Consider the following 115,343-nt stretch of genomic DNA (forward strand, 5'->3'; position numbering starts at 1 on the left):
CCTCGCGTAAGTGCGATGGAGGGACGGAGAAGGTTAGGTTGGCCGGGCGTTGGTTGTCCCGGTGAGAGAGTTGAGGCGGTCCCCTTAGGCAAATCCGGGGGGGCAACGTTGAGACTAAGGACCAGCCCATTAGGGCGAAGCAACCGATATCACGCTTCCAGGAAAAGCTCCTAAGCTTCAGCTTACGCAGACCGTACCGTAAACCGACACAGGTGGGCAGGATGAGAATTCTCAGGCGCTTGAGAGAACTCGGGTGAAGGAACTAGGCAAAATAGCACCGTAACTTCGGGAGAAGGTGCGCCCTTTTTGGTTAATAGCTGAGAAGGGCCGCAGTGACCAGGCCGCTGCGACTGTTTATCAAAAACACAGCACTCTGCAAACACGAAAGTGGACGTATAGGGTGTGACGCCTGCCCGGTGCCGGAAGGTTAATTGATGGGGTCAGCCGCAAGGCGAAGCTCTTGATCGAAGCCCCGGTAAACGGCGGCCGTAACTATAACGGTCCTAAGGTAGCGAAATTCCTTGTCGGGTAAGTTCCGACCTGCACGAATGGCGTAACGACAGCGGCGCTGTCTCCACCCGAGACTCAGTGAAATTGAAATCGCTGTGAAGATGCAGCGTTCCCGCGGCAAGACGGAAAGACCCCGTGAACCTTTACTATAGCTTTACACTGAACGTTGAGTTCTTCTGTGTAGGATAGGTGGGAGGCTATGAAACGCAGGCGCTAGCTTGCGTGGAGCCATCCTTGAAATACCACCCTGAAGTGCTTGACGTTCTAACCTGGGTCCGTAATCCGGATCGGGGACCGTGTATGGTGGGTAGTTTGACTGGGGCGGTCTCCTCCCAAAGTGTAACGGAGGAGCACGAAGGTACGCTCAGCGCGGTCGGACATCGCGCACTGTGTGCAAAGGCATAAGCGTGCTTGACTGCAAGATCGACGGATCAAGCAGGTACGAAAGTAGGTCTTAGTGATCCGGTGGTTCTGTATGGAAGGGCCATCGCTCAACGGATAAAAGGTACTCCGGGGATAACAGGCTGATACCGCCCAAGAGTTCATATCGACGGCGGTGTTTGGCACCTCGATGTCGGCTCATCACATCCTGGGGCTGTAGTCGGTCCCAAGGGTATGGCTGTTCGCCATTTAAAGTGGTACGCGAGCTGGGTTCAGAACGTCGTGAGACAGTTCGGTCCCTATCTGTCGTGGGCGTTGGAGATTTGAGAGGGGCTGCTCCTAGTACGAGAGGACCGGAGTGGACGAACCTCTGGTGTTCCGGTTGTCACGCCAGTGGCACTGCCGGGTAGCTATGTTCGGAAGCGATAACCGCTGAAAGCATCTAAGCGGGAAGCGCGCCTCAAGATGAGATCTCCCGGGAGCTTGACTCCCCTAAAGGAACCATCAAGACCAGGTGGTTGATAGGCAGGGTGTGTAAGTGCAGCAATGCATTGAGCTAACCTGTACTAATGATCCGTGTGGCTTGACCATATAACCTCAAGTGGCCTTGGACTCGACGATACGTCGACGACATTCGCCTGACTCGCTACTTTTCCACCCCATGCAAGCTGGCGCTCATGCGCCGCTTCACCCCCTTGTCCAGTGACCATAGCGGTGTGGTCCCACCCGATCCCTTTCCGAACTCGGAAGTGAAACGCACCCGCGCCGATGGTAGTGTGGCTTAAGCCATGCAAGAGTAGGTCATCGCTGGACATTTATCCCGAACGCCCCGTCCCAAAAGGACGGGGCGTTCTTCTTTGCGCCAAACATAATCCGAAACATTATCGCCGCAGCGACCTGCGGGCCGCGGACCTGAGGTTTGCGTTGGGGGTTCCCGTGGGAATGTTGCGAACGTTGCTGTGATGCCAGCCGAGTTAGTTCGCAGCGGGCGCCGAATCCCGTCGAAACGTCACGACAAGCACGTCGCGATGCGACGGCGCGTCCGGATCCTGTGCCACGACCGGCGTCACGCCGTGGAACACACGCGCGTCATCAACCAGCGCGGCGTCGAAGGCTCGGCTCAGCGTGAAGCTTCCGAGCAGCGCGCCGTCCTGCGCATGGATCGTGGTCGTACCGCTGGCGATGTTGTGCCGATCGATCATCAGCACGAGCACATAGTCGACGCCGTCGCGATGCACGCCCTCAGGTGTCGGCTGGCCCGGCTCTCCGGGACGCGCTTCGATGCGGAACTGATGCAGTTCGACGTGCCACCTTGGCACCTGCGGTGCCAGGCCTCCGAAGACGTCGGAGCAGAAACCTAGTACCGCGCGTAGCGTTTCGCTCTCGGCGATCTGCGGTAGCACCGGTTCGAACCAGCGCGCGATGCCGCCCTGCAGCGTGTTGTAGTCGCGGCTTTGATAATGCGGCTGGTCCACTTCGCGCGTGATCGCGCCATCCGCGATGGAGAACACCGCGTGGCGCCTTCGCCGATGCAATCCGACGCTGGCGAGATAGGTATCCGGTTCAAGTGCATCCCAGCTCGCCGCGAACTGCGGCCAGTCTGCGAGGCTGCCGTGCGAGGACAACAACGACCGCATCGCCTCACCCTCGACGAAGCGGAAGCCCTCCTGCGCGAGTGCGGAACGCCTCGTGTCCGCGTTATCGGGATGGAGCGTCGTGCTCAACGAAATGTCCGATTCAAGGGCCAACGTGCAGCGCTGCCTGCACCAGCAGCCACACCACGCAGGCGAGACCGAGGACCCATGCCAGCGTACGCAGGTAATGGCGGCCGGCGATGTAGAGCAACCCGTGCACTACGCGGAACGCGACGAATGCGAGCGCAAGCGCCGAAATCTGCGAATGCGGCACGCCGGCAAGTTGCGCCAGGATCACGCCCGCCGCGAACGGCGCGAAGGCCTCGTAGCTGTTGAGCTGCGCCGCGTTGGCGCGCTGCGATCGCGGGCTCTGCTGCTTGTCCTGCCAGCGACGCGGATCGCGGTTGTCGTAGCGTTCGCCGCTCGCTTTCGCGACGGTGACCCACAGGTACGGCAGCAAGGCAGCGATCAGGACACAGACGTACGCGGTCACGAGCGTCATGGCGACTCCGGCGGCACGGGGATGCGCATCAGCGTAGCCGAAAACGAACACGGCGCCTCATGGGCGCCGTGTCCGGGTACCACGAGCCGACGCCCTACTTAGCCGAAGGCTGCATCAGCTTGTCGTGTGCGGCCCGGAAGGCATTGCCCTCATACCAGTTCGGCCACTGCTCGCTGCCGGCGAGCGTGCGGCCGACACCGTACAGCGCATCGAGGTCCTGGATGACGCCTTCCAGCTTCCACGCCGGATCGAACTGGTCGCCCGGCTTGTGGTAGCGGTTGTCGCGATAGTCGGACTGGGCCTTGCGGCCGGCATCGATGCCGCCTTCCACGAGGTCGTCGCCGCCCTTGGCATACAACGCCGGCACGCCGGCCTTGGCGAAGTTGAAATGGTCGGAGCGGAAGTAGAAGCCGTCTTCCGGCGTTGCTTCGGCGTGCAGGACACGCTGCTGGGCTTCGGCGACGGTCTTGAGGATGTCCTCCAGCTCCGAGCTTCCGAAACCCACCACGGTCATGTCGCGCGCGAGGCCGATCACCGGCATCGCGTCGAGGTTGATCACCGCGACCGTCTTGTCCAGCGGCACGGCCGGATGCGCGACGTAGTACTTCGAACCCAGCAGGCCCGACTCCTCCAGCGTGACCGCAAGGAAGACCAGCGAACGGTCCGGCGGTGGCGTCTGCTTCGAGAACGCTTCTGCGATCTCGAGGATGCCAGCCACACCCGTCGCGTTGTCGATCGCGCCGTTGTAGATCGTATCGCTGCCGGCGGGCGCCGCTTCGCCGTGACCCTCATGGCCGTGGTTGCCGAGGTGGTCCCAGTGCGCCATGTAGACGATCGCCTCGTCCGGACGCTTCGCACCGGGCAGCTTGGCGACGACGTTGCGTGAGGACTTCTCGCCGGTCGTGCTCTTCAGGTCGACCGAAAGCTTGCCGGGCAGCGGAATCGCCTTGAAACCGGGCTTGTTGGCGGCCTTGTAGAGCTCGTCGAGATTCTGGCCGAGACCGGCGAGCAGCGTGCGTGCGGTTTCGCCGGTGATCCAGCCCTGCACCGGCAGGCGCGGTTCCGGATCGTCCTTGGCCGGCAGGTCGAACTGCGCGCCCGACCACGAATTCTTGACCACGTCCCAGCCGTAGGACGCGCCCTCGGTGTCGTGGATGATCAATGCGGCGGCGGCGCCCTGGCGCGCGGCTTCCTCGAACTTGTAGGTCCAGCGGCCGTAGTACGTCATCCGCTTGCCTTCGAACAGCTTCGGATCCTGGCTGTGGAATCCGGGATCGTTGACGAACATCACGACCGTCTTGCCCTTCACGTCGACGCCGGCGTAGTCGTTCCAGTTCTGCTCGGGCGCGTTGACGCCGTAGCCGACGAACACCAGGTCGCTGTTGTCGACCTTCACCTCGCTCTTGCCCGTGCGCGTGCCCACGACCATGTCGGTGCCGAACTTCAGCGTGCTCGGCTGGCCTTTCACGTCGAGCTTCAGCACGGTGGACTCGTCCGCGGTGGTCTCCACCATCGGTACGGTCTGGAAGTAGCTGTCGCCGTTGCCCGGCTGCAGGCCCATGCGCTTGAACTGCGCTTCCAGGTACTGGACCGTCTTGTCCTCGCCCGGGCTGCCCGGGGCGCGGCCTTCGAACTCGTCGGAGGCCAGCACCTTCACGTGCTCGGCGAAGTCGGCCGCATGGATGGCGTCGTTGAAGGCGTGGGTGCCGGCCGTGGCCGGAGCCGCGGCGGGCTTGTCGGCGACGGGCGCCTCGGTGGGGCGGGAGCAGGCCGCCAGCGCGACCGTGCCGGCGGCGAGCGTGCACGTCATCGCCGTGCTGAGCAGGGAAACTCGGGACATGGAACCTCCGGAATGGATCGGGCCTCCGAGGCCGCAGCTGCGGAGGCGAACCCCATTCTAGGCTCCGGAACCGGGCCGGCAGCGTGCCGGACCCGGCAGTTCGTGAGACTTACTGGCCCGGCGGCATCGCGCCGTCGAAACGCACCGCGGTGGCGCCGGTGATCGGCCCGGTCTTGGCGGTGCTGTGCACGTAAAGCTCGACCTTGCGCTCGAACACCAGCGGTCCGTCGACGACCGCGTTCGGCCCGATGATGACCTTCGGATCACGCGGCTTGTTGAAGGAAATCCACGAGGTGTTCGGCTTGGTGTAGCGGATGCCGCCCTTCACGTGCGAATCGATGCCGACGGTGACGTCGCCGTTGACCGTGGTGATGCCGCCGGACAAATCGGTGTCGACCAGGCCGATCGCGCCGTTCACCGTTTCGATGTGGCCATTCACGTCGCCGCCGCGGTCGACGAAGACACCGCCGTTGACGGTCTCCAGGTCGCTGGCGAGCTTGCCGTTGCCGGCCACGCGGATGCTGCCGTTCACGGTTTCCAGGCCGCCGGCCTGTACGTTCTCGGCGACGGTGATGCTGCCGTTGACGGTTTCGGCATGACCGGTGCGCGCGCCTGCGCCGATCCGGATGCTGCCGTTGACGGTCTCGAGGTTGCCGACGGTCTCGCCGGGCTCGACGGTAATGCTGCCGTTTACTTTGTCGATGTCCTGGGCGGCGAAAGCGGGCAGTGCCAGCGCCAGGGCGATCGGGAGGGCGAATACGGGGCGGATGCGCATCGTTCGGGGTTCCGTGTTGGGACGGGCTTCATTCCATAGGATGCGGGGAAGGTGCCGTCGGTTTAGGCCGCTTCGCTACAATCGCAGCCATCGCCGGCACGCACCCGTGCCCGAAGTCACCTTATACCCCTGCGAGTCGACACCGACGTGCCAGCCTCTCCCATGCGTCCGAAACCCGTGGTCCTGCTGATCCTCGACGGCTGGGGCCATCGGGAAGATCCGACCGACAACGCGCTCGCACAGGCGACGCTGCCCAACTGGGACGCGCTGCTGAAAGCGGCACCGCACACGCTGATCCACACCGAGGGCCGCCATGTCGGCTTGCCGGACGGTCAGATGGGCAACTCGGAAGTCGGCCACATGAACCTCGGCGCCGGCCGCATCGTCTACCAGGACCTCACCCGCATCGACGCGGCGATCGAGGACGGCACGTTCTTCGGCAACGAGGAATTGCGAGCCGCCTGCGCCGCCGCACAGGCAAACAACGGCACGCTGCACGTGATGGGCCTGTTGTCGCCGGGCGGCGTGCACAGCCATGAGAACCACATCTTCGCGATGCTCGAACTGGCCAGCCAGGCCGGTGTGCAGAAGGTCGCAGTGCATGCATTCCTCGACGGCCGCGACATGCCGCCGAAGTCCGCCGAAGCGAGCCTCGTGAAGTTGCAGGACGTCTGCCGCAAGCTCGGCAATGCACACGTCGCCAGCGTCAGCGGACGCTATTACGCGATGGATCGCGACAAGCGCTGGGATCGACTGCAGCGCGCCTGGGATGCGATCGTCGAGGCGAAGAGCGAGCACGTCACCACCGGCCCGGTCGAAGCGCTGCTGCAGGCCTACGAGCGCGGCGAGACCGACGAGTTCGTCGCGCCGACCGTGATCCAGGGTCACGTGCCGATGGCGGACGGCGACGCGCTGGTGTTCATGAACTTCCGCGCCGACCGCGCGCGCCAGATCACCGCGGCGTTCGTGTCGCCGACGTTCGACGGGTTCCAGGTGCGTCGTCCGAAGCTCTCGCGCTTCGTCTGCCTCACCGAGTACGACGCCAAGCTGCCGGCGCCGGTGGCCTTCGGGCCGGACGACCTGCGCCACACGCTCGGTGAGGTGCTCGCCGACAACGGGCTGACCCAGCTGCGCATCGCCGAGACCGAGAAGTACGCGCACGTCACGTTCTTCTTCAGCGGCGGGCGCGAGGACCCTTATGCGGGCGAGACGCGCATCCTCGTGCCCAGCCCGAAGGTCGCAACCTACGACCTGCAGCCGGAAATGAGCTGCCCCGAAGTGACCGAGAAACTCACCGCAGCGATCCGCTCCGGCGAGATCGATGTGGCGATCTGCAACATCGCCAATCCGGACATGGTCGGCCACACCGGCGACATCGCTGCCGCGGTGAAGGCCGCCGAAGCGGTGGACATCGCGATCGGCGCGATCGTGCAGGCCGTGCGCGAGACCGGCGGCGCGCTGCTGGTCACTGCCGATCACGGCAACCTGGAGATGATGCGCGATCCGCAGACCGGTCAGCCGCACACCGCGCACACCGTCGGTCCGGTTCCGTTCGTGTACTTCGGCCCGCGTGCGGCGACGCTGCGCAGCGGCGGTGCCTTGCGCGATGTCGCGCCGACCATTCTCGACCTGCTTGGCGTGCCCAAGCCGACCGAGATGAGCGGAACGAGCCTGCTGGCGGGCTGATGCGGATGCGGCGCGTGTTCGCGGGGCTGCTGGTCGCCAGTGCATTGCTGGCCCTGCCGGCCGTCGCGCAGAACAGTCGTGAGGCCGAGCGCAAGCTGGAGAAGATCCAGAGCGAACTGAAGTCCGTCGCCGCCGAACGTCGCAACATCGAGACGCAGCGCGGCAGCGCCTCGCAGAAGCTGCGCGAGGCCGACGAGAAGGTCGGCAAGTCCAATCGCCAGCTGCGCGACATCGAAACACGACTGGCGCGCGAACAGGCCAGCCTTGCCGACCTGCAGCAGCAACGCGCGGCGCTGCATGAGCGTATGGGCGCACAACGCCAGGAACTCGCCCAGCTCCTGCGCGCCGCCTACCTGCAAGGGCAGGATGCGCCGCTGAAGCTGCTGCTCGCGCAGGATCGCGTCGCCGACGGCAGTCGCATGCTGGCGTACTACGGCTACCTGCAACGCGATCGCACGCAGCGCATCGCCGAACTCGACTCGCAGCTGCGCGAACTCGACGACGTCGAACGCCAGATCGTCCAGCGTCGCGCCGAACTCGACCAGACGCGCGAACAGCAGCGCACGCAACTCGGCCGCCTGCAGAAGGATCGCAAGGAGCGCGCGACACTCGTCGCGCAGCTCGATCAGCGCTACAAGGATCGCAGCACGCGCGAGCGCGAACTCGGTCGCGACGCCAAGGGGCTGGAGCAGTTGCTGAAGAAGCTGCGGGTCGCCGCCGCGCGCGCCGAAGCGCAACGCAAGGCCGCGGCAGAACGTGCGGCGCGCAACCAGGCGGCCGGCGAGAAGCCGCCGACCCGCAAGCCGACCGTCGTCGCCAGCGCACCGCAGGTGGGCGGCCTCGGCTGGCCGGTGTCCGGCGCGCTGCTGGCCGGATTCGGCGCCACCATGCCCGACGGGCGCAGCAGCGATGGCCTGCTGATCGGCGCCGGCGCCGGCACGCCGGTCAAGGCGGTCGCGGATGGACAGGTCGTGTACGCGGAGTGGATGACCGGCTACGGCCTGCTGCTCATCGTCGACCACGGCAACGGCTACATGAGCCTGTACGCGCACAACGACGCGCTGCTCAAGGACGTCGGCGACACGGTCAAGCGTGGCGACGCGGTGTCCACGGTCGGCAGTTCCGGCGGCCACGGTCGGCCGGCCCTGTACTTCGAGTTGCGCCGCAACGGCACGCCGGTCAACCCCGGAACGTGGCTGCGCCGGTGATGGCCTGAATGCCCCGCGCCGGTGCGCGCGGGATTAACGAAAGCCTTCCACTGCACGGGGGCGACATGCCCATAATCAGCGACAAAGGCGCCGTCCGTCGCCGCTTCATCCCGGAGTTCCGTGCATGTCCCTGCGTTATCTGATCCCGCTCGTGCTGGCCACCGCCGTCGCCCTGCCGGCGCATGCGCAGGAGGGCGGCGAGCCGGCACAGGCGGAGGCGCCGATCGACTCGCCCGACGCGGAAACCGCCGAGGCGAAGGTGCCGCTGGATGAGATCCGCCGCTACGTGTCGGTGTACAACGCGGTCAAGCAGGCCTATGTCGAACCGGTCGACGATCGCAAGCTGATGCACTCGGCGATCCGCGGCCTGCTGTTCGACCTCGACCCGCACAGCGTCTACCTCGACAAGATCGACGCCGACAGCTTCGAGGAGCAGTCGCGCGGTGCATACGACGGTGTCGGCGTGGAACTCATGCGCCAGCCCGACGGTTCGCTGCGCGTGATCTCGCCGATCGACGAAACGCCCGCCGCGCGCGCCGGGATCAAGGCCGGCGACGTCATCACCGCCATCGACGGCAAGCCGTTCAAGCCGGACGAAGGCGACAACTCCGGGCCGCTGCGCGGTCCGCCGGGCAGCAAGGTCACGCTGACGATCGTGCGCGAAGGCCGCGACAAGCCCTTCGACCTGACGATCCAGCGCGAGACCATCCGCATCGCCAGCGTGCGCAGCAAGATGCTCGAACCCGGTTACGGCTACATCCGCGTGAGCGCGTTCCAGGCCGACACGGCGGCGGATTTCGAGAGCAAGCTCGATGCCCTCAAGGCGCAGGCCGGCGGCAAGCTGCGCGGCCTGGTGATCGACCTGCGCAGCAATCCTGGCGGCCTGCTTACCTCGGCGGTGCAGATCGCCGACGACCTGCTCGAGTCGGGCAAGATCGTCAGCACGCGCGGCCGCATCGCGATCAGCGATGCCGAATTCGCCGCGACGCCGGGCGACCGCCTCAACGGCGCGCCGGTCGTGGTGCTGGTCGATGCGGGCTCGGCGAGCGCGTCGGAAGTGCTCGCAGGTGCGCTGCGCGACAACGGTCGCGCGCGCATCGTCGGCAGCCGCACGTTCGGAAAGGGCTCGGTGCAGACCGTGCTGCCGCTGGACAATGGCGATTCGGTCAAGCTCACCACCGCGCGCTATTACACGCCGAGCGGCAAGTCGATCCAGGCGCTGGGCATTTCGCCCGACGTGGTGCTGCACCCGGCCAAGGCAGACGACAAGAGCGTGCGCAACTTCAGTGAAGCCAGCCTGCCCGGCCACCTGCACGGCGACGAAGAAGACCAGCCGGGCGAGAACGCGGGCGACGTGCTCGACGGCGACGCGCCGATCGCATCGGCATTGGTCGAACTGAAGAAGCCGGTCGCCAGCGCGGCGTCAAAGCCCCCCGCGAAGCAGTAGGCGAAAACGAACCGCACGAACGCGTTGCCCGAGGCAGCGCGTTCGTTGGCGTCAGCGCGGCTTGGCCGGCAGCGGGAACGGCGTGACAACCTTCTCGCCAGTCGCCGCGTCGCGGATCGCGGACTGGCCCTTGCGCTCGACTTCCTCGATGCGAACGATGCTGTGCATCGGCAGGTGCAGCGCGCGCGTGTTGCCGAACTCGTCGCGCAGGCGTTCCTCGGTGGGATCGATCACGAGGCCGTCGTGCACGTCGAACACCAGCTCGCTCACTTCCGTGAAACCCCACAGCGCGCCCGACGCGACCTGACGGGCGTACAGCTCGTACACCTTGCCGGCGTTGAGGAAGGTCACCTTGTAGAGCGGCTTTGACATGGGAGCGGTTCGAGAGCGGGACGGGTGGCAGGCTGACGATAGGGGCGCCTGTTGCCCGACTCAAGCTACAGGCCGCGCCGGCGGCGCATGCGCCGGGCGATGCCGGCCCGCGCGATCAGCGCGAAGACGCCGCCGAACGCGAATCCCGCCAGGTGCGCCGACCAGGCCACCGCGCCGAACGCCGGGCCGATGAAGGTGAAGACCAGCTGCAACAGGGCCCACACGCCGATCAGCAGGGGCGCGGGCACCTTCACGAACTGCAGGAACAAGCCCAGCGGCACCACCACGCCCAGCTTCGCCCCGGGAAACAGCGCCAGGTAGGCGCCGATCAGCGCCGACACCGCGCCGCTGGCGCCGATGATCAGCCGGTCCGGAGTGCCGATGGCGATCACCGCCGCCAGGTTGGCGATCGCGCCGCCGAGCAAAAACAGTATCAGCAGCCGCCACGGACCCATCGCCCGCTCGGCCGGCAGGCCGAAGATCAGCAGGAACACCAGGTTGCCCAGCACGTGCGCCCAGTCGGCGTGCAGGAACAGGGCCGTGAACAGCCGCAGCAGGCTGCCGCTGCGGATCGCCTCGAACCATTCCTGCGGCGTCGCCAGACCGCCGGACAGGGCGCCCCATTCCATGAGCAGGCGGCGCTGGTCCTGTCCCGGCAGGACCTCCACCACGACGAAGCACAGCCACAGCAGGGCGAACAGGGACGGCGTGGCCCAGCGCAGCGGCGCACGCTCCCGGCTCGGGATGCTCACGAACACCCGGCGGCCCCCCGGAGCGCCCGGAATCGACCCCAAGAAGGCCGTGAAATCCGTGACTTGCAAGTGCGAAGGGGCATGCCGACTGTTGTTAGCCTCCGGTTAAAAGCCGGGTTATAGTGCATACGGCGTCGTACGTCGGGAGGGGTTTCCGGCGCGCTCTGGCACCGGCCCAGCCGGTCCAGGCAATGACGGCCGCGGAACCAAAAAATACTCCAATGGAGACGATACGCATGCAACACGCTTCCCGTTTCACCCAACTGACGGCGCTGGCCTTCGGTATCGCCGGCGCGCTGGCGGTTGGCCAGGTCAACGCTTCGGGTTTCCAGCTGAAGGAAAACAGCGTCAAGGCCATGGGGGCCGCATTCGCCGGTGCCGGCGTCAACGACACCGACTCGTCGGTGGTCGCCAACAACCCGGCCACGATGGCACGTTTCCAGGGCACCACGATCCAGGCCGACGTGACCGCGATCGACCTGAGTTATGAATTCAACGGTACCGGCACCGACGCGCTCGGTCGTCCGCTGACCGGCGGCAACGGCGGCGACGCCGGCGACATCGCCGCGGTGCCGGCGCTGTCGGTGATCCACAAGCTCGACAACGGCCTGGCCTTCGGCGCCATGATCAGCGCGCCGTTCGGCCTGAAGACCGAGTACGACGACAACTGGCAGGGCCGCTACTTCGCCCACACCTCCGACGTCGAAATCGTCGACCTGACCCTGGCTGCCGCGCTCGACATCATTCCGGATCGCCTCTCGGTCGGTGCCGGCCTGATCTACTCGCGCGCTGACGTGACGCTGTCGAAGTCGGTCGACTTCGGTTCGCTGCTGTTCGCCAACCCGGCCACGCGTCCGCTGCCCTTCGCCCGTCCGCAGGCGGCCGACGGCTTCGCCGAGATCCAGGGCGACGACACCGGCTTCGGCTGGACCGTCGGTGCGAACTTCAGCCCGGTCGACGCGCTCGACATCGGCGTGAGCTACCGCTCCGAGATCGACTACGACCTGAGCGGCACTGCCGACTGGACCGTGCCGAGCAACGTCGCCGCGGTGTTCGGCGTCAATCCGGCCACCAGCGCGCTGTTCAAGGACGGCGCGGCGACCGCCAAGCTGACCACGCCGTCGGTGCTGAACGTCGACGTCCGCTACGCCTTCACCGACCGCTTCACGATGATGGCGTCGTGGGCGCGCACCGGTTGGGAATCGCTGCGCGAAGTGCGCGTCGACTTCGGCAATCCGGATCCGGATTCGGTCGAGCCGTTCAACTGGCACGACAGCGATTTCTCGTCGCTGGGCGCCGAGTACAAGCTCAACGAAGCGTGGACGCTGCGAGGCGGCCTGGCTTACGACGAGACGCCGACCCACATCGAGACGCGCACTCCGCGTCTGCCCGACGCGAACCGTTTCTGGTACTCGATCGGCGCGACCTGGCAGGCCACGGAAGCGATGGAAGTCAACTTCGGCTACACCCGCATCGAGCCGGATTCGCCGCGCGTCGACATCACCTCCGGTGGTTCGCACCTGGTCGGTCCGTTCGACGGTCACGCCAACCTGTACGGCGTCTCGGCGCAGTACAAGTTCTGATCGCGTTTCACCGTTGCACGAAAAAGCCCCGCTTTCGCGGGGCTTTTTCTTTTGCAGCTTCTCTTGCGGAAACAGCCGTGGGCAACGCGTGCGTCAGTCGCCCAGCGTCAGCAGCGATGCATTGCCGCCGGCTGCGGTGGTGTTGATGGTGATGGTCTTCTCGGTGGCGAAGCGCGGCAGGTAGTGCGGGCCGCCGGCCTTGGGGCCGGTGCCGGACAGGTTCTGGCCGCCGAACGGCTGCACGCCAACCACCGCGCCGATCTGGTTGCGGTTGACGTAGCAGTTGCCGACCTTCACGCGCGAGCTGATCTTCTCGATCGTCTCGTCGATGCGCGAATGGATGCCCAGCGTGAGGCCGTAGCCGGTCGCGTTGATCGCGTCGATCACCGCATCCAGCTGGTCCGCCTTCCAGCGCAGGACGTGCAGCACCGGGCCGAAGACTTCCTTGTGCAGCTGGTCGAGCGACTTGAGCGTGTAAGCGCGCGGCGCGAAGAAGCTGCCGTTGGCGGCATCGCCATCGAGCGCGACTTCGGCGATCTTCGACGCCTCGCGATCCATGCGTTCGGCGTGGTCGCGCAGCATCTTCAGCGCGTCCTCGTCGATCACCGGGCCGACGTCGGTCGACAGCAGGCCCGGATCGCCGACCTTCAGTTCGGCCATCGCGCCGGCGAGCATGTGCGTGACCTTGTCGGCGATGTCGTCCTGCACGAACAGCACGCGCGCGGCCGAGCAGCGCTGGCCGGCGGACGTGAACGCCGAGGCGATCGCGTCCTTGACCACCTGTTCCGGCAGCGAGGACGAGTCGGCGATCAGCGCGTTCTGGCCGCCGGTTTCGGCGATCAGCACACCGATGGCAGCGTCGCGCGCGGCCAGCGAGCGGTTGATCGCGCGCGCGGTGTCGGCCGAGCCGGTGAACGCGACGCCGGCGATGCGCGGATCCTTCGTCAATGCCGCGCCGACGGTGGCGCCGTCGCCCGGCAGGAACTGCAGCACCGCTTCCGGGATGCCGGCTTCGTGCAGCAGCTTCACCGCGTAGTAACCGATCAGGTTGGTCTGTTCGGCCGGCTTGGCGAGGACGCTGTTGCCGGCGGCGAGCGCGGCCGCGATCTGGCCGGCGAAGATCGCCAGCGGGAAGTTCCACGGGCTGATGCACACGAACACGCCGCGGCCGGAAAGCTGCAGCGTGTTGGATTCGCCGGTCGGGCCCGGCAGCGGTTCGACGGCGAACTGCTTGCGCGCCTGCGCGCCGTAATAGCGCAGGAAGTCCACGGCTTCGCGCACTTCCGCGACGCCGTCGGGCACGGTCTTGCCGGCTTCGCGCGTGCACAGCGCGATGTATTCCGGCATGCGCTGTTCGAGGAGGTCCGCGGCGTGCTCGAGGATCGCGGCGCGGCTCGCGGCCGGCGTGGCGTTCCATGCGTCGTGCGCGGCGACCGCGTTCTGCACGGCCCTCTCGACGGTCGCGCTGTCGGCGGCCTGCCACTGGCCGACGACCTGGCGACGGTCGGCGGGGTTGGTCACGGCGACCTGCGGGCCGGACACGGTCGCGCCCGGCACCAGCGGCGCGGCGCGCCAGTCGTTGCGCGTGGCGGCGTTGACCTGTTCGGCGAGCGTGCGCAGTTGATCGTCGTTGGCGAGGTTGATGCCCATGGAATTGTTCCTGTCGATGCCGAAGCTGCGGTACAGATCGAGCGGCTGCGGGATGCGCGGATGCGCGATGGATTCGAATGCGGAAACGGTCTCGACCGGATCGTGGATGAGGTCATCGATGGCGATGTCCTCGTCGGTGATGCGGTTGACGAAGCTGGAGTTGGCGCCGTTCTCGAGCAGGCGGCGCACCAGGTACGGCAGCAGGTCCTCGTGCGAACCCACCGGCGCGTACACGCGGCACGGCACGTCGAGGCGGTCGCCCGGGATGACTTCGGCGTAGAGGTCGTCGCCCATGCCGTGCAGCTTCTGGAACTCGAAGTGCTTGTGCCGGCCCATCGACTTCGCGCGCTGGTGGATCGTCGCGATGGTCTGCGCGTTGTGCGTGGCGAACATCGGATAGATCGCGTCGGACGCTTCAAGCATCAGGCGCGCGTTGGCGAGGTAGCTGACGTCGGTGTTGGGCTTGCGCGTGAACACTGGATAGCCGAGCTGGCCGTCGACCTGTGCGCGCTTCACTTCGCTGTCCCAGTACGCGCCCTTCACCAGTCGCACCGGGATGCGGCGACCGCTGCGGCGGGCGAGGTCGGCGATGAACTCGATCGCTTCCGGTGCACGCTTCTGGTACGCCTGGATCGCCAGGCCGTAACCTTCCCAGCCATCGAGCGACGCGTCGGAGAACGCGGCGGCGATGACGTCCAGCGAGAGTTCCAGGCGGTCGGCTTCCTCGGCGTCGACGGTGAAACCGATGCCGTAGGACTTGGCCAGCTGCGCCAGTTCGAGCACGCGCGGGACGAGTTCGGCGAACACACGCTCGCGCTTGGCGTGCTCGTAGCGCGGATGCAGCGCGGAGAGCTTCACCGAGATCGACGGCGCGGCGAACACGTCGGTGCCCACGAAGTTACCGCTCTTGCCGATCGCGTGGATCGCGTCGCGGTAGGCCTGCAGGTAGCGCAGCGCGTCCTTGGTGGTCAGCGCGCCTTCGCCGAGCATGTCGAACGAGTAGCGATACGCGGCGTTGCCGTTCTTCTGCGATCGCGACAGCGCCTCGCCGATGGTGCGGCCCATGACGAACTGGTGGCCCATGATCTTCATCGCCTGGCGCACGGCCAGGCGGATCACCGGCTCGCCGACGCGGCCGAGCAGGCGCTTGAAGGCGCCGTGCACGTCGCGCTTGGTCTCGTCGGCCAGGTCGACCAGGTGGCCGGTCAGCATCAGGCCCCAGGTCGAGGCGTTGACCAGGACCGAGTCGGACTGGCCCATGTGCTTCTTCCAGTCCGCATCGCCGAGCTTGTCGCGGATCAGCTTGTCGGCCGTCTCCTGGTCCGGGATGCGCAGCAGGGCTTCGGCCACGCACATCAGCAGTACGCCTTCCTCGCTGCCCAGGTCGTACTGGCGCATGAAGGCCTCGATCGCGCCCTGGTCCTTGGCGCGGGTGCGGACCCGGCGGACCAGATCGGCGGCCGTGGCCTGGGCGGCGGCGCGGTCGGCGTCGGGCAGGCGGGCGCGTTCGAGCAGCATGCGCACATGCGCGGCCTCGTCGCGGACCCAGCCGGCGGTGATGGCCGCGCGGGCCGCGGGCGGCGGCGAGGGGAGTTCGGGGGAGATCAGCGCGTGCGGCGCCGGCGGGCCATCGCTGGCGAGGGCGGTAGCGGAATGGGTGGTCATCGGGGGACCCAGAGGACAGCCGTGGGAAGCCCAATAGTCTAGAGCCTCCGGCTCTCCCGGAGTGTTGCGGCGTCGGCTTCGAGGACCGTACCGGTGCGTTCCGTGCGCGGCCCTGCCGGTCCCGAGATTGCGAAATTTGCCGGCAAACACGTGTAATTTGACCAGCTCGGTTGTTGGGGCTCGCGACGGCAGGTAAAATGAGCGGTTCCGCGGGGCAGTTTTTTGGAACCCGGATTGGGTTCCCACCGGGCTGGACGCCCGGCCCCGACCAGCGGATGAGCCCGTCAAGCCAGGCCGAACGGCTCAGCCAAGCAAACAACATTCACCAAAGCGGAATTCTGGGGCTCGAACAGATGAAAGCCGGTCGTTTCAAGCAGTGGGGCGCGGGCATCGCCGCGATGGCGCTGCCGGTCCTTGCCAGCGCGCAGGCGGCCGATCCCAAGCCGTGGCAGCTGAACATGGGCGAGGGCGTGACGGTCCAGTCCGCCAACGCGTACTCGGCGCACATGTTCGCGCTGTGGGTCTGCGTGGTCATCGGCGTCCTGGTGTTCGGCGCAATGGCCTATGCCATGTTCAAGTTCCGCCACTCCAAGGGTGCGGTGCCGGACAAGGACTTCACCCACAGCACCAAGCTGGAAGTCGTCTGGACCGTGGTCCCGGTCGCCCTGCTGGTCCTGATGGCCTTCCCGGCCACCAGCAAGCTGATCAAGATGTACGACTACCGCGACTCCGAGATGACCGTGAAGGTCACCGGCTACCAGTGGATGTGGAAGTACGAGTACCTGGGCGAGAACGTCGCCTTCACCAGCCGCCTGGACCGCAAGAGCGACGAGATCCGCCAGAGCGGCAAGGACGCGCGCGAGGCCAACCACCCGCATTACCTGCTCGACGTGGACAACGTCCTGGTGCTGCCGGTCGACACCAAGATCCGCTTCGTGATCACCGCCGACGACGTGATCCACGCATGGTGGGTGCCGGCGCTGGGCTGGAAGCAGGACGCGATCCCGGGCATCGTCAACGAAGCCTGGACCGACATCTCCAAGCCGGGCATCTACCGCGGCCAGTGCGCGGAACTGTGCGGCAAGGACCACGGCTTCATGCCGATCGTCGTGCGCGCCGTGCCGAAGGCGGAATTCCAGCAGTGGCTGGTCGCCCAGAAGGCCAAGAACGCCCCGGCTCCCGTCGCCCCGGTCGCGCCCGCCGCGCAGCCGGCCGCGCCGGCCGAGGCCCAGCCGCAGGGCACCACCCCGAACACCGACGCCACGGCCGCAGCTGCTGAAAAGCAGTCTCCGGTCGCCGGCTGATCGTCCCGCATCTCCTGAGGTAGGCCATGGCCGTCACGCACGCTGACACCCATCACGATGATCACGCCCACAAGCAGGGCTTCATCGAGCGTTGGTTCTTCTCGACCAACCACAAGGACATCGGGACGCTGTACCTGATCTTCAGCTTCATCATGTTCATCATCGGCGCCGGCATGTCCGTGCTGATCCGCTATGAACTGATGAAGCCGGGTCTGCAGCTGCCGGGCGGTCCGATGTTCTTCAACCAGATGACCACCGTGCACGCGCTGGTCATGATCTTCGGTGGCGTCATGCCGGCCTTCGTCGGCCTGGCGAACTGGATGATCCCGCTGCAGATCGGCGCGCCGGACATGGCGCTGCCGCGCATGAACAACTGGTCCTTCTGGATCCTGCCGTTCGCCTTCGCGATGCTGCTGCTCACGCTGTTCCTGCCGGGCGGCGCCCCGGCCGGCGGCTGGACGCTGTATCCGCCGCTCTCGCTGCAGGGCGGCAGCAACGTGGCCTTCGCGATCTTCGCCATCCACATGATGGGCATCAGCTCGATCATGGGCGCGATCAACGTGATCGCCACCGTGCTGAACATGCGCGCCCCGGGCATCGACCTGCTGAAGATGCCGATCTTCTGCTGGACCTGGCTGATCACCGCGTTCCTGCTGATCGCCGTGATGCCGGTGCTCGCCGGCGCCGTGACGATGCTGCTGACCGACAAGTTCTTCGCCACCTCGTTCTTCAACGCGGCTGGCGGCGGCGACCCGGTGATGTTCCAGCACATCTTCTGGTTCTTCGGGCACCCCGAGGTCTACATCATGATCCTGCCGGCGTTCGGCGTCGTGTCGGAGATCATCCCGACCTTCAGCCGCAAGCCGCTGTTCGGCTACCAGGCGATGGTGTACGCGACCGCCTCGATCGCCTTCCTCTCGTTCATCGTGTGGGCGCACCACATGTTCACCGTCGGCATGCCGCTCGGTGGCGAGATCTACTTCATGTTCGCGACGATGCTGATCGCGGTGCCGACGGGCGTGAAGGTGTTCAACTGGGTTACCACGATGTGGCGCGGCTCGATCTCGTTCGAGACCCCGATGCTGTGGGCCATCGCCTTCGTGATCCTGTTCACCATCGGCGGTTTCTCGGGCCTGATGCTCGCCATCGTCCCGGCGGACTTCCAGTACCACGACACCTACTTCGTAGTCGCGCACTTCCACTACGTGCTGGTGACCGGCGCGCTGTTCTCCATCATCGCCGCCACGTACTACTGGTGGCCGAAGTGGACCGGCCGCATGTACAACGAGTCGTGGTCGAAGTTCCACTTCTGGTGGACGATGATCTTCGTCAACCTGCTGTTCTTCCCGCAGCACTTCCTGGGCCTGGCCGGCATGCCGCGCCGCATCCCGGACTACAACGTGGTGTTCGCGGACTGGAACCTGGTCAGCTCGATCGGCGCGTTCGGCATGTTCCTCACGCCGTTCATGATGGCCTTCATCCTGTGGCGCTCGAAGGCCGCGGGCGTCAAGGCCGAGGCCCGCGCATGGCCGACCGCCCGGGGCCTGGAGTGGACCGTGCCGAGCCCGGCGCCGCACCACACCTTCAGCACCCCGCCGGTCATCCGCGATGGCGACCTGGCACATGGCGACATCACGCATTAATTGAAGTCGAGGGATAGGAGCAGGAGGTCTTTCGGCTTCGGATACGTGGGCATGCTTCCACAACCCCGCCGTCGCGCTGCGACGGCCGCCCCCTTAACTTAAGGGGGCTCCAAAGCCAAACCTCCTCTTCGCCCGATGTGATCAGAGAGACATGAACCAACCCGACCACAACACGGACAACTTTGCAGCACGCCGCAAGGCGGCGCGTCGCACGGCGTTGTGGATCGCGGCGATCGCGGTCGCGATCTACGTCGTCTTCATCTTCAGCGGCGTGGTGGGCAAATGAGCACGCCGGAACCGCGCAAGAGCGCCGGCCTGACCAGGATGGTCGTGGTCGCGATCGGCGCGTTCGCGCTGACCTTCGCGCTGGTGCCGCTGTACCGCATCGCCTGCGAGAAGGTGTTCGGCATCCGTCTGGAGCGCACCGCCGCCGAAGGCGTCGGCGAGGCCCGGGCCACGGCCGCCAAGCGCGTGATCACCGTGCAGTTCGACGGCGGCGTGAATTCCAAGCTGCCGTGGGACTTCTCGCCCAACCAGGTGACGATGCAGGTCGTGCCGGGCGAGCAGTACGAAACCACGTACCACGCGCGCAACACCTCGCAGCGCACCGTCGTCGGCAGCGCCGTCCCGTCGGTCGCGCCGGCGCGCGCGTCGGGTTACTTCAGCAAGACCGAATGCTTCTGCTTCACCGCCCAGACGCTCAAGGCAGGTGAAGTGCGCGAGATGCCGGTGCGCTTCATCGTCGATCCGAACCTTCCGGCCGACGTGAAGACCATCACCTTGTCGTATACCTTCTTCAAGAACGATGCGCTGACCGCCCAGGCGCAGGGCACGGCCCAGGCCGTTGCCCAGCCGAAAGCGGCGCCGTGACGTCCTGAACCTTCCTAGCAATCGCACCACATAACCGGAACGCCAACATGGCCCAAGCCCACTCGCCAGACGCCAACGTCTACTTCGTGCCGCACAGCAGCCGCTGGCCGTTCCTCGGTTCCATCGCGCTGTTCACCACGATGCTCGGCATCGCCAGCTGGTTCAACGAAGTCAGCTGGGGCAAGCCGGTGTTCTTCTTCGGCATCGCGCTGATGTGCGCCGTGCTGTTCGGCTGGTTCAGCGACGTCGTGCGCGAATCGGTGCGCGGCAACTACAACAAGCAGGTCGACACCTCGTTCCGCATGGGGATGATCTGGTTCATCTTCTCCGAGGTGATGTTCTTCGGTGCGTTCTTCGGTGCGCTGTTCTACGCCCGCCAGTACGCGATGCCGTGGCTCGGCGGCGAAGGCGACGGCGTGATGACCAACACGCTGCTGTGGCCGGGCTTCTCGGCCGCGTGGCCGAGCAACGGCCCGGGCGCGATCGGTGGCATCTACCAGACCATCCCGGCCTGGGGCCTGCCGCTGCTCAACACCCTGATCCTGCTGACCTCGGGCGTGACCGTCACCATCGCGCACCACGCGCTGAAGGCCGGCCACCGCAAGCAGCTGCTGGTTTTCCTCGGCCTGACGGTGCTGCTGGGCGCGACGTTCCTGTTCTTCCAGGCCGAGGAGTACATCCACGCCTACAAGGAACTGAACCTGACGCTGGGCTCGGGCATCTACGGTTCGACCTTCTTCATGCTCACCGGCTTCCACGGCGCGCACGTCACGCTCGGCACGATCATGCTGGCGGTGATCTGGTTCCGCTGCCTGAAGGGCCACTTCACCAAGGACAACCACTTCGCATTCGAAGCGGTGGCCTGGTACTGGCACTTCGTGGACGTGGTCTGGCTGGGCCTGTTCCTGTTCGTCTACGTGCTGTAAGACGGCACGGCGATGCGGGTTCCGCGCAGCGGAGCCCGCGGCCAAAACAAGAAGGCGACGGCATGCCGTCGCCCTTTTGTTTTCTGTGAATCACGAAACGCGAAACACCCGTACGGACGTCATGGTCCGCCGTGGAACTTGATCCAGCCCATGTAGTTGGCCAGGACCACGAGCAGGATCAGCGCGATGGACAGCGCGATGCGGCGCGTCAGCGCATTCACGGTGCGCTTGCTCTCACCCTTGTCCACCAGCATGTAATAGAGGCCGGCGCCCAGGTTCCACAGGATGACGATCAGGAACGCGATGATCAGCAGGGTCTTCAGCGAATCGTTCATGGCGGCTTCCGATCGGCCCCGTGACGGGGCGTGCGGCCCATTATCGCAGCGGCCGGCGAGGAAATCGTGAGCCGGCGACGCAATCTCATCGTCGGTTGGACCGCTGCCGTCCTCACGATCGCGCTGTTCGCCAACCTCGGCCTGTGGCAATCGCGACGCGCGGTCGAGAAGCAGGCGATGCTCGACGCCGCCGCGCAGGTGATGGCCAAGCGCACGCTGCAGCCGCTGTCGATCGCCGCCGATCCTGCCCACGCGCGCGACTACGACTGGGCGATCGGCCGTGGTCGATTCGACGAGCGCGACGCGCTGTTGCTGGACAACCAGCAACGCAATGGCCGCGCCGGTGTGCGCGCCTATCGCATCTTCGTGCCCGAACAGGGCGCGCCGCTGCTGGTCGACCTGGGCTGGCTGCTGCTGCCCGGCGATCGCCATCTGCCGCAGATCCCGAAGCCCGAAGGCGACATCGAACTGCGCGGCCTGCTCACCACGCCGCCGTCGACCGGCCTCGCGCTCGGTCCTGCGCTCGCACGACAGGGCGAGGCGTGGCTGATGCCGCGCGTCGACCTGGCCGCGATCGCGCGCGAAACCGGCATGTCCGTACCGCTCGCACCACGCGTGCTGCGCCTGGACCCGGCGCTGCGCATCGGCTACGAGCGCGACCTGGAACTGCTGCCCAACACGCTGCCGCCAGAGCAGCACCGCGGCTACGCCGTGCAATGGTTCGCGCTTGCGCTGGCCGTGTTCGCGACCGCGTTGATCCTGACTTTCCGCAAACGCCGTCGACCATGAGGAGCCTTTGATGAGCGACGACACCCTTCCCGAACGCATCCGCAACCGTAATCGCGTGCTGCTGTTGCTGCTGTTCGCGATGTTCTTCGGCAGCATGCTCGTCGCGGGTCTGCTGCGTTTCTCAGGCTGGCGTCCGCAGGGCACCAAGAACGTCGGTGAACTGCTCGATCCGCCGAGCGACGCACGCGCGTTGTCGCCGCGCCTGGTCGACGGCGGCGAGTACGCATGGAAGTCCGGCGAGCGCATCTGGCGCATCGTCGTCGCGCCGCCCGCGCAGTGCGGCGCGGAATGCGAGCGCGTGGCCGGCGAGATCGACACCGTGTGGCAGCTGTTCGGCAAGGATGCGGATGAAGTCCATGTGCTGTGGCTGTGCGCCACCGCCGATTGCCAGTGGCCGCAGAAGGTCGCGCGACCGGCGACGCTGAAGATCCTTCAGCCCGATGCCGAATTGCGCGCGCGCCTGCCACGTGTGGACCAACCCGGCCCGGGTTTGCCGGCTTACGTCGTGGATCCCTACGGCTTCGTCATTCTGCGTTACCCTCCCGGCTTCGATCCGGGCGGGTTGCGTACCGACGTCGCGCGCCTGGTGAAGGTGAAATGAGCGTCCCCAGCCAACGGACAGACGAGCCGTCCCGCATGACCCTGCCGCACAAACCTGCTCCGTACAGGCATTTCCATCGCATCGCCTGGCTCGCGGTCGCACTCGCGTTCGGCGTGATCGTGTTCGGCGCGTTCGTGCGCCTGTCCAACGCCGGCCTGAGCTGCCCCGACTGGCCGACCTGCTATGGCCGCGCCGCGTGGCCGAGCGCCGCGCACGAAATCGTCGACCACGCCGCGACCGCGATCCGACCGGTCGAAGTGCACAAGGCCTGGCGCGAACAGTTCCACCGCATGATCGCCGGCACGCTGGGCGTGCTGGTCCTGCTGCTCGCGCTGCTGGCCTCGCGCAAGCGCGCATACGGCGCGGCGCAGATCGTCACCGCTGCGGTGCTGGTCGCGATCGGCATCCCGATGTACATGCACGGCGAACACGTGGCCGCATCGCTGCTAGCCATCGCGGGCGAAGCGATCCTGCTGGTCGCGGCGTTGCGCTGGAGCAACATGGACCTCGCGCGCGTGGCGGCGTTCACGCTCGCGGTGATCATCTTCCAGGCACTGCTCGGCATGTGGACCGTCACATGGCTGCTCAAGCCGATCGTGGTGATGGCGCACCTGCTTGGCGGTCTGCTGACGTTCTCGCTGCTGTTGTGGATGGCGTGGCGCTCGACCAACCTGCCGATCCGTCTTGCCGAGGCAGTGACCGTGCGCAGGCTGGTGATCGCCGGCATCGTCGTGCTCGGCGTGCAGATCGCACTGGGCGGCTGGACCAGCGCCAACTATGCCGCGCTCGCCTGCGGCAACGATTTCCCGACCTGCGTCGGCCGCTGGTGGCCGCCGCACGATTTCCGCGAAGGCTTCGTGCTGTGGCGCGGCATCGGCGTCGACTACGAAGGCGGCATCCTCGACGGCGAATCGCGCATCGCGATCCAGCTCGCGCACCGCATGATGGCCGTGGTCGTGTTCGTCTACCTGCTGTGGCTGGCGGCGCGCCTGGTGCGCACGCCGGGCATGCGCGGCTGGGCGACGCTGCTGGGCCTGCTGGTGCTGGCACAGGTCGCGCTGGGCATCGCCAACGTCAAGCTGAGCTTGCCGCTGACGATCGCGGTGATGCACAACGCCGGCGCGGTGCTGCTGCTGTTCGTGCTGGTTTCGCTGCTGGCGCGCCTGCGCTCGCCCGAACCGTGACGGCCGCCGCCATGCCAAAAGCAACCGCCAAGCAGTACTGGGACCTGACCAAGCCACGCGTGGTCGCGCTGATCGTGTTCACCGCGCTGGTGGGTATGTTCCTCGCGGTACCCGGCCTGCCGCCACTGCGCGAATCGGTGCTGGGCTTCCTCGGCATCTGGCTGGCTGCGTCGAGTGCCGCCGCGATCAACCAGCTGCTGGACTCGCGCATCGACGCGAAGATGGCGCGCACGTCGTGGCGCCCCATCGTCGCCGGACAGATCACGCCGACGCAGGCGCTGGTGTTCGCGCTGATCCTCGCCGCGTTGTCGATGACGATCCTGGTGCTGTGGGTCAACACGATCACCGCCGTGCTCACCTTCGCATCGCTGATCGGCTACGCGGTGATCTACACCGTGTTCCTCAAGCGCGCGACGCCGCAGAACATCGTGATCGGCGGCATCGCCGGCGCGGCGCCGCCGCTGCTGGGCTGGGCGTCCATCACCGGCATGCGCGGCGAGTGGGACTGGCCGCACGCGCTGCTGTTGGTGCTGATCATCTTCGTGTGGACGCCGCCGCATTTCTGGGCGCTGGCGATCTTCCGTCGCGCCGACTACGCACGCGCGATGGTGCCGATGCTGCCGGTCACGCACGGCGTGGAGTACACGCGCTGGCAGATCCTGTTCTACACGGTGCTGCTGGTCGCGGTGACGGTGCTGCCGTGGGCCGCGGGCATGAGCGGACTCTTCTACCTCGGCGGCGCGCTGGTACTGGGCGTGGTGTTCCTGGGCTATGCCTGGAAGCTGATGAACCCGCCCGACGAGATGTACGCGATGAAGGTCTTCAACTACTCCATCGTCTACCTGATGGCGCTGTTCGCTTTCCTGCTGCTCGACCACTGGCTGATGCCGCTGCTGGCGCCGTCGCCGGTGATGGAATTCCAGCCGCACGCCTGATCAACGCACCGTAACGTCCATCGAGGGGAATCGATGCTGCGCAATCGCCTGGGCCTGGCCCTGTTGTCGTCACTGACCGCATTCGTCGCCGCCGGTAGCGCGCACGCGGAAGCCTTGGTGGATACAAGTGTGGAGACCGCGCCGCAGGGCGGCGAGGTAGTGGTCACGGCACAGCGCCTGCTCGATGTGCGCAGTGGGCGGATGATCGAGAACCCGCAGGTACTCGTGCGCGATGGACGCATCGTCGAGGTAGGCCGTGTCGGCGCCAGTGTGCCGGCCGGTGCGCGTCGCATCGATCTACCCGGGATGACGCTGCTGCCGGGCCTGATCGACATGCACGTGCACCTGGATGCGGACCCTGGTTACGGCGGCTACACCGGCCTGCAGTTCAACGATCGCTTCTGGTCGATGGTGTCGGTGGTGCACGCGCAGCGCACGCTGATGGCGGGCTTCACCACCGTGCGCAATGTCGGCTCCGACGACTGGAACGACGTCGGTCTGCGCGAAGCGATCGACGAGGGCAAGCTCACCGGCCCGCGCATCGTCACCGCTGCGTACTCGTTCGGATCGACCGGCGGTCATTGCGATTCCACGTTCTTCCCGCCGTCGATGGACGAGCGCAGCCCGTACAACGCCGACACACCGGAAGAGGGGCGCAAGCGCGTGCGCGAACTGCGCAAGTACGGCGCGCAGGTCATCAAGATCTGCGCCACCGGCGGCGTGTTCTCGCGCAATACCGAACCCGGCCAGCAGCAGATGAGCCTGGGCGAGATGAAGGCGATCGCGGACGAAGCGCACCAGTGGGGCCTGAAGGTCGCCGCGCACGCGCACGGCGCCGCTGGCATCAAGGACGCGATCCGCGCCGGCATCGACACCATCGAACACGCCAGCCTGATCGACGATGAAGGCATCCGCCTGGCCAGGCAGCACGGCGCGTGGCTGTCGATGGACATCTACAACACCGACTACACGCAGGCCGAGGGTCGCAGGAACGGCGTCCTCGAAGACAACCTGCGCAAGGATCGCGAAGTCGGCGACATCCAGCGCGAGAACTTCCGTCGCGCGCACGCCGCCGGCGCGAAGATGGTGTTCGGCACCGACGCCGGCATCTATCCGCACGGAGACAACGCGAAGCAGTTCGCGGTGATGGTGCGATATGGCATGACGCCGCTGCAGGCGATCCAGGCGGCCACGCTGAGCGCCTCGCAGGCGCTGGGCCGCGACGACGTGGGTGTGGTCGAAGCGAACCGCTTCGCGGACATGATCGCCGTTCCCGGCGATCCGACCCGCGACGTCGCGCAGCTCGAACACGTGCCCTTCGTGATGAAGGGCGGCGTAGTGGTGAAGGACGCGACGACGCGCTGATTCGCGCTACTGCGCCGCGATGCGCGGCGCCATCTCCGCGTCGATCAGCTTGGTCGCCGACGGCAGGCGATGCGGGTCGAGCAGCGCGGCCATCATCGGGTCGGACGGATAGCGCGTACCGTCGAACTCCATCGCGACCGTGCCCGCGTCGTCGCCGTTGCCCACGCTCACCAGCAGGTCGTGCCAGCCGCGGTTGACGCGGCTGCCGACCAGGATCGGCGCGCGCACCGAGATCGACTCGCCAACCAGCGTGTCGCCGTCCTTGCCGCCGTGGAAGACCAGCAGCGTGCAGCCGTCGGCCTGGCACCAGTTCTGGTCGTCGAGGAGCATCAGCAGGTCGGGCGTGCCGTCGTCGTCGAGGTCCGGCGTCGCGTCGCGATGCGCCGGCACTTCGTGGATGCTGCGCGAGGCGAGGAATGCGGTGAGCGCCTTGTCGGCACGCTGCTTCTGGTCGACCGGGGCGGGAAGCGGCACGCTGGCCTGCTCATCGCCGCGCGGCTGGGTGCTGCATCCGGCGACGGCGAAGCTGACCAGGACGATGGTCGTGAACAGGCTGCGCATGGTTCGCTCTCCGCCGTAGCTGGAACGAGCTTGCGCCCGCGCGCGTGGTGGCGGAGTGATCGAACGCGCGCCGCCGTGGCCGGGGGGACCGCACATGCGGGACCGGGCCGGACGGCCGCGGCCCCGCGCGCTGGTTGGCCTACTTCGTGCCGTCGCCGGTCAGGTTCTGCTGCCAGAACAGCATCGTCGCCGCGGTGAAGTAGTCCACGTTGCTCTTCTTCCTGAAGCCGTGGCCCTCGTCGTCGAACAGCAGGTACCACACCGGCTGGCCGTTGTCGCGCACCGCCTTCACGATCTGCTCTGCTTCGGTGTAGGGCACGCGCGGATCGTTCTTGCCCTGCGCGACGAACAGCTTGGAGCGGATGCGGTCGGCGTGGTTGAGCGGCGAGATCTCCTCGAACACCTTCGCCATCTGCGGATCGCGCTCATCGCCGTACTCGGCGCGTCGCAGGTCGCGGCGGTAACTTTCGGTGTTCTTGAGGAACGTACCGAAGTGCGAGATGCCGACGATGTCGACGCCCGCTCGGATGCGATCGCTGTAATGCATCAGCGAGGACAGCACCATGTAGCCACCATAGCTGCCGCCGTACACGCCCACGCGCGTGGCATCGAGTTCCGGCTGCTGTGCGACCCAGTCCAGCAGCGCGCCGATGTCCTTGACCGAATCCTCGCGCTTGTCGGCGTTGTCGAGACCGAGGTAGGTCTTGCCGTAACCTTCCGATCCGCGCACGTTCGGCAACAGCATGGCCACGCCGAGTTCGTTCGCGAGGAACTGCGCGGTCGGATTGAACGTCGGCAGCGACTGGCCTTCCGGCCCGCCGTGGATGTTGATCACCACCGGCAGCTTCTTGCCGGCTGGCGCATTGGCTGGACGGTAGTAGAACGCGGGGATCGTGCGCGGTTTGCCGTCGACGCTGTCGAAGGTCGGGTAGTGCACCAGCGTCGGCGCGACGAACTTCGAAGGATCCAGTCCGCCGACTTCGCTCTGCGTCCAGCGCGTCAGCTTCGTCGAACCGGGCTCGATCACGTACACGTCGCTCGGCGACGTCGCCGAGTTCATCGTCACCGCCAGGCGCTTGCTGTCGGGCGAGAAGCCGAGGTTGACGACCAGTCCGATCGGCAGCTCCGGCAGCTTCACCGGCTTGTGCGAGGGCAGCGCAAGTACATGCAGCTTGTAGATGCCGTCCTCGTTGGTGGTGTACGCGAGGTGCTTGCCGTCGTCGGAGATCTCCAGGTCCACCACGTCCCACGGCGTCGATGCGGTGAGCACGTCGAACTTGCGCGTCGCCGGGTTGTGGTAGCGCAGCGTGTGGAATTCCTGTGCCTTGCCGTCGAGGGGCTCGTCGGAAATGAAATAGACCGACTTGCCATCCGGCGCGAACTTGAAGCCGTTGAACGAAGCCTTGCCGCCATCGACCGGGAACATCTCCAGCTTGCCGCTGTCGACATCGACCACGCCCGGGTACGACTCGGCGGCGGACACGTACTTCATCACCAGCAGGCGCTTGCCGTCGGGCGAGAAGTCCATCGCGTTCCATTGGCCGCCTTCGGTGACGAGCGTGCGCGGCTGTTTCGTCGCGAAATCCATCACCCAGATGTCGGTGTCCTTGCCGTTGCGCGCGGTGCTGCTCCATGCGAAGCGCTGGCCGTCGTGCGAGAACAGCGGCCCCTGGTTACGCGCCTTGCCGTCGGTGAGCAGCGTGGTGTTGCGCGATTTCAGGTCGAACCAGTGCAGCTGCCAGAACTCGTTGCCGCCGACGTCCTTGCCGAACACGAAACCATCGAGCTTCGACTTGGCCGGCGCGGTCGCGATGGCCGCGAGCGGTTCGGGGTAGAAGGTGAGCTGCTCGCGCATTCCCATCGGCTGGCACACGCGATGCGCCTGCGCCGTCTCGGCGAAACGCGTGCTGATCAGCATGCAGTCGCCACGCCAGCCGGCGAAGGTCGCGCCGCGCGTGTTCTGGTAGCGGTTGAGCTGTTCGACCAGTGGGGGCGGGATCGCGGGAATGTTCTCGCTGGTGCGGTTGCCGACCTGCTCGCGCGCGACTGTCGGCGCGGTCTGGGCGAAGGCCGGGAACGCCGCGAGCAGCAGCGCGGACGCGAGGACGGTCGTGCGTGGCGACATCGGGATTCCCCTGGGAGACGGAAGCCCGAGCTTATCGCGGGTCGTCTTTGCGGTGCAGGGCCGGAGTGCAGGGTTCCGGAATGCCGCAGGAACTTCCGGCGATCAGGTTCCGCGCACGCGCATCAGGCTGGATGCGGCAACCAGCTCGCGCAATTCCTGCTTCTCGGCATCGACCAGCGTCGCCACGCGCGATTGCAGTTCCTCGATGCGCTGCCTCACGGCCTGCGCATCCAACCGCGCGATGGCGTCGAGGAACGATTGCTGGCGACGATCGGCATCGTCGAGGACGCGCGTGTCGAGTGGCGTCGCGGCGGTCGTCTCGACCGCGCGCGAGGTGGCGAGCTTGGTCAGCGCAGGCGCTTCGCTTCGATCGGCGAAGTGTTCCAGGATCATGCCGGTGGAGATGTCGGGCCGCTCGTGTACCAGCTCGACGAGTTCGACGAGCAGGCCGATGCCAGGCTGGTCGAGCGATGCGAAATGCAGCGACGACGGCAACGCGAGCGCGACCGCCGGCTGTTGCAACAGCATGGTGATGGCGCTGCGCACCAGCGAGGGCTTCGATGCCTGCGGGGTCGTGGCGGCGTTGCGCGGACGTGCGGGCGTGGCCGGCTCGGTCGCGGCGCGTGCGCCGACGCCAGTGAGCTCGGTCAGGCGCTGCTTCATCAGGTCGCCGAACGCGCCGTCGGGAATCTGCGCGAGCAGCGGCTTGGCGCGTTCGGCCAGGCGGCCGCGGCCTTCGAGCGTGGACAGGTTTACGTCGGTGCTGAGTGAATCGAAGAAGAACTGCGACAACGGCGTGGCTTGCTGCAGTCGCGCATCGAAACCGTCGCGACCTTCGTGGCGCACCAGCGAATCCGGATCCTCGCCGTCGGGCAGGAACAGGAAGAACGCCTGGCGTCCGTCCTTCATGCGCGGCAGGACGGACTCCACCGCCTTCCACGCCGCGCCGCGACCGGCGCGGTCGCCGTCGAAGCAGAAGAAGACATCGGGCGCGTTGCGGAACAGCAGCTCCGCGTGATCGGGCGTGGTCGCGGTGCCGAGCGTCGCCACGGCGGTGTCGATGCCGTTCTGGAACAGCGCGATCACATCCATGTAGCCCTCGACCACGATCAGCCGCGGGATCTTGTTGTGCGTCTGGCGCACCTGCCACAGGCCGTAGAGTTCGCGGCCTTTGTGGAAGAGCTCGGTCTCGGGCGAGTTGAGGTATTTCGGCCCGTTTTCCTTGTCGAGCACGCGGCCGCCGAAGGCGATCGTGCGCCCGCGCCGGTCGTGGATCGGGAACATCACGCGGTCGCGGAACTTGTCGTAGACATGGCCGCGGTCGTTCTTCGAGAACAGCCCCGCGCGCTCGAGCAGTTTCATCCGGCGCGGATCGGTGCCGAGCCCATCGCGCAGCGCGCTGAAGCCGTCGGGTGCGTAGCCGAGCGAGAAGCGCGCACGCGTATCGGCGTCGACGCCGCGACTGTCGAAGTAACCCAGCGCGCGGCCGTTGGTGGCGAGCTGCTTCTGGAAGAACCTCGACGCCTCCTCGATCGCGGTGAACAGGTCCTGGCTGTCGGGATTGGCGTTGCGCTGGTGCGTGTCGCGCGGCACTTCCACGCCCAGTCGCTTGGCGAGGTCTTCCACCGCGTCGAGGAACTCGAGGCGGTCGTAGTTCATCAGGAAGCTGATCGCGGTGCCATGCGCGCCGCAGCCGAAGCAGTGATAGAACTGCTTGGTCGGCGAGACGGTGAAGCTGGGCGAGCGCTCGTCGTGGAACGGACAGCGCGCCGAATACTCCTTGCCCTGGCGTTTCAACGGCACGCGCGTGCCGATCACCTCGACGATGTCGGTGCGGGCGAGCAGGTCGTCGATGAATGCGTCGGGGATGCGGGCCATCGTGGTTAGGATGCCATGCGCGGAAGCGACGAAGCCGGGCGACGCCCGGCTTCGTGCATTTGGATCGAGCCCGCAGGCTGCGGGCCGGAAACCGTTATGGCGACAGGCGCTTCTTCACCAGCGCCGATACCTGGCCCATGTCGGCCTGGCCGGCGAGCTTGGCCTTGAGCGGGCCCATCAGCTTGCCCATGTCGGCCGGGCCGCTGGCACCGGTCTCGGCGATGGCGGCGTCGATCGCGGCCAGGATCTCGGCTTCGCCCATCTTGGCGGGGATGTAGCGCTCGATCACGACGATCTCGTCGCGCTCGACCTGGGCCAGGTCCTCGCGGCTCGCCGCTTCGTACTGGGTGACCGAGTCCTTGCGCTGCTTGACCATCTTGTCGAGCACGGCGATCACGGCGGCGTCGTCCAGCTCGATGCGCTCGTCGACTTCCTTCTGCTTGATCGCGGCGTTGATCAGGCGGATCACGGACAGGCTGTGCTTGTCGCCGCCCTTCATGGCGGCCTTCATGTCGTCGGTGAGTCGCTGCTTGAGGCTCATCGGTCTGCTCCTTGGCTCATCGCGCGGCCGGCGCGCGGACGGGGTGGCGGGTGCTCCGGAAACCGGTGTCCGGAACGGGGATCTGGAAACGCAAAAAGCCGGCAGCGCTGGGCGCGGCCGGCTCATGCGATGCGTTCAGGAGCGGGTCGCGCGTTGCGCGGGCCCGCCGGACGCGATCAGTACAGGCGCTGACGCTTGGTCACGTCGCGCGAGGCGCGGCGCGCCTGGCGCTTCACCGCGGCGGCGGCCTTGCGCTTGCGTTCCTGGGTCGGCTTCTCGTAGAACTCGCGCTTGCGGGTCTCGGCCAGAACGCCGGCCTTCTCGCAGGTGCGCTTGAAGCGACGCAGAGCAAACTCAAAAGGCTCGTTTTCGCGGACTTTGACGCTGGGCATACGTAATCTCGTTTCGGTAACCGGCCCGGGCAGGCCGGGGAAGAGCCGCGCATTATAGCGGTGGCCTCCTTGAAGGTGCAACATAGGCCCACATTCTGGACGCAGGTCCTTGAATACACACGCCCAAGGCCGCGTTCCGGCGCGCCGGGCGTGCCCCTTCGTCCCCCGGCGGAACCCCTTCCCGTGAAAGTCCTCGGCATCGAAACCAGCTGCGACGAGACCGGCGTGGCCGTGTACGACACGCAGGCCGGCCTGCGTGCGCACGCGCTCTACAGCCAGATCGCCCTGCACGCCGAATACGGTGGCGTGGTCCCCGAACTGGCCAGCCGCGACCACGTGCGCAAACTGGTCCCGCTGGTGCGGCAGACCCTTGCCGAGGCCGGGATGACCGCCTCGGACCTCGATGGCGTGGCCTACACGGCCGGTCCGGGGCTGGTCGGCGCGCTGCTGGTCGGCGCGGGCGTGGCGCGTTCCCTGGCCTGGGCGCTGGACGTCCCGGCGATCGGCGTCCATCACATGGAAGGCCACCTGCTGGCGCCGCTGCTGGAGGACGATCCCGCGCGCGGGCGCCCCGAGCCGCCGTTCGTGGCGCTGCTGGTCTCCGGCGGCCATACCCAGCTGGTCCACGTGGAGGAGATCGGCCGCTACCGCCTGCTGGGCGAGACCCTGGACGACGCGGCCGGCGAGGCCTTCGACAAGACCGCGAAGCTGATGGGCCTGCCGTATCCGGGCGGCCCGCAATTGGCCGCGCTGGCCGAACAGGGGCGCCCGGGCGCATTCAAGTTCGCCCGCCCGATGACCGACCGCCCCGGCCTGGACTTCAGCTTCAGTGGCCTGAAGACCCAGGTGCTGCTGGCCTGGCAGGACAGCGACCGCAGCGATGCGGTGCGCGCCGACATCGCACGCGGCTTCGAGGACGCGGTGGTCGACACATTGGCGATCAAGTGCCAGCGCGCGCTCGACGCGGCGGGGTGCGACACGCTCGTGGTGGCCGGCGGCGTCGGCGCGAACAAGCGGCTGCGCGCGAAGCTCGACGAGATGACCCGCCAGCGCGGGGGGCGGGTGAGCTTCCCGCGTCCGGCGTTCTGCACCGACAACGGCGCGATGATCGCCTTCGCCGGCGCGCTGCGCCTGGAAGCCGGACAGCACGGCGATCTCTCCGTCCGCGTCACGCCACGCTGGGACATGGCGACGCTGGAGGCGGTGGCGCGCCGGGATTCGTAGAATCTCCACGACGCTTCACCCCGAAGCTCCACTTCCGAATCGCGAACCCCGGGCATCATGGACCACGTCTTCATCGAAGGCCTCGAGATCGAGGCGCTGATCGGCATCTACGACTGGGAGCGGCGCATCCGCCAGCCGCTGGTGTTCGACATCGAGATGGCCTTCGACAACCGCGTGCCCGCGGCCAGCGACGCCATCGAGGACACGCTCAACTACAAGGCGGTGAGCAAGCGCATCGTCGACTACGTGAGCCAGTCCGATTTCGGGCTGGTGGAAACACTGGCCGAACGCGTCGCGCAGATCATCCTCAGCGAGTTCGGCGTAAGCCGCGTGAAGCTCAAGCTCAGCAAGCCCGGTGCGGTGCGTGGCGCGCGCGCGGTCGGCGTGAGCATCGAACGCTCCGCCTCCTGATCACGCACGCATTCCCCCGCATGAGCCGCGCCTACCTCAGCCTGGGCAGCAACGTCGACGCCGTCGCGCACCTGCGTGCGGCCGTACAGGCGCTGCGCGAACGTTTCGGCGATGTCGTGCTGTCGCCTGTGTACCGCACGCGCGCGGTCGGCTTCGACGGTCCCGATTTCCACAATGCCGCCGCGATCGTCGATACCGACCTCGATCCGCACGCGCTCAACCGCTGGCTGCATGCGCTGGAAGACGCACACGGACGCGACCGCAGCGGTCCGCGCTACGGCGATCGCACGCTCGACATCGACATCGTGCTGTTCGACGGCCTCAGCCTGGAGGGCGAGGGCAACCTGCGCATCCCGCGCCCGGAACTGAAACACGCATTCGTGCTGCGCCCACTGGCGGAGATCGCGCCCGACGTCATCGTGCCCGGTACGGGCCGCACGCTCGCGCAGCTATGGGCCGCGCATGCGGATCACGGCGTAGCGTGGGACGAGGCGGCACTGGCCTGACCGCCCCTCGGACTGCGCCGGCCGTCCGAATTTCCCCAAGCCCCCCTTGCCGCGACGTGCCGCGGACCGCGACGATGCATGTCTGGTCCATGGGGGACTCTGGGGAAATCGTGATGTTCGAGAAGTTCTCGCGCAGTTGGGAGCTGGTGAAGGCGAGCGCGGCGGTGCTGCGTTCGGACAAGGAACTGATGATCTTCCCGATCATCTCCGGCGTCGCCACGCTGGTGGTGCTGGCCACGTTCCTGGTGCCGATGATCGGCTGGCGCGTGTTCCAGCACGGCTTCGGCGTGTCCGGCGCGATCTGGGTGTTCCTGTTCTACTTCTGCCAGTACAGCGTCATCGTGTTCTTCAACTGCGCGCTGGTCGGTGCGGCGATGATCCGCCTGGAAGGCGGCGATCCGACGCTCGCCGACGGCATCAACGCGGCCAAGGCGCGCCTGCCGTCGATCCTGGGTTACGCCGCGATCGCCGCGACGGTCGGCCTGATCCTCAAGCGCCTGAAGGACGATGACCACTTCCTGGTGCGCCTGATCGGCGGCGGCCTGGGTGCGGCGTGGACGCTGGCGACCTTCCTGGTCGTGCCGGTGCTGGTCAGTCAGGACGTCGGCCCGATCGACGCGCTCAAGCGCAGCGCGAACCTGCTCAAGCGCACCTGGGGCGAGAACGCGATCGGCAACGTCGGCATCGGCCTGGCGTTCGGCCTGATGTCTTTCGGACTGATCGTCGTCGGCGCGCTGCTGGCGTGGGCCGCGGCGCAGCTGTCGGTGGCGCTGGCGGTGGTGCTGATCGTGCTGTTCGTGATCGCGCTGCTGATGCTCGGCGTGTACCAGGCCGCGCTGAGCGGCATCTATTCGGCCGCGCTGTACCGCTACGCGACCGAAGGCGAAGCGCCGCCGGCCTTCCAGGGCCTGCAGCTGGAATCGGCGTTCGCGACGAAGTAAGTGACGCTCAAGCCCCTCTCCCGCCGGGAGAGGGGTGCGCCGTCATTCCCGCGCAGGCGGGAATCCACGTCGCCGACTCGATCCCGTCTTCCGGAGAGCGTGACGTCCCAGACGGTTGGATCCCCGCCTTCGCGGGGATGACGAGCAAAAAAAGCGGCGAACAACGTCGCCACGCCGCTCAAGGCCGCCCGTGCGCCGTTACGCGCCCAGCAGCCTTCCACCATCCAGATGCAGCACCTGTCCGGTGCTGTAGCTCGCATCCTGCAGCAGCCAGCGCACGGCTTCGGCGACTTCCTCCGGCGTGCCGGTGCGACCCAGCGGGGTGCGCGCCAGCATCGCCTCCTGCGCGCTCGTGTCGGTGCGTTCTTCCGGCCACAGGATCGCGCCCGGCGAGACCGCGTTGACGCGCACCTTCGGGCCCAGCTCCAGCGCGAGCGAGCGCGTCATCATCAGCAGCGCGGCCTTGGCCATGCAGTAGATGGCGTGGCCGCGCAGCGGGCGTTCGGCGTACAGGTCGCCGAGATTCACGATCGCGCCGCCCGTCGCCTGCAGGTGCGGTGCCGCCGCCTGGGCGAGGAAGAACGGCGCGCGCGCGTTGCTCGCGAACAGGGCGTCCCATTGCGTCGGCGTGACGGTGCCGATCGGCGTCGGCGTGAAGGTGGAGGCGTTGTTGACCAGCGCATCGAGCCGGCCGAAACGGCCCACGGTGTGCGCGATCAGTTCCGGCAGGCGGTCGAACTCGGACAGGTCCGCCTGCAACAGCAGCGTGCTGCCCGGTCGCACGCGTTCGAGTTCGCCGGCCAGCGCGCGCGCCTCGGCGTCGGAGCTGCGGTAGTGCAGCGCGACGTCGTAGCCCGCACCGTGCAGGGTCCGCGCGATCGTCGCGCCGATGCGCCGCGCGGCGCCGGTGACGAGGGCGACGGGCGCCGTGTTCGCAGCGGGCATGACGGGACTCTCCGGGCCGTGACGTATCCTGAGCGCCAGTGTCCCACGCCCCCGCCGCATGTCCACCGACCTCCCCCCGCCGCGCCCCGGTGCGCAGGAACGCCAGCGCGAAGCCAACGCGCTGCCGACGCCCGATGCCGATGCGCTCGCGCACAGCCAGCGCCTCGACGCGCTGATCCGCACGCAGATCGCCGGCAACGGCGGTGCGATCCCGTTCTCGCGTTTCATGGAGCTGGCGCTGTATGCGCCGGGCCAGGGCTACTACAGCGCGGGCGCGAGCAAGTTCGGCGAGAGCGGCGATTTCGTGACCGCGCCGGAACTCGGGCCGGTGTTCGCCGCGTGCGTCGCCGACAGTTTCGCGCCGGTGTTCCAGCAGCTGGGCCCCGGTGCCCGCCTGCTCGAGCTCGGCGGCGGCACCGGCGCGTTCGCCGAGGTCGCGCTGAAGCGGCTGATGGAACTGGACGCCTTGCCGGATCGCTACTGCATCCTCGAGCCCAGCGCGCAGCTGCGCGAACGCCAGCGCGAGCGCCTGCAGGAGCGGCTGGTGCCGCCGCTGTTCGAACTGGTCGAATGGCTGGACGGTCCGTTCAACGACGACTGGGACGGCGTGCTGTTCGCCAATGAGGTGATCGACGCGCTGCCCACGCCGCGCTTCGCCATCGAGGCGGGCGAGGTGTACGAGGAACACGTCGCGGTCGAGGCCGGTGAACTGGTGCGCGTGCTGCGCCCGGCCGATGGCTTCCTCTCGAATGCGGTGCGCCACCTGGAGCGCCAGCTCGGTCGCGAGTTCGCGCACGGCTACCGCTCCGAAGTGCTGCCGCAACTGCCGTACTGGTTGCAGGCGGTGTCGGGCGGCATGCGCAGCGGCGCGATGTTGTTCGTCGATTACGGCTATCCGCGCGGCGAGTACTACCTGCCCGAACGCGATGACGGCACGCTGCGCGCGTTCTACCGCCATCGCATGCACGACCAGCCGTTGCGGTGGCCGGGCCTGCAGGACCTCACCGCGTCGGTGGATTTCACCGCGCTGGCCGAGGCGGGCGTCGCTGCCGGGTTCGATTTCGCCGGCTACTGCTCGCAGTCCAGCTTCCTGCTCGGGAACGGACTGGCCGGCGTGCTGGAGCGGATCGAGCAGATCGCCGACGAAGGCGAGCGCCTCAAGCGCACGCAGGAAGTGAAGCGCCTGACCCTGCCCAGCGAGATGGGCGAGCGCTTCCAGGCGATGGGCTTCGAGAAGGGCGTCGAGTTCGGCACCGCCTTCATGGCCGGCGACCTGAGCTTCCGCCTGTGAGTGCCGCGCCGATGCATTCCGTGCTGCGCGAGTTCCACCGCCCCGCGGTGTGGGTGGCGATCTGGATCCTGATGATCGCCGCCGTCGTGGTCACTTCGCTGTTGCCGGCGGACGACCTGCCGCCCGCGCCGTTCGACGGCGTGGACAAACTCGAACACTTCCTCGCCTATCTGGTCCTGAGCGCCTGGGCGGTGATGCTGTTCGCCGGCCGTCGCACCCAGTCGCTCGCGGCGGCGGCGATGATCGCCCTGGGGGTCGGGCTCGAACTCGCCCAGAGCGCGCTGACCGCGTCCCGCCAGGCCGATTCGGCCGACGCGCTGGCCAATGCCCTCGGCGCGATGGTCGGCCTGATGCTGGCTCCGACTCCGGTCTCGCGGGCCCTGCAGTGGCTCGACGGCGTCGGCCGGCGGAACTGAGACGGCCGTCGGAAGGCGAGAAACCCGCCATGAAAGCAGATTCGGCAAAGCGAGTGTAGGTATTGCGCAAAGGTTAAAGGTTGGTTAAAGCTCGGGGTTGGGCTCGACAGGGGGAGTCCGCCCACCCTGAGCAAGGAAACCGCCATGCTTGCTGCAACCCGCAATCGCCTCACTTTGGCTGTCGCTGCTGCATTGATCTCCACCGCCGCCCTGCCGGTCATGGCCCAGGACGGCCCGCAGGCCACTCCCGCACAGACTCCGGCTCCGTCGGCCCAGCCGGCCCGACAGGACGCCGTCGAGCTCGACAAGCTGGTCGTCACCGGTACCCGCGTGCAGGGCCGGTCGCCGACCGAATCGCTTTCGCCCGTCGACGTGTTCCGTCCTGCCGACCTGGAGAAGCAGGCCTCGGCCGACTTCACCGACCAGCTCGCGACGATCGCGCCTTCGTTCAACACCCAGCGTTTCCCGATCGCCGACGGCACTGCCTTCGTCCGTCCGGCCAATCTGCGCAACCTGCCGCCGGACCAGACCCTGGTCCTGATCAACGGCAAGCGCCGCCATCGCTCCGCGCTGGTGAACCTGCAGGTCGAGCCGTTCGGCACGGTCAACCAGGGCTCGCAGGCGGTCGATTACAGCCTGATTCCCTCCGCCGCGATCCAGCGCGTCGAAGTCCTGCGCGACGGTTCCTCGGCGCAGTACGGCTCCGACGCCATCGCCGGCGTGATCAACGTGCTGCTCAACGATTACGACGACGGCGTGCGCATCGAAGGCCAGTACGGCTCGACCTACGAGGGCGACGGCGACAAGTGGCGCAGCTCGTTCAACTTCGGCACCGGGCTGGGCGATGCCGGCTTCTTCAACATGACCGTCGAGTACTTCGACAGCAACCACACCTCGCGCGGCATTCCGCGCGCCGATGCGGCGGCCGTGGGGGCAGCGGTCGGTTCGGGCCTGGTGCCGTTCGAAGGCCTCGGCCAGCGCTGGGGCGACCCGGACGGCAACGGCCTGCGCTCCTTCTTCAACGCCGAATACCCGATCAACGACGCGGTCAGCCTGTACGGCTTCGGCAGCTACGCCGACACCGAGTACGAATCGAGCTTCTTCTACCGCACGCCCGTCGGCGTGGCCGGCGTCGCGCCGCGCGGCACGCTGTTCGTGGATGCCGACGGCAACGGTGTCGCCGACCCGGTCGCGCAGTCGATCGTCGACGACATCCGCGCGCAGGGCCTGAACCCGGCCGACTTCCTCACCGCCAACGCGGCGAGCCCGTCGGGCTTCATCGCCTTGAACCCGATCTACGTGCTGTTCCCGGGCGGCTACACGCCGACCTTCGGCGCGACGGTCGACGACTACGAAGGCGTGTTCGGCGCGAAGGGCGAGACCGGCGCGGGCCTGCGCTGGGACGTCAGCCTGCGTCAGGGCGAGAACGAGATGGTCTACACCATGACCAATTCGATCAACCCGAGCCTGGGCCGCCTGAGCCCGACCAGCTTCGAGCCCGGCCACCTGATCCAGCTCGAACGCGGCGCCAACGCGGACTTCGCCTGGCCGTGGCAGAACGACGTGTTCGCCTCGCCGGTGAACATCGCCTTCGGCGGCGAGTGGCGCGAGGAAACCTACAAGATCGGCACGGGCGATGCGGCGTCGTATACCGCCGGCCCGACCGGCGCGCTGTTCGGCGTGGGTTCCGACGGCTTCCAGGGCGACTCGCCGGAAGCATCGGGCGACTTCAGCCAGTACAGCCGCGCGGCCTACCTCGACGTCGAAGCCGACCTGATCGAACGCTGGACCGTCGGCGTGGCCGGACGCTACGAGGATTCCTCCGCGTTCGACAGCACCTTCGACTGGAAGGTCTCCACGCGCTTCGAGTTCACCGATGCGTTCGCGATGCGCGCCACCGTCAACACCGGTTTCCGCACGCCGACGCCGGGCCAGCTCAACACGCTCGACGTGACCACCACCGCCGACTCGACCGGCACGCTGGTGCCGCTGGGCACGTTCCCGGTCAACAGCGAAGCGGCGATCGCGCTGGGTGCGCAGCCGCTGGATGCGGAGGAATCGTTCGCGTACTCCGCAGGCATGGTGTACGCGCCGAACGACGTGTTCACGCTGACACTCGATTACTACAACATCGAGGTCGACGACCGCATCGCGCTGCAGACCATCAACGTCGCCGACGGTTCGCCGGAGCAGCAGGCGCTGATCGATGCCGGTGTGCCGGGCGCCGAACTGCTGCGCCAGGTCTCGTACTTCGTCAACGGCTTCGACAGCACGGTGCAGGGCGTGGACCTGGTCGCCACCTATCGCGCCGACTTCGCCAGCTGGGGCACCGGCGTGTTCGACTTCCGCCACAGCTACAACAAGCAGGAAGTCGACAGCGTCGCCGTCATCCCGGGTACCGCGACGCCGGTGATCGATGCCGAGCGCGTGGCGGACCTCGAGAACCAGCTGCCGAACAATCGAAGCGTGATCACGTTCGACTGGCGCTCGCCGTGGAACGTCAACTTCACCGCGCGCGCGAACTACTACGACAGCTGGGAAGACTTCACCTTCGGCGAGAAGGGTGAGTTCGGTTCGGAATGGCTGTTCGACCTGGCGGTGAGCTTCAGTCTCTACCAGGACAAGCTGCACATCACCGTCGGCGGCAACAACATCTTCGACAACTACCCGGACAAGGAAACCAACAGCACGCTCAACTTCCTGGGCGCGCAGTACCCGCTGTCCTCGCCGTTCGGCTTCAACGGCGGCGAGTGGTACGTGAAGGCGTCGTACGAGTTCTGAGCAGGGCGCACGACGCCGGACGCGATTCGTCCGGCGTCGATGCACGACGATGCGACGGCGTTCACGAATGGGCGCTGTCGCCGCATCGGGCAAGAACGGGCGTCGGCATCCTGTGACCGGCGCACCGTTCCCGGTGATGCGGTTTACGTATCGTGCACGCACCCTCAGGGGTGAGAAGCGCCGGGCGACGGGGAGGTCGCCCGGCGTTGCTTTTTTGGGGGATCGAAATTGTGTGAAGCCGCGCAGCGCGCTTCGCGCGCACCCCTCTTCCGCCCTTCGGGCACCTTCTCCCGCAAGGGGAGAAAGGGAAGAGCAGGAGCAAGAGCAACAGCAAGAGCAAGAGCAACAGCAAGAGCAACAGCAAGAGCAACAGCAAGAGCAACAGCAAGAGCAACAGCAAGAGCAACAGCAAGAGCAACAGCAAGAGCAACAGCAAGAGCAACAGCAAGAGCAACATCGCGCTGACGTTCCCCCCTCTCCCCTTGCGGGAGAGGGACAGGCGCGAAGCGCCAGGGAGAGGGGTAGGACGCTAAGGCTTCTTCCCCGTCGCCTGCGCGATCGCGTCGATGCGTGCGCGACGCATCGCCTCGCCCACGTCGGGTCCACTCAGTCCGCGCGCGATCTCGTTGGCACGCACCGTACGCGCCGCTGCAAGCGCGGCCACCAGTGCCGGTCCCTGCGGATACGGATCGTTCTGTCGTCCCGCACGGCCGCGCTTGTCGGCTTCGCACACGATCGCCATCTGTTCGATGCGCTCGGGTCGGCGGAAGCCGTCGCAACGCGCGAGCAGTTCGTACACGGTGCCGGCGCGGAGTTCGTCGAAGCGATGCACGTTGAGGTGCTCGCGACACGCGCATTCGGCGAGATGGCGATGGTCGGCCGGCACCTTGAGTCGATCGCACAGCGCGCGCAGCGGTGCGAGTCCCGCATGTTCGTGGCCGAGGTGCTTGGGCAACACATGCGGCGGCGTGAGCGCCTTGCCCAGGTCGTGCGTGAGCGCGGCGAAGCCGATGCGATCGTCGCCCGGCGCCAGTCGCGCGGCCATGTCGCAGACCAGTTCGATGTGCACGCCGGTGTCGATCTCCGGATGGAATTCCGCGCGCTGCGGCACGCCGTACAGCGCTTCGACTTCCGGCAACACCGCTCCGAGCGCGTCGGCCTCGTGCAGTGTGCGGATGAACGCCGAGGGCGCGGTGCTGGCGAGCGCGCGGCGCAGTTCCTGCCAGACGCGTTCGGCGGTGAGTTCCGACAGCTCGCCCGAGCGCGCCATCGCGCGCATGAGTTCCATCGTCTCCGGCGCGACGCTGAAACCGTGCGATGCGAAGCGCGCCATGAAGCGCGCCGCGCGCAGCACGCGCAGTGGATCTTCCGAGAACGCCGGGCCGACGTGGCGCAGCACGCGCAGCTGGATATCGCGCGCGCCGCCGTAGGGATCGACGAGGTTGCCGTCCTCGTCCTGCGCGATCGCGTTGATGGTGAAGTCGCGACGAGCGAGGTCTTCTTCCAGCGTCACCGAAGGATCGGCATCCACGACGAATCCGCGGTAGCCGCGCCCGCTCTTGCGTTCGGTGCGCGCGAGCGCGTGCTCTTCGCCGTTGGCGTCGAGGAACACCGGGAAATCCCGGCCGACCGCGCGGAAACCGGCTGCCTCCATCGAGGCCTGTGTCTCGCCGACGACGACCCAGTCGCGATCGCCCGGCGGCAGGTCGAGCAGGCGGTCGCGGACCGCGCCGCCAACGAGGTAGCGCTTCATCGCGTGCGTCAGCGCGGCGCGTGCTGCGCGAGCAGAGCGAGGATTTCCTGCACGCCGCTGTCGCGACCGAGCGTGCGCGAGATCGGTGCGGCTTGTCCCGACACCCACACGCGCAGCTCGGATTCGAGATCGAAATGGCCGGCCGTTTCCACCGAGAACATCACGATGCTGCGGTAGGGCACGCTGAGGTATTCGACCTTGCTGCCGGTCACGCCCTGCTTGTTGACCAGGATCATGCGGCGGTCGGTGAAGACGATGAGGTCGCGGACCAGTCCGAATGCGCGCTGCAGGGTTTCGCCGGGCGCGAGCAGCGGCGCGAAATCCTCGGCGAGCTTGTCGATGGATTTCTCGCCGGCATGGCCGAGCAGGATGTCGAGCAGGCCCATGACGTTCTCCGGACGGATGCGGCCCATGATTCTAAGGGGCCTGCTTCTGGAGGGCATGGACCACGCCATGCCCGTCGCGGGCGAACGCATTGGCGTTCGCCCATGCGGCGTCGATCAGTTGCCGCGAGTGAAGTCCGGGCGATCGCGCAGGATCTCGCGCGCGGCCTCGGTGTCCTTGCGGCGCTGGCCGACGGTGCGGCAATCGTTGGTCATCATGTTGCTGCCGGTCTTGCGCACGCGACGGCATACCAGCTTGTCTTCGTCGTCCGTGGAGCGGACGGCTTCGCTGGCCACCTGCGCTTGCTTCGGCTCGGCATCGGCCGGAGGCGCGGAGCCGGCCTGGCCCGTGGCCAGTCCGATCAGGCTGGCAGCGACGAACGACGTGATCGACATGAGCAGAGCGTCCTTTCCGTAGGGGCAAGTGCCGGGCCCCCAAGAGTAGCGAAATCGAACGCGCGGCGCGGGTGCCGGTCAGCCGTTCAGGATCGTGGACACGCGGGGTTCCACCGGCGTCGGCGTGAGGCCGAGCCGGCGCAGGCCGTCCTCGAAGCTCACGGAGTCCAGTTGCAGCGATCGCCAGTTGTCGCGGCTGATCGGTTTGCCCGGCAGCCATTCGCCGACGTTGGCCTGCAGCTGGCCGAGCGACGGCGGCAGGCCGATCACGGCGCGATGGCGGCCGCGTGCGCGCGCCGCCAGGCGCACGATCTGGCGCAACGTCATCACGTCGGGGCCGACGAGGTCGTAGCTCTCGCCGATGCTGCGCGGCTCGTCCAGCGCACGCACGAACGCCTCGGCCACGTCGTCCACCCAGACCGGCTGGAACTTCGCCTCGGCACGGCCGATCGGCAGCGCGGGCGCGAAGCGCAACAGCGCATCGAAACGACAGAACAGGCCATCGCCCGGGCCTGCGATCACCGAAGGACGGAACAAGGTCCATTCCAGTCCGGACGCGCGCACGAGTTGTTCCGCGCGACCGCGTGCCTTGAGGTAATGGCTTTCGCCACGGCCGGCGTTGAGCGCGCTCATCTGCAGCAGGCGACGCACGCCCATGCGCTTCATCGCACCGACCAGCGAATCGGTGATCCCGACGAACACGCGCTCGAAGCCGTCGCCGCGATCGCCCTTCTCGTTGAGGATGCCGATGAGGTTCACCACCGCGTCGGCGTCGTCGAGCACGGCGGCGAGGAAGTCCGGATTGGAGACGTCGCCTTCGATGAGGCTGGCGCCCTTGGGTTTCAGGTCGCGCTTGGTCGGATCGAAGCCGCGGCTGAGTACGGTGACGCGATGGCCGCCCTGCAACAGGCGCGCAACGAGATGCCGGCCGACGAAGCCGGTGCCGCCCAGTACCACCACATGCCTGTGTGCCATGCGGGCGAGTGTAGGCGAAGGCCCGCGTTCAGCGCTGTGATCGGGAACGGGATTGTGTCGCGGCAGGTGGCTGCGCCGGTGCCGGCGCGGCGGCCGGCGTGGGGCAGGCAAAGCGCTTGCGCGCACCGTCGGTGCGGCCGCGCAGGCGATCGCTGAGCGTCAGTGCGTCGCCGTCCATGCGCCAGTCGTACAGCACGCTGAAGGCAAGCACGCGCGCAACGTACTCGCGCGTTTCCTTGTAGCTGATCGTTTCGATCCAGAAGTCCGGATCCATGCCCGGGCGCTGCGCCTGCCAACGCGCGAGCGGCGTCGGCCCGGCGTTGTAGCCGGCGATGACCTGGTAGGGCTGGCCGCCGTACTTGTCCATCAGTTGGCGCAGGTAGGCGGTGCCGAGGACGATGTTGGTATCGGGATCGTAAAGGCTGTCCGCACCGCCCCACGGCAGACCCAGTCGCGCTGCCACGCCGGAGCCGGTGCCGGGCAGTATCTGCATCAGGCCCATCGCGTTGGCGCCGGAGCGCGCGCGCGGATAGAACACGCTTTCGGCGCGGATCTCCGCCGCGACCCAGGCCGGATCGATCCGATTCTTCTCCGCTTCGCGCCGGATCGTCGCTTCGTGGTGCAGCGGGAAACGCAGGCCATACAGGCGCGATTCGTCGGGATCGCGACCCAGCCCGAACACCGCGCGGTCGAACCAGCCGTTGCCCTGCGCGACTTCCACAGCGATGCGGCGCTGCTCAGCATTGAAGCGCGACAGTGCGTCGTCCCATTCGCGCGTGGCCCAGCCGACGCGGTCGATCTGGAACAGCCCCATCGCGCGGACGATCGCAGGGTCGCGCGCGATCGCCTGCTGCGCGGCGCTGCTGGTGTTCGGCAGCCACGGGCACAGCGCGTACGGCTGATCGAGGCGGTCGGCGGCGAGGAAGCCGTGGAATTCCGGCTTGGCCGCGGCTTCGCGATACAGGCGGTCGGCCTCGGCCTTGCGGCCGGCGCGTTCTTCCAGGCGCGCGGCGAAGTAGGTCCAGCGCGATTCGCCGCGCTGCTTCGTGCCCATGCGTTCGATCGCCGAGCGCGCCGCGGTCCAGTCAGAGCGCGCCATCGCTTCGCGCGCGCGCCATTCGTGCAGTCGTTCGTCGTAGGCCGATGCAGGGACGGCTTCGAGGCGACGTGCGGATTCGGGTTCGTACGAGGCCACCGTCCACAGCGCGATCTGGTACAGCACGCGACCGCGCTGCGCCTCGGTGAATCCGAGTGCGTCGGCGAAGCGCGGCAGCATGGCCTCGGCCGAGGCGGGCGATGTCTTGCCGAGCTTGGCCAGGCCGTGCGATGCGATCTCGCGACTGCGATCGTTCTTCGGCCACGCCAGCGCGCGATCGTTCGGCGCATCGACGAACGCGGCGTAGTCGTTGGCGAGCGCGAGCTGGTCGGCGGGCAGGCCGCGCGCGGCGGCGCGCATCACGCCCGGCTGCCATTCGGCGGCGGCGAGGTCGACGCGTTCCCAGCGTGCGTCCGCTGTCAGTCCGCCCTGTGCGGCCAGCGATGCCATCGGCGCATCGCAGGCGTCGGGCAGCGACTTGCCTGTGCGCCAGATCGCAAGCGCATCGCGCGTCCATTGCGCATCGGCCTTGCCGAGCTGCTGTCGTGCCTGCAGCTCGTTGCAGCGCAGGGCCACGCCTTTGATGCCCGGACTCCACGCCGCGAGCACGGACGACCAGTCCTGGTTGCGCGCGGCGGCGCCGATCCAGGCTTCACGGAACGCCTCGCCCGCGGCCTGGCCGCGGTTGCGCGACAGGAAGGCCTGCGCGCGCTGCGGATCGAGGCTGTCGACGTCGCGGCGCAGCGAGGCGTACTCGATCCACGGATACAGCGGATGCTCGGCGAGATCGCGATACTGCGCGGGATCGAAGCGGCCGAGTTCGGCATCCTCGAGTGCGGCGCGCACGCGCGGCAGTTTCGAGTCCGCCATGCCCTTGGGCAGCGGCGGGATGGCGACGGCGGGCGCGGCGGCCGTGGTCTGCGCGCAGGCAGACGCGGCAAGGGCGACGCTGCAGGCAGCGAGTACGATGATGAATGGGCGGGGGACCATTGTCGGGACTATAGCCCAGCGTCGTGAAGCAACCGTCGCCGCATGCCTGCCACAGTCAGGCCGCGTTGCGCGACAACTTCGCCTTTCCAACGAAGGAACCCCATTGATTTCAGCGCTCATCGTCTTTCTTCTCCTCGGCGCGGTCGCGGGCGTGCTCGCGGGATTGCTCGGCGTCGGCGGAGGGCTCGTGCTGGTCGCGGCGCTGGCGTGGCTGCTGCCGGGCCTGGGCATTTCGAAGGAGGCGGCGATGCACGCCGCGTTGGCGAGTTCGCTCGCGAGCATCGTGCTGACTGCGGCCGCATCCGCGCGCGCACATGCCTCGCGTGGCAGCGTGCTGTGGCCGACGGTGGCGTGGATGGTGCCGGGGCTGCTGATCGGTGGCTGGCTCGGCAGCGGTGTCGCGGTGCGCGTGGACGACAGCGTGCTGCGCTGGATCGTCGCCGGCTACTGCTTCCTCGCTGCGGCACAACTGACTTTCGGTCGTGCGCGCGCCACGGGCGGCGCCGCGGTGCCGGCGCCGAAGGGCGTTCCGATGACCGCGGCTGGCCTCGGCATCGGTGCGGTGTCGGCGGTGGTGGGCATCGGCGGCGGCAGCATGACCGTGCCACTACTGGTGTGGCGCGGCGTCGCGCCGGTGCGCGCGGTCGGGACCTCGTCCGCATGCGGTGTCGCGATCGGCATCGCCAGCGCGATCGGCTACGCATTGCACGCGCCGTCCGGCGCGCTGCCGGAGCATGCGGTCGGCTACGTCTATCTGCCGGCCGCGATCGGTGTCGCCGCCGCGTCGGTGCTGGCCGCACCCTACGGCATGCGCCTGGCCCATCGCCTGCACGGCGACACGCTCAAGCGCGTGTTCGCCGGGTTCCTGGCCCTGGTCGGAACCAGTCTGGTGCTGGGGGCATAAGGCCGCGAGGGGGCGACCCCGACGGGCGGTATGGACAGATTCGGCAAACTCTGCCTAAGGTGAAAGGACCGGGGGACAGGGGATGTTGCCGTGGGGAGCGACGGATCAGGGAATGATCTGAAGGACGAGCCGTCCCGCATTGGCGACGACGGCGCACTCGAATGCTTCGTCGCGCTGCTCGGATTCCTCGGGCGTCCCGCCGACGTCGACCAGCTGCGTCATCTGCTCGGAAAGCACGGCGAACCCGTCCTCGCCGACGATCTGCTCAAGCTCGCCAAGCGCCTGGACGTGAAGGCGCGCGTCGCGCGAGCGGCTGCCGATCGCTTCGCCGATTACCCCTTGCCCGCCATCGCGTGCCTGCGCGACGGGCGATACACGCTGTTGCTCAAGGCCGACGACGGCCGCGTGCTGCGCTTCGATCCCGGCGGCGAAGCGCCGCGCACGCAGGACGCGAAGGATTTCGCCGACGACTACGCCGGCGACCTGCTGCTGATGACCACGCGCGAACGCGTCGCGGGCGTTTCGCGGGCCTTCGACGTGAGCTGGTTCATCCCGGCGCTGGTGAAGTACCGCCATTTGCTGCGCGACGTGCTGATCGCGTCGTTCTTCCTGCAGTTGCTGGCGCTGGTGACGCCGCTGTTCTTCCAGGTCGTGATCGACAAGGTGCTCGTCCACAAGGGCATCACCACGCTGGAAGTGCTGGCGGTCGGACTGTTCGTCGTGTCGGTGTTCGAAGTCGCGATGGCCGGCCTGCGCACCTACCTGTTCTCGCACACCACCAGTCGCGTCGATGCGGAACTGGGATCGAAACTGTTCTCGCACTTGACCCACCTGCCGCTCGCGTACTTCCAGGCGCGCCGCGTCGGCGATTCGGTCGCGCGCGTGCGCGAGCTGGAAACCATCCGCGAGTTCCTCACCTCCTCCGCGCAGACGGTGGTGCTCGACCTGTTCTTCGCGGTCGTGTTCCTGGTGGTGATGTGGATCTACAGCCCGGCGCTGCTGCTGATCGTGCTGATCACGCTGCCGCTGTACGCCGCGGTGGTGATGCTGGTCGGACCGGTGCTGCGCCGCCGACTCGACGAGAAGTTCGTACGCGGCGCGGAGAACCAGTCCTTCCTCGTCGAAGCCGTCACCGGTGTGGAGACGCTCAAGGCGCTGGCCGTCGAGCCGCAGATGCAGAACCGCTGGGATCGCCAGCTCGCCGGCTACATCCAGTCGAGCTTCCGCGCCAGCATGCTCGCCAACTGGGGTTCGCAGGCGATCCAGTTGATCCACAAGCTGGCCACCGTAGCGCTGCTGTTCTTCGGCGCGCGGTTGGTGATCGACGGCAAGCTCAGCGTCGGCGAGCTGGTGGCCTTCAACATGCTCGCGGGGCAGGTGTCGGGTCCGGTGCTGCGCCTGGCGCAGCTGGCGCAGGACTTCCAGCAGGCGCGCATCGCCGTGGACCGGTTAGGCGACATCCTCAACTCGCCGACCGAGCCGGCCTCCTCGCCTTCACGCGCGAGCCTGCCCGCGGTGGAAGGACGCATCGCGATGGAGCATGTCGGCTTCCGTTACCGCCCAGACGGTCCGGAAGTGCTGGCCGGTCTGTCGCTCGACATCACGCCGGGCGAGATCGTCGGCATCGTCGGCCCATCGGGTTCCGGCAAGTCGACGCTGACCAAGCTCATCCAGCGCCTGCACACGCCCGAACGCGGCCGCGTGCTGGTGGATGGCGTGGACCTGTCGATGGTCGATCCGAGCTGGCTGCGCCGGCAGGTCGGCGTCGTGTTGCAGGAAAGCCTGCTGTTCAACCGCAGCGTGCGCGAGAACATCGCGCTGGCCGATCCGGCGATGCCGATGAGTCGCGTGGTGGAAGTGGCGAAACTCGCCGGCGCCCACGACTTCATCCTCGAACTGCCCGAAGCCTACGACACGCGCATCGACGAGCGCGGCGGCAATCTCTCCGGCGGGCAGCGCCAGCGCATCGCGATCGCGCGCGCGCTGGCGACCGATCCCAGGATCCTGATCTTCGACGAAGCGACTTCCGCCCTCGATGCCGAGAGCGAGGAGATCGTGCAGCACAACCTCAGGCGCATGGCGAACGGACGCACGGTGATCATCATCGCGCACCGGCTCTCCGCCGTGCGCCAGGCCAATCGCATCGTCACGCTCGAACGCGGTCGCATCACCGAAGCCGGCACGCACGAAGAACTGCTGCGCGCCGGCGGACGTTACTCGCTCCTCTACACCAAGCAGATGGGCCTGGCGCCCATCCATTCCCCGATGAGCTAGCGGCCGGCGGCGGCCAAGGAACGCGGCAACATGCTGGAAGGATTCAGACGCCACTGGGAAGTACTGCGCGAAAGCCTGCGGAGCGACCGCGGGACGGACGCGCGCGCGTCGGCGGCACCGGACTTCCTTCCCGCCGCGCTGGAAATCCTGGAAAAACCGCCGAACCCGCTCGGGCGCATCGTGCTGTGGGTGTTGGTGGCGTTCCTCGCCATAGCGTTGTTGTGGGCATCGTTGGGCCGTCTCGACATGGTCGCCGTCGCCGAAGGCAAGGTGATCCCGCGCGGCAACGTGAAGGTGATCCAGCCGGCCGACTACGGCGTCGTGCGCGCGATCTACGTCGTCGAAGGTGAGTCCGTCGCCGCGGGCGCACCGCTGATCGATCTCGATCCGACCGTGAGCCAGGCCGAAGTCGAACAGGCGCGACAGGCGCTGCTGACCGCGCAGATCGACGTGGCGCGCGCGCAGGCACTGGTGAACCACATCGATGGCAAGCCCGGCCGTTTCGTGCCGCCTGCCGGGACACCCGCGGCCACCGCCGCGACCCAGAGCGCCCTGGTGCAGGCGAAGATCCGCGAATACGACTCCGCACTAGCCGGTCTGCGCGAAGAGCGCAGCCAGCGCGATGGCGAGCGCGGCATGATCGACGCCGAAGTCGCCAAGCTCGAGGAACAGCTGCCGCTCGCCAGCGAGCAGCTGGCCAAGATGGAAGAGCTGAGTCGCGACAACTACGTGCCGCGCCTGCAAGTGTCCGAGGTGAAGGAACGCGTGGTGGGCATGCGCCAGGACCTCGCGATCCGGCGCGAGGAACGCGGCAAGGCGAACGCCGCGCAGCTGGCGGCGAACCAGCAGCTGGCGAAGACGCGCAACGAGTTCGCGCGCGAGGCGCTCGATGCGTTGACCGAAGCAGACGCCGCCCGCGCGCTGCGTGCGGAAGAACTCAAGAAGGCGCAGGACAAGGCCGATCACACGCTGCTGCGCGCACCGGTCGCCGGCGTCGTGCAGCAGTTGCAGGTGCACACCATCGGCGGCGTGGTGAAGCCGGCCGATCCGCTGATGGTCGTCGTGCCGAATGGCGGAGAACTCGTGGTCGACGCGATGGTGCTCAATCGAGACGCCGGCTTCGTCCGACGCGGGCAGCCGGTGGAAGTGAAGCTCGAGGCGTATCCGTTCACGCGTTACGGCGTAGTCGACGGCGTGATCGAAACCATCGGCCGCGACGCCATCCAGACCGAGAAGGAAGGCCTGCGCTATCCCGCGCGCGTGAGGCTGACGCAAGCGTGGATCGAGATCGACGGCAAGCGCATCGCGCTCGCGCCGGGCCTGGCCGCCAGCGCCGAGATCAAGACCGGCGACCGCCGCATCATCGAGTACCTGCTCTCGCCGCTGTCGCGGCGGTTGCAGGAAGCGGGGAGGGAGCGGTGAGGCGGAGCGTGACCAACGTGGCCACCCTCGCGGCGCTACTGGCCTTGCACGCATCCGCGCCCGCGGGAATGCCCGGCAGCGCCAGCGCCACGGTAATCGGGCCGCGAGCATTGCCACCCGGGCGCGATTGCACGATGCCCATAGCCGGCAGCCTCGTGAGTGGAGTCCGCACCGCGGCCTACCTGCAGGTATGCAGCCGGGTCGCCGAAGGTCATCCGACCACGCTTGTTGTGGCCGATGTGCCGGACACACGAGTGCGGCGCACCAGCTATCAGTTGAGCGTGCTGCGTCCGCACCTGCTATCCGTGGACGGGAAACACGTGCGCTGGCTGCAGATGGGACCGCCATCCTCGCTCCTGAGCGATCGCATCGAACTGGCCGAGTTCGATCTCGAAACTGGCCGTATCTCCGTGCTCGACGAGGTCCGTCTGCCTTTCAAGGGCAGCGTGGTCGGCATCGCGCGTGGCGACGGCTGCTGGCTGGGCCGTGTCCGCGGTGGGCCTGACGCCACTCGTCGCACCGCGCTGGTGCTGGTTTCGTCCGGAAGGCTCCAGCAGATACCGACGAGCGATGGCGAGCACGCGCTCTTCTGGGATGCGGCGAGCGCGGGATTCGTGCTCGGTCGCGGGCCGGATCAAACGGCGCGCGCAGTCGACAGCGTCGGTCGATCCGTACCTGTCAGCCGTGGTGCGACCACATTGCTCGCGATGCGCAAGCATCTGCTGGATCGCTACTGGAGCTTGCCCGAAGCACGAGCCGTTGCCATCGATCCGCTTGGCGACGATGCGGAACAACCGGCGCGACTCATGCAGGCCGCTGGCGATCCGCGAAATCCCGGCGAGTACGAAGCCCGCGGGACCTTCCCCCGGATTCATGCGGTCGCCGATGACTCGTCAGGAAGCCGCATGGCCGTGGTCACGACACGAAGCGTGGAAGTGATTTCGTCGCAAGGCGAACGACGTTCGTTCGACATCTCCGACGCGACGGGATGGAACACCCAGATCGAATTTCTCAAGGACCGTCCGGTGCTGATCGTGCTGGACGACAGGCGCATGACCGCCATTAACGTGGAGCGTTGACATGGTCGCACGCATTCTTCCGAAGATCCCCAAGCGCGACAAGACCACCATGGACCAGACGTTGGCCGAACTGGCCAACGCGACCAGTCTTGATGCGCACTGGATCCAGCTGACGCTCGCCGAATACACGCAGCTGATCGACCCGAACAACCTTGAGGACTTCGACAGTCTTGGCAAGGTAATGCCGGACGGGTGGGAGATCATCGATTTCGTCAACGACAGCAGCGGCTTCCAGGCGACGGCCATCTATCACGCCGCCAGCAACTCGTTGATCTTCGCGCCGACACCCACCCAGTTCTCGCCGTTCGATGGACGCGACATCATCACCGATCTCGCCGGTGCGATTCCGAACATGCTGGTGCCGGCGCAGCTCGACGACGCGATCGCGTTCATCGATCGCGTGTACGGCAGCCTGCCGTTCAATGCGACCTTCTCCAACGTCTACTTCCCCGGGTTCTCGCTGGGAAGTCCGCTCGCGAACGTGCAGGCCTACTACGCACATGCGAAGGGCTACCTGGGAGATGCCGACGTTTCGCTGATCTCGATGGGTTCGGCATTCTTCGGTTCGGACCTCGAAGCCGCGCTTGCCCGCAATGGCGTGGCATTGACGGCGGCGGACCGGGCCTGGCTGGACGCCAGGAAGGTCCACTATCTGGACCCGAACGATGTCGTGCCGGAGACGCGCTTCATCAACGGGCAGGAAGGAACCATCAACAAGGTCCCGGACTTCTATCTCGAGGACTCTGCTGGCGGTTACCACCTGGTCACCGATCTGGCCGCACACGCGGGCCGCGTCTATATCTGGCGCGTGAGGCAGGCCGAGGAACTCGGCGTCAATCTCGAGAACATGGCGACGATCGCCTACAAGGCGTCCGACGGCAGCGTTCAGCTCAAACTCGTCCCCAAATCCGAAGTCACGCTCGTCCTGCCACCCGGAGGCGTCGCCGACTCGCTGGAGCTCCTGCCCGAGGGCTACCTGCTCGACGGCTCCGTCAGTTTCGACGAGGGCAACTCGCATTACGTGCGCGGCGTGACCATCAACGGCGAGTACGTGGAAGTGGAGAGCGTCGACCTCAACGGCGACGGGATCTACGACCAGACCACGAAGACCTATTCCAATCCGCTGATTGGTCGGCCCGACCGGTCGATCACTCACCGCGAGTACTCCGTTTCCCCGGGTTCGATGGACGACGGCGACTACGTCCAGGTGGGTGAGCTGATCGTCGATGCCAACCACAACGGCGTTCCGGAACACACGCTCACCGTGTCCACGCGTGGCGAGCTGACGGTGACGGTGGAGACCTTCACCGACGAGGCCACGGGCGAGAAGACGGTCGAGAACACCGTCGAATTCTTCGGCCTCGATCTGTCCGTGGTGGGATCGGCCTTCGGCAGCGCGCTGGGCAACGTGCTGTTCGATGACCAGCTCGAGCGGATGCTCGGTTCGACGGTATTGCAGACGCTCGGCGGCACGTTGGCCGACAGCATCGGGTTCCTGCGCATCGGCCAGTCCGGCGTCGACGCGATGCAGAATGCGTTCAAGGGATTCGAGGCCGAACTCGGCACCAACCTCGCCGGGGCCGTCTCGTCGTACCTCGTCGGCGAGATCATCCATGCCGCCGGACTCGAAGGCACCGTGGTCGGCGATCTCGGACAGTCGCTCGCGGCGCAGACCCTGACGCAGATCATCACCAACATCGCCACCGGCGCACCGGTGATGAACGGCGTCACCTTCAGCCTGGTCAACACCTTCACCATCGTCGGCAGCTACGTGGGCGCCAAGCTGGCCTCGAAGCTCGTCGAATTCGATACCGTCGAAGGTCAGATCGGCGCGGCGGTGGGAACCACCATCGGCGCTGCTGCGGGCGCGAAATGGGGCCTTTCGATCGGCAAGATCTGGGGCCCTGTCGGTGCCGCCATCGGCGCGTTCGTGGGTTATATCCTCGGCGGCCTTATCGGCTCGCTGTTCGCGAAGACGCCGCGCTCCGGCGCGGACGTCACCTGGGACAACAACCGCCAGACGTTCGAAGTCGGCAGCATCTGGTCGAAGGGCGGTGCGGGCAAGGATGGCGCGCGTAGCCTTGCGGATGCCGTTGCTTCCAACCTCAACGCGACGCTCGAGCAGGTGGGCGCGCGTCTGGTCAATCCCGCGACGGTCAGGACCGGCAACTACGGCATCAATGGCAAGGACTACGTCTATCGCGTCAACGGGCAGATCCAGTTCAGGACGCGCGAGGTCGCCGACCTCATCAACTACGGAACGTACGTGGCGTTCCAGAGCATGGTCTCGCAGCTTGCCGGTGGCGACATCCATGCCAAGCGCGCCCTGGCGGCGCACGTACGCATCTTCGCCGGTTCGCCGACTTCGTTCTCCACCGAAATGCTGCTCGGCGACTTCGCCGTCGCCGCGGACTACAGCCGCTACCTCGCGGACCCGACCGGCATCAATGCGCTGATTTCAGCCAATCCGGAGTCGGCGTTCGCGGCCGGCTGGGCCGTGACGTTCGCCCGGATCATGGAGCTCGGGCTGAACAAGCGGAACGCGACGGACTGGATCGGCGGGTTCGGTTTGTTCTTCGACGAGCTGCGCGACGGCAAAGTGGATGGACAGGTGTTCCATGCCGGCAACCTTGCGCTGGACTTCGACGGCGGCAACCGTCGGGTATTCCGCGTGCGCGATATCCGCGGCGTCGAGCTGGGTTCGCTGGAAGACTCCGTAGAGGCCGAATCGAAAGACCTGATCAGCGGCACGGCGGGCGATGACGTCATCCAGGTCGTTGGCGACCGACTCGCCAGTACTGCGGGTCTGACGGTGAACGGTGCGGCGGGAGCCGCATCGCCGTTCACCATCGATGTCGCGGCGACGATCGACGGCGGTGCCGGCAACGACCTCATCATGGGCGGCGACCTGGGCAACGACCTGCTCGGTGGCGATGGAAACGACACGCTCGTCGGCGGGCTGCTCGACGACTGGTTGCTGGGACAGGCGGGCGACGACGTGCTGTTCGCGGGTAAGCCGGCGAACACCTCGTTCGCGATCGGCGACCTGGCGCAGGAAGCGGCCGCGGTGTCGGTCGACGGCGGCAACGGCAACTATCTCGACGGTGGTGCCGGCAACGATCGCCTCTACGGTGGCAAGGGTTCCGACTGGCTGCGCGGCGGCGGCGGAAGCGACCGCCTGGTCGGCGGCGCCGGCGGCGACGTGCTGGAAGGCGGTGCGGGCGACGATCGCGGCGCGAATGGAGAAGCCGCGATCTTCGGCGGCGCCGGCTCCGACATCTACCTGTTCCAGAAGGGCGACGGTCGCGACGTCGCGTTCGACGAATCGGATCCGTCCAATGCGTCGGCCTCGGTCGCCGACAGCATGTTCGAACGTATGCGCCAGATCGCGCTCGGCACGATCGCCCGCAACTGGGCTGGACGCGGCGATTACGAGGTGGATGGTTCCGTGCGCGGCGGCGAGGACGCCATCGACTTCGGCGTGGGCATCGGCATGCAGAACATCATGCTCCGCCGCTCCGGTACCGAAGCCAGCCCCGGCAATGATCTCATCATCAGTCTGGTGTCGTACGACGCGAATGGCGTCGGTACGCCGACCGGCGACGAACTGACCATCAAGGACTGGTTCGAGTCGACGCGACGCGTGGAATGGCTGCGCTTCGCCGATGGCGAGCAGGTCCGCATCGGCGACATGACGTCCTACATCATCGGCACCGGTGGTAACGACGTCATCCTCGGCACCTACGGCGCGGACTTCCTCTACGGCGGCGCGGGCAACGACGAAATCCGCGGGCTGGCCGGCAACGACTTCGGCAACGGTGGCGCGGGCGACGATTTCGTCGCGGGCGACGGCGACCAGGACTGGGTGCTCGGCGGATCGGGCAACGACCAGGTGCTGGGCGGAGCGGGCCACGACACCGTGTTCGGCGACGACGGCAACGATCGCGTCTACGGCGGAACCGGCTCCGATCTCGTGGTCGGCGGTCGCGGCAACGACGAAGTGGTCGGCGGCGCGGGCGACGATGTGTTCCGCTACCAGCGCGGCGACGGCAACGACGTCGTGATGGACGACTACGTCGACAACTGGGATCTGGTCTGGCAGAACGGCGTCTACCTCAACGGCTACGCACTGCAGTCCAACGGCACCGTCACCAAGGACGGCGTCGTGTACTTCGACGGAACGCGCTGGCTCAGCCACAACGACTGGAACGACGAAGCGAAGATCCTGCGTCGCCACAAGGGCGCGCTCAACGGCGTGATCGCCGGCAACGCGGGAACCGACACGCTGGAGTTCGGCGTGGGCATCGACATCCAGGATGTGATGCTGCGTCGTAGCGGCAACGATCTGGAAATGACGATCGGCCGCGACAACGAGGTCGGTCGCATCGACCAGGGCTCGGACCGCGTCACCATCAAGGACTGGTACGCGCTCGGCGGTTCGATCGAGAACGTCGTGTTCGCCGCGACCGGCCGCCATTCGCTGGTCGGCATGAACCTCAACGGCGGCGGCGACGGCAACGACGCGATCGTCGGCACCACGGGCAAGGACTGGCTCACCGGCAACGGTGGCGACGATACCGTCGACGGCGGTGCGGGCGACGACATCCTCGCCGGTAACCAGGGCGCCGACACGCTCACCGGTGGCGCGGGCGTGGACGTGCTCTACGGCGGCAGCGGCGACGACACGCTCAATGGCGGCGCGGACGGCGACCTCCTGTTCGGCGGCGACGGCATCGACCTGGCGTCCTATGCCGGCGGCACGGGCGTGACGGCGTACCTCGGCGCAAGCCAGGTCAACACCGGCAACGCCAAGGGCGACACCTACATCGCCATCGAAGGCATCGAAGGCAGTGCCTCCGCCGACCGCCTCGGCGGCGACGGTGGCGAGAACGTGCTGCGCGGCGCGGGTGGCGTGGACGATCTATTCGGCGGCGGCGGCGATGACACGTACGAGTACCGCGTCGGCGACTCGCACGACCGGATCTACGAAGGCGCCTTCACGCTGGAGGAAGTGATCGCGGCGAACGGCACGGTCAGTGGCGCGTACACGGCGAGCTGGGAATACCTGGGCTACGGCGACGTCGGCTCGGGCGACGTGCACCAGTACCGCCTGACGATCACCCACAACGCGACTGGCGAGATCGTGTACCAGAGTATCGACGGCGTCGACTTCCTGTTCGTCGACGAGGTCTACGCGATGCCGCTGCCCTCCACGTGGCCGAGCGCGAACGGACAGTTCCAGCGCTCGACGTGGCGCAACACCGGCAACGGCCAGCAAGTGATGCGCGAGGTCTTCCAGGCCGGCGACGGCGGCGTGGACACGGTGCTGTTCGGTCCGGGCATCAGCCTGTCGAACCTGCGCCTGGGTTTCGGCGCGGATTACCTGCAGGTGGACGTGCGCGCGGCGCAGATCGGTTCGGTCAAGCTGTTCGACCAGTGGAATCCGGATCACGCGGTGGAACTGCTGCAGATGGGCGACGGCCTCGTCGCGGACCTGCGCACGCTGCGCCAGCTTGCGCAGGGTGGAACGGCCGAAGCCGACCTGATGATCGGCACCGCCAACGCCGACTCGATCAACAGCGGCGCGGGCGACGACGTCATCTCCGGCGGCGACGGCAACGACACGCTGATCGCGGGCGATGGCAACGACATCCTCGAAGGCGGCGCGGGCGCGGACGTGCTCGACGGTGGCAGCGACAGCATCACGCTCGGCCAGGCACCGCAGCCCGGCGCACCGTACGGCGACACGATCCGTTACCTCTCGTCCGATGCGGCGCTCACCGTGGACCTCGCCGCCGGCACGATCGGCGGTGGCCACGCCACTGGCGACACGCTGGTGATGAACGGCGGCGTGAGCACCATCGAGAACGTCACCGGCACCGACAACTTCGGCGACACCATCAGTGGTGATGCGCGTGCAAATCGGCTTATCGGTCTCGGAGGCAACGACTGGATCGACGGTCGTGCCGGCGACGACGTGCTGGTCGGCGGGCAGGGCAACGACACGTTGATCGGCGGTGACGGTGCGGACGCGCTGGCCGGCGAGGACGGCGACGACACGCTGCAGGGCGGCGCAGGCAAGGATGTGCTGGCCGGCGGTGCGGGCGTCGACCTGCTTTACGGCGGCGCCGACGACGACCGGATCAGTTCGGACGACGGCGACGACATCGCTTACGGCGGTGACGGCAACGACACGATCGGCGGCCAGGCCGGTGCGGACACGCTGTACGGCGAAGCCGGCGACGATGGCCTCTCCGGTGGCGACGGCAACGACACACTGGACGGCGGTATTGGCAACGACGCGCTCTCCGGCGATGCAGGCAACGACCTGCTGCGCGGCGGCGCGGGCGACGACGCGTACGTGTTCGACGCACGCAGTGGCAGCGATCGCATCGAGGACAACGAGGGTGCCAACCGCGTGCTGATCCAGGCGGTCGACCCCAGCGCAGTGTGGTTGCAGCGCTCGGGCAACGACCTGCTGATCAGCGTGATCGGGGGCGACACCGTCGTTACCGTCGCCGGTTACTACAACGGCACCGGCCGCGTGCGCGAGATCGTCACGCAGGGCGGTTCCCTGTTCCTGGCCCACGCCGAACCGCTGGTGCAGGCGATGGCGCAGGCATCGGCGCAAGTGCCGACGACGATGCCGGCCGCGGTACGAGACCTGCTCGCACAGTACTGGCATGTCGGCAACAAGGCCGCACCGCGCGTCGTGAACGCGACGCTGACCACCGACGAAGACGTGCCGTTGAGCGGCAACGTCGGTGCGATCGACCACGACGACAACATCACCGGCTACACGCTCGTCACCGCGCCCGGCATGGGTGCGATCACGCTCGACGCGCTGACCGGTGCGTGGACGTACACGCCGGCCGCGAACCGTTTCGGCACGGACCGCTTCGTGGTGCGTGTCACCGATGCCGATGGCAACGCCGCCGAGCAGGTGATCGACCTGACCGTGCGCTCGGTCAACGACGCTCCCAGCGACATCTTCGCGCCGGGCGTGCTGGAAGTGGACGAGAGCGCGGCGAACGGGCTGTCGCTCGGCTGGTTCACGCGCGAGGACCACGACGGTCCGACCGACACGCCGACCTACGAGCTGGTGGACGACGGTGGCGGCCGCTTCGCGATCAGCGCCGACGGCCACCTGACCGTGCTCGATGGCGCCGCGCTCGATTTCGAGAGCGAAGCGCAGCATACGGTGCGCGTGCGCGTCACCGACCTGGCCGGCGCGCGGTTCGAGAAGGACTTCGTGGTCACCGTTCGCAACATCAACGAAGCGCCGTTCGCACCGACGCGTCCGCCTTCGACCACGCCGACGGTGGTCGGTGAGCGCAGCGGCAACGGGCAGCTGGTCGCGTCGTTCGTGATGGGCGATCCCGACTTCACCACGCCCACGCTGCAGATCGCCAGCGACCCGCACGGCCTGCTCGAAGTGGACGGCAACGGCGTGCGCATTCGCGCGAATGCGTCGATCGACTTCGAAGCGCTCGTCGCCGGTGGCGCCGCGCTGGTCGATCTCGACGGCGATGGCATCAAGGAAGTACTGCTGAGCGCGACGGTGCGTGCGCATGACGGCGAGTTCGCGTCTGCACAGACGCTCGCCTTCACCTATGCCGTGGAAGACGAGAACGAAGCGCCGACGGACATCGCGTTCACGCCCACGACCACGCAGATCGACGAACGCGACCGGCCGCAGACCGGCGCGGCGTCACCGGCGGTGCTGCTGGGCACGCTCGCCGGCATCGATCCCGACACCACGGCCGGCAGCGATTTCGCGACGTTCGCCTACAGCGTCGCCGACAGCCGCTTCGAGATCGTCAACGGCAACCAGCTGCGCCTGAAGGCCGGCGCCGCACTCGACTTCGAGGCCGGCGCGACGGTGAGCGTCACCGTCACCGCCACGGACCGCGGCGGCGCGGGGCTGAGCGTCAACAAGGTGCTGGTGTTCACCGTCGTCGATCGCGACGACTACCTCTACGGCACCAGCGCCGGCGAAACGCTCACCGGCCAGGCCAACCGCGACATCATCCAGGGCCTGGGCGGTAACGATATCGTCAACGCCGGCACCGGCAACGACGATGTGTACGGCGGCGACGGCGACGATCAGTTGCGCGGCGACGCGGGCGACGATCGCCTGTGGGGCGAGCTGGGCAACGACAACCTGCAGGGCGGCATCGGCGCCGACGAACTTCGTGGCGGCGATGGCGTGGACACGCTGCTCGGTGGCGATGGCAACGACAGTCTCTACGGCGATGGCGGAAACGACTCGCTCGACGGCGGCATCGGCGACGACGTGCTCGAGGGCGGCATCGGCAACGACACGCTGCTGGGTGGCGCGGGCAACGACCAGCTGCTCGGCGGCGATGGCGACGATGTCATCGACGGCGGAACGGGCGGCGACCGCATGGCCGGCGGCGCCGGCGTGGACACGCTGACTTACGCTTCGGCGACCTCGGGCATCGTGTTGAACCTCGCCAGCGGCTCCAACAGCGGCGGCGCGGCGGGCGACATCATCGAGGATGCGTTCGAGCGCGTGATCGGCAGCGCCTTCGCCGACACCATCACCGGCAGCGCCGGCGACGACAATATCGAGGGTGGCGCAGGCAACGACACGCTGTACGGTGGCGCGGGCAACGACACGCTGATCGGCGGCGATGGCAACGACACGATCGACGCGCAGTCCGGCAACGACGTGCTGGTCGGTGGCGCGGGCAACGACATCCTGATCGGCGGCGACGACAGCGACACCTACCTGATCGACCTGGGCTCCGGTTCGGACGAGATCCGCAACTACGACTCCAGCGGCGACGACATCGACGTCATCGGCTACCAGGACATCAGCCGCAACGCGCTGTGGTTCAGTCGCACCGGCAATGACCTGGTGATCGCGGTCGTCGGTACCGGCGTGCAGACCACGATCAAGGACTGGTACGTCACCGCCACCGCGGGCGACCGCGCCAACTACAAGATCGACTTCATCCTCGCCGGCAACCACGTCTCCAGCACGATCAACGCCGAAGGCCTGGTGAACCTGATGGCCGGGTACACGAAGCCGGCGACGCAGGCCGCGTACGACGCGCTGCACGCGGACCTGGCGTTCGAGAACCAGTGGCGCAACCACTGGGATGGCAACGGCCTGCCGTCGATCAGCGTGGTGCCGACGCAGAGCATCAACGAGGACGGTTCGCTGAGCCTGCAGTTCACCGTCGGCGACGACCTGACGCCGGCCAACGGCATCAGCGTCCGCGCCGAAGCGGTCGATCCGAACAACCACGCGACGATCGACCTGTCGAAGGTCAACGCGCCGACGATCACGGCCGGCACCGGCGGCAACCGCACCGTCAACGTCACCGCCAAGCCGAATGCGAGCGGCCAGGTCGCTATCAAGCTGATCGCCACCGACGCCGGTGGCCTCGTGACGGAGCGCGTGTTCCTCCTCGACATCGCGCCGCAGGCGGATGCTCCGACGATCACGCGCGCGCTGCAGGTGGGTACGACGCTCGACGGCGGATCGCTCGCGCTCGACGTGCAGGCGGCGCTGGTCGATGCCGACGGCTCGGAAACGCTGCAGATCCGCATCTCCAACGTGCCGACCGGACTCACCCTCAACAAGGGCACGAACCTGGGCGGCGGCGTGTGGTCGCTGACACCGGCGCAGCTGAGCGGACTGGCACTGGTGGGTCCGGCCACGTGGTCGCAGGACCTCACTGGCGCGGCCGCGCTGACCGTCACGGCCATCTCGACCGAGACGGCGACCGGGCAGACCGCGCAGAGCAGCACGACACTGTCCGTCACCATCAACGCGCGTCCGACCGACATCACCGTCGATCGCACGCTGGCGACGAACGAGTCCACGGCGAGCACGCCGATCGCCAACGGCACCGTGCTCGGCAACTTCGGCCGGGTGGACGCCGACAACGACGGCTTCAGCTTCACGCTCCTCGACAACGCCGGAGGACGCTTCGCCATCTCCACCGCGGGCGTGCTCACCGTCGCCAACGGCAGCCTGCTCGACTACGAGGCGAACACGTCGCACCAGATCGTGGTGCGCGTGACCGACTCGGGTGGACTGACCCGCGACGAGACGTTCGTCATCGCGGTGCAGAACGTCGATGAAGCGCCGGCCACGCCGACGGTCAGCAGCCAGCCAATTACGATTCCGGCGGAGAACGTGGCGCTCGGCGATGCCGTCGTCGCGCAGCTGTCCTCCAGCGGCGGTAACGGCACCTACACGTATGCGATCACCAGCGATCCGCGCGGATGGTTCACCATCGTCGGCAACCAGCTGCGCTTCCGCGCCGGCATGAACTTCAACTTCGAGGACCTCAAGGCCGCGGGCATGACGCTGTCCGACATGGATGGCGACGGGCGCCAGGAAGTCGTGTATTCGGTGGACGTCAAGGCGACGTCCGGTGGTCTCGATTCGCCCGGCGTACGCACGATCACCGTGCGCCTGGAAGACGCCAACGACGTGCCGCACGACATCGCCAACGACCGCACGGTGACGGTGGCGGAAAACTCGGCCAACGGCACGTTCATCGCCAACTTCCTCGGCTACGACCAGGACGTGACCGATGGGCTGAGCTTCACACTGGTGAACAATGCCGGCGGGCGCTTCGTCATCACGCCGGCGGGTGCGCTGTCGGTGGCCAACGGCGCGCTGCTCGATTACGAGTCCGCCAGCGCGCACACCATCACCGTGCGCGTGACGGACACCTACAACGCCACGCGCGATGAAACCTTCACCGTTGCGGTGACCAACGTGAACGAACAGCCGTCCACGCCGTGGATCACCGCGTGGGGTTCGCCGTTCTTCCAGGAAGGCACGCCGGGCGCGCTGCACATCGCTTCGCTGGCGTCGAGCGATCCGGACGGGCCCGCACCCTCGCTGATCGAAGCGTTCGACCCGTGGGACTGGGTGCAGATGTCCGGCAACGCGCTGTACCTGCGCAGCGGCCTCACGTTCGACTTCGACAACCTGGTGCAGCACGGTCAGGACTGGTGGCGCACCATCACCGACGCGAACGGCAACGGCCAGCTCGAAGTCAACTATGCCGTCGCCATCACCGCCAACGACGGCGCGCTGGGTTCGCCAGACCACGCCTGGATCTGGATCAGCGTCGAGGACGTCAACGAAGCGCCGTGGACGTGGGGGCAGAATTTCTGGGTGTCGGAAGCATCGCCCGGCGCCGGTCAGACCCATGTCGGCACCGTGGCATTCGGCGACAACGACTATCAGAACTACAACCGCAGCCACGTCTTCAGCATCACCGGCGGCGACGTCGGGATGTTCTCGATCAACAACGCCGGCCAGATCTTCCTGCAGGGACAGGCCAACTACGAGGCCGCGCAGAACCACGCCATCCTCGTCACCGTCACCGACCGCGGCGGCAGCGGCTACTCGTCCAGCGCATGGATGAACGTCGCGGTCGGCAACGTCAACGAAGCGCCGATCAATCCGGGATGGAACTTCACGGTCGGCGCGATCGCGACGAACGGCACCGTCACCACGCTGCAGGCGAGCGACCCCGATGGAGATCCGTTGACGCTGTGGGTGATGAGCGCCACCCGTGACGGCGCCGACGTCACCAGCAAGTTCTACATCCAGAATGGCCAGCTCAAGGTGAGCTCGGCGATTGCCCAGACGTTCGAGCCCTACTGGTTCATCGTGCAGGTCGGCGCGCGGGATCCGTCGGGACTGGTCACGCAGGCCGGCTTCCGCATCACCGTCGCCAAGAAGCCCGGCAGCGGCAATCCGCCGGTCGTGTTCGACCTCGATGGCGACGGCGTGGAGCTGGTGTCGTTGATGAACTCCGGCATCCGCTTTGACCAGAACCGCGACGGGTTGAAGGACCGCACCGGCTGGATCGGCGCGGACGACGGCGTGCTGGCACTCGATCGCGATGGCAACGGCGCCATCGACAACGGTCAGGAGATCTCGTTCGTGCAGGACCTGCCGGGCGCCGAGTCCGACCTGCAAGGCCTGGCCGCGTACGACAGCAACGGCAACGAGCGCTTCGATGCGGGCGATGCGCGCTTCGGCGAGTTCCGCGTGTGGCGCGATGCCAACCAGGACGGCATCAGCCAGGCCGGTGAGCTGCAGACACTGGCGCAGGCAGGCATTGCCTCGATCGATCTCAACGGCGTGCGCACCGATGCCGACCCGCGTGACCTGACCGACAACGTGCTCTACGCGACGTCCACCTACACGCGTGTCGACGGCAGCTCCGGACGCGTGGGCGATGTGTTCCTCGCCTACGAGGACGCGGCCGCACCGGCGGACGTCGCGATCGAGCCAATCGATGTCGATGACGCGTCCTTCGAGCGCGAAGCTGACGCGCGCATGGGCGCCGGCGGATCGCGCGGAGGCAGGCGCGGTCGTGGCCTGCGCGGCGACGATGGGATGGACGGCGGCACCGGCGACGCCGCGGCCGGCAAGGTCGACCGCAACGCCAAGCGCGAACGTGCGCTGGCCGCTGCCGCTGCTGCGCCGCACGCGGATCCGGCTGCGCCGCCGCCGTTGCGCTCGGGTTCCGCCGCCACGGGCGATGCGATGGCGCCGGTCGATCCGTCGCACTCGCGACTGCGTGCCGGCGAAGCCTCGGCATCCGATGCAGCGGCGCAGAACGACGACGCCTTCGTGCCGGATGGCGGGCAACAGCGTTCGGCCCTGCACGACGGCCTTGCGCTCGCCCAGAAGAAGCGCTTCCAGATGATCGAGGCGATGGCCGTGTTCTCCGCGCAGCCGTATGCGCAGGGACTCAGCACGGCGGCGCGCGATCCGGCTACGATCGAACTGCTCACCTCGCTGCCCGACTACAGGATCTCCCGCTCATGAACGAATCGACGCAAGGACTGCACACGACTTCTGGCGCGCGTCCTGCGGGCGCCCCGCAGACAGTCGCCGAGGCGCTTGGCCAGGTGGTGTGGTTGCTGAGCCAATCGGCGCTGCATCGCGAGTTGAAGCTGAAGGACCTGGAGTGGTCGTTCATGCCGCCGATCATGAACGAGCAGTTCCGCCTGTTCCGCCTCGGCGCGATGCCGGCGCTGGACCAGGTGCCGGCGGAGCAGTTCGGCATGGCCGGCATGACCCGCGAGGGACTGGAGCATCTCCCGCTCGGCGTGGCGATCTGGGCCTACCTGTCCGAAGAGGCCGAGGCGAAGCTGGAGCGCGGGGAACACCTCGCGCTGCAGGATTGGCGTTCGGGCGATCGCCTCTGGCTGGTGGAGTTCGTCACTCCCTTCGCCACACCGCAGAACGGACTGGCGGAAGTGATGATGATGGACCTGCTGGCCGGCCCCTTCGCGGGCAAGACAGTCCACTTGCATCGCACCGATCCGCAGACCGGCCGCCGCGACAAGATCAAGCTGAACGGCGCCGGCGTCGCGCCGGTCGCGCCCACGAACCACTAGCCGAACCGGCATTTCCGTTCGCTTTGCGCCGTTCCGGTATGGAATCCATGCCGGAACCCCCGTGAGTGCCTGCCGTTCGTCTGTGCCGGAAGTTGGCTGACTCTTTGCGGGTTGTGGCCGTTTTACGAATTGTTTACAAGGAGGTACGCCGCAGACAGGGGTGCGGCGGTGACTTGTGCTTGTTCCATCACTTTTGAGGGAGAGAGAGTCGATGAAAGCATTACGCCGTCAGTCCCTTGCCACCGCCATCCAGCTGTCGCTGCTGCTCGCACTGCCGGGTGTCGCGGCCGCCCAGGATGCGCCACCGTCTTCGGACGCGACCACGCTGGATCGCGTGGAAGTGACCGGCACGCGCATCAAGAAGGCCGAGATCGAGAACCAGGTTCCGATCCAGACCCTCAGTCGCGAGGACATCGAACGCACCGGCCTGACGTCCATCGCGGACGTGCTGCAGGAAATCACCGGTTCGGGTTCTTCGCTCAACACCAAGTTCAACTCGTCGGGCAACTTCGGCTTCCCGCCGGACGGTAGCGGCGTCGGCGCGGGCTCGGCCACGGTGGACCTGCGCCACCTCGGCTCCAAGCGCGTGCTGGTGCTGGTCGACGGCATCCGCTGGGTGAACGAAGCATCCGCATCGGGCGTGTCGTCGTCGACCGACCTCAACACGATTCCGCTCGCCATCGTCGAGCGCATCGAAGTGCTCGAGGACGGTGCGTCGTCGCTGTACGGTTCCGACGCGATCGCCGGCGTGGTCAACATCATCACGCGCCGCCGCTTCGACGGTTTCCAGATCACCGGCAACTGGGGCCAGTACGAGAAGGGCGATGGCGACACCTACGGCATCGACATCGGCTACGGCGGTAGCACCGACCGCGCCGACTGGTTCGTCGGCGCCAGCTACATCAAGCAGGACGAGATCTTCTCGAAGGATCGCGAACAGTCGCGCCTGCCCGTGCCCGGCACCGGCCTGGCGAACGGCAGTTCGGCGACACCGACGGGTCGCTTCGTCTTCACCGATCCCGCGACCGGCCGTACGTACAGCATCACGCCGAACAACGGCGCGAGCGATCCGACCTACCTGTCCGGGCAGCCGCTGTGCCCGACCACGCGCACCGACGATTACCACTGCTTCACCACGGCGGACCGCTTCAACTTCGCCGAATACAACATGGTGCTGACACCGTCCGAGCGCACCGGCCTGTTCGGCCAGTTCCGCTTCGACATCAACGACCGGATCAGCTGGTACGCGAAGGCGCTGTACAACCGCCGCGAGTCGACCAACCAGGCCGCGCCGGAACCGCTGTTCTTCGGCCCCGGCGGCGCGACCGGCAATGCGTTCGCCGACAACATCCTCATTTCCGCGTCGAACCCGTACAACCCGTTCGGCTTCGACCTGGATTCGGCCGACAACCTCGTGCTGGTCGGTCGTCGTCCGGTCGAGGGCGGGCCGCGCATCTTCGAGCAGCAGGTCGACACCTGGTACTTCGGCACCGGTTTCGAAGGCACCTTCGACGTCGGCGAGCGCGCGTGGTTCTGGGACGTCAACGGCGCGATCAGCAAGAACGAAGCCGAGCAGGACAACTTCGGCAGCTACAACATCCGCAACGTGAACATCGCGCTCGGTCCGCTGGCCGGCTGCCAGGCCGAACCCGGATGCGTGCCGCTGAACATCTTCGGCGGCCCGGGCACGATCACTCCGGACATGCTCAACTGGATCCGTCCGGTCGTGCACGATGAGAGCGAGAACAAGCTGCACCTGTTCACCGCCAACCTGTCGGGCGATCTGGTCGAGGCATGGGCCGGCCCGATCTCGTTCGCGACCGGTTACGAGTACCGCAAGTACGAAGGTTCGTACCGTCCCGATCCGCTCACGGTCGCCGGCTTCTACAACGGCGTGCCGTCCGGTCCGACCGACGGCGACTACGACGTCAACGAAGTCTATGTCGAGCTCAACATCCCGTTGATGGGCGAATCGCCGATCGGCAAGAAGATCGACCTGAGCCTCGCGGGGCGCTATTCGGACTACTCGACCTTCAGTGGCGAATTCACCCCGAAGGTCGGCCTGCGCTGGCAGCTGGTGGATGAGCTGCTGTTCCGCAGCACCTACGCCGAAGGTTTCCGCGCGCCGTCGATCGGCGAGTTGTACGGCACCTTCAGCCGCTTCGACGCGACCATCACCGATCCCTGCCAGATCAGCACGACCGGTTCGCCGCCCACCGGCAACCCGGCCAACTGCGCGGCGCTCGGCGTGCCGACGGGTTCGGAACAGGCCAACCCGCAGATCTCCGTCATCACCGGCGGCAACCAGAACCTCACGCCGGAAACGTCGAAGAGCTTCAGCATGGGCTTCGTGTGGACGCCCACGTTCCTGGAGAACACGTCCGCCGCGGAGCGCGTCGACATCGAAGGCACGTTCTATCGCCACGAGATCGAGGACGCGATCCAGGCGCCGGACGCGCAGACCCAGCTCGACCGCTGCGTCGCCACGCTCGATCCGTTCTTCTGCGACGGCATCACGCGTGCGGTGACCGGCGACATCAACCGCTTCGTCAACACGCTCGACAACCTCGGCACGATCAAGACCGACGGCTGGGACTTCGACGTGTTCTGGACCTTCCCGGAATCCCAGGTCGGCAAGTTCAAGCTGAGCTGGCAGAACACCTGGGTCGGTCGCTACGAAGCGCGCGACGAAGGCGGCAACCTCGAGCCGCGCGCACCGGGCGTGGAAGTCAGCGACAGCGGCATCCCGGACTGGACCTCCAACGCCGCGCTCGACTGGAAGTACGGCAACTGGATGGCGTCGTGGACGGTGCGCTACATCAGCGAGCTGCGCGAGCTGTGCGGCGTGGCCGCGCGCGACTTCTCGGTGTGTTCCGCGCCCGAACGTGGGCCGATCGACGCCGACGGCATTCCGCTCGGCGAGAACCGCCTGCCGTCCACCACGTACCACGACGTGCAGGTCGGCTACACGTTCCCATGGATGAAGGGACTGCAGCTGATCGTTGGCGCCAACAACGTGTTCGGCAAGGAACCGCCGATCTGCCTGAGCTGCTCGCTTAACGGTTACGACGCATCGACCTACGACGTGCCGGGCGGTGGCTTCTACTACGTGCGCGCGGACCTGAAGTTCTAAGGTCCATCGCATCGGCGCAGACGGAAAGGCCGACGTTCGCGCCGGCCTTTTTCGTGTGCGTGTCCGCAGCGCGCGTCAGCGCAGCGCCTTGTCCGGGACGTCGAGGTCGATTGACAGCGCGAGATGGTCCGACGATGCCGCCGGCCGCGCGCGTGCGTTCGACACGCTCAGTCCATCGCCGACCAGGATGTGGTCGATCGCGCGCTGTGGTCGCCAGCTCGGGAACGTCGGCACTTCGCCGTTGGGCGGTTGCAGGCGCGTGTTGCGGAACAGCGCGCGCATCTCGGGACGATCGATCGAACAGTTGAAGTCGCCCATCAGCACTGCGTGTGGATGGTCGTGCAGGAGTTCGGCGATGAAAGCCAGCTGCGCGGCACGTGAATTCGCACCCAGCGACAGATGCGCGACCGCGATCAGCAACGCTTCGTCGCCTTCGCCGTAGCGAGCGAGCAGCACGCCGCGCCCGGCGATGCGGCCGGGCAGGGCGTGGTCGATGACTTCGCGCGGCTCCAGCCGGCTCAGCAGGCCGTTGGCGCTGGAGGCGACGCCGCCGACGCGCCGGTTCGGCTGGTGGCTCCAGTAATCGAAGCCGGCGCGCTGGGCCAGGTAATGCGTCTGGTTGGTGAAACCCGAGCGCAGGCTGCCCGGGTCGCTTTCGTTGAGGCCGACGATGTCGTGCTCGCCGGCCAGCTGTGCGATCGCGTCGAGGCTCGTGCGCTTCTTGCCGGCCGGTAACACGTGCGACCAGCTGCGCGCGACGTAGTCGTGGTAGCCGCGCGTGCTGGACCCCGCCTGGATGTTGGCGCTCAACAGGCGGAGCCGGCGACTGTTCTCCATGCCTCGTACGGACCGCTCGACGCCGATCAGCCGCCTGCCGGTGCCGGCGCGGCGCCTGCCTTGGCGCGCTCCTGCGCGACCAGGTGGTCGGTGATGCGCAGCATGTCCTCGAAGCCCTTGCCGATCACCTTGTACTTGCCGGCGACCACGATCGACGGGGTGCCGTCGACGCCGCTGCGGCTGATGAACTGCTGCGCGCGCTTGAGCTTGGCGTCGATGGCGAAGCTCGACATGGTGCTGGCGAACTGCTTCGGATCGACGCCGTACTTGGCGTAGAAGCCGGCGATCTGGTCGTTGGTCGGAAGCGGCTGCACCGGCAGCGTGCGGTCGACGTGGATGGCGGTGAACATCGCCTCGTGCGACTTGTCGAGCACGCCCATCGCCTGCGCGGTGTAGAACGCCTTGGCGTACGGCACCCAGTAGCCGCCGAACGGCGCGGCGACGGCGATGAACTTCACGTCGGCCGGCTGCTTGGCCTTCCACGCTTCGACCAGCGGCTCGAAGTGCGCGCAGTGCGGGCAGGTGTAACCGAACACCTCGACCACCTCGATCTTGCCGCCGGTCGGTTCGTAGGTCTGGCCACCGGCGATCTCGACGTAATCGGTGCCGGCGACGGGCGCCGGGCCTTCCGGCGGGGTTGCGGCGGTGGCCGGGGCCGGCGTTGCGGCCGGAGCGGCAGCGGTTTCGGCCGGGGCAGCCGGAGCCGGCGTGGTCGCCGGGGCGGTGGTCGTCGGAGCGGCCGGAGCGGCGGTCTCGGCCGGCGCCGGGGCCTGCTTGGAGCACGCGGACAGGGCCAGCAAGCCGGTCAGGACCACGGCGATGTGAGGCAGACGCGAGGACATGGAGCGATCTCCGAAAGAGTCTGGAAACGGAAGGCCGGGCGCCGTTGGCGCGCCGACGATGGACGGGTCAAGAATACCGGCCGCGTCGTGTGCGCGGCGCACGGTTCAGCGCGTTTTTCCGGCGCGTTCACGCGCGATCAACGCATCGGCGATGCGCAGGCTGTCCTGGAATCCCGAGCCGCCGGTGACGCGGTACTTGCCGGCCACGACCAGGGTCGGCGTCGAGTCCACGCCGCTGCGCTGGATGAAATCGCCGGCCTTGCGCAGACGCGTGTCGGCCTCGGCGCCGTTGTAGGCGGCGGCGAACTTCGCCGGATCCACGCCGTAGCGGGCGTAGAACGGGGCGATCTCGGTCTCGGTGGCGTTGCGGATCGGCAGGGTGCCGTCGGTGTGCAGGGCCAGGAACATCGCGTCGTGGCTCTTCTCGGCCACGCCCAGCACCTGCGCGGCGTAGTAGGCCTTCGCATAGGGCATCCAGTAGCCGCCGAACGGCGCGGCCAGCGGGACGAAGTTCACCTGCTTGGCGTTCTTGCGGGCCCACGCGGCGACCTGCGGCTGGAAGTGCGCGCAGTGCGGGCAGGTGTAGCCGAATACCTCCACCACCTCGACCTTGCCCTTGACCTTCGTGAACGGCGTGCCCTCCGGGATGACCTCGTAGTCCGTGCCTTCCACGATCACGCGCGGGGCGTCGGCGGCCAGTGCGGCCAGCGGGAGCAGGGCGAGCAGCAGGAGCGAGCGGAGCAGCGAGCGACGGATCATCGGCGGGGTCTCGGTGGTAGTCGTGCGAATCGGGAGGCCTGAAAGCAAAACGCCGGTCGTGGATCCACGACCGGCGCAACCATGCAACTTCGGAGTACCGCCTCGGACCACGGTCAGGGGCGGAAGTTCACCGTTACGAACCGGTGGCCGGCGCAGCCGCGGGTTCGGTCGGCGTCTCGGCCGGAGCAGCCGGGGCGGCCGAGGGAGCGGCGGCCGGAGCCGGAGCCGCAGCCGGAGCGGCGGCGGGCGCCGGGGCGTTGGCGGCGGCGAGGTCGTCGCGGCTCGGGTGCAGGCCCTGCAGGTAGCTGGACACCGAACCGATTTCCTCGTCGGTGAGCTGCTTGGCGATGGTCGCCATCACGTTGAACAGGTGCGGATCGCGCTGGATGGTGGTGCCGGCGCGGTACTCCTCCAGGCGACGCTGGGTGTAGGCGGCCTGCTGGCCGGCGACGTGCGGGTAGGCCGGGCCGGGGTTGCCGGCGCCGTCCGGGCCGTGGCACGCCATGCACGCCGGGATGCCGCGGGCCTTGTCGCCGTTGCGGAACAGCTGCTCGCCGACTTCGAAGAACTTCTTGCCCGAGTTCGGGCCGCTGGCGATGACGGTGTCGTCGGCCACGCCCGCGCCCGACTTCTGGGTCGCGAAGTAGGCGCCGATGTCGCGCGCGTCCTGGCCCGACAGGGTGTCGGCGAACGGCTTCATCACCGCGGCCATGCCGGTGTTGCGCTCACCGCTCTTGAACAGGGCGATCTGGTGCGCGATGTAGCGCTCGCTCTGGCCGGCCAGGCGCGGGTACTGCGGATCGGTCGGGTTGCCGTCCAGGCCGTGGCACGCGGCGCAGGTGCCCGCCTTGGTGGCGCCAGCCTTGGCGTCGCCCCACACGACCTTCTCCGGCGCGGTGTTCAGCGGCGCGGCCTGCACCGGCGCGTTGTCCGGGACCGGATTGACGGTGGTCTGGGCGTAGGCGACGGCAGCGGCCGCCAGGGCGGCGAGGCCGACGATGCCGAGGACGCGGGCTTGGCTCATGTAGCTGGGCTCCGAAACACACTGAAAAGGGCGTGCCGTAGGGCCGCCGGAACCGCGGAATTATCGTCGCCGCTCCGGGTTGGGTCAACGCGCACGCCGTGCCGAACCCGGCAACAGCGGCTTTTACGGCATCGGAGCGGCCCGTTCGCGGGCGGCGCGCGCAAGCGTGCGATCCTTATGCGCATGGCCAATCCCTTCGTCCGCGCCCGCTACCTGCTGTCGGCGCACACCCCCAAGCAGCTGCCGCCCGAGGGCGGCGCCGAGGTCGCGTTCGCCGGCCGCTCCAATGCCGGCAAGTCCAGCGCGCTCAATGCGTTGTGCCAGCAGAACGCGCTGGCGCGCGTGTCCAAGACGCCCGGCCGCACCCAGCAGCTGGTGTTCTTCGACATGACCCCGCCCGACCTGGCGGACCACCCGCGCTTCCTGGTCGACCTGCCCGGCTACGGCTACGCAAAAGTCCCGCAGGACCTGCAGGCGCACTGGCAGGCGTTCATCGAGCGCTATTTCCAGACGCGCGAGTCGCTCAAGGGTCTGGTCGTGGTGATGGACATCCGCCATCCGCTCAAGGACTACGACCGGCAGATGATCGGTTACGCGGTCGAGCGCGGCCTGCCGGCGCATGGGTTGCTCACCAAGGCCGACAAGCTCGGTCGCGGCCAGCAGATGCAGCAATTGAACGCGGTCAAGCGCGAATTGTTCAGCGCGTTCGGCGACACCGTGAGCGTGCAGACGTTCTCGGCCGAGTCCAAGCAGGGCGTGGACGAGGCGCGCGCCGTCGTCGCAGGCTGGATGGGGCTGTAAGCGCGGTCGTACCACACCACCGCGTCCGCGCGATGACGCGGTCGAAGACATCACCCAAGAAAAAAACCCCGCCGGAAGGGCGGGGTTTTCTGTTGAGCCTGTTGCGCGATCAGAACTTGTAGCTGGCGCCCACCAGGTAAGTGCGGCCCCACTCGATGTACTCGAGCGGGCGATCCTTCGAGCCGGCGTAGGTCTGGTACGGCGAGTTGGTCAGGTTGCTGGCCTCGGCCAGCAGCGTGAGGCCGGCCAGCGCGCTGTTCTCGCCGAACGTGTAGCTGATCTGCGCATCGACCTGGTCCTCGCCCACCACGTAGCGCAGCGTGCGGTTGCCATCGAAGTTGCCGATCTCGCCGATGAAGTCCGAACGCTTGCGCTGGCTCACGCGCGCCTCGAAACCGCTGCGCTCGTAATACGCCGTCAGGTTGTAGACCTCGTCCGACAGGCCCGGCAGGCTGATCGGATCGGATCCCACGCTGCTCGCGCTTTCCGGATCCAGGATCTCGATGTCGCTGTCGTTGAAGCTGGCGCTGGCGATGATGCCGAAGCCTTCCAGCGGCTCCCAGAACAGGTCCAGCGGAAGCGACGCGGACAGCTCGATGCCCTGGAGCATGCCGCCCTTGCCGTTGTACGGCGCGGTGAAGTTGCCGGTGGTCTGCGTCGCCGGCTCGTTGGGGCCCGGCACGTAGCTGGCGACGAACGACGAGAAGTCGTAGTTGTCGTTGGTCTGCGTGTAGATGTAGCTGCGCAGGTCCTTGTAGAAGTACGCCGCGGCGACATAGGCCTTGTTGCCGAAGTACTTCTCGTACGACAGGTCGAACGCGTTGGCGCGCCACGGATCCAGCTGCGGGTTGCCGCCGCTGCCGCCGGGCTTGCCCGTGGCCGGGTCCACGCCGAACTCCAGCGACGCGCGCAGCTGGTCCACGCGCGGACGCGCGACCTGGCGTGCCAGAGCGACGCGCAGGGTCTGGTCGTGCGGGAACAGGAACGCCAGGTTCAGGCTCGGCAGGTAGTCGGTGTAGGTGCTGCCGTCTTCGAACGGCTTGACCTGACTGCCGGCCGGAGCGGTGCGGTCGAAGTAGTTCGCACGCGAGGACTGATCGGCATGCTGGATCTGGATGCCGACATTGCCGCGCACGCCGACGTCGCCCAAATCGGTGTCGATGTTCGCCTTGACGTACGCGGTGGACAGCTTCTCATCCACCGTCCACGCCTTCGGGATCAGGTAGTCCAGATCCGTGCGCGGACGGAAGTCCATGTAACGGGCGACGGCCGCCGGCACGTTCCAGGACGGGATGTAGCCCACGCCGGCGAAGTTGAGGTTGACCAGCCCGTACTGCAGATCGCGCGCGATGGCGATGTCGCCCTGCGCGCCGAGGTTGATGTTGCCTTCCGGCTGCACCTTCTGCTTCTCGCGGTCGGCGTAGTTCAAGCCCACGTCGATGTCGGAGATCCAGTCCAGCGACTGCGGCGCCGGCAGCGATGCGGCCAGCGTGTAGGTCTTCAGCTCGTCCTCGACGCTCGGCACCTTGCCGTAACCCGAGCCGTAGATCGTGTTGGTGAGGAACAACTGCTCGGGATTGGAGTAATCCAGGCCCGGGTTCAACTGCGAGAAGTCGCTGCCGCTGTACGACAGGTCGACCGTGTCCAGCTGCAGGCGCGGGATCTTCTGCGTGTTGTTCTCCAGCAGCAGCTCGTCGCGCTTGGCACGCGACCAGCCGATGTCGGCCTTCATGCGCACCTGGCCGACGTTGAAGTCGTTGCTCCAGCCGAACGCGTCGATCTTGTCCTCGCGCTTGCGGTACATGCCGCGCACCAGCGGATAGACGTTGACCGCGCTGCCACCGGTGAACGAGGCATTGCCGTTGACCTGCGGATTGAGGATCACCACGGCCGGGTCGCCCGCGCCGCCGCCGTTGTAGCCGCTCAGGTTCACCTCGAACTGGTTCGCGGTGTCTTCCTGGTCGGCGCTGGTGTGGAACAGGTCCAGCGTGCTGGTCCAGTCGTTCGACGGGCGGTACTGCAGCGTGGCCATCACGGCGTCGCGCTCGACTTCGCCGGTGCGGCGCAGCGCCTTGATGCCGTCGGAGTAGAACGTGCCGGTCGGCACGCCGTTGCGCACGCGGTCGGTGGTGTTGGTCGCGCTCCACGGCTCGTACAGGCCGACCTGGTTTTCCTGGATCGGCAGCTCGGTGTGCGAGTAGCCGATCGAGAAACCGATGGTGCGGTCGGCGAACTGGCCGATGTAGCTCGCGCTGAGGCGATTGCCATCGTCGTCGGCATTGGCCGCGTCACCCAGCGAATTGCGCTGCAGGCGACCGCTGACGGCGACGACCGGCTCGCTGAAATCGAGCGGGCGCACGGTGCGCATGTCGATCGTGCCCGACAGGCCCTGGCCGACCAAGCCAGCGTCGGGGGTCTTGTACACGGTCACGCCGCTCATCAGCTCGGCCGGGTACTGGTCGAACTCGACGCTGCGGTTGTCGCCCGTGGACACCATCTCACGCCCGTTCAGCAGGGTGGTGGCGAAGTCCGGCGACAGGCCGCGAACGCTGATGACCTGCGCACGGCCGCCCACGCGCTGCGCGGACAGGCCGGGCAGGCGTGCGATGGATTCGGCGATGCTCACATCCGGCAGCTTGCCGATGTCTTCGGCCGAGATCGCCTCGACGATCGACGTCGATTCGCGCTTGGTCTCGATGGATGACTCGATACCGGCGCGGATGCCGGTAACGACGACCGAGTCGAGCGTGGTCGTTTCGTCCTTGGCGGACGGCTCCGATTCCGGCGCCTGCGTGGCCACCTGTGCCTGCGCGCCCGCGGTCGTCAGCATCATCGCCGACGCCAGTGCCACGCTCAGCAGATTGCGCTTGAGTTGCATCTCCCCTCCCAGTGAATCGGCTTAATTTGTGTGTCGGCCCGCGTCCGTCGCGGCGTTGCGCCTGCGCTCGTCGAAGCCCGCGTCCCTCCGGAACAGCAATCCGGTACGGCACGTAGCGGCGATGGTAGACGGACCCATCCCCGCACAAATCGCTTTGCATACGTATTCATCGCGCTCGATCTAGGCGCTCGGCCGCATGCAATCGTTTTCCCGCAGTCATGCGGGCCAGCCGGGTGGAGAGCGACCGTGTCAGTGCCCGAGCAGGAACTGCAGCGGGATCTCCACGCGATCGCGCCACGCGCGCTCGTTGTGCTCGGCGCCGGGGAACACGCGGCTGTCGAAGTCGCGCCCGCGTCGCCAGCCCGCGCGCGTGAGTACTTCGTCCATGCGCTGCTGGTACGGACCGTACGACGCGTCTAGCGTCGCGGTGCCGTGGTCGAAATAGAGGCGATGCGTGCGGCGACCCGGGAGATGCGCTGCGAGGAAATCGATCACCGCACCGTCGTCGGCGGGCCAGTGCGTGGACAGCCCGCCCGCGCCACCGAACACCTCGGGGTACTCGCTCATCGCATAGGCCGAGATCAGCCCGCCCATGCTCGCGCCCATCACGAAGGTGTCGCTGCGCCCGGTGCGCGTGCGATACGTCGCGTCGATGGCCGGTTTCAGCTCGTCCACGAGGAAGCGCAGGTACGGGTCGGAAAGCAGTTGCGCGCGCGACCCGGGCGGAGCCGCCTTCGCCGGCATGTACTCGGCACCGCGCAGCGGAGTGTTCGAGATCGCCACGACGATGGCCTCGCGCACGCGCCTGGCGGCGATCAGTCGCGTCATCGTGCCGTCGATGTCCCAGTCGATGCCGGTGTACGCGAGCGACGGATCGAACAGGTTCTGGCCGTCGTGCATGTACAGCACCGGATAGCGGCGCCGCGGATGGTCGGCGTATCCCGGCGGAAGCCACACATCGACGTTGCGCGCGGACACGTGCGCGGACGGCACGTCCTGGTAGCTCTCGACAGTGCCGGTCGCATCGAGCGCCGGGCCATGCACCGCATATGCCCAGCGCAGGAACACCGGCAGCATGCGCGCCCAGCTGGCCTGATCGTGGCGACCGCTGGGCAGCAGGTAGAACGCGACGTCGGCGCGTGTCGGCTCGCCGCTGTCGTCGCCGTCGATGCGGTAGCTCTGCTGGCGCAGGCCCTTCATCGCGCCACTCATGCCGGTGCGCCAGCCATCGATCAGGTCGCGCGTGTCGTCGATGGCGTCGTTGATTCCATCGCCATCGCGATCGTCGGCATCCTCGTTCGTGCCGACCGCGAAGAACCAGCGTGCCCCATTGCGCGGCGTGCTTCCGTCGACCATCGCCTGCGCCAGTCGCGTGGACTGCACCGCATCAGCGTCGCCGCGCTCGCGCGAGAGCCAGAACGAAGGCGAGAACGCACCGGCGCGACCGAACACCTCCGGATACTGCCAGCCGAGGTTGAACGCGTTGAGGCCGCCCAGGGACCATCCGAGCACCGCGCGCGCGTCCGGCGTGGTGCGCGTGCGGAACCGTGCGTCGATGGAGGGAACCAGCGTGCGCACTACCCACTCCGAATACGCCTGCGCGTGCGTGCCGACCGGGCCGTACTTCGTCTGCGCGAGGAGGCTGGTGCCGTGTTCGCGATCAGACAGGCCGTAGGTGCCCATGCGGTCCTTCGGCATGTCGATGGCGACGACGATGGGCGCGCGGATCTGGCCTTCGTCGATCAGCGACTGCAGCGTCGCGGCAAGGCCGACCGCATCGCGATCCTGGCCGTCGTTGAGATAGAGGACCGGATAGCGCGCCTGAGTGGTTGCGTATCCCGGCGGCAGGAACACCGTGGCGCGCAGCCCTTCTGGCGCGAACTCGGTCGGGTCGAAGGCAAGCGATTCAGTGCGCAGGGTGCCCTGAGCGCGCTCAGGCACCAGCGGCTCCACCGCGAAGGCGGAAGTTGCCGGCGCGAGCAGGCAGAACCAGAAAGCGAGTCGCAGGGCAGCGTGGTTCATCGGTGCGCGCGTTCCTTGCAGCATCGGGAAGGGCGCGCGTCGCAAGCCGTCAGTCGATGCGCGCGTAGTACACGGCGTGCGCCGGAAGGTGCAGCTCGCCGTTCTCGACGCGCCCCGCGAGCAGGCCGTGATCGTCGATCGCATTAAAGGTGCCGATCGAAGCCGGCACCGTCCATCGCGCCGGCGTTGCCGACAGGTTGAACACGACCAGCAACGCCTCGTCGTTCGCGCGGCGCGTGAATGCCAGTACCGGCTCGTCGGCGGAAAGGAAGGCGATGTCGCCGCCGACCAGCGCGGAATGCGTCTTGCGCCAGCGCAGCAGATGACGCACCGCATTCAGCACCGAGTCCGGCTGCGCGTCCTGCACCGCGACGCTGCGCGCGGCGTGGTCCGCCGCCACCGGCAGCCACGGACGCACCGGGCTGAAGCCCGACTGCGCATCGCCATTCCACGGCATCGGCGTGCGGCATCCGTCGCGACCCTTGAAGGTGGGCCAGAACGCGATGCCGTAGGGATCCTGCAATGCCTCGAACGGCACGTCCGCTTCCGGCAATCCCAGTTCCTCGCCCTGGTACAGGCAGACCGAGCCGCGCAGCGAGCACACCAGTGCCACCAGCTGCTTGGCGAGGCCCTCATCGAGCGTGCCGCCGCCCCAGCGCGTCACCGCGCGCTGCACGTCGTGGTTCGAGATCGCCCAGCACGGCCAGCCGTCGCCCATCTTCGCTTCGAGGTTCTCGACCGTCGTGCGGATGTAGGCCGCGCTGCGGTCGTCGGTCAGCAGCTCGAAGCTGTAGCCCATGTGCAGGTGTCGGTCGTTGACGTACTCCGCCATCGTCGCCAGCGAATCCTCCGAGGAGATCTCGCCCAGCGTGGTCGCGCCCGGATAGCGATCGAGCAGCGCACGCAGTTCCTCCAGGAACACGAGGTTCTCCGGCTGCGTGTTGTTGTAGTGGTGATACTGGAACGCGTACGGATTGTCCGGGCTGAAACCGCGTCCGGTGCGCAGCTCCGGCGGCTTGGCCGGGTTGTCGCGCAGCTGCGCGTCGTGGAAGCAGAAGTTGATCGCGTCCAGGCGCAGGCCGTCGACGCCGCGGTCGAGCCAGAACCTGACGTTGTCCAGCGTCGCTTCGCGCACCGCCGGATGATGGAAGTTCAGGTCCGGCTGCGAAGCCAGGAAGTTGTGCAGGAAGTACTGGCCGCGACGCGGCTCCCACTGCCAGGCGACGCCGCCGAACAGCGACATCCAGTTGTTGGGCGGCGTGCCATCGGGCTTCGCGTCGGCCCACACGTACCAGTCGGCCTTCGGGTTGTCGCGACTCTCGCGGCTTTCCTTGAACCACGCGTGCTCGATCGAGGTGTGGCTGAGCACCTGGTCGATCATCACGCGGATGCCGAGCGAATGCGCCTTGGCGAGCAGGCGATCGAAGTCGTCGAGGGTGCCGAACAGCGGATCGACGTCGCGGTAGTCGGCGATGTCGTAACCGAAATCCGCCATAGGCGACTTGAAGAACGGCGAGATCCAGATTGCGTCTACGCCGAGGCTGGCGACGTAGTCGAGCTTCTCGATGATGCCCGCGAGATCGCCGACGCCGTCGCCGTTGGTGTCGAGGAAGCTGCGCGGGTAGATCTGGTAGATCACCGCGCCGCGCCACCACATGGTTCCCGTCGTGTTCGTCCCTGCGTTCGTCATCCGCGTACCGCTTGGCTGCCGTGGAGCGCGCCGGTGGCGCGCGATGGAGCGCACTATTCCATGCCTCGCGGCCGTCGGCATTGCCGCTTCCGGTGGCGGTGCGATGAATACGTATGCAGCGCAGAGTGTGCCACCGTGGCCCGAACTAACATGGCCGCTCCAGCCCAGGGGACGCTGCATGAACCAAGCCGCCCGGTCGCCGCGTCTGTTTACGCGCATCGCCTGCGGCATTGCCGTGGCATGGTGCGGCGCGACGTTCGCGCAGGCCGCCGGTCCGGACGCCGGCGCATGGCAGCACGGACTGGACTGGCGCGGTCGTTCGGTATCCGTGGAAACGCTACCGGATGGGTTCCGCCTCCACGCCGTCGCTGGCGAGCGCACGATCGCGCGCCAGGCGATGTCCAGCGACACCGCCAGTCCGCTGTTCGACGCACTGTTCGCGCTGGCGCAGGCCGAACTGCGCGAGGCGCAGGTGGCATCGATCACCGACGGGGCGTTCGACAACGGTCGCCCGATCCCGTGCCCCTGCTTCGAGACCGGCGAGAAGTGGCGCTATGTGTGGACGCGCGATCTCTCGTACGCCGCAGACCTCGCGCTGGCGCGGCTGGAACCCGAGCGCACGCGCGCTTCGCTGCGCTTCAAGCTGTCGCAGGTGCGCGCGCCGGGCGTGGCCAATGGACTGTACGTCGCGCAGGACACCGGGTCCGGTGGCAGCTGGCCGATCAGCAGCGACCGCGTGGTGTGGTTCCTCGCCGCGCGCCACCTCATCGACGGAACCGATGCCGACAGCCGGCGCTTCGCCGATGAAACCTGGCATGCGCTGACCGATACGCTCGCGCAGGATCGCGCGCATGTGTTCGATGCGCGCAGCGGTCTGTATCGCGGCGAGACGTCCTACCTCGACTGGCGCGAGCAGTCGTATCCGCGCTGGACCGCGAACGATGTTGGCTTCATCGCGCAGTCCTTCGCGCTCTCGACCAACGTGTTGCAGTACGAGGCGCTGCGGCTGGCGCAGCGCATGGCCAGCCAGCGCGGCGACGCGCGCGCGAACGAATATGCCCGGCAGGCGCAGGCGCTGAAGGTCGCGATCGACCACGCGTTCTGGCGCGAGGACCGTGGCCTGTACATGAGCTACATCGGCACCGACGCACATCCGGTGCCGTTCGAAGCCTACGACCTGCTCGGTCTGTCGCTGGCGATCGACAGCGGCATCGCGCCGTCGGACCGCGCGCGCCGCGCACTGTCGCGCTACCCCGCGCTGGAGTCCGGCAGCCCGGTGATCTGGCCGCAGCAGCCCGACACCGCGATCTACCACAACCGCGCGATCTGGCCCTTTGTCGGCGCGTACTCGCTGCGCGCCGCGCGCGCCGTCGACCACGCGCCGCGCATCGCGCACGAGATCCGCTCGCTCATGCGCGGTGCCGCGCTGGCGGGATCGAACATGGAGAACTTCGAGCTCACCACGCAGGCCGTGCACGTCGACGACGGCGCGCTGAGCGGCCCGGTGGTGAATTCGCGCCGCCAGCTGTGGTCGGTCGCGGCGTACCTGGACATGGTGATCGAAGGCGTCTTCGGCCTCGGCGAGGACGGCCGCGTGCAGCCCAAGCTGCCGGTGGAACTGGTGCCGATGCTGTTCGGGCAACGCGACCGCATCGTGCTGCACTTGCCGGATCGTCGCGTCACCCTGCGCACGCCCGTTTCGCTCGACGGCGACCTGCTCGTCGCCGGTCGAACGCAGGGCGACGCCAGCGACCTGACAGTCGAACTGGTCGCGACGAAGACGCAGAAAGCGACGCTTGCCAGCGATGCCGCGCGCTTCGCGCCAGCATCGCCCGAGGCACCCGTTCTGCGCGACGATGGCGCGCAGTGGAACGTGAGCGTGCCGCGCGACATGCACCTGTACGTGAACGGTCGTCGCGCCATCACGAATGGCACTGCCTTCGCACTGGACAAGCAACCGTACGCGCAGTGCCTCAGCCTCATCCGCGTCGCCGCCGACGGCCTAGAATCGCTGCACGGTCCGACCCGCTGCGTTGGAGACGAATCGACGGCCGATGGCGCATGGCCACGTCGCTGGACCGCGCCGCGCGACGGGCGCTTCGATGCGCGCGTGGATTTCGAGAACCATCACGGCCCGATCAACACCGGCATTACCGCCGCGGTGAAGACGCTGGTGGTGGCCTGCAAGGACGAACCCGAACAGACCGGCACGCTGGTGATGCCGCACGGCGAGATGCGCCAGCGTTCCAGCGCGGTGTCCTTCCGGGCGCGCGCCGGCGCAGAATGCCGCTTCGAACTGCGCGACGGATTCAACATGAGCTACCTCGCCCATTTCGCCCACTACACCGGCGGTCAGGGCGGTGCTGACGGCCCGCTCAACGCGGCCGACATCGGCGCCCTGCACGTGACGGAGACACGCACCCCATGAGCACCAAACCGCAGCTGTCGTTCTGGCAGATCTGGAACATGTGCTTCGGCTTCCTCGGCATCCAGTTCGGATTCGCCCTGCAGAACGCCAACGTCAGCCGCATCTTCCAGACGCTCGGCGCGAGCATGGACGACATCCCGGTGCTGTGGATTGCCGCGCCGCTGACGGGACTGATCGTGCAGCCCATCGTCGGTTACCTGTCCGACCGCACCTGGACGGGACTGGGGCGCCGCCGTCCGTACTTCCTGGTGGGTGCCGTGCTGGCGACGCTGGCGCTGTTCTTCATGCCGAACTCGCCGACGCTGTGGATCGCCGCGGGCCTGCTGTGGGTGTTGGATGCGTCGATCAACATCTCGATGGAGCCATTCCGCGCCTTCGTCGGCGACCAGCTGCCGACCTCGCAACGCGCCAGCGGTTACGCGATGCAGAGCTTCTTCATCGGCGTGGGTTCGGTGATCGCCAGCCTGTTGCCGTGGCTGCTCGCGAAGGCCGGCGTGGGCAACACCGCCGGCGCCGGTGAAGTGCCCGACACCGTGCGCTATGCGTTCTATGCCGGCGGCGCGGTGCTGCTGCTGGCAGTGGGCTGGACCGTGCTGCGCACGCGCGAGTACCCGCCGGACGTGCTGCGCGCACAGGACACCGCACCCAAGCTCGTGCATCGTCCGCTCGATCGTGCGCGCGCGCTGCGCAACGGCGGCGCATGGCTGCTGGCCGGCGCGATCGCCGCGGCGCTTGTGCTGCAGTTCGCGCTCGACAAGCAACTGTTGATCCTCGCCGGCCTGCTCGCCGGTTACGGCATCGCGCTGCTGCTCGCCAGCCGCATGCGCCCGGATCGCGCGCTCGCGCAGATCGTCGGTGACCTGCACGATATGCCGGTGCAGATGCGCAAGCTCGCGGTCGTGCAGTTCTTCTCGTGGTTCGCGCTGTTCGCGATGTGGATCTACACCACGGCGGCGGTCACGCAGGTGCACTTCGGCAGCGCGGACACGTCGTCCGCTGCCTACAACGAGGGCGCGAACTGGGTCGGCGTGCTGTTCGCCGCGTACAACGGTTTCGCCGCACTGGCCGCCATCGCGATCCCGCCGATGACGCGCCGCCTCGGCCTGCGCGTGAGCCATCTGGTCAACGTGACGCTGGGCGGACTGGGCCTGCTGTCGTTCCTGCTCATCCGCGATCCGGACTGGCTGCTGCTGTCGATGGTCGGCGTGGGTTTCGCGTGGGCCTCGATCCTCTCGCTGCCGTACGCGCTGCTCTCCGACAGCGTGCCGGCGGAAAAAATGGGCGTGTTCATGGGCATCTTCAATTTCTTCATCGTGATCCCGCAGCTGGTCGCGGCCAGCCTGCTGGGCTTCCTGCTCAAGCACTTCTTCGACGGACAGCCGCTGCAGGCGCTGACCATCGGCGGCATCAGCCTGATCGTCGCCGGCCTGTGCGTGCTGCGCGTGCGCGAACCGGGCGTGCAGGGCGAGCTCGCGGCGGTGGCCGAATGAATTCGTCCCTTTCGAAGACCGCGCTCGCCCTCGCCCTGTTCGCGACGCTTCCCGCCGCGGCGCGCGCGGCCGACTACTACGGCACGCTGGAGCCGTTCGCGTCGGAGGCGGTGTACTTCGTCGTCACCGATCGTTTCGTCAACGGCGATCCGTCCAACGACCATCGCGACCAGGGCGGTCCCGATCCGGCGCGGCGCACGTTCGACCGGCCGACGCCGGGCAGCGACGGCGACAACGTCGGTTACCTCGGCGGCGACTTCAAGGGCATCGTCGACCATCTCGACTACATCCACGGCATGGGTTTCAGCGCGCTGTGGATCACGCCGGTCGTCGACAACCCGGACGAAGCCTTCACCGGCGGCAAGCCCGCTTCGAGGGGCGGGTTCCTGACCGACGGCGGCAAGACCGGTTACCACGGCTACTGGGGCGTCGACTTCTATCGCCTCGACGAACACCTGCCGAGCCCGGGCCTGGATTTCGCCGGCCTTGCCAGCGCGGTGCACGGCAAGGACATGAAGCTGGTGCTCGACATCGTCGGCAACCACGGTTCGCCGTCCTACTCGATGCCGATGCAACAGCCGCAGTACGGGCAGGTGTTCGATCGCGACGGCAAGCTCGTCGCCGATCACCAGAACCTGCCGCCGGACAAGCTCGATCCCGCGCACAACCCGCTGCACCAGTTCTACAACACCAAGGCCGGGCTGGCGGAACTGTCGGACTTCAACGAGAACAACCCGGCGGTGATGGACTACCTCGCCGGTGCGTATTCGCAGTGGATCGCGCAGGGCGCCGATGCGCTGCGCATCGATACCATCGGCTGGCTGCCGCATCCGTTCTGGCACGAGTTCGTCGCGCGCATGCGCACGCAGAAGCCGGGCATGTTCATGTTCGGCGAGGCGTTCGACTACGACGCGACGAAGATCGCCGAACACACCTGGGAAAGTAACGCGAACGTCAGCGTGCTCGATTTCCCGCTCAAACAGGGCATGGAGAAGGCGTTCGGCCACGCGCGTGCCGGTTATGAGGTGCTCGCCGCGCCGCTCTTCCTCGACGGTGGCCCGTATGCGAATCCGTACGAACTGGCGACGTTCTACGACAACCACGACATGGCACGCCTGGACGCGAGCGACGAAGGCTTCATCGACGCGCACAACTGGCTGTTCACCGCGCGCGGCATTCCGGTGGTGTATTACGGGTCGGAAATCGGCTTCATGCGCGGCCGCCCCGAGCACGACGGCAACCGCAACTACTTCGGTGCGGAGCGCATCGCCGTGGCGAAGGCGCATCCCATCCAGCAGAGCCTGAGCCGCATCGCGCACGTGCGCGCGGCCTCGCCCGCGTTGCAGCGCGGACTGCAGCTCAACCTCGAACTCAAGGGCGACCGCGCGGCGTTCTATCGCGTGTACCAGCACGAAGGCCAGTCGCAGATCGCGCTGGTGCTGCTCAACAAGGGCGACGCGGCGACGAAGTTCGCAGTGAAGCAGGGCGTGCAGGCCGGTCGCTGGCGCAAGGCCATCGCGGGCGGCGATGTCGCCGTTCGCGACGGCGGCACGCTGTCGGCGACGGTGCCGGCGCACGGGGTGGAGGTGTTCCTGCTCGATGCCCCGGTGACCCAGCCTGCGCTCCGGCGCGACCTCGACCGGCTGATGCAGGTGAAGCGACCGCACTGAACCCGGCCCGTTCGCCGTGTGCGGCGAACGGAACCGGACGGCGGCGTTCAGAGCGCCTTCGCGCCGCCGATGTTCCTGGACAGGAAGTCCAGCAGCCGCGTATAGAACGCCCGCTGGTGTTCCTCGGTGTAGAAGCCGTGGCCCTCGGTCGGGAAGTACAGCGTCTCCACCGGCGTTCCCGCCGCCATGAGCGCCTTCTCCATCTTCTGGCTGTGCGCGATGGGCGCGATCTCGTCCTTGCCGCCGGCAGCGAGCAGGACCGGCACCTTGATGCGGTCGGCCATGCGGTTGGGCGAACGCTGTGCGAGCACCTTGGGGTCGTTGCCCATCCACTCGTTGGCGAACGTGCCCCACCTGCGTCCGCTTTCGCGCAGCTCTTCGTGCACCATCGGCAGGTCGTAGACACCGACGTAGCCGACCGCGCAGCGGTACAGACCAGGCTCCTTGGCTGCTCCCATCAGCGCCGCGTAGGCGCCATAGCTGGCGCCGTAGATGCAGATGCGCTCGCGATCGGCGATGCCTTGCGCGATCGCCCACTTCGTGGCGTCGGTCAGGTCGTCCTGCATGGCGCCGCCCCACTCGCGACCTCCGGCCTGTTCGAACGCGCGACCGTAATTGCCGGAGCCGCGGAAATTCAGCTGCAGCACGGCATACCCAGCGGCGGCCAGCATCTGCGTCTCGCGATCGAAGCCCCATTCGTCGAACAAGCCGAACGGTCCACCGTGCGGCAACAGCACCATCGGCAGGGCCTTGCCGTCCGAACCGGCGGGCAGCGTGAGATAGCCGTGCAGGTCCAGTCCGTCGCGCGCCTTCAGCGTGACCTGCCGCATGTCCGCCATCCGCGCCGGGTCGAACCAGTCGGCGCGGCTGAAGACGAGCTTTGCTTCGCGCGTGTCGGTGTTGAAGAGGTAGAAGTCGCCGGGATTGCGGTCGTCGGAGGCCATCAGCAGGAGCTGCTTGCCGTCGCGCGTCGACGACAGCACCCGGATCGATGAATCCGGCATGGCCTTCTCGATCATGCGTTGCGTGCGCGCCTGCGCGGAGCCCTCATCGAAGTATCGGCTGACCAGCCGATCCTTCATGTAGGTCGCGCCAATGGGAACGCTGCCGCTGGCGTCGTAGAGGATCGAGTACGGATTGACCACGGCATCGCGCAGCAGGTCGGTGCGCTGGCCGGTGACGGTGTCCAGCGCCACGATCGCGTCGGGGCCCTGGGGATGTTCCACCTGCAGGTACGCGGTGCGGTTGTCGGCGGCGAAGCCCAGCGCGATCTCGACCCGATGGGTCACGGCTTCGTCGTTGATAAGGCGCCAGTCCGTGCCGCGTGCGTCGCGGTAATACAGCTTGCTGACGTTGTCGTTGCCGGAGCCGCGGGCGAAGCGGACCTCGCCCTTGCCGTCGGTGGTGAACCGGGCGCGTCGTACCGGCGCGGTCGCGACGGTGATGCGCCGTCCGCTGCGCACATTCATGCGGTCGATGCGTGTCGAAGGATCGGCCTTGAACGCCTGCACCGAGATCAGGATGTTGTCGTCGTCGGTGGGCAGGTCGTCTTCCAGGAAGCCCGCGAAGAAGTCCCCGAGCTTGATCGTCGCGCCGTTGCCGTTCTTCTCGTAGTGCCCCATCAGCGTGCGTCCGCCGGTTCCGTCGGCGTTGATGGCGTGGAGCTCGCCCGTGGGCGTGGGCGCTTCGAGCATGCTGAGACGCTGGGCCATCGATACCACGACGCGTTGATCGTTGACCCAGTGGAAATCGGCGATGGCGGAATCCTTCGGACCGCTGACCCTGGCGGTGAACGCCTTGTCGGCACGCCGGATCACGCCCATGACGGTGCGGTCGGACAGCGGCACGGTCACCGCGTAGTAGTCGCCCCTGGGCGAGATCTTGATGTCGCCGTAAACGTCCTTCTTCAGGAACGGCGTGAGATCCACCTGCGCCGCACTCGGAAACGTCGCCGCCATCGCCAGTGCGGCGAGACAGCCTCTCCATAGCTTCATGTCGTCCTGTCCCCTTGCCCGCGCTACACGGGCCCCCGGCGCAGGATAGCCGGGGTCGGGATCGTCGTCAGGCGCCGCTCGACTTCCTCACTACCAGCGACGCCGGCAGCGTGATGCTCTGGGTCGCCTCGCCCCCGACCTGGCGCAGCAGCGTCTCCACCAGCAGTTCGCCGGCGCGCTTGGTGTCCTGGAACACCGTGGTCAGCGGCGGCGATGCGAAGCGCGCCATCGGGATGTCGTCGAAGCCGACCACCGCGATGTCCTCCGGCACGCGCAGGCCTGCGTCGGACAGCGCGCGCATCGCGCCGAGTGCGATCAGGTCGCTGGCAGCGAACACCGCGTCGAACGATCCGCCGCGGGCGAGCAGTTCGCGCGCGCCGGCGTAGCCGTCTTCTTCGGAACTCTCCGCGTCGACCTGCAGGATCGCCTCCATCGCGCCGCCGACTTCGCGCAGCGCGGCGTCGCAGCCACGGAAGCGGTCGAAGAATTCCGGGCAATGGCTCGACGCGCCGCCGAGGAAGGCGATGCGGCGGCGACCCAGGCCGACCAGGTGTTCGCCGGCCAGGCGCCCGCCGTTGAAGTTGTCGCAGCCGATCGAGAACCCGGGCTGGTCCGGCAGCACCGCGCCCCAGCGCACGAAGCGCGTGCCCTGCGCGACCAGCTTCTCCAGCTTGCCCTGATAGGCCAGGTAATCGCCGTAGCCGAGCAGGATCAGGCCGTCGGCCTTCATGCTGTCCTCGTAATCGGCGTGCCAGTCGTCGGAGAGCTGCTGGAACGAGATCAGCAGGTCCTGCCCCTCGCGCGCGCAGGCGCGGGTGATCGAGCCGACCATCGACAGGAAGAACGGGTTGATGTGCGACTCGTCCGGGGTCGGGTCCTCGAACAGCAGCAGCGCCAGCGTGCCGGAGCGCTGCGTGCGCAGGCTGGAGGCGTGGCGGTCGACCTTGTAGTTGAGCTCGCGCACCGCCTCTTCGACCTTGCGGCGGGTCTCGGCGTTGACCAGCGGACTGCCGCGCAGGACGCGCGACACCGTCGCCTGCGACACACCGGCGCGATGGGCGATGTCGAGCGAGGTGGTCTTGGTCTTCTTGCTACGGCCGAGGAAGTGCACTTGCGACATGCCGGCAGTATGTAAGCCCTTGTCCGCGAAGGCTTGCCGCACTGCGGCATGGTCGGCTGACGCCCGCGCGAACCGTTCCGGCCGGCCGGCAAGCCGTCGCGACTCGCGCGCAAGCCGGAACGACCGGAGCCCGACCCGCCGTGGCTTGCGCGCAAGGCAAATCGGCTTGCGAACGGGTCACGACGGCTTGCGCGCAAGGCAAATCGGCTTGCGATCGGGCTGCGACGGCTTGCGCGCGAGGCAAATCGGCTTGCGAACGGGTCGCGACGGCTTGCGCGCAAGGCAAATTGGCTTGCGATCGGGCTGCGACTGCTTGCGCGCGAGGCAAATCGGCTTGCGAACGGGTCGCGACGGCTTGCGCGCAAGGCAAATCGGCTTGTGCTCGGCCCGTCGCGGCTTGCGCTCCGGCTCGTGCGATTCGTAGCCCGGGTAAGGCCGCAGGCCGCACCCGGGACTTCCCGTGCGATCGACTCCCCGGGTGCGCTGCGCTTACCCGGGCTACGCGGGTTGACCGCTTCGCTCGCGACTAACGGGGGAGATCAGATCGCCACGTCGAACAGTTCGCCGACCGCCGAGGACGCGACCATCGCCAGTGCGCCCCAGAACGCCACGCGTACCGCGCCGCGCAGCACCAGTGCGCCGCCGGCACGTGCCGCGAGCGCGCCGGACACGAACAGCGCGCAGATCGTGGTCGCGATGGTCGCCGCCTGCACCATCCGTTCCGGCGCGAGCAGCACCGTCGCCAGCGGGATCGCGCCGCCGCACACGAACGCCGACGCCGACGCCATCGCCGCCTGCACCGGGCGCGCGCGCAGGGTCTCGGTGATGCCCAGTTCGTCGCGCGCGTGCGCGGCCAGTGCGTCGTGCGCGGTCAGTTGCTCGGCGACCTGGCGGGCGAGTGCGGGTTCCAGCCCGCGGCGCACATAGATATGGGTGAGCTCATCGAGTTCATGGTGCGGCTGGCTGTCGAGTTCGCGCCGTTCGATGGCGAGATCGGCGTGCTCCGTGTCGGCCTGCGACTGCACTGAGACGTATTCGCCCGCGGCCATCGACATCGCACCGGCGACGATGCCGGCGACGCCACTCATCAGCACGGTCGCGTGTTCGGCGCCGCTGGCGGCCACGCCGACCACCAGGCCGGAGACCGAGACGATGCCGTCGTTGGCACCGAGAACCGCCGCGCGCAACCAGCCGACACGGCCGGAGCGGTGCGATTCGCCGTGGCGGGTGGGTATGTGCGCGACCTGCGCGCGTGGGCTGCGTTCGGCGGACATGGCCGCAGGGTAGCGCGGTGGCCGGGACCGGCGCACGGTCGCGGGCGGTCGCGCCAGTGACGATGCCGGATTACTGCGTTGCACCGGCTGGCGTATGTTCGTTCACGCCGCCCCGATACACTGCCGACGGCTTGCGATACCCGGGTGCGTCCCCACCATGCAGGCTTGGCCGGTGATCCCGAGGGGCGACCGGCCTTCCGCGCCTTGGTCCTCATCGCGCGAGCAAGGCCACCGGTCTTGCAGATGGCGTTTCCGCACGAGGTGCATGTGTCCGGTCCGAGCCAGGTCAAGGATGTTCCCATCGAGGGGCGAGCCGAGCTCGTCGAGTTCCTCAGCTCCGGCGCGCGTCCGCGCGAAGACTGGCGCATCGGCACCGAGCACGAAAAGTTCGGCTTCCGCACCGACGACCTGCGTCCGCCGACCTTCGATGGCGAGCGCGGTATCGAAGCGCTGCTCAAGGGGTTGGTGCAGTTCGGCTGGGAGCCGGTCACCGAGCACGGCCGCGTCATCGCGCTGAGCCGCGACCAGGCCTCCGTGTCGCTGGAGCCGGCCGGCCAGCTGGAACTGTCCGGCGCGCCGCTGGAAAACCTGCACCAGACCTGTTCGGAAACCAACAGCCACCTGCGCGAAGTGCGCACCGTCGCCGAGCCGATGGGGCTGGGTTTCCTCGGCGTGGGCTTCCAGCCCAAGTGGCGCCGCGAGGACATGCCGTGGATGCCCAAGGGCCGCTACAAGATCATGCGCGAGTACATGCCCAAGGTCGGCTCGCTCGGCCTGGACATGATGACCCGCACGTCCACGGTGCAGGTGAACCTGGACGTCGGCTCCGAAGCCGACATGGTCAAGAAGTTCCGCGTCTCGCTGGCGTTGCAGCCGGTGGCGACGGCGATGTTCGCCGACTCGCCGTTCACCGAAGGCAAGCCCAACGGCTACCAGAGCTACCGTTCGCACATCTGGACCGACACCGACCCGAACCGTACCGGCCTGCTCGACTTCGTGTTTGACGACGGCTTCGGCTACGAGCGCTATGTCGACTACCTGCTCGACGTGCCGATGTACTTCGTCTACCGTGACGGCGAGTACATCGACGCCTCGGGCCAGTCGTTCCGCGATTTCCTCGACGGCAAGCTGCCGGCGTATCCGGGCCATCGCCCGCTGCTGCGCGACTGGGCCGACCACAGCACCACGGCCTTCCCGGAAGTGCGCCTGAAGAAATACCTGGAGATGCGCGGCGCCGACTCCGGCCCGTGGAACCGTATCTGCGCGCTGCCAGCGTTCTGGGTCGGCCTGCTCTACGACGATGCCGCGCTCGACGCCGCGTGGGACCTGGTCAAGGACTTCACCCTCGCCGAACGCCATGCGCTGCGCGACGGCGTGCCGAAGCACGGGCTGAAGCTGCCGTTCCGCAACGGCACGGTGCTCGACCTCGCGCGCGCGTCGCTGGAGATCTCCTCGCACGGCCTGTCGCGCCGCGCGCGGCTCAACCGCAACGGCGCCGACGAGTCGGTGTACCTGGCGACGATGATGGAATTCGCCGAGGCCGGCACCACGCCGGCCGAACGCAAGCTCGAGCTCTACCACGGCCCGTGGCAGGGCGACATCGATCGCGTGTTCCGCGAGTTCGCGTACTGATCGCGGCGCGCCTCAGCGCGCGCCGACCTTCTCCAGCCGACGCAGCCACTCGCGGTTCATGCGCCGCGAATGCGCGGGCAGGCGCTTGGCGCGGCGCAGCGATTCGTCGCGCAGGCGCACCGCCGCCTCGCGCTCGCCCCAGCCGTCCAGCACTTCGGCGTAATGCGCGTGTGCCTCGAAACCGCTGAAGTAGCCGACCAGCGCGTCGAACTCGTGGCGCGCCTTGTCGCGGTCGCCTTCGCCGGCGACCGCGCGCGCGTAGATCAGGTGGCCGGTCGGTGAGCGGAAATCCGGACGGCGCCGGATCAGCTCATCGAGCACGCGCCGCGCCTCGCCGGGCTGGCCGGCTTCGAGCTGCGCGCGCGCCAGGCGTACTGCCAGTTCCGGGTCATCGGCGTGGATGCCGCGCAGTGCGGCCTGGTAAAGCGGGATCGCATCGACCGGGCGCTCCGCCTCGACCAGCGCATCGGCCAGTCGCATGCGGTTCTCGGTGGTGGCCGCGGTCTCGAACGCGTCCTGCGCCGCGCGCAGTTCGCGCGAGGGATCGATCGTGCGCTGCACGCCGCGCACCACCTGTTGGCCGACATGGCTGTAACGCCAGTCGGGCAGCCAGATCGCCAGGCCGTAGACGATGCTGCCGAGCAGCGGAAACGCGAACAGCACGAACAGCCAGTAACGGTCCTGTCCACTGCGCACCGCGTGCACGGCGAAGAACAGCGCGATGACGACGTGCAACCCCAATCCGATGGGCATCCTTCTGGTCTCCCCAGTCCAGTGGCGCGAGTTTCCGACAGTCCGCGGCGATCCGCCAGCGGTCGGTGGCCCACCGCCTCACGACGAGGTCGGATGACGCGCACGGCAATGGGCGCGCGACCCGGGTAGGATCGGCGCATCCTGTGCCGGGAGTCCGCCCATGCGCCGTAGCGTCCGTGGTCTGTGTCTGGCAGTCGCGCTGTTCGTATCCACGGATGCACTCGCGCTCACCGCACTGGTCGGCGGCACGCTCGTGGACGGCACGCTGCGCGAGCCGATCCGCGACAGCGTGATCCTGATCGAGGGTGAACGCATCACTGCGGTCGGCAGCGTGGACACGCTGCCCGTACCGCAGGGCGCGACCGTTATTTCCACAGAAGGGATGACCGTGCTGCCCGGCCTGTGGGACATGCACGTGCACCTGATGATCAACGGCCACGCCGACTATGATCACTGGGACAGGACGTATCCCGCGCGCTTCCGCGACACGATCATGCCGGCCTCCGCGCTGCAGTTGCTGCACGCGGGCGTGACCGGTGCGCGCGATCTGGGCGGACCGCTCGAGGACAGCATCGCCGTGCGCGATGCGATCAATGCCGGGAAGATCCCCGGACCGACGCTGTTCGTCTCCGGCCCCTTCATCCAGAAGAAGCCGTATCCCGGCACCGAACTCTTCCGCTGGGGCGTGGATTCGCCATCCGACGCACGCGCCAAGGTGCGTCGCCTCGCGGCCGCCGGCGTGGACGTGGTCAAGCTGATCGACCAGGACCAGATGAGCGAAGCCGAAGTGCAGGCCGTCGTCGACGAGGCGCACAAGCACGGATTGCCCGTGGTCGGGCATTCGCACCGGCCGGAGGAAATCCGTCGCGGGCTCAAGGCCGGCGTGGACTGCTTCGAGCACACCGGCCTGGCCGCATCGCCGGAGTATCCCGAGGACATCATCGCCATGCTGCGCGAGCGCACGGCGAACATGGCCGCCGGTCCACTGTTCTGGACGCCGACGATCGAAGGCCTCTACAACTTCCCCCACACGGTGAAGAGCCACGAGTTCATCGACGGCGACGCGTGGCACGAAGGCCTGCCGCCGGAGATCGTCGCCGACATCAAGGGATCGCTCGCGCATCCGGAGCGCATCGGCTATTTCCAGCAGACGCCGCAGCGCTGGCCGACGCTCAAGCGCAAGTTCCAGCAGCTGCGCGAGGCCGGCGTGCTGATGCTGGTGGGCACCGACTCGGGCATCCCGATGAAGTTCCACAGCGGCAGCACCTGGAACGAACTGGACGTGTGGGTGAACCAGCTCGGCGTGCCCGCGGTCGAAGCGATCCGCTCGGCGACGTACTGGCCCGCGGTGGCGATGAAGGCCGACAAGGACTACGGCAGCGTGGTCGAAGGCAAGTACGCGGACATCATCGCGGTGAAGGGCGACGTGCTGAAGCAGGTAGCGCTGCTGCAACGCGTCGACATGGTGATCAAGCACGGGCGGCGGGTGAAGTAGGGTGCCGGTGCGCGAACTCGTGCAGGTGCGTTACCGGCTTCTCGAGGGAGAAGAGTCGGCGACCTCCGCCGCGATCCTGGGCGAGTCGCACGATTTCGGTGGCGAGCTCGTCCTCGGCTTCCGGGATGGGCATGAGGTCTTCGTGTCCTGGGTCGGCGATCCGGTGCAGTACGCGATCGGCGCCCGCGAGGACTCCCATTTCCGCGCCGACGCCGCGTTGTCCGAGCACGACGTCTCCGATAGCCGCATGTGGCGCGAACTGCTCGGATGCGACGTGTCGTTCCGCTTCACCGCCGCGGACAACCAGATCCTCGAGATCTCGTCCATCGAGGATCGCGTGCTGGTCTGCGCGTTCGAGTGCGGGCACTGGTGGGCCGACGCCCTCACGATCTGCAGGCAGGAACCGGCGCCTTACGACGTGCGGACCTGAGCCGGCACGATGCGATAGGCTGGCCTTGTTGCCACGGGGAGGTGGCCATGAAGAAGCTGTGCTTCGTACTCTGGGTCCTCGCAAGCGTCGCCGGATGCGCGACCGATGCGACATGGCGCGCGACGCGCGACGAATTGCCTGGCGCCTACTACAGCGGCGACGGACTCGGCCGTAACGTCTACGTCGTGCTGCGCGCGGATGGGTCCTACACCAGCGAATGGGACGGTTGCCTCGGTGTCTACGGCACCGGGTCGGGGACGTGGCATCTGAACGGTGACCAGGTCGTGTTCGAGTCCCGCGCGGCCGACGGCCATCTGGCCCAATACCTCACCCATGCCACGACGATCCGCCACGACGGCGTGATCGGATTTGCCCGGCACGAGGACGTGAAGCGCGAACGCGTCGACGAGGGGCTGGTGTTCCTGCGGCAGACGAAGGAGTGAGGCCGCCATGATGGCCTCCGACAGCGGTGTGCGACGGACGTCGGCCGGCAGCCGGCTGATCCCGTGGCTCGTGTTGCCGATCGCACTGCTGTTGCTCCCTATCGCCCTGGTGCGCGGCGCGCTGCGCGGCCTGCATGCTGCGACGCTCTACGCACGCGTGTGGTCGCGACACGCGAAGTGGATCGTGTTCGTCACTTCCGACAGTCCGAAGTGGAAGGAACACGTGGAGACGCGGATCCTTCCGCTGCTTCCCGTGGGTGCTGTCGTGGTCAATCGTTCTAAGCCCTGGTCGAAGGCATCGCTGGAGGGTCGCGTCTTCCGGCATTTCGGCGGGCAGCACGACTATTGCCCGATCGGGCTCGTGTTCGAACGCGGGAAGCGGGTCCGGACATTCCGCTTCTTCCGTGCTTTCCAGCAGGCGCAACAGGGCGATGCATCGGCCCTGGAGGACACGCAGGCGGCGTTCGAGGCCGCCGTCGGGCGTGCGGCGCACGAGTCACCTACGATGCGCCGACAGCGCTGACGACCACCGCGGCATTCACAAGGAAGGTAAACGCCATGTCCAGCCAGATCCTGTTCACCGGCGCGATCCACATCGAGTACGGGCAGTTCTACGTCGATCCCGGCGTGGATGCGTTTGCCGCCGGCGGCGCGGAATTCCTCGATCCGCTGCGCTCCGCTTTCCGCGGTCAGTCGAACGGCATCTGTGGCGCATCGAGGAAAGGCAGCCTGTTCCTGATCACTGGCCTGTCACAAGGCACGGTGTGCGTCACCATCGAACTAGCGCAGGCGGAGCCGCCGCGCGACGAGGCATGGGAGGAGATCGTCGAGTGCGCGTTCGCCCACGAGGCACCGCGCCTATTCCTTTCGGAATGGGAGCTGGAACGCCGCCAGCCGCTCGCACTGCCGCGCGGCATCTATCGCGTGCGCTACGGCGCGAAGTCGATGCTCGACGACTCGCAGGCCGGCGAGGACGGCCCGGTGCAGGAATACCTGCTGCAGTTCTGGCCGGCGCCGCCCTCACGCGACGAAGTGGTCAAGGTGTCCGGGGACTGCGCGCGCTACTGGCATGGCGAAGTGGCCGGCTACGGCGCATGACGCAGCGGACGCGGCCATACAGGGCGATATCGAGCGAGGAGATCGCCGTCATCGAGCGCGCGCTAAGCGTGGCACCGACGGCGGATTTCCATCCGGAGCTGTTGGCCACGCTTGCACAGCTGCGCGTCGTCGACGTGTGCGGCTGCGGTTGTGCGTCCGTCGAGTTCACCCGACTCCCGCAGGGTGAGCTTCCCCATATCGTCGCGGACGCGTGTGCAGAGACCGCCGATGGCGATAGCCTGGGTGTGATCGTCTGGGCTTTCGACGGGTCTGTGAGCGGGCTGGAGATCTACAGCTTCAGTGATCGTCCGGCTCCGTTGCCGGTGCTGTCGTCGATCGTGTCGTATGGTCCGTGAGCAGGCGTCGGGAGGCCCCGGGATGCGCGCGATTCTGCTCTGCTCCGTCATCGTGGCCTTGATGGCAGGCTGCCACCCCAGGACGCCGGGTGATGCGGACGCTCCAGTCGTCGAGGCGCCTGACGCTGCGACCGCCGTCCACTCCGCCGTGTTTCAGGCGGCTCTCGACGAGCCAGGGTTGCAGACGTACTTGCAACTGGAAAATCTGGGGCGGGAGCGGATCCCCGTGATCATCAGCGGGGATGCCGAGCTGCTTTCCCGTCTCGTCGCTCACAAGGCAGGCGAGCGAGTCGTCTACCGTCCGCCATCTGCCGTGGCGGGAACGCCGCACCTCGCCTTCGAGAAGTTCGTGGTGCGGGATTCTTCCGCCGATGTCAGCTTCAGGTACGCCGTGGAAGGGCTTCGCGCCGAGTATCGGCTGGTCAGGGATTCCAGCGGTTGGCGTGTAAAGGACGCCGACCACTTCCTGGAATGAGTGGTCAGTCATCTTGATGAAGCCGCGGCGCGATGCCTCGCGCCGCACCATCGCGAACGCTCAGAACCGCGACGCCGTCAGCTTCACGTCCGACCACTGCCACGCACTGGCGTAGCGGCGTTCGCTGTCGGCGGCCGCGTCCTTCTGCTTGAGCTTCTTCTGCGCCTGCGCCAGGCCATAGAGCGACCAGCCGTTGTCGGGGTACTTCTTGAGGTCGGCTTCGTACACCGCGACGGCTTCCTTCGCGCGACCGGCGTCGAGCAGCGCCGCGCCGAGGTACGGACGCACCGGAACCGGCCAGTCCGGCGGCTCGTTGTAGCTGAGCTTGTCCTCGGCCTCGACTGCCTTGCGCAGTGCGGCGATCGCGCCCTTGCGGTCGCCGCGCGCGCGCAGGAGCTCGCCACGCAGCATGTGCTCGGCGACGGCGAGGATGTGGTCGGCACGGTTGATGTCGAACATCACCACCTTCGCCATCGCCGGGTCCTTCGCGATGGCCTGAAGCTTGAGGTACTCCCGCTGCCCCTCGCCGGCCTTGCGGCTGTTCGCGAACGCCATGCCGCGCGCGAAATGCCAGATCGCCGTCGGGTACGCGACGTCGCTGGGTGGCTTGTCCTGCGCGAGGATCGCGTTCCATTCGCCGAAGCGCACCTGCGCGAACAGCGGCGCGACCACGAACTGCTGCATGAACGCCATCGCTTCCATCTGCGCCGGGTCGACACGCTTCGCAGTCTGATCGGCCGCTTCCAGCGCGAGCGTGCGCGAGCCGTGCAGCGCGGCGGTCATCGCGGCGAAGTGCCAGTTGTGCGGCACGTAACCGAGCGGATACGCGCCGTTGCTGCCGCGGCAGACCGCGAGGAACGCCTTGTCGGCGGTGCTCGCGGCGAGGTTGCTCAAGGTCGCGTCGTGGTAACGGCCGACGCGGATGTAGACGTGGGCCGGCATGTGCACGAGATGGCCCGAGCCGGGCGCGAGCGCGGCGAGCGTGTCGGCGTAGGGCTCGGCGCGACGCGGGTCGTCGGAGGCTTCGACCGCGTGGATGAAGTAGTGCGCAGCGCCGATGTGGCGCGGATTGCGCTTGAGCACGGACTCCAGCGTGGAGACGATGGTGTCGGTGTATTCGGTCGGCTTGCCCTGTGCGTTCCAGTACGCCCACGGGGTCAGGTCCATCAGCGATTCGGCATACAACGCCGCGATATCGTCGTCGTCGGGGAACTGCGCGTGCGCTTCGCCCATCGCCGCTGCGTAGGCTTCGTCCAAGGGAACGCGACTCTCAGGCGCAGGTGTGGTGTAGCGCTTGACCAGCGCGGCGATCAGCGCGCGATCGGCGGGCTTCGCGTTCCTCGCCAGCGACTGCGCGCGCGCGGCGAGCATGGTCGCGTCGGCGGCGAGGTCGGGCGACATCGGCAGGTTGATGTTGGGTCCGATCACCAGCGCCTGGCCCCAGGCGCACATAGCGCACTTGGGATCGAGTCGCTCGGCTTCGGCGAAGGCGCGCGCGGCCGCCTCGTGGTTGAAGCCGTACGCCATGCGCAGGCCCTGATCGAAATAGCGCTGCGCTTCCGGAACGCGCGTGCCGATGTCCCGGTGCAGCTCGCCGAAGGTATCGAACAGCGGCGGCGCGGTGGTCTGCGCGGCTTCCTCGCGCGCGCCCGGCCGGCAGGACGCGAGTACGGCGACGACGATGAATGCGGAAACGATCGGGCGCAGGGCAGGCACGGGGCGGGCACTCCATGTCGGACATCAGACAACCTAACGCCGCGACCCGACCACGGAGGTCACCGCCCGTCGGTCCGTTGCGTCTGCAACTGTTCCGACGCGGAATGTTGCAGTGCGGTAGGCTCGGCGGATGACCCAGCCCACGCCTGCCGCTCCGTCCGCCGCCGCCGCCGAGGAACCCCTGCGCGTCGTCGATTTCGCGCCGCACGATGCGCTGTTGCGCGAGGACGTGAAAACCGTGGGCGCACTGGTGGGCGACATCCTCGCCGAGCAGCGCGGGCCCGAGTTCCTCGCCGAAGTCGAACGCCTGCGCCGCGCCGCGATCCGTCGTCGCGAATCCAACGCGCCCGTGGCCGAACTCGCGCAGGCGCTGGCCGGTACCGAGCTGGAACACGCAGGCGATCTGGTGCGTGCGTTCGCGACCTATTTCCAGGCGGTCAACGTCGCCGAGCGCGTGCATCGCATCCGCCGCCGCCGCGACTACGAACGCCAGGGTGCGGACCTGCAACCCGGCGGATTGCGCGAAGTGCTCAGCACGCTGGCTGCGCAGGGCGTGAGCCTGGACGATGTGGTCGCGCTGCTGCCGCGGTTGCGCATCGAGCCGGTGTTCACCGCGCATCCGACCGAAGCGGTGCGGCGCGCGCTGCTGGAAAAAGAACGGCAGATCGTCACGTGCCTGATCGACGACATCGATCGCAGCCGCACGCCGTACGAACACCGTGCCGACCTGGAACGCATGCGCCTGGCGCTCACTGCCAGTTGGCAAACCGCTGAGGCACCGCCGGCGAAACCGAGCGTCGCGGACGAGTTCGAGCACGTCGGCTTCTACCTGTCCGACGTGCTGTACCGCGTGCTGCCGGTGTTCTACGAGATCTTCGAGGATGCGCTGCGGGGCGCCTACGGCGAGGGGGTGCGTGCACCGACGGTGCTCGGCTTCGGCACCTGGGTCGGTGGCGACATGGACGGCAACCCGAATGTCGGCGCCGACACCATCGCCGCGACGCTCGCGGGCCAGCGCTCGCTGGTGCTCGGTGCATACCGGCAGGAAGTCGCCACGCTGGGCGAACTGCTCAGCCAGTCGTTGAGCCGCGTCGGCGTCGCCGACGAGGTACTCGCGCGCATCGAGGAATATCGCTACCTGCTGCCCAAGGCCGCCGCCGCGCTCAAGCCGCGCCACGCCGACATGCCGTATCGCAACCTGCTCAGCCTGATGGGTGCGCGCCTGCGCGCGACTGCGGACGACCACGTGCACGGCTATCCCGATGCCACCGCCTTCCTCGCCGACGTGGCGATGATCGAGGACAGCTTGCGCGCGCACCACGGCGAGCATGCGGGCGGTTTCGCGGTGCGTCGCCTGCGTCGCCGCGTCGAGTGCTTCGGATTCCATCTCGCAAGCCTGGACCTGCGCCAGGACTCGTCCACGCACGATGCCGCGCTCGCGGAAGTGCTGGGCGACGCGCAGTGGGAGTCGCACACGCGCGAGGAACGGGCGCATCGCCTGCATGCGCTGCTCGACGGCAGCGTGCCCGCGCCGGGCATCGGCAATGGCACTGCGCGGCCGACGCTGGACGTGTTCCGTGCAGTCGCGCGCCTGCGTCCGCGCTACGGCACGCGTGCGTTCGGTCCGTACATCGTCAGCATGAGTCGCAGCGCTGCAGACGCCCTCGCGGTGCTCGCGCTGGCGCGCGTGGCCGGCTGTGTCGATGGCGACGGCCGCGTGCCGCTGGACGTGGCGCCGCTGTTCGAAACGGTGGACGACCTCGACGCTGCCGCCGACACGCTGCGCGCGCTGTTCGCCGATCCGGTCTATCGCGAACACCTCGCCGCGCGCGGCAACCGCCAGGTGGTGATGCTCGGCTATTCCGACAGCGCGAAGGACGGCGGCATGCTGGCCTCGCGCTGGGCGCTGCAACGTACGCAGATCGCACTGACCGCGCTGGCGCAGGAAAGCGGCGTGCGCATCGCGTTCTTCCACGGACGCGGTGGCTCGATCAGCCGCGGCGGCGGAAAGACCGAGCGTGCCGTGATCGCCGCGCCGCGCGGTTCGGTCGACGGTTACCTGCGCCTGACCGAGCAGGGCGAGGTGATCCACCGCAAGTACGGTATCCGCGCCATCGCACTGCGCAACCTCGAACAGGCCGCCGGCGCTGTGCTGCGCGCGACCCTGCGTCCGCGTCCGCCCGAACCGCGCGAGGAGCGCTGGCGTTCGATCGCCGGCGAGCTGGCGCGCGACGCGCGCCGGCATTACCGCGCGCTGGTGCACGAGAATCCCGACTTTCCCGCGTACTTCCGCGCGGCGACGCCGATCGACGTGATCGAACGCCTGCGCATCGGTTCGCGTCCGAGCAAGCGCGCCGGCACCGGCGACGTCGGTTCGCTGCGCGCGATCCCGTGGGTGTTCGCGTGGTCGCAGAACCGCGCCGGGCTCACCGCGTGGTACGGCGTCGGCAGCGCGCTTGAGCAGGCACTGCGCACGCACGGCCGCGACACGCTGGCCGAGATGGCGCGCGACTGGCCATTCTTCGGCACGCTCATCGACGATCTGGAGATGATGCTCGCCAAGTCCGATCCGGACATCTTCGAGCGCTACTCGCAACTCGCCGGCGAGCTGCACGATCGTTTCCATCCCGGCATCGCCGCGGAGTTCGAACGCACGCGCGCAGCGGTGCTGGCGATCAAGGGCAGCGACGAACTGCTGGCGGGCGATTACCGCCTGCGCCAGTCGATCCGCCTGCGCAATCCGTACGTCGATCCGATCAGCGTGTTGCAGGTCGACCTGCTGCGTCGCTGGCGCGAGGCGGGTAGCCCCGACGATGCGCTGTACCAGGCGCTGGTGGCGACGGTGAACGGGATTTCGGCAGGCATCCAGAACACCGGCTGACGTTCCGTCCGGGTTGGCTGAACGGTGACGGCAGACGTCCGGAATTCACATCCGGCTCGGAATCGCCGGCGTATGCTCATCCTGCCGCCACTGCGGGAGCCGGCCATGAAGCGCGTGTTCTCGATCCTCTGTGCAGCCTTGCTGCTGGCCGGCTGCGCAACTACCCCGGCCGTGTTCACCGACTTCGACCCGGGCGTCAACTTCGGCGAGTACCGGACCTACCGCTGGGCGGAGAAGCCGGAAGGATTCTCGCCGCTGCAGCAGCAACGGATGATCGCCGCCGTGGACGCCAAGCTGCGCGAACGCGGCTGGACGCAGTCCACCACGCCGCAGGTCGATCTGGTCGGTCGCATCGTGACCGAAACCCGCTATCGCATGGACAGCTACAACTACGGCCCGATGTGGGGCGGTTGGGGTTGGGGCGGCTGCTGCTGGGGTTCGGGATGGGGTGCGTGGGGCGGCTACAACAGCACGACCATGCGCAGTTACACCTACGGCACCTTCGTGATCGACATGTTCGATGCGCAGACGCGTCGTCCGCTCTGGCGCGGTATCGCAATGGGCACCGTTCCGGATTCGCCCATCGATCAAACCACCGCGATGCAGGCCGGCATCGATCGGATGTTCGCGCAGTTCCCGCCGGTCGCGATCGCGCAGGCGCCTTGATGACCTGCGCCACGTCCTCGTAGATCGAGCGCGCCGTATCCAGCAAACTCCACGTCGTTGCCCTCGCGGGCCATCGATGGGCTTCGCTACGGCGGACGCTACGTCGAAGGATGACCACCTGTCATGGCGCCGCATTCCCGCCCGGCGATGAAACACGCCCTGCACGCAAGACGCCTAGAATCGTCGTCCTCACGCCGTTCGCAGGAGTCGCCCCCCATGAAGTCCCGTGCCGCCGTCGCTTTCGCCGCTGGCCAGCCCTTGCAGATCGTCGAGATCGACGTCGCGCCGCCGAAGGCGGGCGAGGTGCTGGTGAAGATCACCCACACCGGCGTGTGCCACACCGATGCGTTCACGCTCAGCGGCGACGATCCGGAAGGGCTGTTCCCGTGCGTGCTCGGCCATGAGGGCGCAGGCGTGGTGGTCGAAGTCGGCGAGGGCGTCACCAGCGTGAAGCCGGGCGACCACGTGATTCCGCTCTACACCGCCGAGTGCGGCCAGTGCCTGTTCTGCAAGTCGGGCAAGACCAATCTGTGCGTCGCGGTGCGCGCCACCCAGGGCAAGGGCGTGATGCCCGACGGCACCACGCGCTTCTCGTACAACGGCGAGCCCGTGTACCACTACATGGGCTGCTCGACCTTCAGCGAGTACACCGTCGTCGCCGAAGTCTCGCTGGCGAAGATCAATCCGGAAGCCAACCACGAACAGGTGTGCCTGCTCGGTTGCGGTGTCACCACCGGCATCGGCGCGGTGCACAACACAGCAAAGGTGCAGGCGGGCGATTCGGTCGCAGTGTTCGGCCTCGGCGGCATCGGCCTGGCGGTGATCCAGGGCGCGCGCCAGGCGAAGGCCGGACGCATCATCGCGGTGGACACCAATCCGGCGAAGTTCGAACTCGCGCAGCAGATGGGCGCGACCGACTGCCTCAATCCGAAGGACCACGACAAGCCCGTGCAGCAGGTGATCGTCGAGATGACCGGTTGGGGCGTCGATCACTCGTTCGAGTGCATCGGCAACGTCAACGTGATGCGCGCGGCACTGGAATGCGCGCACCGTGGCTGGGGCCAGTCGGTGATCATCGGCGTGGCCGGCGCGGGGCAGGAGATCTCCACCCGTCCGTTCCAGCTCGTCACCGGGCGCAAGTGGATGGGTACCGCGTTCGGCGGCGTGAAGGGCCGCACGCAGCTGCCCGGCATGGTCGAGGACGCGATGAAGGGCGAGATCGAACTGGCGCCGTTCGTGACCCACACGCGCACGCTGGACGCGATCAACGAAGCCTTCGACCTGATGCACGAAGGCAAGTCCATCCGCACCGTGATCCATTACTGAGCGCCGCCATGCAACGCATCGAACATCGCGCCTGCTTCGGTGGCTGGCAGCACGTCTATCGCCACACCTCGGCTACGCTCGACGGCGAGGCGACGTTCGCCGTATACCTGCCGCCGCAGGCCGAACAGCGCGCGTGCCCGGTGCTGTACTGGCTCTCGGGCCTCACCTGCACCGAGCAGAACTTCATCACCAAGGCCGGCGCGCAGCGTTACGCCGCCGAGCACGGCGTCATCCTCGTCGCACCGGACACCAGCCCGCGCGGGCCCGGCGTCGCCGATGCGGACGCGTACGACCTCGGCCAGGGCGCGGGCTTCTACGTCGATGCCACGCAGGCGCCGTGGGCGTCGCACTACCGCATGTTCGATTACGTGTCGAACGAACTCCCGGCGCTGATCGAGGCGCAGTTCCCGGCGACGCGGGCGCGTGCGATCAGCGGGCATTCGATGGGCGGCCACGGCGCGCTCGTCGTCGCGTTGAAGAATCCCGGTCGCTACCGCAGCGTGTCGGCGTTCTCGCCGATCGTCGCGCCGTCGGAAGTGCCGTGGGGACAGAAGGCGTTCGCCGCGTACCTTGGCGAGGATCGCGAGGCCTGGAAGGCGTGGGACGCGAGCGCACTGGTCGCGAACGCGACGGAACGCTTGCCGCTGCTGGTCGATCAGGGCGAGGCGGACGAATTCCTGTCCACGCAGCTGCGTCCCGATCGCCTGCGCGAAGCCTGCGAGGCCGCCGGTCATCCGCTCGACCTGCGCCTGCGTCCCGGTTACGACCACAGCTACTACTTCATCGCCAGTTTCATCGGTGAGCACATCGCCCACCACGCGGCGGCGTTGAAGGGCTGAGCGAACCTACGCCTTCGTCACGTCGCGCAGTTCCCACGCGCTGCCGGCGAGCCAGCGCAGGCGCTGGCGAAGCAGCTCGCCGGACAGGGATGTCGTCGCGACCAGGTCGATGTGCAGATCGGCCTGTTCGCCGTGCACGGCGGCGCCGGGATCCGTTGCGCCGAGTGCGGGGTCGATCGCGTCGGGATCGTCCTGCTTCGCCTTCCAGCGTTCGAACAGCGCCGGCGTGCGCAGTGCCGCCTCCAGCTGTTCGGCGAAGCCTTCCGCGCTAACCGCGGTGAACGACAGCGAGGCGTCGCTGCCGCGCGCGCGTTGGGCGTCGGGAAGGCGGATGTAGTAACGGGCGGCGGGCATGGTGTGTCTCCGGGCGAGTCGACACGAGTCTAGTGATGGCGTGTTGTCGCCACCGTGAACACCGCCTGCGGAGGACGACGCGGCATGCAGGGTCTGCATGCCGCGTGCACGATCAACCGGTGAACTTCTGCCCTTCGGCCGCGAAGCCGATCACCACCGCGCCCTTGCCGACATTGACCATGCCGGTGAGGCTCATCACGCTCTCGAACATCTCGACGTTGTTGGCGGCGCACGCATCGCGCAGGCGTTCATAGCCGGGCAGGGCGCGCAGGTGTTCCAGCTCGCCGCCGTAGCTCAGGCACATCGTCGGGGTGAGCAGTTCGTTGCGCTCGACGCGATGGGCGACGTGCTCGAACAGCTTGGCCACCGCCGGCTCGAAACCCTTGATCTTCGCCACCGGGCCGGTTTCGCCGCGATTGGCGTGCAGTATCGGCTTGATGTCGAGCGCGCTGCCAAGCGCAGCGCTGAGCAGGCCGACACTGCGGTCGCCCTTGGCGCGTGCACGGTTGCGCAGGTAGTAGAGATCCGGCGGCACCATGTAGCCCTGCGTGTGCAGCGCCAGGTGTTCCAGGCGCGCGCGGATCTTCGGCGCGCCCTCACCGGCCGCGCGCAGGCGCACCGCTTCCACCGCGCTGACGCCCTGTGCGGCGAACAGGTTCTGCGTGTCGATCACGCGCAGCGCGAACGGTGTCGCGTTGCCCGCGCCGGCGCGCACGGTCTTGTAGTCGTTGAGGATCGCGAAGCTCGCCTGCTGCGCGTTGTCGAAGATCGGACTGCGCGTCTTCGTGATCGTCATGCAGAAGACGTAGTCGTAGTCGATCACCAGCCGGTTGAGGAACAGATCGTGGATCTGTTGCACCGAGTACGGCATGGTCTCGGCCTCGTGGCCGCGTTCGGCCACGTGGGCGTGCAGGAACTCGAGCGTGGCTTGCTCGTCCCGGTGGTCCGCCAGCACGGCTTCGCCGATGCGGACGGTGATCGGCAACACGGTGACCTCGTGTTGCTGCAGGTAATGCAAAGGCAGGTCGCAGGCGGAATCGACAACGAGTCCGATGCGCATGGTTCCCCTCCCGGAATGAGCGCTGGCTTTCGAAGTGTGACGGCCAGCATACCCGTTTCGCGTCCGAGGTCGCGTATTGCTTTCGTCAGGGGTCAGCGCCGGCGCTGCAGTCCGACCGGCAGCGCGCCGAGCCGCTGCATTTCCGGATCGTCCAGGACGGCCGGGTCGCGTAGCGCGGCCAGGGCGAAGCCGAGGGCATCGTTGCCCCAGAACAGGTCCGACCCGATCGCCAGCGTGGGCACGCCGTAGACGCCCGCGGCGATGGCCTGGTCGGTGTTCGTGCGCAGCGCGGCCTTGGTTTCCGGGGCGTCCAGCGCCTCTGCGGGGACATCGAGTGCGGCCATCAGCGGCACCAGCGCTTCGACGCTGTCGCCTGCACGGCCCTGCACCCACAGCCAGTCGAACACCGAATCCACCGCTTCGCGCGTGTCGCCGGCGGCGATGCTCAGGCGCAGCGCCGGCAGCGGATTGAACGGATGCGCCGGCGGGAAGCGCAGCGGCACGCCGACCTCGCGCGCCAGGTACAGGACGTGCCGGTAGGTGAATTCGCGCTTGCCGGGGATCTCGGCCGGGCCCTTCTGGCCGCAGGCATCGAGCACCGCGGCGAACACGATCGGCACCAGCCGCACCGGCGCGCCGGCGATCTCGCGATCGCGCAGCAGCGGCTTCATCCGCTGCCACTGCAGATACGAGAACGGCGAGATGAAGTCGAAATACCAGGTCAGCGGGACGCGATCCATGCGCGATCTCCTCAGTGCCAGGCGCCCAGGATCAGGCCGTACAGGCTGAACTGCACGATGTGGTAGCCGGCGTCGATCATCCACAGCTTCAGGCTGCGCTGGGCGAAGGCGTAGTTGATGCCGAAGCTCATCGCCACGAAGAACAGGCCGACCACGAATCCGGCGCCGAAGCCGTTGGCGGCGCTGGCGTCATGGCCGAGGAACACCGCGAAGATCAACGCGGACAACAGGCTGCAGACGAAGGCGGTGGCGAAGATGCGCGCCGGATGCGAGGGGGCGCTGTCCGGGTCGATCCCGGCTTCGCGGCACCACGCACGCTTGAACAGCGGCCCGTACCACAGGCCGCCAAGGACGAAAGCCGATGCGGCGGCGGCGATCACCGCGAGCCAGTTGAGATCGATCTGCGGCATGTTCATTGGAGGCCCCCCGAGCCGAAGGGCGCAGCAAGCGCGCCCGATGCCGGCAGGATACGCCGCGGCGGGGAGAAGCGCGGCGCGATCCGATACGTCCCTCTCCCTTGCGGGAGAGGGACAGGCCGCGCAGCGGCCAGGGAGAGGGGCGATCAGCGCGCCGCGGGCTGCGGATACGCGCGCGGCAGGCCACCCTGTTCGGCCGGCGTGGCGGTGCGCAGGTAGCGGTCGCGCAGTTCGGTCTGGCGGCTGCGCATCTCGATCGCGCGTCCGTCCATCCACACCTGCAGCGCAACGGCGTTGACCTCGAGCGGATCGCCGCTCCACAGCACCAGGTCGGCGCGCTTGCCCGGCGCGATGGTGCCGAGGCGGTCGGCGACGCCGAAGGTATCCGCCGGCACCCGGGTCAGGCCGGCGAGGCCGTCTTCCCACGGCAGACCGTTGGCGACGGCGTTGCCCGCGAGCTGGCGGATCTTGCGCGCGTTGTGCGAGGCGTCGCCGGCCTGCGAGAAGCCGACCTGCACGCCTGCCGCGCGCAGTCGCGCGGCGTTCTCCATCGTCGCGCCGATCTGGTCGAAGTCCGACGGCAGGTTGCCGAGTGGATTGACGAACACCGGCACTTTCGCCGAAGCCAGCGACGGCGCCACGCGCCACGCTTCGGCGCCGCCGGCGATGGCGATGCGCACGTTGTGGCGCGCGGACCAGCGCAGCAACTGGCGGATGTCGGCGGCACGATCGACCGCGACGACCACGCGGCCGCCCCCGTTCAGGTATTTCGCCAGTGCGGTGCGTCCGGCCGGCGTGAGCAGCGCGGCGTTCGCGTCCGGCGGAATGCGCCCGCGGACTTCGTCGATGAGCTGGTCGAGGATCATCCACTGCGCCGCACGCGAGTTGCCCGACAGCCCGGCCGCGTCGCCGCCGATGCGCAGGAACAGTTCGCGCGGACCGATCGGATCGGCACTGCCGTCCAGGCGGACCACGCCGCCCTGTCCGGCGACGATCGAACCGCCACTCGCGGTACCCGCACCGAGCAGCGTCCAGCCGATGCCTTCGATGCGCGTCACCGGGATCAGGATCGAGTCCGGGTTGAACGCCAGCGTGACGTCGAACTCCGGCCGCACCGTCATCTGCTTGGTGTCGGCGCCCAGCGCGAGCGTGTCGTCGACGGTCGCCTTCTCGCCGGAAACTTCCTCCAGCCCAATCTCGGTGATGCCGCCGAACAGCGTCGGCGTGAGCGGACGTCCCTGCGCGTCGATCACCTGCGCGCCGGCCGGCGGCGCGAGGCCGGTGCCGATCGCGCGGATGGTGCCGCCGCTGACCAGCACGTCGGCGCCCTTGAGCGTGCCCTGCGCGGTGGCGGTGTGCACGGTCGCGTTGCGGATCAGCAGTTCCTGCGCGCCGGCGGTCATCGACGCCAGCAGCAGGCCGAGCAGCAGGAAGCTGCGACCGGTGCCGCGCACGTAGGACCAGCGCATGTCGCGTTCGCAGCAGGCCAGTTCGAAGGTATCGGTCGGCCGGTTGTGCCGCGAGCGACGGAATTCGATGAAGCGCCTCACAGTCCACCTCCCTGCGCCGCGGCGCCCTGGCCGAGCATGAAATCCGAGACCGGCTGGCGGCTGCGGTCGTTGCGATCGAACACGCGCGCGCCGTCGATGTAGACCTGCTCGGCGTGTGCGTAGACGCTGAAGGGATTGCCGTTCCAGACCACCACGTCGGCCATCTTGCCGGCCTCCAGCGTGCCGGTGCGATCGAGGATGCCCAGCGCCTTCGCAGGGTTCTCGGTCAGCCAGCGGATCGCGCGCTCCGGCGCGATGTCCATGCCGGCCAGGCGCGCGTGCGCCATCACCTTGGCCGCCTCCTGGTTGAGGCGCTGGATGCCTTCCTCCGAATCCGAATGCACGATCGCGCAGCTGTTGGCGGGACGATCGACCAGCGCGAGGTTCTCCTGGATGCCGTCGAAGGCCTCCATCTTGAAGCCCCACCAGTCGGCCCACAGCGCGCCGCACACGCCCTCGTTGGCGAGGCGGTCGGCGAGCTTGTACGCCTCCACGCCGTGGTGGAACGCGGCGACCTTGAAGCCGAATTCCTTGGCCAGGTCGAGCATCACCGCCATTTCGTCGGCGCGGTAGCAGTGGATGTGCACGCGGATGTCGCCGTTGATCGCACCGGCGAGCGTGTCGAGCTTGAGGTCGCGCTTGCCGCCGGTGTCCTTCTCGCTGTCGGCGCCGTTGCCGTTGCTCGACTGCCACCAGCGCTTCTTCTGCGCTTCCTGCTGCTGCTTCTTGCCGCCGTTCTTGCGCAGGTATTCGCTGGCGTCGATGAACGCCGCGCGGTAGCCGGCGACGTTGCCCATGCGCGTGGCCGGACCGCTCTTCTGGCCGTAGACGCGCTTGGGATTCTCGCCGCAGGCCATCTTCACGCCCCACGGCGCGCCGGGGAACTTCATCGCCTGGTAGCTCGTCGCCGCCACGTTCTTGAGCGTGACGCCACGCCCGCCGACGAGGTTCGCCGAGCCCGGCAGCACCTGCAGCGAGGTGATGCCGCCGGCCAGCGCGGCCGCGAAGCCCGGGTCTTGCGGCCAGATCGAATGCTCGGCCCAGACGTTGGACGTGACGGCGCCGGTCATTTCGTTACCGTCGCTGTGCGCGCTCACGCCGGGGCTGGGATACACGCCCAGGTGCGAGTGCACGTCGATGATGCCCGGCGTCACCCACTTGCCCGTCGCGTCCACGCGGGTCGCGCCGGCGGGTGCTTGCAGGCCGCTGCCGACCGCGACGACCTGGCCGTCCTGCAGCAGCACCGAGGCATCGTCCAGGCGCTGGCCGGTACCGGTCAGCACGGTGGCGTGTTCGATCAGCACGGGCGTCGCGGCGATGCGCTGGTACGTGCTGGGATACGGGTCCTCGACGAAGCGGGACTTGGCGGACGTCGTCGCGGGCGGGGCCGCGTGCGCGGCGCCGACGGACAGTACCGCGACGAGCGCGGCGGTCAGAGGTCGAAGCATGGTTTTCCCCGGGGATGTGCGGCACACAACCCCCGCACCGTAGCGGCTGCGGCCGCGCGCTGCCAACCCTGACGATGGTCATAAGGGCGTGACAGAATGCCCGGTTAGACGGCCCGGAGAGGCCGTCGCACTACAACTACAAGAGGAGACACTCCCGATGAAAGACAAGGAACAGATCGTCGACAACTGGCTGCCACGCTACACCGGCGTGCCGCTGGACGCTTTCGGCGAACACATCCTGCTGACCAACTTCGGCGGCTACCTGCACACCTTCGCACGGCTCACCGGCGCGGAAGTGGTCGGCATGGACCGGCCGATGCCCAGCGCCACCGCCGACGGCATCACCATGATCAACTTCGGCATGGGCAGCCCGAACGCGGCGACGATGATGGACCTGCTCAGCGCGACCATGCCCAAGGCGGTGCTCTTCCTGGGCAAGTGCGGCGGGCTGAAGAAGAAGAACCAGCTGGGCGACCTGGTCCTGCCGATCGCGGCGATCCGCGGCGAAGGCACCAGCGACGACTACCTGCCGCCGCAGGTGCCGGCGCTCCCGGCGTTCGCGCTGCAGCGCGCGGTGTCGACGATGATCCGCGACCTCGGCCACGACTACTGGACCGGCACGGTCTACACGACCAATCGCCGTGTCTGGGAACACGACGAGGGGTTCAAGGAGCGCCTGCGTGCGATGCGCTGCATGGCCATCGACATGGAAACCGCGACGATCTTCGCCGCCGGCTTCGCCAACCGCATTCCGTGCGGCGCGCTGTTGCTGGTGTCGGACCAGCCGATGATTCCCGAAGGCGTGAAGACCGAAGCGTCCGACGCGCGCGTCAGCGCCGACTACGTGGACAACCACATCAACGTCGGCATCGAAGCGCTCAAGCTGATCCGCCGCAACGGCAAGTCGGTGCGGCACCTGCGCTTCGACGAGTGAGCGCAGCGCTGGCAGCGTGATGAAAACAACAGGGCCGGCGAAAGCCGGCGCCAAGTGAGATGGAGAAACAACAGGGCCGGCGAAAGCCGGCGCCAAGTGAGATGGAGAAACAACAGGGCCGGCGAAAGCCGGCCCTGTGCGTTACTGCCCGATGTCGCGACTTCAGTCGCAGACCATCTGCCACTCGTAGGACTGGGTGTCCTCGTTGAAGGTCGACTGCGCCTGGCAGGCCGACTGCGGCGTGGTGGCCGCTGCCTGCGACGGCGCCGTCAGCGCGGAGGTCTCCGTGGCCGCGCCCATCTGGTACGGCTTGCAGATGTTGACGATCGGCGGCAACGGCGAGCCGGCGGGCACGCAATACACACGCGGCGGATTGCAGACCAGCACGCACTGGTACTGCTGCGCCATGCCTGCCCCGGAGCCAAGCAGGCCCGCGAGCAACAGGACCGCGACGACGAACTGCTTCATGGTGTATCCCTCAGAAGTGATGCAGGAAGACGGTCCGGGACACGGGCCCGGAAATCGAGGTTAGCGAAGGGCCCTGCGACCTTCCATGCCCTCGCCGGTTCAGTGTTGTGCACGTCGCGTCAAGACTGCGTCTACGCGTCCCGGGAGGCGTGATTCACGGGGCCGCGAACCCGATCGGGAGTTCGAGGTCGCAGCGTCTGCGACCTCGTGCAGGCACACTGTGCGCCAGATCGGGGAGCCAATAGGGGAAGGAGGAATACGGCATGGAGAAGTTCATCTACCTGTTCATCGGCGCCGCGCTGACCTGGATGTTCTATTTCGTCCAGCGTCGCGTCGAACGCCGCAGTGCGGTCGAGACGATCGAGCGCAACCAGAAACTGCTGGACCTCAAGCAGGGACTGGACCACGCCAACACCAACCTCGACGACCTGCGCCGCTTCGAGCAGCGTCTGATCGGCAAGGCCGAATCGGCCGCGCGCATCGCCGACAACTACTTCACCAAGGCCGAGGAAGTCGCGCGGCAGAGCGACGATGCCGCGGTCACGCAGGGCGACATGAACGATCAGGCACTCGCGCAGTTCCAGCGCGCCGACGCCCGCCTGGGCACGGTGGTGGCGCACCTGCGCCGCCAGCTCGATGACGAAACGCTGGCGGTGTTCGACGATGCGCATCGCAGCTGGCTGCAGTTCCGCGATCGCTACGCGCGCTTCGTCTCGCAGTCGTATTCCGGCGGCTCGATTCGCCCGCTGATCCACGCGGTCACGCTGGAAAGCATCACCGAGCTGTGGACCAACGAGCTGGAAACGCAGCTCGGCGACGAGTCGGTGTGATGCGCAAGCCCCACCACGACAAGAAGAAACGATGAACGACATAACTCCCGGCAGCGTCCTCGCCTTCTGGCGCGAGGCAGGCTACGAACGCTGGTTCGCGCGCGACGAGGCCTTCGACGAGCGCTGTCGCATCGATCTGCTGCACGCGCACCACGCCGCCGCGCAACGCGAGCTCGAACACTGGATGGATACGCCCGAGGGCGCGCTTGCGCTGGTGATCCTGCTCGACCAGATCCCGCGCAACGTGTTCCGCGACAGTGGCCACGCCTTCGCCACAGATCCGCTGGCGCGACACTACGCCGCGCGCGCGATCGAACGCGGCGACGACCGCGCAGTCGATCCCTTGCTGCGTGCGTTCTTCTGCATGCCCTTCGAACACTCCGAATCGATGGCCGACCAGGATCGCTCGGTGCAACTGGCTGCGGCGCTGGACGGCGATTACCTCGAGTACGCACGCAAGCATCGCGACGTGATCGAACGGTTCGGTCGCTTCCCGCATCGCAATCGCGCGCTGGGACGCGACAACACCGCCGAGGAACAGGCCTGGCTCGACGCCGGCGGCGGATTCTGAAAAAAGCGCTGTAGCCTGGATCGCACCGCGGACCGGACGTGCCGGAACCGGCCGTGGGGCGACCCGGGCTACAGACTTGGGGGAACCGGAAATCCGCGCACTGGCGAGTAATCGGTGGGCACGAGCGTGCGATCCTCGATTTCGCCGACCATCGGCCCCTGCGCGCGCGTCTCGCGCTTGATGCGGGCCCATTCCTCGTCGGCCATGAAACCGGCCCAGCGCTCGCGCAGCGTGGCCTCATCGGGCCATTGCAGCAGGTAGACGAACTCGATCCGGCCGTCGTGGCGGCTTTCCCACGTCGCGACGATGTCGAAGCCGTGGCGGCGCATGATCCGCATCGCGTGGTCGCGGAAGCGCGCATGGAATGCGCCGCGCGTGTCGTCGAATATCTCGTAGATGCGCAGCTGCTGGATCGGTGCGCCTGCTGCGGGCGCGGACTGCGTCGCCTGCGCGGCGCCCGGCATCCACGCGCACGCGAACAGCGATGCGGATGCAAGCAGGCACAGCAGCGGAGACGTGCGCGACATGGCCGATCCCGTCGGCCTGATGGCCGGTCGGATTGAGGCTATTCGCGCGAACGGCGGATTCGGCGTTAGACGCGCCGAAGCGTGGCGGGACTGCGACGAAGCGATGGCTCCGTCGCAGCCGCCCGCAGGATCAGTACTTCGGGATGCCCGCGTCGAAGTCGGCCCACGCGTCGATCCCGCCGATCACGTTGTAGACCTCGCGGAAACCGAGGTTGCGGAAATGCTCCGCGGCCTGCTGGCTGCGTCCGCCGTGGTGGCACAGGAACGCCAGTGCGGTGTCCTTCGGCAGCGCTTCCAGCGCGTCCGTGCCGTGATCGAACGAATCGAACGCGACCGGCGCGGCAGCGAGCGCGCGCTCGTCGGTGGGGCGCACGTCGACCAGGCGCAGTGCACCGGCGCGCACGCGCGCGTCGGTCTCGGCCGGGGTGATCGTCTTCACGGCCGGCGGCGCGTGCGGGTTGTGCACGACCAGGCCGCGACCGCGTTCGTCGTCGACCCAGTCGATGGTGATGCCGTCGGCGCGACGCGCCTGCAGCCAGTCGGTCTGCACGCGCACGCCGTCCACTTCGACTGCGACTGCATTGGCGTCGGTCGGCGCCAGCTGCAGGCGCGCGTTGTGGCGCCCGTCGATGTCGAGCTGCACGGCGTAGCCGCCGCCGGCGTTGGCGATCGCGCCGCGCAGCATTTCCACCGCGGCCGGAGTGATGGTTAGCTGCGGCGGGCTGCGGTCCGGCGCCGGCAGGCCGAGCACGCCGTGCAGTTCGCCACTGCCGGCCAGCTGCTCGACGATGTCGCTGCCGCCGACCAGCTCGCCGTCGATGTACAGCTGCGGGATCGTCGGCCAGTTGCCGTACTGCTTGATGCCTTCGCGGATTTCCGCGTCGGCGAGCACGTTCACGTGGGCGTAGCCCTGCGGCAGCAGTGCGTTCAGCACGCCGACGGCCTTGGCCGAGAAGCCGCACTGCGGTGCGTCGGGCGCGCCCTTCATGAACAGGACGACGCGGTTGGACTGCAGCAGGGTTTCGATGCGCGAACGCAGCGCGGGGTCGAGGGACATGGCGTGCTACCGGGTGGGAATGCGCTGCACATGGGGGCGGGAAGTGGAATCCGCAAGGTGCTGGCGGCCGGAGCCGGGCATTCCCGTACCATCGCTGCGATGCCGACCCTTCCGCTCCACCGTCCGCCGCGCCGACCCCACGCCTGGGCCTGGGGGTTCGCGGCTTCGCAGCTGGCGGTAATCGCGATCTGGTGGCAATGGGGCTGGAAGCCCGGCCTGGTCGCCCTCGCCGCCACCCACCTCGCGATGGTCTGGGCGACCCTGCGGCCGCGCTCCGCGGTGTTCAGCCCGGTGCTGAGCCGCCTGCCCACCGGCGAGCGCGTGGCGTGGCTGACCATCGACGACGGCCCGTCCGAAGACACGGCCGCGATGCTCGACCTGCTCGATGCCCACCGCGCGCGGGCGACGTTCTTCCTGGTGGGCGAGCGCGCGCAGGCGCGGCCGGCGCTGGTCGCGGAGATCGTGCGACGCGGCCACGGCATCGGACAGCACAGCCATACTCATCCGCAGGCCTGGTTCTGGGCGCTGCCGCCGCGCGCGATGCAGGCGCAGATCGATGCCGCGCAGGCGACGCTGGCCGGACTCGCGGGCGCGCCGCCGCGCTGGTTCCGCGCGGTGGTCGGCATGGCCAATCCCTTCGTCGCCGCCGCGCTCAAGCGGCACGGACTGGCGCGCGTGGCGTGGTCGGCGCGCGCCTACGACGCGGTGTTGGCCGATCCGCAACGTGCGGCCGCGCGGATCGAACGCGATCTCGCCCCCGGCGCGATCGTGCTGCTTCACGAAGGCGCAGCGCATGGACGCAACGTCGAGACGCTGGCCGCGGTGCTGTCGATGCTGGATGCGCGCGGTTATCGAACGGTGTTGCCGGAAGAACTGGAAGGCGTGGTCGAAGCGGTGCCCGTGGCGCAGCCGTCGCGCTAGCCATTGTCGTCATGACAGCCATGTAGCCCGGGTAAGCGCAGCGCACCCGGGAAGCCGACGTGAAAACCCGGGTGCGGCCTTCGGCCTTACCCGGGCTACGGAGAAAGCCAATGACGGGCGAGCGGGGCTATGGATTCCGCTACGTCTTCGTCGCGACGATCCGCCAGTTGTTGAACGGCGTGTGGCCGTGCAGCGGCACGAACTCGCCCTGCAGTCCGGCCGCTGCAAAGCGCGCGCGCAGCATGTCGAGCTCGGGGTAGTGCACCGGCAGCGCGTTCATCCAGCCCACGGCGCGTGCGAACACATCCACCATCCGCGTCACCTGCGCGCGCGAACTGCCGTCGGCCACGCCGGTGCGGATCACCAGTTTCGCGCCGGGCGTGAGCATGCCGATCAGCGCGTCGATGGCGCGTACCTGCGCGTCGGCGGGGATGAACTGCATCACGTCGAGCAGCGCGACGCTGCCTTCGTGCGTGGGCAACTGCGCGCCGAGATCCGCATGGCCGAACTCGACGTCGTCGAGCCGGCAGCGCTGCGCGGCAGCGATGGCGCGACGGATCTTGCCGGCGTCGTTGTCGTAGCCGCGATACGGCATCGACTGGCCATCGCCGCGCAGCGCATGCGCGAGCAGGCCGAGTCCGCAGCCCAGGTCGAGCAGCGGCGCGCGCGTGTCGCGCAGCACGTCGCACACCGCCGGATACAGCGGGTCGGTGCTGAGCTTGGCGCACGCGTAGTAGTAGTCGTTGCGCACGTACCAGCGACCCGGCGCGAGGAACGCGCGGGCGATGCCGGTCGCACGATCCAGCCGGTAGGGCGCGGTGGCGAGCGGTGCGGGCGTGCTCATGGCGCCAGCAGTCCGCGCGCGACGGGCAGGGCCAGCGCGGTCCACTGCGTGTACATCGAGGCCGACGGATGCAGACCGTCGTCGGCGAGCATCTCCACTTCGCCGCCGCGTTCGCGAGAGACCGGCGTGATGTCGACGAAGGCCACGCCGCGCGCCTCGCACACGACCTGCGCAGCGGCGTTGTACGCGTCCAGCTCGACCGCGATCTGCTCCGGCTGCTGCGTCGTGGTCTTCACGAACGGGGTCACGCCCCAGTCGGGAATCGACAGCACCAGCACGCGATCCGCACGGCCGCGCGCGAAACCGATCGCGCGCTGCAGCAGCGTGTCGAACTCGCCGCGGTAATCGACCGCGCTGCGGGCGCGGTACTGGTTGTTCACGCCGATCAGCAGCGTGACGAAATCCCATTCGCCCAGCGGTTCCGCGCCGTCGATGCCCCAGGCGAGCTCGTCGGTGGTCCAGCCGGTGGTGGCGATGATGCGCGGGTCGGCGAGCGGAATCCCCTCCGCGCGCAACGCGGCAGCGAGCTGCACCGGCCAGCGTCCGCTTTCCGCGACGCCTTCGCCGATGGTGTAGCTGTCGCCCAGGGCGAGGTACGACAGCGCGGGAGCCGGCGCGGCCGTCACGGGTCAGGCCACGGCGGCCTGCGCGCCGCTTTCGCTCTGCGCGTAGCGGTCGAGCAGGCGTTCGATGCGGCGGAACACCTCGCGCAGGTCGTCCGGCTGCGGCAGCAGGGTGACGCGGAAGTGGTTGCGGTAGGGCACGTTGAAGCTCGAACCCGGCACCACCAGCACGTCTTCGGTTTCCAGCAGCTCCAGCGCGAAGCGGTGGTCGTCGAAACCGTTCGCCGCCGCACCCGTCACCGCCGGGAACGCATACAGCGCGCCAGCCGGC

90 protein-coding genes, 2 rRNA genes and 1 pseudogene (2 of these 93 only partly in view) are annotated in these 115,343 nt (G+C 67.7%); 50 read left to right on the forward strand and 43 right to left on the reverse strand.

The window, feature by feature from the left end:
- Both FOF45_RS07895 and rrf read left to right on the forward strand, forming a co-directional pair.
- Positions 1-1,482: ribosomal RNA gene (locus tag FOF45_RS07895) — 23S ribosomal RNA — on the forward strand; it begins 1,382 nt to the left of the window's first position.
- Between the two features lie 107 nt (positions 1,483-1,589).
- A 5S ribosomal RNA gene (rrf, locus tag FOF45_RS07900) occupies positions 1,590-1,704 on the forward strand.
- A gap of 161 nt (positions 1,705-1,865) precedes the next feature.
- Here rrf and FOF45_RS07905 read toward each other — a convergent pair.
- The 4 genes from FOF45_RS07905 to FOF45_RS07920 all read right to left on the reverse strand — a co-directional run bounded on the left by FOF45_RS07905 (position 1,866) and on the right by FOF45_RS07920 (position 5,636).
- Positions 1,866-2,615: a 2OG-Fe dioxygenase family protein gene (locus FOF45_RS07905; RefSeq protein ID WP_325063847.1), complete on the reverse strand. Its 750-nt coding sequence runs from the start codon at positions 2,613-2,615 to the stop codon at positions 1,866-1,868.
- A gap of 13 nt (positions 2,616-2,628) precedes the next feature.
- Positions 2,629-3,027 (reverse strand): MAPEG family protein, encoded by a 399-nt coding sequence (locus tag FOF45_RS07910; protein WP_158983707.1) that lies wholly within the window; start codon positions 3,025-3,027, stop codon positions 2,629-2,631.
- A gap of 94 nt (positions 3,028-3,121) precedes the next feature.
- Positions 3,122-4,867: a M28 family metallopeptidase gene (locus FOF45_RS07915; RefSeq protein WP_233264089.1), complete on the reverse strand. Its 1,746-nt coding sequence runs from the start codon at positions 4,865-4,867 to the stop codon at positions 3,122-3,124.
- 109 nt (positions 4,868-4,976) lie between these two features.
- Positions 4,977-5,636 carry a DUF4097 family beta strand repeat-containing protein gene (locus tag FOF45_RS07920; protein ID WP_425481953.1) on the reverse strand — a complete coding sequence of 220 codons (660 nt, stop codon included), beginning with the start codon at positions 5,634-5,636 and terminating at the stop codon, positions 4,977-4,979.
- A gap of 168 nt (positions 5,637-5,804) precedes the next feature.
- Here FOF45_RS07920 and gpmI point away from each other — a divergent pair, with 168 nt between their 5' ends.
- The 3 genes and pseudogenes from gpmI to FOF45_RS07935 form a co-directional block, all read left to right on the forward strand.
- Entirely contained in the window at positions 5,805-7,328 is a 1,524-nt protein-coding gene (gene gpmI / locus FOF45_RS07925; RefSeq protein ID WP_158983711.1) for a 2,3-bisphosphoglycerate-independent phosphoglycerate mutase, read from the forward strand.
- Complete coding sequence (locus FOF45_RS07930; protein WP_233264090.1) at positions 7,328-8,536, forward strand: murein hydrolase activator EnvC family protein; 1,209 nt, start codon at positions 7,328-7,330, stop codon at positions 8,534-8,536. Before gpmI ends, FOF45_RS07930 begins: the two co-directional genes overlap by 1 nt.
- A 124-nt stretch (positions 8,537-8,660) precedes the next feature.
- Positions 8,661-9,977, forward strand: a pseudogene (locus tag FOF45_RS07935) (S41 family peptidase); the annotation flags it as partial.
- 57 nt (positions 9,978-10,034) lie between these two features.
- Here FOF45_RS07935 and FOF45_RS07940 read toward each other — a convergent pair.
- Together FOF45_RS07940 and FOF45_RS07945 are read right to left on the reverse strand one after the other, a co-directional pair.
- Positions 10,035-10,355 (reverse strand): DUF1820 family protein, encoded by a 321-nt coding sequence (locus FOF45_RS07940; RefSeq protein WP_158983715.1) that lies wholly within the window; start codon positions 10,353-10,355, stop codon positions 10,035-10,037.
- 65 nt (positions 10,356-10,420) lie between these two features.
- Positions 10,421-11,113 carry a rhomboid family intramembrane serine protease gene (locus FOF45_RS07945; protein WP_158987340.1) on the reverse strand — a complete coding sequence of 231 codons (693 nt, stop codon included), beginning with the start codon at positions 11,111-11,113 and terminating at the stop codon, positions 10,421-10,423.
- A 230-nt stretch (positions 11,114-11,343) separates the two neighbouring features.
- Here FOF45_RS07945 and FOF45_RS07950 point away from each other — a divergent pair, with 230 nt between their 5' ends.
- The gene (locus FOF45_RS07950; protein ID WP_158983717.1) at positions 11,344-12,690 is read left to right on the forward strand and encodes an OmpP1/FadL family transporter; all 1,347 of its coding nucleotides are present in this window, start codon (positions 11,344-11,346) and stop codon (positions 12,688-12,690) included.
- Between the two features lie 93 nt (positions 12,691-12,783).
- On the opposite strand, the gene putA is transcribed toward FOF45_RS07950, so the two are convergent.
- A complete protein-coding gene (gene putA / locus FOF45_RS07955) occupies positions 12,784-16,005 on the reverse strand; it encodes a bifunctional proline dehydrogenase/L-glutamate gamma-semialdehyde dehydrogenase PutA (RefSeq protein ID WP_158983719.1) in 3,222 nt (1,073 codons plus the stop codon).
- Between the two features lie 353 nt (positions 16,006-16,358).
- Between putA and coxB the strand changes: the two genes are divergently transcribed.
- The 5 genes from coxB to FOF45_RS07975 all read left to right on the forward strand — a co-directional run bounded on the left by coxB (position 16,359) and on the right by FOF45_RS07975 (position 20,748).
- Positions 16,359-17,309, forward strand: a complete 951-nt coding sequence (coxB, locus tag FOF45_RS07960; RefSeq protein ID WP_158983722.1) for a cytochrome c oxidase subunit II — start codon at positions 16,359-16,361, stop codon at positions 17,307-17,309.
- A gap of 26 nt (positions 17,310-17,335) precedes the next feature.
- Complete coding sequence (gene ctaD / locus FOF45_RS07965; RefSeq protein ID WP_158983724.1) at positions 17,336-18,952, forward strand: cytochrome c oxidase subunit I; 1,617 nt, start codon at positions 17,336-17,338, stop codon at positions 18,950-18,952.
- Between the two features lie 151 nt (positions 18,953-19,103).
- Entirely contained in the window at positions 19,104-19,238 is a 135-nt protein-coding gene (locus tag FOF45_RS18435) for a hypothetical protein (protein ID WP_267902650.1), read from the forward strand.
- Positions 19,235-19,822: a cytochrome c oxidase assembly protein gene (locus tag FOF45_RS07970; protein WP_158983726.1), complete on the forward strand. Its 588-nt coding sequence runs from the start codon at positions 19,235-19,237 to the stop codon at positions 19,820-19,822. The genes FOF45_RS18435 and FOF45_RS07970 overlap by 4 nt, the downstream gene beginning before the upstream one ends.
- 47 nt (positions 19,823-19,869) lie before the next feature.
- The gene (locus tag FOF45_RS07975; RefSeq protein WP_158983728.1) at positions 19,870-20,748 is read left to right on the forward strand and encodes a cytochrome c oxidase subunit 3; all 879 of its coding nucleotides are present in this window, start codon (positions 19,870-19,872) and stop codon (positions 20,746-20,748) included.
- A 119-nt stretch (positions 20,749-20,867) separates the two neighbouring features.
- Here FOF45_RS07975 and FOF45_RS07980 read toward each other — a convergent pair whose 3' ends face one another.
- On the reverse strand, positions 20,868-21,083 hold the full coding sequence (locus FOF45_RS07980) for a twin transmembrane helix small protein (protein WP_158983730.1): 216 nt from the start codon (positions 21,081-21,083) through the stop codon (positions 20,868-20,870).
- A gap of 30 nt (positions 21,084-21,113) precedes the next feature.
- On the opposite strand from FOF45_RS07980, the gene FOF45_RS07985 reads away from it, so the two are divergent.
- The 5 genes from FOF45_RS07985 to FOF45_RS08005 are packed head-to-tail and all read left to right on the forward strand — an operon-like array spanning position 21,114 to position 25,957.
- A complete protein-coding gene (locus tag FOF45_RS07985; protein ID WP_233264091.1) occupies positions 21,114-21,872 on the forward strand; it encodes an SURF1 family protein in 759 nt (252 codons plus the stop codon).
- A 10-nt stretch (positions 21,873-21,882) separates the two neighbouring features.
- Positions 21,883-22,473, forward strand: a complete 591-nt coding sequence (locus FOF45_RS07990) for a hypothetical protein (RefSeq protein WP_158983732.1) — start codon at positions 21,883-21,885, stop codon at positions 22,471-22,473.
- 35 nt (positions 22,474-22,508) lie between these two features.
- On the forward strand, positions 22,509-23,657 hold the full coding sequence (locus FOF45_RS07995) for a COX15/CtaA family protein (RefSeq protein ID WP_158983734.1): 1,149 nt from the start codon (positions 22,509-22,511) through the stop codon (positions 23,655-23,657).
- A gap of 11 nt (positions 23,658-23,668) precedes the next feature.
- Positions 23,669-24,592, forward strand: coding sequence for a heme o synthase (locus FOF45_RS08000; protein WP_158983736.1), 924 nt, complete (start codon positions 23,669-23,671; stop codon positions 24,590-24,592).
- A gap of 33 nt (positions 24,593-24,625) precedes the next feature.
- Complete coding sequence (locus tag FOF45_RS08005) at positions 24,626-25,957, forward strand: Xaa-Pro dipeptidase (protein ID WP_158983738.1); 1,332 nt, start codon at positions 24,626-24,628, stop codon at positions 25,955-25,957.
- Between the two features lie 6 nt (positions 25,958-25,963).
- On the opposite strand, the gene FOF45_RS08010 is transcribed toward FOF45_RS08005, so the two are convergent.
- From FOF45_RS08010 to rpsU, 5 genes are all read right to left on the reverse strand, one after another.
- Positions 25,964-26,518, reverse strand: a complete 555-nt coding sequence (locus FOF45_RS08010) for a hypothetical protein (RefSeq protein ID WP_158983740.1) — start codon at positions 26,516-26,518, stop codon at positions 25,964-25,966.
- A 139-nt stretch (positions 26,519-26,657) separates the two neighbouring features.
- Positions 26,658-28,643 carry a S9 family peptidase gene (locus tag FOF45_RS08015; RefSeq protein WP_158983742.1) on the reverse strand — a complete coding sequence of 662 codons (1,986 nt, stop codon included), beginning with the start codon at positions 28,641-28,643 and terminating at the stop codon, positions 26,658-26,660.
- Positions 28,644-28,745: 102 nt separating this feature from the next.
- Complete coding sequence (gene dnaG / locus FOF45_RS08020; protein WP_158983744.1) at positions 28,746-30,521, reverse strand: DNA primase; 1,776 nt, start codon at positions 30,519-30,521, stop codon at positions 28,746-28,748.
- A 94-nt stretch (positions 30,522-30,615) separates the two neighbouring features.
- Complete coding sequence (locus FOF45_RS08025) at positions 30,616-31,062, reverse strand: GatB/YqeY domain-containing protein (protein ID WP_158983746.1); 447 nt, start codon at positions 31,060-31,062, stop codon at positions 30,616-30,618.
- Positions 31,063-31,238: 176 nt separating this feature from the next.
- Entirely contained in the window at positions 31,239-31,454 is a 216-nt protein-coding gene (gene rpsU, locus FOF45_RS08030; protein WP_031371286.1) for a 30S ribosomal protein S21, read from the reverse strand.
- 183 nt (positions 31,455-31,637) lie between these two features.
- Between rpsU and tsaD the strand changes: the two genes are divergently transcribed.
- From tsaD to FOF45_RS08050, 4 genes are all read left to right on the forward strand, one after another.
- On the forward strand, positions 31,638-32,678 hold the full coding sequence (gene tsaD, locus FOF45_RS08035) for a tRNA (adenosine(37)-N6)-threonylcarbamoyltransferase complex transferase subunit TsaD (RefSeq protein WP_158983748.1): 1,041 nt from the start codon (positions 31,638-31,640) through the stop codon (positions 32,676-32,678).
- 57 nt (positions 32,679-32,735) lie between these two features.
- The gene (folB, locus tag FOF45_RS08040) at positions 32,736-33,089 is read left to right on the forward strand and encodes a dihydroneopterin aldolase (protein WP_158983749.1); all 354 of its coding nucleotides are present in this window, start codon (positions 32,736-32,738) and stop codon (positions 33,087-33,089) included.
- A gap of 20 nt (positions 33,090-33,109) precedes the next feature.
- Entirely contained in the window at positions 33,110-33,595 is a 486-nt protein-coding gene (folK, locus tag FOF45_RS08045) for a 2-amino-4-hydroxy-6-hydroxymethyldihydropteridine diphosphokinase (protein ID WP_158983751.1), read from the forward strand.
- A gap of 113 nt (positions 33,596-33,708) precedes the next feature.
- On the forward strand, positions 33,709-34,536 hold the full coding sequence (locus tag FOF45_RS08050; protein ID WP_158983753.1) for a DUF6159 family protein: 828 nt from the start codon (positions 33,709-33,711) through the stop codon (positions 34,534-34,536).
- 198 nt (positions 34,537-34,734) lie between these two features.
- On the opposite strand, the gene FOF45_RS08055 is transcribed toward FOF45_RS08050, so the two are convergent.
- On the reverse strand, positions 34,735-35,481 hold the full coding sequence (locus FOF45_RS08055; RefSeq protein WP_158983755.1) for a pteridine reductase: 747 nt from the start codon (positions 35,479-35,481) through the stop codon (positions 34,735-34,737).
- 58 nt (positions 35,482-35,539) lie between these two features.
- Between FOF45_RS08055 and FOF45_RS08060 the strand changes: the two genes are divergently transcribed.
- The 3 genes from FOF45_RS08060 to FOF45_RS08070 all read left to right on the forward strand — a co-directional run bounded on the left by FOF45_RS08060 (position 35,540) and on the right by FOF45_RS08070 (position 39,969).
- A complete protein-coding gene (locus tag FOF45_RS08060) occupies positions 35,540-36,772 on the forward strand; it encodes a class I SAM-dependent methyltransferase (protein WP_158983757.1) in 1,233 nt (410 codons plus the stop codon).
- A gap of 20 nt (positions 36,773-36,792) precedes the next feature.
- Entirely contained in the window at positions 36,793-37,188 is a 396-nt protein-coding gene (locus FOF45_RS08065; protein ID WP_233264092.1) for a VanZ family protein, read from the forward strand.
- Between the two features lie 144 nt (positions 37,189-37,332).
- Positions 37,333-39,969, forward strand: coding sequence for a TonB-dependent receptor plug domain-containing protein (locus FOF45_RS08070; protein WP_158983761.1), 2,637 nt, complete (start codon positions 37,333-37,335; stop codon positions 39,967-39,969).
- A 529-nt stretch (positions 39,970-40,498) separates the two neighbouring features.
- Here the strand turns inward: FOF45_RS08070 and FOF45_RS08075 are convergent.
- The 5 genes from FOF45_RS08075 to FOF45_RS08095 form a co-directional block, all read right to left on the reverse strand.
- Entirely contained in the window at positions 40,499-41,722 is a 1,224-nt protein-coding gene (locus FOF45_RS08075) for a multifunctional CCA addition/repair protein (protein WP_158983763.1), read from the reverse strand.
- An 8-nt stretch (positions 41,723-41,730) separates the two neighbouring features.
- Complete coding sequence (locus FOF45_RS08080) at positions 41,731-42,135, reverse strand: PH domain-containing protein (RefSeq protein WP_233264093.1); 405 nt, start codon at positions 42,133-42,135, stop codon at positions 41,731-41,733.
- A gap of 87 nt (positions 42,136-42,222) precedes the next feature.
- Complete coding sequence (locus tag FOF45_RS08085; RefSeq protein WP_158983765.1) at positions 42,223-42,501, reverse strand: hypothetical protein; 279 nt, start codon at positions 42,499-42,501, stop codon at positions 42,223-42,225.
- Positions 42,502-42,579: 78 nt separating this feature from the next.
- Positions 42,580-43,476 (reverse strand): complex I NDUFA9 subunit family protein, encoded by an 897-nt coding sequence (locus tag FOF45_RS08090; RefSeq protein WP_158983767.1) that lies wholly within the window; start codon positions 43,474-43,476, stop codon positions 42,580-42,582.
- A gap of 28 nt (positions 43,477-43,504) precedes the next feature.
- Entirely contained in the window at positions 43,505-45,562 is a 2,058-nt protein-coding gene (locus FOF45_RS08095) for a lytic transglycosylase domain-containing protein (RefSeq protein WP_233264094.1), read from the reverse strand.
- 103 nt (positions 45,563-45,665) lie between these two features.
- Between FOF45_RS08095 and FOF45_RS08100 the strand changes: the two genes are divergently transcribed.
- The 7 genes from FOF45_RS08100 to FOF45_RS08130 all read left to right on the forward strand — a co-directional run bounded on the left by FOF45_RS08100 (position 45,666) and on the right by FOF45_RS08130 (position 67,790).
- Positions 45,666-46,466, forward strand: coding sequence for a sulfite exporter TauE/SafE family protein (locus FOF45_RS08100; protein ID WP_233264095.1), 801 nt, complete (start codon positions 45,666-45,668; stop codon positions 46,464-46,466).
- Positions 46,467-46,556: 90 nt separating this feature from the next.
- Complete coding sequence (locus tag FOF45_RS08105) at positions 46,557-48,740, forward strand: type I secretion system permease/ATPase (RefSeq protein ID WP_233264096.1); 2,184 nt, start codon at positions 46,557-46,559, stop codon at positions 48,738-48,740.
- A gap of 30 nt (positions 48,741-48,770) precedes the next feature.
- Entirely contained in the window at positions 48,771-50,162 is a 1,392-nt protein-coding gene (locus FOF45_RS08110) for an HlyD family type I secretion periplasmic adaptor subunit (RefSeq protein WP_158983771.1), read from the forward strand.
- Between the two features lie 8 nt (positions 50,163-50,170).
- A complete protein-coding gene (locus tag FOF45_RS08115) occupies positions 50,171-51,241 on the forward strand; it encodes a hypothetical protein (RefSeq protein ID WP_158983773.1) in 1,071 nt (356 codons plus the stop codon).
- Between the two features lies 1 nt (position 51,242).
- Positions 51,243-64,082, forward strand: a complete 12,840-nt coding sequence (locus FOF45_RS08120) for an Ig-like domain-containing protein (RefSeq protein WP_158983775.1) — start codon at positions 51,243-51,245, stop codon at positions 64,080-64,082.
- Positions 64,079-64,657, forward strand: coding sequence for a toxin-activating lysine-acyltransferase (locus tag FOF45_RS08125; protein WP_158983777.1), 579 nt, complete (start codon positions 64,079-64,081; stop codon positions 64,655-64,657). Before FOF45_RS08120 ends, FOF45_RS08125 begins: the two co-directional genes overlap by 4 nt.
- Before the next feature lie 211 nt (positions 64,658-64,868).
- On the forward strand, positions 64,869-67,790 hold the full coding sequence (locus tag FOF45_RS08130; RefSeq protein WP_158983779.1) for a TonB-dependent receptor plug domain-containing protein: 2,922 nt from the start codon (positions 64,869-64,871) through the stop codon (positions 67,788-67,790).
- Positions 67,791-67,865: 75 nt separating this feature from the next.
- Here the strand turns inward: FOF45_RS08130 and FOF45_RS08135 are convergent, their stop codons facing one another.
- From FOF45_RS08135 to FOF45_RS08150, 4 genes are all read right to left on the reverse strand, one after another.
- Positions 67,866-68,627, reverse strand: coding sequence for an endonuclease/exonuclease/phosphatase family protein (locus FOF45_RS08135; protein ID WP_158983781.1), 762 nt, complete (start codon positions 68,625-68,627; stop codon positions 67,866-67,868).
- A gap of 26 nt (positions 68,628-68,653) precedes the next feature.
- Positions 68,654-69,469, reverse strand: coding sequence for a thiol:disulfide interchange protein DsbA/DsbL (locus FOF45_RS08140; protein WP_158983783.1), 816 nt, complete (start codon positions 69,467-69,469; stop codon positions 68,654-68,656).
- 105 nt (positions 69,470-69,574) lie between these two features.
- On the reverse strand, positions 69,575-70,228 hold the full coding sequence (locus FOF45_RS08145; protein WP_158983785.1) for a thiol:disulfide interchange protein DsbA/DsbL: 654 nt from the start codon (positions 70,226-70,228) through the stop codon (positions 69,575-69,577).
- Positions 70,229-70,361: 133 nt separating this feature from the next.
- On the reverse strand, positions 70,362-71,252 hold the full coding sequence (locus FOF45_RS08150; RefSeq protein ID WP_158983787.1) for a c-type cytochrome: 891 nt from the start codon (positions 71,250-71,252) through the stop codon (positions 70,362-70,364).
- A gap of 183 nt (positions 71,253-71,435) precedes the next feature.
- Between FOF45_RS08150 and yihA the strand changes: the two genes are divergently transcribed.
- Positions 71,436-72,053, forward strand: a complete 618-nt coding sequence (yihA, locus tag FOF45_RS08155; protein ID WP_158983789.1) for a ribosome biogenesis GTP-binding protein YihA/YsxC — start codon at positions 71,436-71,438, stop codon at positions 72,051-72,053.
- Positions 72,054-72,162: 109 nt separating this feature from the next.
- On the opposite strand, the gene FOF45_RS08160 is transcribed toward yihA, so the two are convergent.
- The 3 genes from FOF45_RS08160 to FOF45_RS08170 all read right to left on the reverse strand — a co-directional run bounded on the left by FOF45_RS08160 (position 72,163) and on the right by FOF45_RS08170 (position 78,610).
- On the reverse strand, positions 72,163-74,931 hold the full coding sequence (locus FOF45_RS08160) for a TonB-dependent receptor (RefSeq protein ID WP_158983791.1): 2,769 nt from the start codon (positions 74,929-74,931) through the stop codon (positions 72,163-72,165).
- Between the two features lie 249 nt (positions 74,932-75,180).
- Entirely contained in the window at positions 75,181-76,953 is a 1,773-nt protein-coding gene (locus tag FOF45_RS08165; protein ID WP_158983793.1) for an alpha/beta hydrolase-fold protein, read from the reverse strand.
- A gap of 49 nt (positions 76,954-77,002) precedes the next feature.
- Positions 77,003-78,610, reverse strand: a complete 1,608-nt coding sequence (locus FOF45_RS08170; protein WP_158983795.1) for an alpha-glucosidase family protein — start codon at positions 78,608-78,610, stop codon at positions 77,003-77,005.
- Between the two features lie 211 nt (positions 78,611-78,821).
- On the opposite strand from FOF45_RS08170, the gene FOF45_RS08175 reads away from it, so the two are divergent.
- The 3 genes from FOF45_RS08175 to FOF45_RS08185 are packed head-to-tail and all read left to right on the forward strand — an operon-like array spanning position 78,822 to position 84,231.
- Complete coding sequence (locus FOF45_RS08175; RefSeq protein WP_233264097.1) at positions 78,822-81,071, forward strand: glucosidase family protein; 2,250 nt, start codon at positions 78,822-78,824, stop codon at positions 81,069-81,071.
- Positions 81,068-82,561, forward strand: coding sequence for an MFS transporter (locus FOF45_RS08180; protein ID WP_158983797.1), 1,494 nt, complete (start codon positions 81,068-81,070; stop codon positions 82,559-82,561). Before FOF45_RS08175 ends, FOF45_RS08180 begins: the two co-directional genes overlap by 4 nt.
- Positions 82,558-84,231, forward strand: coding sequence for an alpha-amylase family glycosyl hydrolase (locus tag FOF45_RS08185; protein WP_158983798.1), 1,674 nt, complete (start codon positions 82,558-82,560; stop codon positions 84,229-84,231). Before FOF45_RS08180 ends, FOF45_RS08185 begins: the two co-directional genes overlap by 4 nt.
- 47 nt (positions 84,232-84,278) lie before the next feature.
- On the opposite strand, the gene FOF45_RS08190 is transcribed toward FOF45_RS08185, so the two are convergent.
- The 3 genes from FOF45_RS08190 to FOF45_RS08200 form a co-directional block, all read right to left on the reverse strand.
- A complete protein-coding gene (locus FOF45_RS08190; RefSeq protein WP_158983799.1) occupies positions 84,279-86,225 on the reverse strand; it encodes an alpha/beta hydrolase family protein in 1,947 nt (648 codons plus the stop codon).
- Positions 86,226-86,292: 67 nt separating this feature from the next.
- A complete protein-coding gene (locus FOF45_RS08195) occupies positions 86,293-87,345 on the reverse strand; it encodes a LacI family DNA-binding transcriptional regulator (RefSeq protein ID WP_158983801.1) in 1,053 nt (350 codons plus the stop codon).
- Positions 87,346-87,884: 539 nt separating this feature from the next.
- Positions 87,885-88,619, reverse strand: a complete 735-nt coding sequence (locus FOF45_RS08200) for a VIT1/CCC1 transporter family protein (protein ID WP_158983803.1) — start codon at positions 88,617-88,619, stop codon at positions 87,885-87,887.
- Positions 88,620-88,886: 267 nt separating this feature from the next.
- On the opposite strand from FOF45_RS08200, the gene FOF45_RS08205 reads away from it, so the two are divergent.
- A complete protein-coding gene (locus FOF45_RS08205; protein ID WP_158987352.1) occupies positions 88,887-90,251 on the forward strand; it encodes a glutamate--cysteine ligase in 1,365 nt (454 codons plus the stop codon).
- Positions 90,252-90,263: 12 nt separating this feature from the next.
- On the opposite strand, the gene FOF45_RS08210 is transcribed toward FOF45_RS08205, so the two are convergent.
- Positions 90,264-91,004: a tetratricopeptide repeat protein gene (locus FOF45_RS08210; RefSeq protein ID WP_158983805.1), complete on the reverse strand. Its 741-nt coding sequence runs from the start codon at positions 91,002-91,004 to the stop codon at positions 90,264-90,266.
- Positions 91,005-91,164: 160 nt separating this feature from the next.
- Here FOF45_RS08210 and FOF45_RS08215 point away from each other — a divergent pair, with 160 nt between their 5' ends.
- Genes FOF45_RS08215 through FOF45_RS08245 form a run of 7 tightly spaced genes read left to right on the forward strand, consistent with a single transcriptional unit; the run spans position 91,165 to position 95,301 of the window.
- A complete protein-coding gene (locus FOF45_RS08215) occupies positions 91,165-92,499 on the forward strand; it encodes an amidohydrolase family protein (RefSeq protein WP_158983807.1) in 1,335 nt (444 codons plus the stop codon).
- Between the two features lie 7 nt (positions 92,500-92,506).
- A complete protein-coding gene (locus FOF45_RS08220; RefSeq protein WP_158983809.1) occupies positions 92,507-92,929 on the forward strand; it encodes a hypothetical protein in 423 nt (140 codons plus the stop codon).
- A gap of 47 nt (positions 92,930-92,976) precedes the next feature.
- Complete coding sequence (locus tag FOF45_RS08225) at positions 92,977-93,372, forward strand: hypothetical protein (protein WP_158983811.1); 396 nt, start codon at positions 92,977-92,979, stop codon at positions 93,370-93,372.
- Positions 93,373-93,379: 7 nt separating this feature from the next.
- On the forward strand, positions 93,380-93,895 hold the full coding sequence (locus FOF45_RS08230; protein WP_158983813.1) for a hypothetical protein: 516 nt from the start codon (positions 93,380-93,382) through the stop codon (positions 93,893-93,895).
- Between the two features lie 35 nt (positions 93,896-93,930).
- Positions 93,931-94,470 carry a hypothetical protein gene (locus FOF45_RS08235; RefSeq protein ID WP_158983815.1) on the forward strand — a complete coding sequence of 180 codons (540 nt, stop codon included), beginning with the start codon at positions 93,931-93,933 and terminating at the stop codon, positions 94,468-94,470.
- Complete coding sequence (locus FOF45_RS08240; protein ID WP_158983817.1) at positions 94,467-94,826, forward strand: hypothetical protein; 360 nt, start codon at positions 94,467-94,469, stop codon at positions 94,824-94,826. The genes FOF45_RS08235 and FOF45_RS08240 overlap by 4 nt, the downstream gene beginning before the upstream one ends.
- Positions 94,827-94,848: 22 nt before the next feature.
- Positions 94,849-95,301 carry a hypothetical protein gene (locus FOF45_RS08245; RefSeq protein ID WP_158983819.1) on the forward strand — a complete coding sequence of 151 codons (453 nt, stop codon included), beginning with the start codon at positions 94,849-94,851 and terminating at the stop codon, positions 95,299-95,301.
- 60 nt (positions 95,302-95,361) lie between these two features.
- Here FOF45_RS08245 and FOF45_RS08250 read toward each other — a convergent pair whose 3' ends face one another.
- Positions 95,362-97,017: a tetratricopeptide repeat protein gene (locus tag FOF45_RS08250; RefSeq protein ID WP_158983821.1), complete on the reverse strand. Its 1,656-nt coding sequence runs from the start codon at positions 97,015-97,017 to the stop codon at positions 95,362-95,364.
- A 130-nt stretch (positions 97,018-97,147) separates the two neighbouring features.
- Between FOF45_RS08250 and ppc the strand changes: the two genes are divergently transcribed.
- The 4 genes from ppc (at position 97,148) to fghA (ending at position 102,729) form a co-directional block, all read left to right on the forward strand.
- Positions 97,148-99,898: a phosphoenolpyruvate carboxylase gene (gene ppc, locus FOF45_RS08255; RefSeq protein WP_158983823.1), complete on the forward strand. Its 2,751-nt coding sequence runs from the start codon at positions 97,148-97,150 to the stop codon at positions 99,896-99,898.
- A gap of 105 nt (positions 99,899-100,003) precedes the next feature.
- Entirely contained in the window at positions 100,004-100,564 is a 561-nt protein-coding gene (locus FOF45_RS08260; protein WP_158983825.1) for a DUF4136 domain-containing protein, read from the forward strand.
- A gap of 216 nt (positions 100,565-100,780) precedes the next feature.
- Positions 100,781-101,890 carry an S-(hydroxymethyl)glutathione dehydrogenase/class III alcohol dehydrogenase gene (locus tag FOF45_RS08265; protein WP_158983827.1) on the forward strand — a complete coding sequence of 370 codons (1,110 nt, stop codon included), beginning with the start codon at positions 100,781-100,783 and terminating at the stop codon, positions 101,888-101,890.
- A gap of 8 nt (positions 101,891-101,898) precedes the next feature.
- A complete protein-coding gene (gene fghA / locus FOF45_RS08270) occupies positions 101,899-102,729 on the forward strand; it encodes an S-formylglutathione hydrolase (protein ID WP_158983829.1) in 831 nt (276 codons plus the stop codon).
- 6 nt (positions 102,730-102,735) lie between these two features.
- Here fghA and FOF45_RS08275 read toward each other — a convergent pair whose 3' ends face one another.
- From FOF45_RS08275 to FOF45_RS08300, 6 genes are all read right to left on the reverse strand, one after another.
- Positions 102,736-103,083: a hypothetical protein gene (locus tag FOF45_RS08275; protein WP_158983831.1), complete on the reverse strand. Its 348-nt coding sequence runs from the start codon at positions 103,081-103,083 to the stop codon at positions 102,736-102,738.
- 112 nt (positions 103,084-103,195) lie between these two features.
- Positions 103,196-104,143 (reverse strand): DegV family protein, encoded by a 948-nt coding sequence (locus FOF45_RS08280; RefSeq protein WP_158983833.1) that lies wholly within the window; start codon positions 104,141-104,143, stop codon positions 103,196-103,198.
- A gap of 92 nt (positions 104,144-104,235) precedes the next feature.
- On the reverse strand, positions 104,236-104,883 hold the full coding sequence (locus FOF45_RS08285; protein ID WP_158983835.1) for a 2-hydroxychromene-2-carboxylate isomerase: 648 nt from the start codon (positions 104,881-104,883) through the stop codon (positions 104,236-104,238).
- 11 nt (positions 104,884-104,894) lie between these two features.
- Positions 104,895-105,293, reverse strand: a complete 399-nt coding sequence (locus FOF45_RS08290; protein WP_158983837.1) for a DUF1761 domain-containing protein — start codon at positions 105,291-105,293, stop codon at positions 104,895-104,897.
- Between the two features lie 152 nt (positions 105,294-105,445).
- A complete protein-coding gene (locus FOF45_RS08295) occupies positions 105,446-106,702 on the reverse strand; it encodes an amidohydrolase family protein (RefSeq protein ID WP_233264211.1) in 1,257 nt (418 codons plus the stop codon).
- A 143-nt stretch (positions 106,703-106,845) separates the two neighbouring features.
- The gene (locus FOF45_RS08300; protein ID WP_158983839.1) at positions 106,846-108,297 is read right to left on the reverse strand and encodes an amidohydrolase; all 1,452 of its coding nucleotides are present in this window, start codon (positions 108,295-108,297) and stop codon (positions 106,846-106,848) included.
- Positions 108,298-108,454: 157 nt separating this feature from the next.
- On the opposite strand from FOF45_RS08300, the gene FOF45_RS08305 reads away from it, so the two are divergent.
- Positions 108,455-109,231, forward strand: a complete 777-nt coding sequence (locus tag FOF45_RS08305) for an AMP nucleosidase (RefSeq protein ID WP_158983841.1) — start codon at positions 108,455-108,457, stop codon at positions 109,229-109,231.
- A 162-nt stretch (positions 109,232-109,393) separates the two neighbouring features.
- Here the strand turns inward: FOF45_RS08305 and FOF45_RS08310 are convergent, their stop codons facing one another.
- On the reverse strand, positions 109,394-109,699 hold the full coding sequence (locus FOF45_RS08310; RefSeq protein ID WP_158983843.1) for a hypothetical protein: 306 nt from the start codon (positions 109,697-109,699) through the stop codon (positions 109,394-109,396).
- Between the two features lie 263 nt (positions 109,700-109,962).
- Here FOF45_RS08310 and FOF45_RS08315 point away from each other — a divergent pair, with 263 nt between their 5' ends.
- The gene (locus FOF45_RS08315) at positions 109,963-110,529 is read left to right on the forward strand and encodes a lysozyme inhibitor LprI family protein (RefSeq protein WP_158983845.1); all 567 of its coding nucleotides are present in this window, start codon (positions 109,963-109,965) and stop codon (positions 110,527-110,529) included.
- 31 nt (positions 110,530-110,560) lie between these two features.
- Complete coding sequence (locus tag FOF45_RS08320; protein ID WP_158983847.1) at positions 110,561-111,100, forward strand: DUF924 family protein; 540 nt, start codon at positions 110,561-110,563, stop codon at positions 111,098-111,100.
- Positions 111,101-111,168: 68 nt separating this feature from the next.
- Here the strand turns inward: FOF45_RS08320 and FOF45_RS08325 are convergent, their stop codons facing one another.
- Complete coding sequence (locus FOF45_RS08325) at positions 111,169-111,627, reverse strand: NIPSNAP family protein (protein ID WP_158983849.1); 459 nt, start codon at positions 111,625-111,627, stop codon at positions 111,169-111,171.
- 130 nt (positions 111,628-111,757) lie between these two features.
- The gene (gene grxD, locus FOF45_RS08330) at positions 111,758-112,684 is read right to left on the reverse strand and encodes a Grx4 family monothiol glutaredoxin (protein ID WP_158983851.1); all 927 of its coding nucleotides are present in this window, start codon (positions 112,682-112,684) and stop codon (positions 111,758-111,760) included.
- 99 nt (positions 112,685-112,783) lie between these two features.
- Between grxD and FOF45_RS08335 the strand changes: the two genes are divergently transcribed.
- Entirely contained in the window at positions 112,784-113,605 is an 822-nt protein-coding gene (locus tag FOF45_RS08335; RefSeq protein WP_158983853.1) for a polysaccharide deacetylase family protein, read from the forward strand.
- Between the two features lie 139 nt (positions 113,606-113,744).
- Here the strand turns inward: FOF45_RS08335 and FOF45_RS08340 are convergent, their stop codons facing one another.
- The 3 genes in view from FOF45_RS08340 to FOF45_RS08350 are tightly spaced (at most 3 nt apart) and all read right to left on the reverse strand, a layout consistent with a single transcriptional unit that may run on beyond the window.
- Positions 113,745-114,449, reverse strand: a complete 705-nt coding sequence (locus tag FOF45_RS08340) for a methyltransferase domain-containing protein (protein WP_158983855.1) — start codon at positions 114,447-114,449, stop codon at positions 113,745-113,747.
- Positions 114,446-115,075, reverse strand: coding sequence for an SGNH/GDSL hydrolase family protein (locus FOF45_RS08345; protein ID WP_233264098.1), 630 nt, complete (start codon positions 115,073-115,075; stop codon positions 114,446-114,448). Before FOF45_RS08345 ends, FOF45_RS08340 begins: the two co-directional genes overlap by 4 nt.
- 3 nt (positions 115,076-115,078) lie before the next feature.
- On the reverse strand, positions 115,079-115,343 hold the final stretch of the coding sequence (locus tag FOF45_RS08350; protein WP_158983857.1) for a pyridoxal phosphate-dependent aminotransferase. Its footprint extends 986 nt past the window's final position; only the last 265 of its 1,251 coding nucleotides appear in the window; its start codon lies off the right edge, out of view; it ends in the stop codon at positions 115,079-115,081.

The organism is Lysobacter panacisoli (assembly GCF_009765165.1).
In the GTDB taxonomy this organism is placed as follows: domain Bacteria; phylum Pseudomonadota; class Gammaproteobacteria; order Xanthomonadales; family Xanthomonadaceae; genus Lysobacter_J; species Lysobacter_J panacisoli.

Bases quoted from the DNA above. Each gene is read 5' to 3' on its own strand.
- FOF45_RS08280 (WP_158983833.1), bottom strand. From the start codon at position 104,143: ATGCGCATCGGACTCGTTGTCGATTCCGCCTGCGACCTGCCTTTGCAT.
- FOF45_RS08210 (WP_158983805.1), bottom strand. From the start codon at position 91,004: ATGCCCATCGGATTGGGGTTGCACGTCGTCATCGCGCTGTTCTTCGCC.
- FOF45_RS08260 (WP_158983825.1), top strand. From the start codon at position 100,004: ATGAAGCGCGTGTTCTCGATCCTCTGTGCAGCCTTGCTGCTGGCCGGC.
- FOF45_RS08195 (WP_158983801.1), bottom strand. From the start codon at position 87,345: ATGTCGCAAGTGCACTTCCTCGGCCGTAGCAAGAAGACCAAGACCACC.
- FOF45_RS08285 (WP_158983835.1), bottom strand. From the start codon at position 104,883: ATGGATCGCGTCCCGCTGACCTGGTATTTCGACTTCATCTCGCCGTTC.
- ctaD (WP_158983724.1), top strand. From the start codon at position 17,336: ATGGCCGTCACGCACGCTGACACCCATCACGATGATCACGCCCACAAG.
- grxD (WP_158983851.1), bottom strand. From the start codon at position 112,684: ATGTCCCTCGACCCCGCGCTGCGTTCGCGCATCGAAACCCTGCTGCAG.
- FOF45_RS08085 (WP_158983765.1), bottom strand. From the start codon at position 42,501: ATGTCGATCACGTCGTTCGTCGCTGCCAGCCTGATCGGACTGGCCACG.
- FOF45_RS08180 (WP_158983797.1), top strand. From the start codon at position 81,068: ATGAGCACCAAACCGCAGCTGTCGTTCTGGCAGATCTGGAACATGTGC.
- FOF45_RS08050 (WP_158983753.1), top strand. From the start codon at position 33,709: ATGTTCGAGAAGTTCTCGCGCAGTTGGGAGCTGGTGAAGGCGAGCGCG.
- FOF45_RS08060 (WP_158983757.1), top strand. From the start codon at position 35,540: ATGTCCACCGACCTCCCCCCGCCGCGCCCCGGTGCGCAGGAACGCCAG.
- folK (WP_158983751.1), top strand. From the start codon at position 33,110: ATGAGCCGCGCCTACCTCAGCCTGGGCAGCAACGTCGACGCCGTCGCG.
- FOF45_RS08125 (WP_158983777.1), top strand. From the start codon at position 64,079: ATGAACGAATCGACGCAAGGACTGCACACGACTTCTGGCGCGCGTCCT.
- FOF45_RS08120 (WP_158983775.1), top strand. From the start codon at position 51,243: ATGGTCGCACGCATTCTTCCGAAGATCCCCAAGCGCGACAAGACCACC.
- FOF45_RS08215 (WP_158983807.1), top strand. From the start codon at position 91,165: ATGCGCCGTAGCGTCCGTGGTCTGTGTCTGGCAGTCGCGCTGTTCGTA.
- FOF45_RS08090 (WP_158983767.1), bottom strand. From the start codon at position 43,476: ATGGCACACAGGCATGTGGTGGTACTGGGCGGCACCGGCTTCGTCGGC.
- FOF45_RS07970 (WP_158983726.1), top strand. From the start codon at position 19,235: ATGAGCACGCCGGAACCGCGCAAGAGCGCCGGCCTGACCAGGATGGTC.
- FOF45_RS08240 (WP_158983817.1), top strand. From the start codon at position 94,467: ATGACGCAGCGGACGCGGCCATACAGGGCGATATCGAGCGAGGAGATC.
- FOF45_RS08135 (WP_158983781.1), bottom strand. From the start codon at position 68,627: ATGGAGAACAGTCGCCGGCTCCGCCTGTTGAGCGCCAACATCCAGGCG.
- FOF45_RS08160 (WP_158983791.1), bottom strand. From the start codon at position 74,931: ATGCAACTCAAGCGCAATCTGCTGAGCGTGGCACTGGCGTCGGCGATG.
- FOF45_RS08235 (WP_158983815.1), top strand. From the start codon at position 93,931: ATGTCCAGCCAGATCCTGTTCACCGGCGCGATCCACATCGAGTACGGG.
- FOF45_RS08005 (WP_158983738.1), top strand. From the start codon at position 24,626: ATGCTGCGCAATCGCCTGGGCCTGGCCCTGTTGTCGTCACTGACCGCA.
- FOF45_RS08140 (WP_158983783.1), bottom strand. From the start codon at position 69,469: ATGTCCTCGCGTCTGCCTCACATCGCCGTGGTCCTGACCGGCTTGCTG.
- FOF45_RS08315 (WP_158983845.1), top strand. From the start codon at position 109,963: ATGGAGAAGTTCATCTACCTGTTCATCGGCGCCGCGCTGACCTGGATG.
- FOF45_RS07930 (WP_233264090.1), top strand. From the start codon at position 7,328: ATGCGGATGCGGCGCGTGTTCGCGGGGCTGCTGGTCGCCAGTGCATTG.
- FOF45_RS08245 (WP_158983819.1), top strand. From the start codon at position 94,849: ATGCGCGCGATTCTGCTCTGCTCCGTCATCGTGGCCTTGATGGCAGGC.
- FOF45_RS08025 (WP_158983746.1), bottom strand. From the start codon at position 31,062: ATGAGCCTCAAGCAGCGACTCACCGACGACATGAAGGCCGCCATGAAG.
- putA (WP_158983719.1), bottom strand. From the start codon at position 16,005: ATGACCACCCATTCCGCTACCGCCCTCGCCAGCGATGGCCCGCCGGCG.
- FOF45_RS08015 (WP_158983742.1), bottom strand. From the start codon at position 28,643: ATGTCGCCACGCACGACCGTCCTCGCGTCCGCGCTGCTGCTCGCGGCG.
- FOF45_RS07990 (WP_158983732.1), top strand. From the start codon at position 21,883: ATGAGCGACGACACCCTTCCCGAACGCATCCGCAACCGTAATCGCGTG.
- fghA (WP_158983829.1), top strand. From the start codon at position 101,899: ATGCAACGCATCGAACATCGCGCCTGCTTCGGTGGCTGGCAGCACGTC.
- FOF45_RS08165 (WP_158983793.1), bottom strand. From the start codon at position 76,953: ATGAACCACGCTGCCCTGCGACTCGCTTTCTGGTTCTGCCTGCTCGCG.
- FOF45_RS08305 (WP_158983841.1), top strand. From the start codon at position 108,455: ATGAAAGACAAGGAACAGATCGTCGACAACTGGCTGCCACGCTACACC.
- FOF45_RS08325 (WP_158983849.1), bottom strand. From the start codon at position 111,627: ATGTCGCGCACGTCTCCGCTGCTGTGCCTGCTTGCATCCGCATCGCTG.
- FOF45_RS08225 (WP_158983811.1), top strand. From the start codon at position 92,977: ATGAAGAAGCTGTGCTTCGTACTCTGGGTCCTCGCAAGCGTCGCCGGA.
- FOF45_RS07940 (WP_158983715.1), bottom strand. From the start codon at position 10,355: ATGTCAAAGCCGCTCTACAAGGTGACCTTCCTCAACGCCGGCAAGGTG.
- FOF45_RS08070 (WP_158983761.1), top strand. From the start codon at position 37,333: ATGCTTGCTGCAACCCGCAATCGCCTCACTTTGGCTGTCGCTGCTGCA.
- FOF45_RS08265 (WP_158983827.1), top strand. From the start codon at position 100,781: ATGAAGTCCCGTGCCGCCGTCGCTTTCGCCGCTGGCCAGCCCTTGCAG.
- FOF45_RS08170 (WP_158983795.1), bottom strand. From the start codon at position 78,610: ATGTGGTGGCGCGGCGCGGTGATCTACCAGATCTACCCGCGCAGCTTC.
- FOF45_RS08145 (WP_158983785.1), bottom strand. From the start codon at position 70,228: ATGATCCGTCGCTCGCTGCTCCGCTCGCTCCTGCTGCTCGCCCTGCTC.
- FOF45_RS18435 (WP_267902650.1), top strand. From the start codon at position 19,104: ATGAACCAACCCGACCACAACACGGACAACTTTGCAGCACGCCGCAAG.
- yihA (WP_158983789.1), top strand. From the start codon at position 71,436: ATGGCCAATCCCTTCGTCCGCGCCCGCTACCTGCTGTCGGCGCACACC.
- FOF45_RS07910 (WP_158983707.1), bottom strand. From the start codon at position 3,027: ATGACGCTCGTGACCGCGTACGTCTGTGTCCTGATCGCTGCCTTGCTG.
- FOF45_RS08175 (WP_233264097.1), top strand. From the start codon at position 78,822: ATGAACCAAGCCGCCCGGTCGCCGCGTCTGTTTACGCGCATCGCCTGC.
- FOF45_RS08290 (WP_158983837.1), bottom strand. From the start codon at position 105,293: ATGCCGCAGATCGATCTCAACTGGCTCGCGGTGATCGCCGCCGCCGCA.
- FOF45_RS08190 (WP_158983799.1), bottom strand. From the start codon at position 86,225: ATGAAGCTATGGAGAGGCTGTCTCGCCGCACTGGCGATGGCGGCGACG.
- FOF45_RS08230 (WP_158983813.1), top strand. From the start codon at position 93,380: ATGATGGCCTCCGACAGCGGTGTGCGACGGACGTCGGCCGGCAGCCGG.
- FOF45_RS08075 (WP_158983763.1), bottom strand. From the start codon at position 41,722: ATGAAGCGCTACCTCGTTGGCGGCGCGGTCCGCGACCGCCTGCTCGAC.
- FOF45_RS07975 (WP_158983728.1), top strand. From the start codon at position 19,870: ATGGCCCAAGCCCACTCGCCAGACGCCAACGTCTACTTCGTGCCGCAC.
- FOF45_RS08130 (WP_158983779.1), top strand. From the start codon at position 64,869: ATGAAAGCATTACGCCGTCAGTCCCTTGCCACCGCCATCCAGCTGTCG.
- ppc (WP_158983823.1), top strand. From the start codon at position 97,148: ATGACCCAGCCCACGCCTGCCGCTCCGTCCGCCGCCGCCGCCGAGGAA.
- coxB (WP_158983722.1), top strand. From the start codon at position 16,359: ATGAAAGCCGGTCGTTTCAAGCAGTGGGGCGCGGGCATCGCCGCGATG.
- FOF45_RS08295 (WP_233264211.1), bottom strand. From the start codon at position 106,702: ATGACCGCCGGCGCGCAGGAACTGCTGATCCGCAACGCGACCGTGCAC.
- rpsU (WP_031371286.1), bottom strand. From the start codon at position 31,454: ATGCCCAGCGTCAAAGTCCGCGAAAACGAGCCTTTTGAGTTTGCTCTG.
- FOF45_RS08275 (WP_158983831.1), bottom strand. From the start codon at position 103,083: ATGCCCGCCGCCCGTTACTACATCCGCCTTCCCGACGCCCAACGCGCG.
- FOF45_RS08185 (WP_158983798.1), top strand. From the start codon at position 82,558: ATGAATTCGTCCCTTTCGAAGACCGCGCTCGCCCTCGCCCTGTTCGCG.
- dnaG (WP_158983744.1), bottom strand. From the start codon at position 30,521: ATGGCCCGCATCCCCGACGCATTCATCGACGACCTGCTCGCCCGCACC.
- FOF45_RS08000 (WP_158983736.1), top strand. From the start codon at position 23,669: ATGCCAAAAGCAACCGCCAAGCAGTACTGGGACCTGACCAAGCCACGC.
- FOF45_RS08340 (WP_158983855.1), bottom strand. From the start codon at position 114,449: ATGAGCACGCCCGCACCGCTCGCCACCGCGCCCTACCGGCTGGATCGT.
- folB (WP_158983749.1), top strand. From the start codon at position 32,736: ATGGACCACGTCTTCATCGAAGGCCTCGAGATCGAGGCGCTGATCGGC.
- FOF45_RS07980 (WP_158983730.1), bottom strand. From the start codon at position 21,083: ATGAACGATTCGCTGAAGACCCTGCTGATCATCGCGTTCCTGATCGTC.
- FOF45_RS08010 (WP_158983740.1), bottom strand. From the start codon at position 26,518: ATGCGCAGCCTGTTCACGACCATCGTCCTGGTCAGCTTCGCCGTCGCC.
- FOF45_RS08150 (WP_158983787.1), bottom strand. From the start codon at position 71,252: ATGAGCCAAGCCCGCGTCCTCGGCATCGTCGGCCTCGCCGCCCTGGCG.
- gpmI (WP_158983711.1), top strand. From the start codon at position 5,805: ATGCGTCCGAAACCCGTGGTCCTGCTGATCCTCGACGGCTGGGGCCAT.
- FOF45_RS08080 (WP_233264093.1), bottom strand. From the start codon at position 42,135: ATGGGCCGCATCCGTCCGGAGAACGTCATGGGCCTGCTCGACATCCTG.
- FOF45_RS08310 (WP_158983843.1), bottom strand. From the start codon at position 109,699: ATGAAGCAGTTCGTCGTCGCGGTCCTGTTGCTCGCGGGCCTGCTTGGC.
- FOF45_RS08320 (WP_158983847.1), top strand. From the start codon at position 110,561: ATGAACGACATAACTCCCGGCAGCGTCCTCGCCTTCTGGCGCGAGGCA.
- FOF45_RS07950 (WP_158983717.1), top strand. From the start codon at position 11,344: ATGCAACACGCTTCCCGTTTCACCCAACTGACGGCGCTGGCCTTCGGT.
- FOF45_RS08055 (WP_158983755.1), bottom strand. From the start codon at position 35,481: ATGCCCGCTGCGAACACGGCGCCCGTCGCCCTCGTCACCGGCGCCGCG.
- FOF45_RS08335 (WP_158983853.1), top strand. From the start codon at position 112,784: ATGCCGACCCTTCCGCTCCACCGTCCGCCGCGCCGACCCCACGCCTGG.
- FOF45_RS08110 (WP_158983771.1), top strand. From the start codon at position 48,771: ATGCTGGAAGGATTCAGACGCCACTGGGAAGTACTGCGCGAAAGCCTG.
- FOF45_RS07915 (WP_233264089.1), bottom strand. From the start codon at position 4,867: ATGTCCCGAGTTTCCCTGCTCAGCACGGCGATGACGTGCACGCTCGCC.
- FOF45_RS07995 (WP_158983734.1), top strand. From the start codon at position 22,509: ATGACCCTGCCGCACAAACCTGCTCCGTACAGGCATTTCCATCGCATC.
- FOF45_RS08300 (WP_158983839.1), bottom strand. From the start codon at position 108,297: ATGCTTCGACCTCTGACCGCCGCGCTCGTCGCGGTACTGTCCGTCGGC.
- FOF45_RS08200 (WP_158983803.1), bottom strand. From the start codon at position 88,619: ATGTCCGCCGAACGCAGCCCACGCGCGCAGGTCGCGCACATACCCACC.
- FOF45_RS08095 (WP_233264094.1), bottom strand. From the start codon at position 45,562: ATGGTCCCCCGCCCATTCATCATCGTACTCGCTGCCTGCAGCGTCGCC.